This window comes from Streptococcus sp. HMSC10A01, from assembly GCF_001807785.1.
In the GTDB taxonomy this organism is placed as follows: Bacteria; Bacillota; Bacilli; order Lactobacillales; family Streptococcaceae; genus Streptococcus; species Streptococcus gordonii.
The window spans coordinates 118,635-233,977 of the sequence record NZ_KV790983.1 but is presented as its reverse complement, the minus strand read 5'-3'; the positions used below and the strand labels follow the sequence as shown (position 1 = coordinate 233,977).

The following is a 115,343-nucleotide window of genomic DNA, read 5'->3' as shown; positions in this document are numbered from 1 at the left end:
ATGTGAAGTTTTGGCGTTGGCAAGGCGGGCGTGATTATCAATTTATCAATGAAAAGCATATCGAGCCAACGAATGACAATAAATATCGGCTCAAGGTCGTTTCTATTGGCTCTTGGGTATCCTACTATGTCAATGATATTCTAGTAGCCAGCTCAGGAGATTACACGCTTCAGAGAGATGATAAGGGGCAGAATACTTATCTGTCAGAAGGTCATTTTGGCTTACTTAACTGGAATAGCGAGCTGCTTTTTCAAAATACCTTTTATAAAGAAATCACTCCTCAGTCTAATCCCGAGTTGGAGGATATAAGGGTGACTTCTTCGGTTGGGAAAGTAGAGCAGAAAGGTCAGTTTACTGCTCCTATTGCCATCCAGTATGTTAAGCATGATGCTGAGACTGTAGACTTGACTGTCGTAGCGAAAAATCCTGCTGCTAAGGTAAGCGTGACCGATGCTGCAGGTAGGGTTTATAGTGATTTGAAGAATATCCCGCTGGCAGTGGGGGCAAACTATCTGACTGTGACCAGTACTGTGACGGATGCGGATGGGCAGGAGGTCAGCCTGACTTACCGGCTCAATGTCCATCGTCGGCAGGCAGATGAGGTATACTACAATGAGTTCTATCGCGGTCAGTATCATTATTCGGTCAAGGACGGTTGGGCCAATGATCCCAACGGGCTGGTTTATTATAAGGGAGTCTATCATTTCTTCTATCAGTTTTACGACGATACCAAGTGGGGGCCTATGCACTGGGGTCATGCGACCAGCAAGGATTTGATTCATTGGGAAGAACAGCCGATTGCCTTTTATCCGGATGCTAATGGGGCTATGTTCTCAGGCTCTATCGTAGCAGATACTACCAATTCCTCTGGTTTGTTTGACAATGACCAGGGCGGTTTAGTCGCACTGATTACTGCCGACGGAAATGGTCAGCGCATCAAGTTAGCCTACAGTAAGGATGAGGGTCGGACTTGGACGAAGCTTGATCAAATTGCAGCTGACTGGACGGATGATCCATTGCAGTCTCAGGATTTTCGTGATCCCAAGGTCTTCCGTTGGGAGGGTAAATGGTTTATGGTCGTTGCAGGCGGACCGCTGAGAATTTATTCGTCTGATAATCTGCGTAATTGGAAGGTCGAGTCAACTTATGCGGATCTCCATACGGAGTGCCCAGATCTCTATCCTCTACTGGCAGACGATGGTAGCCTAAAATGGGTCCTGTCTCGTGGCGGGCGCTCCTATAAGGTCGGTGATTTTAGACAGGTGGAGGGCAAGTGGACCTTCGTCCCAGATGCTGAGTTTGCTCAGGCTGATCAGGTCATGAACTTTGGTAAAGATTCTTATGCGGCCATGACTTACTACGTTCAGGACTTTGGCAGCAAGGCTAATCCAACCCTACCCGACATTATCGAGTCTAACTGGATGAATACTTGGGAGGACTACTGTAATCTGGTAGCCGATACCGTCGGTCAGAAGTTCAACGGCACCTTCAACCTTAACCTCAAACTAGGCCTTATCAAGCAAGACGGCAGCTATCGGCTGACTCAGACGCCAATAGCAGCCTATCAGTCTCTGCGTCAGGAAGACAAGGCTGTGTTGTATAAAGACGTAGAAGTCAGTGAGAAGAATGGGCTGTTGAAAGGTTTTTCCGGTGATCAGTATGAAATTGTCTCTACTTTTCGGCCGAGTGAAACGACCAAGAAAGTCGGTTTTAACCTGCGGGTTGGAGATGGAGAAGTGACTAGAGTTACCTATGATTTAGAAAAGGAAACTCTCTCTATTGACCGCAGCCGGTCCGGCATTATTCTCAGTAATAAATTTGCTCAGGTGGATAGTCAATCCGTCAAGCGCAATGCAGATGGCAGCATAGATCTGCATCTCTACGTAGATCGCTCCAGCCTAGAAGTCTTTGCCAAAGGATATACTGTAGCGGGTGCCAATCAGATTTTCCCTGCGCCAAATAGCCTTGCGGCTAGTGTGTTTGTAGAAGGTGGTGCAGCTAAGGCTGACATTGCTCTTTATCCGCTGAAGGGCATCTGGAAAGACAAGCAGGCAGTGACCAAACCACTGGAACTAGTGCAGGCTTCTCCTGTAACAAATAATATTTATGTCGGTGATAGTTTGGATTTGAAAGCATATGTCATGCCAGCAAGTGTCTCTCAAGCGGTCAGCTGGAGTGTGGATCAGCCAGAGCTGGTCTCTGTCACGGAAGATGGCAATAAGCTACGAGTGACTGCTCTGCAAAGAGGGGTGGTCAAGGTAACGGCAACCTCTAAGGAAAATCCAAGTCTTTCCAAGGTCTTCACCATCAATATCAGCCGTAATGACTTTAAGACCAATGTTCCAGATCTAAAAGCTGTTTCCGGTAAGTGGTATGTCGACGGTGAAAGTCTCTATAATCAGAATACCAGCGCCAATGATTATTATATGGGAGGTCAGAAGATACCTTTCCCTGAGTATAACTTGGATGTGGATCTCAAGTATCAAAAAGGCTTGATTAACATCTTCTATGCGTCTGAAAATGTTGATCCTCGCAATGCTTATTCTATTCAATTTGGCGATAATGATGAGATTCGACTTTACCGCTTTATGGGAGAGACGATTGCAGAAAGTAGCATGAATGGCAAGCATCTTAATGACGGCCAGTTCCACCATGTTAAGCTAGTGAAAACTAAAAATGGTGTCAGTGTATCTGTGGACGGTGTAGAATACCTGAACCACCAATTTGATACGGTTGAGCCTTATTATAATGATGCCTACGTCGGTCTGGGACTCTGGGATGGGGACTTGGAAGCTCGCAATTTCTTTGTGACCAATCTTCATGCGCCAGCAGTTAATAAGGCTTCTCTGCAGAAAGTGGTAGACAATACGGCTAGTCTAGATCCGAGCCTCTACACAGATGAGACAGTTCAGGCTTACAAGGCAGCCTTGGCTCGAGCTCAGTCTCTCTTGGCAGATGAAAAAGCGGAGCAGGCAGATTTAGATAGAGCAGAGCAGGATCTGAAGACAGCTCTTGCTGCCCTGGCTCTGAAACCAAGTCATCAGGTCACTCCGGAAGAAGGAATAAAAGACCTAGTGGAAGAAAAGCCGTTCTTAGAAATCGTAATGGAAGAGATTGCATATCAGACTCGAGAACAGGAAAATCCAGAACTGGAACAAGGGCAGCGGCGGATACTTGTAGCTGGTCAAAAGGGTCAAAAGCGAGTCTTTGTAGAAGTCTTGAACGGTCAGCGAACCATCCTCGGTCAGGAAGTGCTCTCTCTAGCAGTTGACGAACTAGTAGAAGTTGGCAGCAAGGTGGTGGTGGCTGAAAGTGCTAAACAGCCTTTGACAATAGCCCAGCCTCAAGCTCTGAAGCAAGGTGAGGAAGGAAAAGTTATTACGACGCCAAGATTGCACCCAACTCCCGACTCAGCTCTGCCTAAGACTGGCACTCAAGAAGATAAGTTTCTGCCTCTGGCTGGTTTAGCTTTTCTGGGAATGAGGCTTCTAGCTGGAAGAAAGAAACAAGAAGACTAAGGTGCTAAGCAATGGTTATTTGCACATAAAAAGGATGGGTGTTTTCCCATCCTTTTTATATATAGATACGGCTTGTGAAATGATTAGTTTTTGGCTGGGCATGCTCTAGTATCTGGCAAGAAATTCTACTACATACATCTACTTGCTTTTTATCCCTCTATCTGAACTTGCATCCGGATGAACATATCGCGGTGCTGCTCCTGGAGTTGTGGCTGTTCATGAATGACCTCGCAGATATAATCGCCCACAGGAGTATATCCAGCTTGGGTCAGAGCTTGGTGAAAATGCGGCAGAACTTTAAGTTCATCTGCAAAGGAAGAGCAGTAAGCAACAGCATAATTTCCTGCCGGCAGCAACATTCGATTTAAGTGAGGGAGTTCATTAGGAGTATGATGGAAGAGACAGAGTTGCTTGGAAATCCATCTTTCTTTTTGGAAATCTTCTTGTTTCATAATGGAGCCAACACGGCTGAAATGGGTGAAAAAAGGACTGTAACGCAGGATTTCTTGCTTGAAGCAGCGTAGAGCAAGTTCGTATTCTTCACTTTTCATTTGATAAATATTTTGATCAATTTCAAAAATAAGCAGCTGCCGTTCAGGAAAAGTTTGGATTTCCAGTTCTTGCTCGCTCTGTTTTTCGCCATAGATACGGGCACCAGACCGAAAGATTTCGATTTCTTGGATTTGTTTTTCTAAATTCTCTTTTTCCTCTAGAAGGCGCTGATAGCGTTCCTCGATAAGCTGGTGCAGTTGAAAATGGTCTTTATCAGATAGGATTTCTTTGATGTCTTCTAGAGAAAAATTCAGTTGACGCAGGTACTGAATGGAGTCAACCAGAGAAGATTGATTGATGTGGTAGTAGCGATAGTTGGTTTCTGGATCGACTTTATAGGGTTTTAAAAGACCGATTTGGTCATAGAATCTTAGAGTTTGGATGGAAATCTGATTTATTTGGGAAAACTCTCCTATACGCAAAATTTTTTTCATTTTTTAAAACCCTCTATTGACTCTCTAGTTACTAGAGATATTATACTATAATTGTGAAAATAATAATAATCAATGGAGGGTTTGCCATGAGAAATACAAAAATTCGTGCTGTTCAGTATGGCTGCGGCAAGATGTCTAAAGTGATTTTCAAGTATCTACTGGATCACGGTGTAGAAATCGTAGGAGCTATTGATAACAATCCTGCTTTAGTAGGGCAGGATGTTGGTGATTTTGCAGAGCTAGGTTATAAGACTGGTGTCCTGATTTCTGATAATGCTGAACGTGTCTTTGGAGAGTGTGACGCTGACATTGCCATTGTCACCATTGCTTCCTATATGCCGGAAATGTATGATTTTTTTGAAACAGCCATCAAGCATGGAGTTAATATCATCACGACCTGTGAGGAAGCGATCTACCCTTGGACGACGTCGCCATCCGAAACAAACCGCTTGGACAAGCTGGCTAAAGAATATGGTGTCACTGTAATGGGCTCAGGCATGCAGGATATTTACTGGATTAATATGCCTTGCTTGGCTATGTCTGGCCTTAATCGCATTCAAAAGGTGAAAGGGATTGTCAGCTATAATGTGGAAGATTATGGTCTGGCTTTGGCAGAAGCGCATGGTGCTGGTTACGATTCAGAGCGATTTGAAAAGGAAATTGCCAGTGCTGAGAGTCTGCCGTCCTATATGTGGAATGCTGCTGAAGCCATTTGCTCTAAGATGAACTGGACCATTCAGGATATTTCACAAAAGAGCGTTCCTTACATTTTGGATGAAGATGTTTATTCTGAAACGCTGGGACGTACAGTTCCGGCGGGGCAAGTAACGGGTATGTCAGCTGTGACAACCATTCATACCCATCAGGGAATTGAGTTAGAAGTAGAGTGTATTGGCAAGGTCTATCGTGAAAATGACGGAGATATGTGTGATTGGGAAATTACTGGTGAGCCAAATCTAGTCTTCTCAGTCAGAAAGCCTGATACTGTAGCCTTGACCTGTGCCACTATCGTCAATCGAATCCCTTCTGTGTTAGATGCACCGGCAGGTTATGTGACTTCAGAGTTGGCGCGTGACTTGGCCTATCCGACCTATCCACTTCATACCTATGTGAAAAAATAACAAAGCTTATAACTAAAAATACACCTCCCGCATCAATTGGGAGGTGTGTTTTTAAGTATTAATTTTCCTTTTTCTTCAAAAGGAAGAATCCGGCAGAGCAAGCGATTAAAATACTTGCTAGCTTGAAGCCTTCAGTCATTTCTTGTGTTCCAGTTTTTGGAAGAGACTCTCTGCTATAGGTCAAAGAAATCTCTTGAACAGGATCAACTTTAGTTGCAGGTTTAAAATCAAGTCTTGTTTGATTTGGAGCTTGATAGGTCTTGCTTGGAGCCTGGTAAGTAGGAGGCGTTAATGGCTGAGGTTGAGGAATAGGATTTGGAGTTGGACTTGGCAAGATATAATCTGTCAAGTTTGCCAATTGACTACCAAAGACAGCATTGGATATCCAACGGTAGAAGTGAATTGTATGCAAGCGGTTGGTAGGATTTCCAGCATATACAAATAATGGATTTTCGTTGTATTTCCCAGAGATAGCTACAATTTTGTTAGCCAGTTTTTCGTTGCCTGGCCACCATCCAGCTATATAGTAATCACTGCCAGCGATTGTTGCCAAAGTTTTGAAGTTGGCTGGAGCCTTGGCAATCCAGTTTCCTGAGTTAGAATAGAAGAGGTCGTTCTTATTATAGCCACTAGTCAGTGGGTCTTGATCATCTATAATTGCTTTCATGAGGCCTTCAAAATCACTGCCACCAGAGAATTTTTCAGCGTCAAATCCGTCGATAAGCCCCAATTTTTCGAGTCTTTGCATAGCAGAACCACCAACGACGATGGTTGGCTTGAGACCGACCAGGGATTTGTCAAAATTATTGCTTTCTAAAACAACAACATCAGCTTCCTCTGGGGTATCGACAAGATCAAAGCCTAGATTTTTTAGTGCTAGAGCTGTATGTGTAGGCGAATCAACACCTGCCCAATAAAATTGATGAGGAGGTGAATAGACTTTCAGGGCTTTCAGGCTTGGGCCGTTAGGAACCTTATAGAGTGCATCCCCGTAGATGGCATAATCTCCCAGCAAGTTTTCGAATGTCGGTGTATCAACGATATATCCATCGTCTGTTAGATAGACTTTCTTTCCTTGGCGAATGGCTTGGTTAACTGCTTTTACGGCACTGTCAGATGTATTTGCAATCACATAGTAAGGAGCTGAGTGGTTAATTTCGCTTGTACGAGTAGCACGAAGAGCTGTTACGTCTCCTAATTTTCCGTCAAAGAGTTTATCTTTGAAGACTGCTTCCGCTTTAAAGCCACGCATGTCTGGGAAATTCACTAAAAGTTCGGCATACATAGCTGACCAAGCGGATTCATTAGAACCTTTATAAAGGATATGGTTGGCATAGCCTCGTTTAGCTTGGGCCATATCAACAACCAGGTCCCCTTTCTTATAGTTGCCTACATCTTCCTTCAATTCTTTAAGAGTGACACCATTTCTCTTGAAGTATTCAATCATATTGAAGGCTTGTTGGGAGTCGTTGTTTTTATCAAGTCCCATTGGAATGACATAATAGTCAGGGAAGAATTTCTTTTGACCATTCTTGATCCGTCCAACGACCTTACCATCAGGTCCTACTAATTCATTCTCTGCTTTAGGATCTTCTATCTTATTGATACCTCTGAGATAGAAGTTGAGGCGCATTTCCATCAATTTATCTGGGTTTTGGGATAAGTAAGAAATACCTCCCAATACTGCGTGGTATCCAGCTTTATAGGACTCTTGATTTCCTTCAGGTATTTCGATTGTATGCCCTAAGATACCATGGTACATAGCGTAAACTCCAGTATAGCCGGAGAAGGAATCATCCCAGCCATCACCCCAGTCTAGTTTAGGGATAATATAGCTGTCATACTTAGAGTTAGCAACGCCGGCACGTCCCATGTGGTGGGCGTTTTCCAGCATATTTTCTGACAAGAGGTCATATTCGAAGTTGGGATCATGAGGTGGTGTTGCTGGTTCGATCAAGAATTCTTTAACGAATCCATGGATGTCATAAAGAGCAATAGGATTCCATTTATTGATGAGGCCAGCGACAGTTCGAGTTTCAGGATTGGCCTGATAACTTGTGTCACGGTTTGGGTCAATTCCATTAGCGAGTGCACGAGTATTGGCAACATCTCCGTCCGGATTTTCTGTGAAGTTAAATAAGAAAATAAATTTCTTGAGGAGTTCCTTGACACTAAGAGTAACATTTTTGGCAAGTCCATTAGCATCAGTTGTCTGGAAAGAAATAAGATCTTTAGTGGCAAAGGTATTGAAAAGTCCAGTGATGATATCGATGGCGGGCTGTTCATCAGCATGGGTATTGTTGATAAGGACTGGGAGCTTATAATCCAGTGTACCGTTCTTTAAGGCAGCCAGCATTTCGGCAGGTTTTGTGAGGGTTTTTGGATTGGTTGTATTGAGGTAGTCATCGATGCTCTTTTGATCGGAGCTAATGATGCCCAGTTTGACATCTCGTCCTTGCGCGCTCTTGCCAATCGTTTCGATTTGGACCAAACGATCATCTTTAGCTTCTTGCCGACTTTTTTCGATAGAGGCCAGCATTTCGTCGTGGGTATGGAAGTCTTCATATGGTCTTAGGACAATGTTTTTGCGAATAGTAAGTCCTAAATCTTCACTGACCCCGACTAATTCATGATTTCCCATAAAATTGCGGTAGGTTCTGCGAATATTGTTGGGTGTTCGTAAACTCAGATCTTGGCCAAATAGTTCGTTAAATTTCAGAGATAGCTTGAGGTCGTTTCCTTCGGCTTTTTCTTCTATGGTAACAAAAGGATCTCCGGAGAAGGTACCGTCTTCCATTTTCCATGTTTTCCACTCGCTAATTGGCTTATTATCAAGTGTCCAGTTAATTTTGTTGGCTTTGGCACCTTGTTCTTGAACGGTTTCCTCAATGCTTGCTTTTTCAGACATATAAACCTTACTGTCCGCAAGCTGAACTTTTGAGTCTTCGCTACTTGCTGCACGTGTTTCAGACTTATCAGGTGCAGTAGTGTTTTCAGAGCTAGTTTCCTTTTTGTTTTCTGCTCCTGTGGCTGGGCTAGTAGCCGTTTCGCTTGTAGTCTTATCCGATTCGGCTACAGGCTGAGTTTCCTTATTAGCAGTATCTGCCTGAGGTTGATCAGAATGATCTTCTGTTTTCTCGGCACTGACCGGAGTAGGATTTTCGACAAGACTACTTACAGGACTTGCTTCTTGTGGCGCTTCAGTCGGATTTAGCGTATCGGCAGCTACGTTTCCTTGGGCTAGAACAGCTAGAAGGGTTGCGGCTGACAGGCTAAGAACCTGAGTATATAAGCGTTTCTTATAGGTGTCTTTCATAAGAGACCTCCTTTGTAATGTGTTCTTTAATCTTACTATATCAATTTTTGTAATCGTTTTCAAGAAAAAGCATAGATAAAAAATATGCTTTCAATAGACAAATCTGAGAATCTTGTCTTGCAATTCCATCTATGAGCCTTGTCGAACAAGAAATGACGGGCTTATTTTATATGGATGAATTATGGATTCCTGCCTAAAATAGAAGAGTGAGAAGAAAGCATGTATAAGCTCGTCTGAGGAATTTCTACAATTCCATGCAAAATCACATCTTTTATGCTACAATAATACAAACAAAAAATGGATTGGAGTCGACAATGAAAGCAATTATTACGGTTGTTGGGAAAGATAGATCAGGGATTGTTGCGGGAGTCTCAACTAAGATTGCAGAGTTGGGATTGAATATAGATGATATTTCACAGACAGTTTTGGATGAATTTTTTACGATGATGGCTGTTGTTTCAAGTGAAGAAAAACAAGATTTTGCAGCTCTTCGTAGTGAATTTGAAAGCTTTGGTCAGACTCTTAACGTCAAAATCAATATTCAAAGTGCAGCTATTTTTGATGCCATGTACAATATCTAAGGAGTGAAGGATGGATATTAGACAAGTTACAGAAACCATTGCCATGATTGAGGAGCAGAATTTCGACATTCGGACTATCACCATGGGTATTTCACTCTTGGACTGCATCGATACAGACATTGATCTGGCTGCTGAGAAGATTTACCAAAAAATCACGACCAAGGCTAAAAATTTGGTGGCAGTTGGGGACGAAATTGCTGCAGAGCTCGGGATTCCTATCGTCAACAAGCGGGTCTCAGTGACTCCGATTTCTCTGATCGGAGCGGCTACGGATGCTACAGATTATATTCCTTTGGCTAAGGCTCTGGATCGAGCGGCTAAGGAAATCGGAGTAGACTTTATCGGTGGTTTCTCTGCCTTGGTCCAAAAGGGCTATCAAAAAGGCGATGAAATTCTCATTAATTCTATTCCACGAGCTTTAGCGGAGACGGACAAGGTCTGTTCTTCTGTCAATATCGGTTCAACAAAAACTGGTATTAATATGACGGCAGTTGCAGATATGGGACGGATTATTAAGGAAACAGCCCAACTGTCTGACATGGGTGCAGCTAAATTGGTCGTCTTTGCCAATGCGGTAGAGGACAATCCTTTCATGGCGGGTGCCTTTCATGGTGTCGGTGAAGCAGATGTGGTCATCAACGTCGGTGTTTCAGGACCTGGTGTTGTCAAGCGGGCTTTGGAAAAGGTTCGTGGCGAGAGCTTTGACGTGGTGGCTGAAACAGTCAAGAAAACGGCCTTCAAGATCACGCGTATCGGTCAGTTGGTTGGTCAGATGGCCAGCGAACGTCTGGGCGTTAAGTTTGGGATTGTTGACTTGAGTTTGGCTCCAACGCCAGCAGTCGGAGACTCAGTGGCCCGTGTTTTGGAAGAAATGGGCTTAGAAACAGTAGGTACCCATGGCACAACAGCAGCGCTTGCCCTGCTCAATGACCAAGTCAAAAAAGGTGGTGTCATGGCCTGCAATCAAGTGGGTGGTCTATCTGGTGCTTTCATTCCTGTTTCAGAAGATGAGGGCATGATTGCGGCTGTGCAAAACGGTTCGCTCAATCTAGAAAAGTTAGAAGCTATGACAGCCATCTGCTCAGTAGGTTTGGATATGATTGCTATCCCTGAGGCGACGCCGGCTGAAACCATTGCAGCCATGATTGCCGATGAAGCAGCGATTGGCGTCATTAATCAAAAGACGACAGCTGTGCGGATTATTCCAAAGGGCAAGGAAGGCGATATGATTGAATTTGGCGGACTCTTGGGAACAGCTCCGGTCATGAAGGTAAATCAGGCTTCGTCAGCTGCCTTTATCGCGCGTGGTGGACAGATTCCAGCGCCGATTCACAGTTTTAAAAATTAATAAGAAAATCGGGTCTGTGCAGACAGGCCTTTTCGATTGAACAAGGAGAAGAGATGACAAAAACGAGATTATTTATCATTCGGCATGGGAAGACAATGTTTAATACCATTGGCAGAGCTCAAGGTTGGTCAGATACTCCTCTGACAGCTGAAGGGGAACGTGGTATTCGAGCGTTGGGGATTGGATTAAGAAAATCAGGCCTTTCCTTTGTAAAAGCTTACTCAAGTGACTCGGGTCGAACCATCCAGACTATGGGGATTGTGTTGGAGGAACTTGGCTTGACTGGGCAAATCCCTTATACCTTTGATAAAAGAATCAGAGAGTGGTGTTTTGGCAGTTTTGATGGTGCTTATGGTGGAGAACTCTTCCACGGTGTCATTCCTCGTGTTTTGAAGACAGATAACTACAAGGAACTTAGCCTACCGGACTTAGCGAATGGCTTAGTTGAAGTAGATACTGCAGGTTGGGCGGAACCATGGGATAAGCTCAGTGGTCGGATTTTAGACGGCTTTGAAGCTATTGCAAAAGATGTAGAGGCTTCCGGTGGTGGGAATGCTTTGGTAGTCAGCCATAGCATGACAATCGGTACTCTTGCTTATTTAATTGACGAAGAGATTAAGAAGAATCCTGGAGTTGAAAATGGAAGTGTGACGGTTGTCGAATATGCCAATGGAAAACTATCCATTGAAAGTTTGGGAGATGTGTCCTATCGTCAAGCTGGTGCAGAGGTTTTAAATAGTCGCTGACAGGAATGGTCTTGATTTTTTCCTAAAAGTGGTATAATAAAGGAAGAATAAGGGAGGCAAGTAAATGTCAAAAACAAGATTGTATATCGTCCGTCACGGTAAAACCATGTTTAATGCGATTGGTCGAGCGCAAGGATGGTCGGATACTCCTCTGACAGCTGAAGGTGAACGAGGAATTCGAGAGTTAGGGTTGGGTCTAAAAGATGCTGGTATAGACTTTAAGCGGGCTTATTCTAGCGATAGTGGTCGGACTATTCAAACCATGGGAATCATTTTAGACGAGCTGGGTTTGAGAGATAAGATCCCTTACCGTACAGACAAACGCATTCGTGAATGGTGCTTTGGTAGCTTTGATGGGGCCTATGACGGAGAACTCTTTATGGGAGTCATGCCCCGTGTCTTTCATGTCGAACATGTCCACCAGCTTAGCTATCCAGAATTAGCAGAAGGATTGGTAGAAGTGGATACAGCGGGCTGGGCAGAATCTTGGCCTAAACTCAGTGGCCGTATTTTAGATGGTTTTGAGAGTATTGCTAAAGAAGTTGAGGCGCTAGGAGGAGGAAATGCTCTGATTGTCAGTCATGGTATGACGATTGGAACCTTCGCTTGGTTGATTGACCACGCAACGCCTCGAGGTTTAGGTCTACACAATGGCAGTGTAACTGTAGTGGACTACGAAGATGGTAAGTTTACGATTGACCGGATTGGAGATATGTCTTATCGTGAAGTGGGCGCTAAAATAATGGAGTAATAAGTTGAAACACGCTAAACATCTAAGAGTAAAGAGAAAATCCAAGGCCAAGAAGGTTGGCTTGACGATCTTACTATTACTTATCTTGACCCTAGTCATTGGTGGGACGGTTATTTATTTCTGTCCATCCTTACTGAAGAATCTTCTCAGCTATGTTCAGGTTTCGAGTCAAGTGAGTAGTGCTACTAAGCTAAGTAGCTCTAAATCTTCAGAGTTAACAAGTTCTGATTCTGATTTACCCAAGGTGTCTTCAGCGGATTGGAATTTAGTCTTGGTTAACCGTGATCATCTACAGGAGGAAAAGACGCCATCTTTGACTCAGGTTGGGGAAATCCGGGTGGATAGTCGTATTGCTGAGAATACTCGGCAGTTCCTTACTGCGGCTCAGACCATAGCTCCAGGAGAAATACTAATTTCTGGTTATCGGAGTCGTGCAGAGCAAGAAGAGCTCTTTAATGAGAATGTTGCAGCAGAAGAGTCTAAGGGTGTGTCACATGAAGAGGCTGTCAGTGCTGTCCAGAAACAGATTCAGCTTCCAGGAGCTAGTGAACATCAAACAGGTTTGGCTATTGATATGAGTGTTCCTGAAGGTCTGGAGGATGAACTAGCTGCTAAGATAGCTCAGCTGGCTCCACAATATGGCTTTGTCCTTCGCTATCCCGAAGGCAAGAGTAATATTACTGGAGTGGATTTTGAACACTGGCATTACCGCTATGTCGGTGTAGAGAACGCCCAATATATGCAAAAGCACAATCTAGTTCTGGAAGAGTACATCGCATTACTAAAGGCAGCAGAAAAATAAATCAAGTAAGTCAGGTTTTCCTGGCTTTTTTTATCGAGAAATTTGCATTATTGTGGCCAATGTGATATATTTATAACATAAGATGTGATATATTTATAACACTACAGGAGGGTTTGTCATGAAAAAAGGTCAAAAGTTAGTCTTGTTACTACCTTTGTGGATTCTGGTCTTTTGGAGAGATTGGGCGGTTTTATCTGGGATTGTTCGATTTAGCTTGCTGGAAAAGTTGATATTGATTTGTGGGACAGGAATTGGTCTATTTTTTGCTACTTGGGGTGCTTTAAAAAGCAAACAAAATGAAGTTAGGGAGAGGAAGATTTTCTCTATTAAAGAAAAATTAAATGGTATCCTCGTTTTATCTGCCTCGTCTATCTATACACTAGGCATTTGGCTCAGTACGCCATCTGCTGGTCTTTTAAAAGAAATAGTGATGGCGCTAGGTCTTCTAGTGCAGCTGATTTTTCTTGGTTATTTTATCTTAAGAAAAGCAGATGAAGAAGCAGATGAGCGTTTTTATGCAAATTTATCTAAGGCTGCCATGACAGCATTTGCTAGCAGTATAGTCGTTCTGTTAACCTTAGCCTTGCTTTTAACGATCATGAAGGAGCTGTATATTCCAGGAGGTATCTTTTTTATAGTAGCAGGGGTGCTGGTCTTACTTTTCAATTTTGTATTCATGTATTTGGAAAGTAGAGGGGCATGATGGGGAAAGTAAGCAATCTTATTACAAGTTTGAAGTCTACTCGTGAGGCTCGTGGCATGACCCAGCAAGAGTTGGCAGAGCGTATAGGTGTCAGGCGAGAGACGATTTTGCATCTAGAAAATAATCGTTACAATCCCTCTCTTGAAATGGCTCTAAAAATTGCACGAGTCTTTGATTTGAAGATAGAGGATCTATTTGAGCTAAAAGAATAATTTAAGTAAGATCCCTATATAAACTCTTGACAACTATATCGGACTGCGATATAATAAATATATCAAGATTCGATATATCGAAGTGAAAGGGAGAAGCAAAGATGAGTGGATTGACAGAAAAACTCAGGCGAGTCTATGTACCGATGACAGAGACAGGATTCTATATTCTCTTTTGTCTCCAGAAAGAAAGGCATGGCTACAGTATTACTCAAAAAGTCAAGGAATTGACAGAAGGTCAGTTGTCAATTAGTCCAGGAACCATGTATGGAACCTTGTCCAAAATGGAAAAGGATGGTCTGATTGCCTTTGTTCGCGAGGAAGAAAAGAGGAAGCTCTACCAGATTACAGATCTTGGGCAGAAGATTTTGAACTTGGAAATTCAGCGGATTGAACGCCTTTACCGGAATAGTAAGGAGGATGTTTGATGGGAAAGAAAGTCGTCTACAGGATCTTTACCATTGCAGACTACGATAGAGAAGCGGCTTATTTAAAAAAGATGCATGGCCAAGGCTGGAAGTTGAAAAAAGTAAACTATTCCCCTTTTATAATTGCAGTTCGTTATACTTTTGAAAAAACTTCACCTCAGGAAATGGCCTATCAGTTAGATTTTCGTCCTATAAAGAAGGCGGAGCGAGACTCCTATTATCAACTATTCAAAGATTGTGGTTGGGAGCATATTACAAATTTTAATCAATTTTCCTATTTCCGCAAGCCAGCTTCTCAGCTTGATGCGGAAAGTGACCTTGAGATCTATAATGATGCCTGGTCTAAGCTAGAAATGGTCAAGCGTTTGCTTATATGGCGGTTTTTGCCAGCCCTTGTAGCTTTGTTTTTTGCTACTTATTTAGTTTTAAGTGTAGCTCAAAAAGGTTCAGATGTAGATTGGCTAGTAAAATGTATCTTATTAATAGATACGATATTGTTATTTATTTTATTTGGTCAACTGGTTCATATCGGCTTGAGTTTCTGGAGAATGAAGCAGGAGCTCAAAGACTGATAAGTTTTTTATCAATTGTTTTTATGAAAGCGAGGATAATGATGAAAAAAACGATTATTGAAGTTCAAGGCTTGAAAAAGAAGTTCAAAGAACAAGAAGCCTTGGCAGGAATTGATTTTTCCATTCAAGAAGGAGAGATTTTTGGCTTCCTAGGACCATCTGGATCAGGAAAAACAACGACTATTAATATCTTGACTGGGCAGCTAGAGGCAGATGCTGGAACAGCTCATGTGCTATCTGAAACGGTTGAGGATTTAAAGGTAGAAGTCCTAGAGCAGATTGGGATTGTCAGTGATACGAGTGGCTTTTATGAGAAGATGTCGCTTTACAACAATCTCAAGGCCTATGCTATGATCTTTGGTGTTGATATGAAGAAGGTTGATGAGCTTCTTCAAAAAGTGGGGCTCTATGATAGTCGCAACAAGGTGGCTGAAAAGCTATCTACAGGTATGAAGCAACGGATGCTATTGGTCCGTGCCTTGATTAATCAGCCTAAATTGCTCTTTTTGGATGAGCCGACCAGTGGTTTGGACCCGTCAACTTCCCGAACAATCCATGACTTGCTACTGGAACTAAAAGCTCAGGGAACAACTATTTTTCTGACGACACATGATATGCAGGAAGCTACACTTTTGTGCGATCGTTTGGCTTTATTGCATAAGGGTAAGTTGGTCGAAGTAGGCAGTCCGCATGAGATTATCCAAAAGTACAATACAGATAAGAAAGTTCGTTTAGAATATGTAGATTTGACAACGAAGACGGTGGCCTTTGAGGAATTGCAAGGAGGCATGGATCTGTCAACTGTTATCAGTATTCATTCTTGCGAACCAACTTTAGAAGATGTTTTCATCACTTTGACAGGAGGTACCTTAAATGTCTAATAAATTAAAAGGTATGATTTGGCTGAGAGGTCAAGTGACATTAGCAAATAAAAGTATTCTATTACAAGTTCTCATGCCGGTTTTCTTCGTTTTTCTTTATAAATTTATTTTTTCACTGAATGGAGCGGGTCAAGAACTGGGAGCAGACAGACTAGCTACCTTGTTAATGAATATTTCTTTGCCCTTCTCTTTAGCCATGTCTGTTGGGACACCCATTATTATCATCTTAGCTGAGGAAAGGGAAAAACATAATTTGCAAAGTTTGCGCTTGGCTGGTGTGACAGCGGGTCAATACATTCTCTCCGCTTTAATCTGGCCCACGATTATTGGGATCTTTTATATCATCATTACCCCGATTTTGATAGGAGCCAAGCTTTCTAATCAGGTATTCAGCTATGGTTTGGTTCTCTTGTTAACTTTGCTAGTCTTAATTTTCTTTTTCTTAATGGTTGGTCTGTTTTGTAAAAATCAAGTCATGGCTCAATCCCTTAGTGTTCCGGCTATGCTCTTGGTAGCTTTTATTCCTATGTTTTCAAATATGAATGAGGATTTATTTAAGGTTCTGCGTTATAGCTTTTTGGGCCTCTTTACTATTTTTATGAAAGATTGGTCTAACTTCCAATTTTGGAGTGGAGAACTTTTGGCTCTCGTTCTCTGGCTACTTCTTTTTGCAGGACTTTCCTTCTACTTAATGAGTCACATGAAATCCTTGGATGATTAAACTAGGTCTTTAGACTGATTTTTAGCACTCTTGTAAAAAGAGTGCTAATTTTTTGAGTTTTTATCTTGACATTGTTTCGGAAGAGTGTATAATAGAATCATGAGTTAGCACTCGAGGTTATCGAGTGCTAACAAAGAAGGGATCTTGAATGGAGGTGGTACCGTGGTAACGGAGCGTCAAAATGAGATTTTAAATTTGATTATTGATATCTTTACCAAGACTCACGAGCCAGTAGGATCTAAAGCTTTACAGGATTCTATCAATTCGAGTAGTGCTACTATCCGAAATGATATGGCAGCTCTAGAAAAACAGGGACTATTGGAGAAGGCTCATACATCTAGTGGTCGTAAACCTAGTGTTGCTGGTTTTCAGTACTTCGTCAAGCATTCGCTATCTTTTGATCGTCTAGCTGAGAATGAACTTTATGAGGTTATCAAGGCCTTTGACCATGAGTTTTTCAACTTGGAGGACATTCTTCAACAGGCAGCGGACCTTCTAGCTAAGCTGAGTGGTTGCACAGTTGTTGCCTTGGATGTCGAACCCAGTCGGCAACGTTTGACAGCATTTGATATCGTAGTACTCAGTCAGCATACGGCTCTAGCAGTCTTCACTCTAGATGAGTCCAATACTATCACCAGTCAGTTTATGATTCCGCGCAACTTCCTAAGAGAAGACTTGGATAGGCTTAAAGCTTTGGTTCAGGAGCGATTTTTGGGACAGACAGTCTTGGATATTCACTACAAGATTCGGACGGAAATTCCTCAGATTATCCAGCGCTATTTCACTACGACAGATAATGTCATTCATCTGTTTGAGCATATCTTCGGTGATATTTTCAAAGAGAATGTTATTGTGTCCGGCAAGGTTGGCTTGTTGAATTTTTCAGATTTGAAGGCCTATCAATTCTTTGATGATTCACAGAAGGTGGCCTTTGAGATTAGAGATAGTCTAGCCGAGGATCAGATGCAAAGTGTGCGCGTGGCAGATAGCCGAGAAAGTTGCTTGTCTGATTTGACCATTATTTCTAGCAAATTTCTGATTCCTTACAGAGGATTTGGAATTTTAGCAGTCATTGGACCAGTCAATCTCGACTATCAGCGAGTGGTCAGCCAGGTTAATGTGATTAATCGTGTCTTGACTATGAAACTGACGGACTTCTATCGCTACCTCAGTAGTAATCACTATGAAGTTCACTAATTACAGTATAATCATTCCTAAAAAGGAGGTGCCTTGTGGCAAAACATAAACATAAAGAACATCCAGAAGATGTAGAAGTAAAAGAAACTGTCGAAACAGCTGAGCAGGCTGAATCAGCAAGTCCCGAAAAATCAGAATTAGAACTAGCAAATGAGCGGGCAGACGATTTTGAGAATAAATATCTCCGTGCTCATGCAGAAATGCAAAACATCCAACGCCGTGCCAATGAAGAGCGTCAGCTCTTGCAACGCTATCGTAGTCAAGATTTAGCGAAAGCGATCTTACCTTCTTTGGACAACCTTGAGCGTGCTCTTGCTGTTGAAGGATTGACAGACGATGTCAAAAAAGGATTGGAAATGGTGCAAGAAAGCTTGGTTCATGCTCTCAAAGAAGAGGGCATCGAAGAAATTCCGGCCGATGGAGAATTTGACCATAACTATCACATGGCTATTCAAACAGTGCCAGCTGATGACGAACATCCAGCAGATACCATCGCACAAGTCTTCCAAAAAGGCTACAAACTCCATGACCGCATCCTAAGACCGGCTATGGTGGTAGTATATAACTAAGATATAGAGCCCGAAAAAGCTCACAGTAAAAATAGGGGATTGACGAAGTGTTCGATGAACACAAGGAAATCTATCTTTTTTACCCAGAGCTTAGGGCGAGTTCGATTAGGCGGTAAGTCATAAATCTGTGATTTCGTTGACGTACCCCCGCAAGGCTGATTAGGCTGGTCACGAGAGTTTCGAAGTGAATTGCCAATCAGCTACTGCGTATCATTTCGACTTCTCATGTCGTAACTTACATAATAGAAAACTCGTCCGAAATGACAATAAACTATGAAGAAAGATAAGAGGCAAGTTTGAGGCTTGCAAGGAAGATATTTCCCACCGTGGTGAAAGTTTCAGTAGCCCGTGCTACTGAAACAGGGGATTTTTGAGACAATAGGCTCAAAAATAAGTGATGAAATCCCGGAGGGAGTTGCTCACGTCCCCACCACTTAAGGGGAATATTAAGAAAAATCAAAAATAGAATATAAAACTTAAGGAGAAAAACACATGTCTAAAATTATCGGTATTGACTTAGGTACAACAAACTCAGCAGTTGCAGTTCTTGAAGGAACTGAAAGCAAAATCATCGCAAATCCAGAAGGAAATCGTACGACTCCATCTGTAGTATCATTTAAAAATGGCGAAATCATCGTTGGTGATGCTGCAAAACGTCAAGCAGTAACAAACCCAGATACAGTAATCTCTATCAAATCTAAGATGGGTACTTCTGAAAAAGTTTCTGCCAACGGTAAAGAATACACTCCACAAGAAATCTCAGCTATGATTCTTCAATACTTGAAAGGCTACGCTGAAGAATATCTTGGTGAAAAAGTAACCAAAGCAGTTATCACCGTACCAGCTTACTTTAACGACGCACAACGTCAAGCGACTAAAGACGCTGGTAAAATCGCTGGTCTTGAAGTAGAACGTATCGTTAACGAACCAACTGCAGCAGCTCTTGCTTATGGTTTAGACAAGACTGACAAAGAAGAAAAAATCTTGGTATTTGACCTTGGTGGTGGTACATTTGACGTATCTATTCTTGAATTGGGTGACGGTGTCTTCGATGTATTGGCAACTGCAGGAGACAACAAACTTGGTGGTGACGACTTTGACCAAAAGATTATCGACCACATGGTTGCAGAATTTAAGAAGGAAAATGGCATCGACTTGTCAACTGACAAGATGGCTCTTCAACGTTTGAAAGATGCAGCTGAAAAAGCTAAGAAAGACCTTTCAGGTGTGACTTCAACTCAAATCAGCTTGCCGTTCATCACAGCAGGAGCTGCAGGTCCTCTTCACTTGGAAATGACTCTGACTCGTGCGAAATTTGATGATTTGACTCGTGATCTTGTAGAACGTACAAAAACTCCAGTTCGTCAAGCACTTTCTGATGCAGGCTTGAGCTTGTCAGAAATCGACGAAGTCATCCTTGTTGGTGGATCAACTCGTATCCCAGCTGTTGTAGAAGCTGTTAAGGCTGAAACTGGTAAAGAACCAAACAAATCAGTGAACCCTGATGAAGTGGTTGCCATGGGTGCGGCTATCCAAGGTGGTGTGATCACTGGTGATGTCAAAGACGTTGTCCTTCTTGACGTAACCCCATTGTCACTTGGTATCGAAACAATGGGTGGCGTCTTCACAAAACTTATCGATCGTAACACTACTATTCCAACATCTAAATCACAAGTCTTCTCAACAGCAGCGGACAACCAACCAGCCGTTGATATCCACGTTCTTCAAGGTGAACGCCCAATGGCAGCAGATAACAAGACTCTTGGACGTTTCCAATTGACAGATATCCCAGCTGCACCTCGTGGAATTCCTCAAATCGAAGTAACATTTGATATTGACAAGAACGGTATCGTGTCTGTTAAGGCCAAAGACCTTGGAACTCAAAAAGAACAAACAATTGTCATCCAATCTAACTCAGGTTTAACTGATGAAGAAATCGACCGTATGATGAAAGATGCAGAAGCAAACGCTGAAGCAGATAAGAAACGTAAGGAAGAAGTAGACCTTCGTAACGAAGTTGACCAAGCAATCTTTGCAACTGAAAAGACTATCAAGGAAACTGAAGGCAAAGGCTTTGATGCAGAACGTGATGCTGCCCAAGCTGCCCTTGATGACCTTAAGAAAGCGCAAGAAGACAACAACTTGGACGAAATGAAAGCAAAACTCGAAGCTTTGAACGAAAAAGCTCAAGGACTTGCTGTTAAACTTTACGAACAAGCCGCAGCAGCACAACAAGCTCAAGCAGGAGCAGAAGGCGCACAAGCAACAGGAAACGCAGGCGATGATGTTGTAGACGGAGAGTTTACTGAAAAGTAAAATAATTTATAGGAGGGGAGTTTATGTCAACTATTTACACTACTAATGAGTGGAAGGGACACGGAAAGAATTACTACTGGAATGAATATCGTTTAGAAGGCGATACAGTTGTAAAATATAAGTGTTCTCGCAGTAAATTTTTTGATGGCGATGAAAATGTCTGGAGTGAGGATGAACATGAGGTTGAATCTTGGAGTCTTGATGATGATTCAATGCCAGATTGGTTGAGAAACTATCTATAAATTTTTTTAACAGAGGTTGCAACCCAGCCTCTGTTTTTCGGTAAGATAGAGGGCGATGCTTATGAAAAAAGCACTTTGTATCATTTATCCTAATTTTTCACTTTATGAAGTAGTTGGTCTGACCAGTACTTTAGCTCTATCTTTTGGTATTGAAATCGATTATGTTGGTTCAGATAGAAATGTTATAAGGTCGGAAGATGGATTAGCCTGTCAACCTACTAGAACACTGGATGAAGTAGTTATCGAAGACTATTCTTGTGTGATTTTGCCAGGGATGATAAATATTGCCCCTGCTTTGCACGATGAAAAATTGATTTCTTTCCTAAGAAGTTTGAATCAGCAAGAGATTTTGATTGCAGCTATTTCCTCAGCGCCCATTTTATTGGCGAAAGCAGGCTTATTGAAGGACACGAAATTTACTGGTGGGATTTGGCAAAACTTCTTTGACTATTTTGAATTTCTTCCACGGGAAAATTTCAAAGCTAAAGCTGTCCTGCAAGATAAAAATATCATTACTGCTGTCGGCTTTGCACACCAAGAGTTTGCAAGAAAAGTGCTTCTTAGTCTAGGCTTGGTAGGTAATGCTGACAACTATTTTAAAGAACGGAATCAGTATTCAGAAGAGGAATTGATATTCAATTTGTCAGAAGAAGAATTTGCTGAGATGAAACAGAGCATAAAAAACAACTTCTAAGAATTTTCTTAAAATTTAAAGAAAGGAACAAGGGTGTTCGCAACTGAACACGGGTTCCAAAAATTCTAATTCAATATAAAAGAAAGGAACTGAACCCGACCTAAATCGAGGGTTGGTTTCGAAAACATTATAGAAAGGAACAAGAGTGTTCGCAACTGAACACGGGTTCTAAAAATTCTGACTCAATATGAAAGAAAGGAATTGAACCCGACCTAAATTCTCAGAAAAAAGAGAAATCTGTCTAGGAGCGTCGCTCCGTCGCCTGATTTCCTATTTTTCAGTCGAATTTTACGGTCTTGGTATCTTATATGAACAATACAGAATATTATGACCGTCTAGGTGTCTCAAAGAATGCTTCACAGGATGAAATAAAGAGAGCCTATCGGAAATTATCAAAAAAATATCACCCAGATATTAATAAAGATCCTGGGGCAGAAGATAAGTACAAAGAGGTCCAAGAGGCTTATGAGACTTTAAGTGACGAGCAGAAAAGAGCGGCCTATGATCAGTATGGTGCTGCTGGAGCCAATGGTGGTTTTGGCGGTGGCGCAGGTGGCTTTGGAGGCTTTGATGGAGCTGGCTTTGGTGGTTTCGAAGATATCTTCTCAAGTTTCTTTGGTGGCGGTGCTTCGCGAAATCCAAATGCTCCTCGTCAGGGTGACGATCTTCAATATCGTGTAAATCTCAAGTTTGAAGAGGCTATTTTTGGTACTGAAAAGGAAATTAAGTACAATCGGGAAGCGTCTTGTCGTACATGTAGCGGATCAGGTGCTAAGCCAGGGACAAGTCCAGTGACTTGTGGACGCTGTCATGGCTCAGGTGTCATCAATGTAGATACGCAAACTCCTCTGGGCATGATGCGTCGTCAAGTGACCTGTGATGTCTGTCATGGACGCGGAAAAGAAATTAAGGAACCTTGTACGACCTGTCATGGAACAGGACATGAAAAACAAGCCCACAGTGTCCATGTTAAAATCCCAGCAGGTGTGGAAACTGGCCAGCAAGTTCGCTTAGCAGGCCAAGGAGAAGCAGGTTTCAATGGTGGCCCTTATGGAGACTTGTATGTAGTCGTCAATGTCGAACCAAGTGATAAGTTTGAGCGAGATGGATCTACTATGTACTACAAGCTCAATCTAAACTTCGTTCAGGCCGCTCTTGGAGACAGTGTGGATGTTCCAACCGTTCACGGGGATGTTGAGCTCAATATCCCAGAAGGAACTCAGACTGGCAAACGATTCCGCTTGCGTGGCAAGGGAGCTCCTAGTCTCCGTGGTGGAGGTATGGGCGACCAGTATGTTACTGTTAACGTTGTGACCCCAACGGGACTGAATGACAAGCAAAAAGCAGCGCTCAAGGACTTTGCGGCTGCAGGAAATATCAGTGTAAACCCTAAGAAAAAAGGCTTCTTTGACCATATTAAAGATGCTTTTGATGGGGAATAAAAGAAAGGTAGAGAGTGGACTGAAGTTGTAGTTCGCTCTCTTTTTTAGATTTAAGATCTTTGGAAATGCTACTTTAAAATATAGGTATCTGAATTAAATCTCTTTATCATTAAATTATAGAATCTTGCTGAAGGCTCATTGCAGAAAAGGAGGTAATAGCCTATAATGAAGAAAAAGAAACCGTTTACATAATCGGTTTTTCTATTTATCAAAAAGGAGATTTTATGATGGTCTTTCATAGAGAACAGCGTTTTTCTATTCGTAAATTTTCAGTTGGAGCGGCTTCTGTTCTAATTGGAATCACTATGGCTGGACAGGTTGTTTCGGCAGAAGAGCTTCCAACTACGCAGTCAAATGTTGTCGCTCCAGCAGATTCTACTGAACCCAAAGCTACAGAAGAAGTGGCAACCTCTAGTCCCGCACAAGATAAGTCTACAGCAGAGGAAACGTCCGGAGCAAATCCTGTAAACAATAGTGAAGCAACTCCATCAACTTCTGCTCCAGCAGAATCTAATACAGATACTCCTAAGCAAGACAAGACCCCTGAAAAAGATGCTACTGGAGAAGCAGAAAAAAGAAATGATTCTGAGGAGAAAGCTGGCTTACCTACTGATGCACCAAAGGGTCAAGAGTCAGACCGTGTTGATGAAAAACTTGCCATGCGCAAAATGATTTCAGTTGATGCAGGTCGTAAATATTTTAGTCCAGAACAATTGAAAGAAATTGTAGACAAGACTAAGCGTTATGGTTTTACAGACATGCATTTACTGTTAGGAAATGATGGACTGCGTTTCCAATTGGATGATATGTCATTGACTGTGGGCGGTAAGACCTATTCTAGTGAAGATGTAAAAAAAGCCATTGAAAAAGGGACCAACGATTATTATAATGATCCAAATGGCAATCACTTAACACAAGCTGAAATGACAGACTTGATTGATTATGCTAAACAACAAGGAATCGGTCTTGTTCCGACAATCAATAGCCCGGGCCATATGGATGCGATCCTGAATGCCATGAAGGAGCTGGGAATTAAAAAACCTAATTTTGACTACTTTGGCAAGGAATCTGCTCGAACAGTTGATTTAAATAATCAGCCTGCTGTTGATTTCACAAAAGCCTTGATTGAGAAATATGCTGCATATTTTGCTGGTAAGACGGATATTTTCAATATTGGTTTAGATGAATATGCTAATGATGCGACTAATGCTAAAGGGTGGCAAGTCTTACAAGCGGATAAGTATTATCCAGGAGAAGGTTACCCAGAAAAGGGCTATGAAAAATTCATCGCTTATGCTAATGATCTAGCTAAAATTGTTAAGCGAAATGGTCTGAAGCCAATGGCCTTCAATGATGGTATTTACTATAATTCTGATCAAAGTTTTGGTGAATTTGATAAGGATATTATTGTGTCTTATTGGACTGGTGGCTGGGGAGGCTATGATGTTGCTTCTTCCAAACTTTTGTCTGAAAAAGGGCATAAGATTCTAAATACCAATGATGCTTGGTATTATGTTCTAGGTCGAAATGCAGACGGCCAAGGTTGGTATAATCTAGATCAAGGGTTGAAGGGAATTGCTTCTACACCGATTACAAGTGTTCCTAAGTCTGAGGGGGCAGATATTCCAATTATTGGTGGTATGGTGGCTGCATGGGCTGATGAGCCTTCAGCACGTTTTTCCCCATCTCGTCTTTATAAGTTGATGCGTCGCTTTGCTGATCAAAATGCTGAGTATTTTGCTGCTAATTATCAAGATGCAGAAAAAGAATTGGCAGCAGTCCCAAGTGACTTAGCTTCTAAATATACACCAGAAAGTATCGCTCGTCTTAAGGAAGCTGAAAAAGCTGTGAAAGAATTAGACAGCCATCTTAGTCGTAGCAAGCAAGAAGAGATTGATCTTGCGGTTGTTCGCTTAAAAGAAGCCCGTGAGCATCTCCAGCCAACCCCTGATTATCAAAAGGTGCTAGATGCCCAAGCTGAACGAGAAAAATTAGCTAAGAGCAAGGTGATTTCTATTGACGCTGGTCGGAAATATTTCTCATTGGATCAGCTAAAGAGAATCATTGACAAGGCTAGTGAATTGGGATATTCAGATTTGCATCTGCTAGTTGGAAATGACGGGATGCGTTTCATGTTGGATGACATGACCGTTGAAGCCAACGGTAAAACCTACACAGTGATGAAGTGAAAGAAGCGATCTTGGCTGGTACCAAGGCTTACTACAATGATCCAAATGGAAATGCCCTCAGCCAGAAAGAGATGGATGAGCTGATTGCTTATGCCAAAGGAAAGGGGATAGGCCTTATTCCAGCACTCAATAGCCCAGGCCATATGGATGCTCTTTTGGTCGCTATGGAAAAACTAGGTATTCAAAATCCTCAGGCTTATTTTGATACACTATCCAAAACAACCCTTGATTTGGAAAATGAAGAAGCCAAGTCCTTTACCAAAGCTTTGATTGGAAAGTATATGGATTACTTTGCAGGCAAAACCAAAATTTTCAACTATGGAACGGATGAATATGCCAATGATGCAACCAATGCTCAGGGTTGGTATTATCTGAAATACTACAACCTCTATGGTAAGTTCGCAGAATATGCCAACTCTCTAGCTGCTATGGCGAAAGAGAGAGGTTTGCAGCCAATGGCCTTCAACGATGGCTTCTACTACGAAGACAAAGACGATGTTGAGTTTGATAAGGATGTCTTAATCTCCTATTGGTCTAAAGGCTGGTGGGGCTATAACCTGGCATCACCACAGTATTTAGCAAGTAAGGGCTACAAATTCCTCAATACCAATGGGGATTGGTACTACATTTTGGGACAAAAACCGGAAGATGGCGGTGGTTTCTTACAGAAAGCACTTGACAATACTGAAAAGACACCATTTAATCAACTAGCTTCTACCAAGTACCCAGAAGTAGACCTTCCAACAGTCGGTAGCATGATTGCCATCTGGGCTGATAGACCGCAAGCTGAATACAAGGAAGAAGAGATTTTCCAATTAATGACTGCCTTTGCTGATCATAATAAAGACTATTTCAAGGCTAATTATGGCCCTATTCAGGAAGAAATTGCTAAAATTCCAACCGATTTAACCATCTATACACCAGAATCTGTTGCAGCTCTAAAAGCAGCTCAAGATGAGGTTGATTGGGAATTAAGCCGGATGAAGCAAGAAGAGGTGGATAAACTAGCAGCTAAACTAAAAGTTGCTCGCGAAAATCTCAAGCCAATCACCTACAATGGCAGCGCTGATGAGGAAGAAGTTCGCGCTCTTGTGGAATATAAACCATATCTTGATATTCAAACAGAAGAGATTTCCTTTGAGACAAAAGAAGTAGCAAATCCAAACCTTGAAAAGGGGCAACGCAAGATTGTGCAAGTGGGAATCAAAGGTGAAAAAACGAATTTGGTTGAAATATCTGCCCGGGACGGTAGTAGCAAGCTTGTGGAAAGTTTCGTTTCTAAGGATGCTGTAGCTGAAATTGTGGAAATTGGGACAAAAGAAGCAGATTCAGCAAAAATGGGTGGAAGGCAGGTTCAACCAGCCCCGTTGGTTACTCCTTCTGTTAAGGGATCATCACCTATTAGCCAAGTAAGTAAGAAAGAAGAGGGTCTAAAACCGACTCAAACTAAGCAGCCAATAGCTGAACAAAAATTATCTCAACCATCTGCCCAAGCAGTGGCTAAGGACAATAAACTTCCGCAAACTGGAACAACTTCAGCTTGGCCTATAACCCTTCTTGGAACAGCTTTAGCTATGATCGGTTTGGGTGGACGCAAGAAAAGGAAAGGATGATTTATTATCGTTCTAAAAATCGAGTGTAAACCTAGGCTTAAATAATTATTTGGACAAGAATAAAGACGAGGTCAAAGAAAATAGTTTGGCCTCGTCTTTTTGTTTATGACATTATGGGGAATAGGCCCTCTAAGGGGGGTGCTAGCTTAGGTTCTTTTTCTTCACTCGCCTGGTTTTCCAGTTATGATGTGTTGAATTCCTTGATGGATATGAGGGAGCAGTTCAGGTAGAAAATTAGGATAGGCTGTTTGGTGTTGGAGTTCTTCCAAAGGGATCCATTCGACAGTTTCATTTTCTGAAAGACTAGGGAATTGCTGTCCTTTTGGTTTCATCAAGTAATAAAAGCAAATTTCGTGACAGTCTAGTCCTGCCAATCGTCCTGTTTCCTGCCGGAAGAAGTTTTCATGGATAAATACTAGCCGATCAATCTCGTATTCTTGACCGGTTTCTTCTTGGATTTCCCTTTTGACAGCTTCCTGGGAGGATTCTCCCAACTGAACAGCACCTCCGAGTGGATAGAAGTAGCTTTCGTCAGGGTTGGTCATGAAGGCCACGGCTCCTTCTTTTATGATAAGTGCTGCGGCTTTGTATCTGAAACGTCTATGTTCTTCTTGAAAGCTGATATCTGCTAACATTCTTCCCTCCTTTTTTAGAATTAGTATATCATTTTTTTGTTGATAATGGCATAATGAAAATGTTCTTGCTACTACTAGCTTTTCCTGCTACAATAGGTCTTATGACTAGATATAAAGCGATTATTTCCTATGATGGACATGACTTTGCTGGTTTCCAAAGACAGCCTCATGCTAGAAGTGTCCAAGAAGAGATTGAAAAAACCTTGACTCGAATTAACAAAGGCCAGCCTGTGGTCATTCATGGTGCAGGTCGAACAGACAGTGGTGTTCACGCTCTGGGACAAGTCCTACATTTTGATTTACCAGAAGAGCGGGATGAAGAGAAATTGCGTTTTGCCTTGGATACGCAGACGCCAGAAGATATTGATTTTATTAGTGTGGAGCAGGTATCGGATGATTTTCATTCTCGCTACAATAAGCACAGCAAGACCTATGAATTTTTGGTGGACATCGGCCGGCCTAAAAATCCTATGATGCGCTATTATGCCACCCATTATCCTTATCCTTTGGAGTTGAGTCTGGTAGAAGAAGCGATTACTCAGTTAGAGGGGACGCATGATTTTACAGGCTTTACTGCTTCGGGGACCAGTGTGGAAGACAAGGTTCGGAACATTACTGAGGCCAAGGTCCGCTATGATGCAGAGCGTAATTTTCTGGTCTTTACCTTTTCTGGCAATGGCTTTCTCTACAAGCAGATCCGCAATATGGTAGGAACGCTACTTAAGATTGGTAATAAACGCATGCCAGTGGAGCAGATTCAGAGGATTTTAGCGGAGAAAGACCGTCATCTAGCAGGGCCAACTGCCGGTCCCAATGGCCTTTATTTGAAAGAAATTAGATATGAAGAATGAAGCTGAGATAATGGTATCTTGGCTTTATTTGATTGTGAGTAGGTTTTTAGAAAAGAGGCTAAAAGATTCTTGTCTGATACATTTTTATTTTTATCTGGGAAGTCTCTTTAAAATGTCATATGGAATAGGTGGGAAGTGACTATTTGGAGCGATTTTTAGCGATTCTACAAAAAAAGCTGAAAAATTCTCCATTTTTTAGTAGTTTTTAAAGAAATAAATAGCTTTTTCAGGAAAAATCTATTGTAAAAAACATCTAAAAGAATTATGATAATACTATGTGTATAAATGCTGTCTTTTAAAGGCTGATAGGGAGTTGGCTAGTGAAGACTTAGGGAGAAAATTTATACATCCAAACAAATAATGGGAGTTATGAAGTGAAGGATTTTAGAAAAGTACAGGAGAAAATTCAGAAATTTTCAATTAGAAAATTATCTGTTGGTGTAGGCTCCGTTGCAATTGCTGCTTTGATTTTTGGGAGCTTTTTGACTAGTCCAGCTGTTGCTGCTGATGAAGTTGGAAAGACTGGTCAGGCTCATTACACTTATGTTGAAGAGCAAGAGTTAACTGAGCAGGAGAAGGAACTGATTAAGCATGAGCTTCCTTCCGATTTGCAATCAGGTGAGAATTATTACCTGATTTATCGTAAGCAAGGGAAACCAACAGTTTTGCCTCAAACAGGAAATAATGGGCAACCGCTTCTTGGCATACTAGCTGGGACGGCTATTTTGGCTGTCTTGGTGTTTTCTCGTAAGAAGGCTGGCAAGTTGGTGGGAGTGCTTTTGATTGGAGCGTTCGGACAGAGCCTTTTGCTTTCGCCTCAAGTTTTTGCGCTAGAAAATAAAGAGATGGTTTCTTATAACCGTCAAGTTCCAATTTCTTCAGGTGTTTCTGAGGCTGATTTAGCCATTGAAGGATACGACTATATCGGTTACTTTACTTCTTCTGATTTGCGGGCTTTGACAGGAACCTCGCCTGCCTCTCTGACTGAAGAAATTAGTCTTAAAGATCAACTAGCAGTACCAGAAAATTCAAAATCTGGACGGGATGCTAGGGGTCAAGAAAAGCAAACAGAGCTTATGGAAGAGGAAAAACCAGATCAAGATATTTCAAGTCAGGTTGGAAGCATCTCTGATTCCACTCCTAACCCATCTTCTCAAGGATTACATCCAAATAAGGAAACTTCAAAAGAAGAAAATAAAACGAATCCGAATCAGTCTGAAAAAAACAGCAGTAGTAAGGGAGAACCAGAAGTTCAACCAGAGAAACCAACCTATACAGAGCCGGTTGGAACAGCGGGGGATACAGCCCCAGTCGAGCCTGCGCTTCCAGCATACACAGGTTCTGTGAATGGCGAACCAGAAGTTCAACCAGAGAAACCAGCCTATACCGGACCGGTTGGAACAGCAGGAGATACAGCCCCAGTAGAGCCTGCGCTTCCAGCATACACAGGTTCTGTGAATGGCGAGCCAGAAGTTCAACCGGAGAAACCAGCTTATACAGAGCCGATAGGTACAGCAGGAGATACGGCCCCAGTAGAGCCTGCGCTTCCAGAATACACGGGTGGTGTTAACGGGGAATCAACAGTTCAAGCTGAACTGCCTAGTTTGCATACAGAGGTCAAGCTAGAAACAATTGAACCAAAGGTTGTTCACAAAACTGATGATAGCAAGTATCTTGATGAAGAGACAACTGTAGAAGGAACTCCAGGCCAAAAAGAAATTGTAACCAGCTATGAAGTCTTGGATGGCAAGCGGATATCGGAGCCACAAACAACTGAGCGCACCTTGCATGAAGCAGTTGATACAGTGGTCACTCGAGGCACTAAGACTCGCGTTAATAAAGAAGAATTAAGTAAGCAGCTAGCTTTAGCAGCGGCTGTGGATCCTGCAGTTTACACCAATCAATCCTACCAGCAATTGCAAGCAATTAAGAATATGGCTGAGTTGGTTTATCAAACTTCGTCGAGTCAAAATGAAGTAGATGCAGGTGTCAACCAACTCAAGCAGGCTTTAGCCGACTTATTGGCTCTTAAAACAGCGCCAACTCTGACTGTTTCAGCGGTTAAGAAGGATGAATTGCAGAAATCAGCGCAAATTCAATACCAGCTGACGGACAGAGATCAAGCTTTTACTAGCGCTCATGTTCGCCTGAAGAAGGATGGTCAATTAATAGCAGAGCAAAACTTGGCGACTGGTCAGTTGACTGCCAGCTTCAGTGGTTTGGACTACTATACACCTTATGATATCGAGACGACCCTGTCTTATGACTTAGGAAATGGATCTGAAAGCAAAGAGTTAGCTCAAGAGACAGTTCAGCTTGACCTGAAGAAGGTGGAACTCAAGTCCATCACTAATGTCGCCTTGATGAAGGTTGAGAATGGCCAGACAAAATTGATGCCTACTTTGGCTGAAAAACCAGCAAATCTGGATCAATATTACCTGCACTTTACATCCGACCAGTTCAAGGACACTGTCCTGCCGGTTACCTCTATCGAGGAAGTGGTCGTTGATAACCAGCCTGTCTTCAAGATCAAGGCTCAGCTGCCAGACTTGCTGCAAAGAAGCTCAACTGGTCTTCAAAACAGCTTTGATTTCTATCTGGAAAAAGCCAAGAAGCATGAAGGAAATGTCTACTATGACTTCCAAGACCTTTTAGACGGGATCAAGGAAAATCCATCTGGAACCTTTATTCTGGGCCGCAGTATCAGTGCTAAGTTGATTGACAAACCTGCCAACAGCAAGTCTTACTTGCCAGGAGAATTCAAAGGTCAGCTGATTGGTGGTCAAAATGGTGAGCGCCATGCGATTTTAGACTTGGCACATCCTCTATTTGATACGATTACTGGCGGAACGGTCAAGGATATTGACTTTAAGCGAGTCAATATGGTTTATCCAGATTCGCAAGCGGGCGATACAATTGCGACAATTGCTGCTCGCTTGAAGAATAAAGGAGTAATCGAAAACGTCAATGTCCAAGGCTACTTGGAAGGAAGAGACCATATTGCCGGTCTGGTTAACAATATAGAAGGCCAATCTCGAGTTGAAAATGTCTCCTTTAAGGGCCGTATTAAGTCCAAGGGTGGAAATTCTGTAACAGGTGGTATTGCAGGTACCAACTCTATGTCCTTGGTGAAACGAGCCTACGTTGAAGCGGATATTTGGGTGCATAGTGCTCGTAATGCAGGTATGTTGGTCGCTCAAAACTTCACTGACAATTCAGGCTCAGGCTGGGGCAATTGGGGTAAATTGATGCAGTCCGTTGCCAAAGGTAAGTTAGAGGATGCAGGCTCAAGAAATGCAGCTGGTATCGCTGCTTCCATTTGGCCGTATGGAACTATCAATGACACTGTCAGCTATGCTACAGTAGTGAACGGAAAAGAGCTCTTTAGCTCAGATAATGAGATTACCGATGCTTGGATGGGGCAAAAACTCCAAAACCTTTTTGGTGTTCAGGGACACAGCTCTGGAACCAAGATAGGAAAAGATGCCAAGTTCCGCCGCTTGACAGAAGCTGAAGCGGAGCAAAAAGTTAAGAGCTATCGGATTACGGCTCTTGAAGAAACCAGCGCCAATGAAGTAACAACTGAGAAGCTAAATGCTGCTATCCTGAGAACAAGTACTTATCAAGACAAGCCGGGTTATAAGGCAGAAAATGAACAGCTTTATCAGAACCTAGAACGTTTTATGCCTTTCTACAATCAAGAGTTCTTGATTCATGAAGCCAATAAGCTGGTGGATGCTGGTAAAGCAGGAGACTTGTTGACTAAGAAAGTTCTATCCGTTCAAGCCCTGAGAGGCAATCAGTTTGTTGCTGGCGGAACAGATGCGGACAAGATTTTAGTCCATTTTGCAGACGGAAGCAAGACCATCTATAATCTTCAAAATCAAGCACGATTTGAACAGACTGCTCTGCCGGAATATCAGATTGCAGAGCTTGGTACGGTCTATACTCCAAATCACTCAACGGCTGTCAAAGAAGACTTGCTGACTCAGCTGACAGAGAGCTTGAAGAGCTTTGACCTATACAGTGATGAAGTCTATCGTTCTGTTGGCCTGCCTAATGATAATGATAGGGTCAACAAAGTGAAGCGCCTCTTCTTGGATGAATCTCTGACTGAAGTGAAAGCCAACTTGCAGGATATGCTTGGTAAGCTCCTGGCCAATGAATGGACAAGATTCCATGCTGACAATCCGGCAGCCAACGAAGCTCTGAAAGCTAAAATCGAAGAGAACAAGACCGCTATCATGCTCGGTCTGACCTACCTCAACCGTTATTACGATCTCAAGTTTGGCGACTACAACCTCAAGGAGCTAGTGCTCTTCAAACCAGACTTCTATGGTGAAAAAGTACCATTGTTGGATCGCTTGATTAAGATTGGACGTTCGACAGAAAATCAACTAAAAGGGGCAGACAATGTCAATATGTTTGCACGTCAGTTGAAGGCTGAGTCCAAGTCTAGTGATTTGGTAGCTTACTTGGATTACAACCGTCGCCTGCTGACTGACTTTGCGGATATGGATTCTTGGTTCAAGGATGCAACCCGAGGCTTTATTCAGTTTGAAGAACGCCAGTCAGAAGTTGAGGAGATTAAGTCTGCTAAGTATCGCGTCTTCGATAACCTCAATTCTGAATATTTCAGCAACTATATTCTTCCGCTGCTAACCTTGAAGAATACGCGTTTAGCTATTCTGTCAAACTATAGCACGATGGCCTTTGTCAACAGAGACAAGCGCCGATCATGGTCTGATGAACGATTTAATGCACGCATCAAGGAAGTAGCGACCCAGCATCGAAATCACGTAGACACTTGGTACAAACTGCTCTCAGATGATATCAAGTCCAGAATGGTCAAGCAAAATGTAACGGCTGTATGGGATGGTTTTGATGTGGAAGGACGTGGCTGGATTGATGTCAACGGAAATGATAATAAGGGCAATCCTTATGCTCCATCCCGCGAGTTCTTTAACCTAGTTGGCGGCAGAGCTGGTGGCTGGTACAAGTCAAATGGATACGGTGCCCATGCTGCTGGTTCAATCCGTGTGAACTTCGAAGCCTTTGACCTCTTGACGGAATACGGTGTATCCGTCTTTACGCATGAGCTCACCCACGTCAATGACGGCTATATTTACCTGGGCGGACATGGCAGACGACAAGGAATCGGACCAGAAGGCTATGCCCAAGGGTTGCTCCAATCACCTGTTCCTGATCAGCCAGGCTGGGGTGCTTTAGGTCTTAATATGGCCTTTGATCGTCCAAATAATGGCAGTCTCATTTTCAATAGCTCGCCAAGCCTCTTCAAGAACCGAGCAGACATCGACCATTACATGAAGGGCTATAATGATAGTCTCATGCTGCTGGATTATCTTGAAGGCCAAGCAGTTGTAGATAAAGGAAATGCAGCCGTGGCTAAATGGTTCAAGAAGGTTGAGCCAAAGGTTGTAGATGCTCGGACTCAATATGATGTTGTGAGAGATTTGACAGCAGAGGAGAAAGCGGCCATGTCAGTTTCATCTGTAAATGACTTGGTTGATCAAGGTTTGCTGTCTAACCGTGCGGTGGCCAATCGAACTTACAACCCTGCTGACTTTGACTCTAGTTACATTGCGATCGACTTCATGACAGGTATTTATGGTGGTGGTCAAAACAATACTGGAGCACCAGGCGCCTTGATGTTCAAGCATAATACCTTCAGAATCTGGGGTTACTATGGCTATGAAAAAGGCTTTGTAAGCTATGCTTCCAATAAACACCGTAAGACAGCCAATGAGCAAGGTGTGACTGGCTTGAGTGATAACTTTATCATTAAGCAAATTTCTGAAGGCGAATTTGAAACCATGGAAGCCTTCAAGAAAGCTTACTTCAGAAAAGTTGTAGATAAAGCACAAACCTCAGGTATTAAACCAGTGACTGTCAACGGAAAAGTCTACAGTACTTATGAAGAGCTGAAAGCTGGCTTTGCAGAAGCTGTTGACAAGGATCTGAAGAAGTCTCGTGTCGATGAACGGGCAACCAAGGACTTCAAGTATGCTGTCTTTACGCAGTTACTCAAGAACACCAACAGCTTTATGGATGAAAACTCTATTTGGGGTTCTTAAAAAAGTGTCAAATTTGTTGCGTGTATAATTGCAAATAATGACCTTTAGCAATAAACAATAAATAACCCATTTGGATTAGCTCTGTTTGTGTCGTCACTGACAGTCTGATTCAGATGGGTTATTTTCTTGCGTATTAGTAATTCCTAACATCAGCCATCTCCGTTTGTTATATTCTATTTTCAAAAATCTGTCCCCAGACAGTTCCTGTTTTTAGTCCTTGCTGGGGTATTTTTTTCCTGCTAAAATAAACATATAGCACCTTATAAAGCTATTGTTTCGCTGGATTTACGTAAAAAATAGTAGATTTCAGAAGAGAAGACCGCCATCTGGCAGAAGGGCAATAGCAGGATCAAACGGTTTTATCTAAAGGAGATTCGTTATGAAGGATAAACTCATTTTAGCCCTATCGGGTAATGATATATTTAGCGGTGGCGGACTGCATGCTGATTTAGCTACCTATACAGTCAATGGTTTGCATGGCTTTGTGGCTGTGACTTGCCTGACTGCGATGACAAACAAAGGATTTGATGTTATTCCGGTTGAAGAGGAGGTTTTTGCCCAACAGTTGGCCAGTCTCAAGGATGTTCCTTTTTCTGCTATTAAGATAGGGCTTTTACCCAATCTGCAAATAGCAGAGCAGGCATTGGATTTTGTCAAGCAACATGCGGACATACCAGTAGTGCTGGATCCTGTTCTGGTCTGCAAGGAAAATCATGATCTGGAAGTTAGTGCATTGAGAGAAGAACTCATCAGGTTCTTCCCTTATGTCAGCATCATCACGCCTAATTTGGCAGAAGCTCAGCTATTGACCCAAAAAGAAATCAAAACTCTGGAGGACATGCAGGTAGCAGCGAAGGAGCTTTATGATTTAGGAGCCAAGCATGTGGTGATAAAGGGTGGCAATCGTTTGAGCAAGGAGCGGGCGGTGGATGTTTACTTTGACGGCCAAGATTTCAAAGTATTGGAATCGCCAGTGCTAGCTAGCAACAATACCGGAGCAGGTTGTACATTTGCTTCCAGTATTGCCAGTCAGTTGCTTCTAGGCAAGTCTCCTCTTGCAGCAGTTCAATTTTCTAAAGATTTTGTTTACGGAGCGATTCAGCGCTCAGATCAATATGGGGTGGTTCAATATGAGAAATAATCAAGTTAAAAAATTAGTTATCTTAGCTTTCATCACAGCTCTGTCTGTCGTTTTGGGGAATTTTTTGAAAATCCCTACGCCTACTGGCTTTTTGACCTTGTTGGATGCAGGGATTTATTTTACGGCCTTCTACTTTGGGCGTAAGGAAGCTACTATTGTCGGAGGGCTTTCAGGCTTTCTGATTGACCTGATTGCCGGCTATCCTCAGTGGATGTTTTTCAGTTTGATTTGCCACGGACTGCAGGGCTTCTTTGCTGGTCTGGAAGGTAAGGGTCGCTATCTTGGTCTAGTTTTGGCTGCAGTTTCTATGGTCGGTGGCTACGCCCTTTTTGACAGTATCATGAATGGTGTCGGAGCAGGTCTGGCCGGCATGTTGGGTAATTTTATGCAGAATGTTTTTGGTTTAGTAGTCGGTTACGTCCTTTACAAAGTCTTCCCAGAGAGTTTGAAAAAGATGGCCACAGTGAAATAAATGAGGTGAGACATGGACTTAGATAAGATTGGAGCAGAAACACGTCAGATTCTTCAAGATGTTTTAGATAAAGCGTCCTTGGATGAGGGTGATATTTTTGTTCTGGGTCTATCCTCTAGTGAGGTTATCGGAGGTCATATTGGCCGAAATTCCAGTTTAGAAGTAGGGCAGGTCATTGTCAAAACAATCCTGGATATCTTGGAAGAGAAGGGGATCTTTCTAGCAGTTCAGGGATGTGAGCATCTCAATCGGGCTTTAGTGGTTGAGAGAAGCTTGGCAAAAAAGAAAGATTTAGAAATTGTTAACGTTCTCCCCACTCTTCATGCAGGAGGCAGTGGTCAGTTAGCAGCTTTCCAGTACATGAAGGATCCTGTTGAGGTGGAATTTATAGTGGCTCAGGCTGGTCTAGATATCGGAGATACTGCTATTGGTATGCATGTTAAGCATGTTCAGATTCCTATCAGACCAAAGCTTAAATCAGTGGGTTCTGCCCATGTTACAGCTTTAGCTAGCCGCCCTAAGCTGATTGGTGGTTCAAGAGCAGCTTATAGAGAAGACAAAATAAGAAAAGGCTAATAGTAAAAAAATATTATATAATTTTGAAAAATTTTTTAAATATGCTATAATGGAGTGTATTCAATAAATTTTAAGGAGAAATGACAGAATGTCTGTATCATTTGAAAAAAAAGAAACAAATCGTGGAGTTTTGACTTTCACTATTAGTCAAGAACAAATCAAACCAGAATTGGACCGTGTGTTTAACTCAGTAAAGAAAACAATTAATGTACCAGGTTTCCGTAAAGGCCATCTTCCACGCCCTGTCTTCAACCAAAAATTTGGTGAAGAAGCGCTTTACCAAGATGCTTTAAACAACTTACTTCCAAATGCTTATGAAGCTGCTGTAAAAGAAGCTGGTATCGAAGTTGTAGCACAACCAAAAATCGATGTCGTTTCTATGGAAAAAGGTCAAGATTGGACTATTTCTGCTGAAGTTGTTACAAAACCAGAAGTAAAATTAGGTGCTTACAAAGACCTTGAAGTATCTGTAGAAGTTTCAAAAGAAGTAACAGACGAAGACGTTGATGCGCGTATCGAACGCGAACGCAACAACTTGGCTGAGTTGGTTCTAAAAGAAGGTCCAGCAGCTGAAGGTGACACAGTGGTAATTGATTTTGTTGGTTCAGTTGACGGTGTTGAATTTGACGGTGGAAAAGGAGATAATTTCTCTCTTGGACTTGGTAGCGGTCAATTTATTCCAGGATTTGAAGATCAATTGGTTGGTCACAAAGCTGGCGAAACAGTTGATGTGGTTGTAACTTTCCCTGAAGACTATCAAGCAGCAGATCTTGCAGGTAAAGAAGCTAAGTTTGTAACTACAATTCATGAAGTAAAAGAAAAAGAAGTTCCAGCTCTTGACGATGAACTTGCAAAGGACATCGACGAAGAAGTAGAAACTCTTGATGAATTGAAAGAAAAGTACCGTAAAGAATTAGCTGAAGGAAAAGAAGCTGCATACAAAGATGCAGTTGAGTCAGCAGCAATCGATCTTGCGGTTGAAAATGCAGAAATCGTAGACTTACCAGAAGAAATGGTTCATGAAGAAGTGCACCGTTCAGTAAACGAATTCCTTGGAAATATGCAACGTCAAGGAATTTCACCTGACATGTACTTCCAAATCACTGGTACTACTCAAGAAGACCTTCACAAACAGCACGAGGCTGATGCAGAAGCTCGTACTAAGACAAACTTAGTGATTGAAGCTATTGCAAAAGCAGAAGGATTTGAAGCAAGCGCTGAAGAAATCGAAGCAGAAATTTCTTCACTCGCAAATGACTACAACATGGAAGCAGATCGTGTTCGTCAACTTCTTTCAGAAGATATGTTAAAACATGATATCACTATCAAGAAAGCTGTTGAAGTCATCACAAGCACTGCAAAAGTGAAATAATGATTTGAAAAGTCCTAGTTTGACTAGTGACTTTTCGTTTTTCTAAAAGGGAAAAAGAGCAAAATTCTTTTGACGAAAATTCAAAAATATCGTACAATAGAAAGTAGCGAAAAAATACAAGAGGGCGAATGTCCTTTATCAGCTTAAAAGGAGACCAACTTTGGAATTAGAAGTATTTGCTGGACAAGAAAAAAGTGAACTTTCTATGATTGAGGTAGCGCGTGCGATTTTAGAATTGCGTGGTCGTGACCATGAGATGTATTTTAATGACCTTGTCAATGAAATCCAAACTTATTTAGAAAAATCAAACAGCGAAATCCGAGAAGCTCTACCATTGTTTTATACTGAGCTAAACGTTGACGGAAGCTTTATTCCGCTTGGTGACAACAAATGGGGCCTTCGTTCTTGGTATGCAATCGATGAGGTAGACGAGGAAATCATCGCGCTTGAAGAGACTGATGAAGAAGATAATCCGAAATCACGGAAGAAAAAACGCGTTAATGCCTTTATGGATGGTGATGAGGATGCTATCGATTACAGTGATGATGATCCAGAAGATGAGGATTCATACGAAGCAGATCCTGCACTCAACTATGACGATGAAAATCCAGACGATGAAAAGAATGAAGCAGATGCTTATGATGCTGAAATCAATGAGATTGCTCCGGATGATCTAGATGAAGATGTTGACATCAATGAAGAAGATGATGAATTTTCTGACGATGATGCAGAGGGCGAAGAAGAATAGAAAGAGAGACTGGGGGCAAAAAAGCTCCAGTCTTTTTTGTCAGAATCGAATTCTTTTTTAATACAAGTTAAGGAGAGAGTGTTCTTTGGATTTGAAATAGACTGAAAAAAGTCCTATAATGATGGGGAATAGATAATAGTAATAAGGAGGGATGTATGATGAAATTTATCCTGGATCGAAGCCTATGTGACTTAGGAATTGAAAGTGTAGTCATTGGTATTGCTAAAAATGTCAATCCGCATGCAGAATTATCTCCAACCTTTCTAAAAAAGAAAAAAGAAAGAGAAGAGTGGGCTCTAAACTGTGACCTGGAGCAAGTTCTCCAATCGCCAGTTATCCAAGGCTATGAAGATATCCTGCAACGTGTAGGTCGCAGTGTCAAGAAAAATCCTCCAACCGTTCCAGCTCTGATTAAAAATATCCGCCATCGCGGGTCTCTTCCTTCTATCAATACGATCATCGATATTTATAATGTAGAAGCCTTGCAATCCCTGTTAGCTATTGGTGGACATGATTATAATAAAATTGGAGAAAAGATAGAGTTTACTGTCAGTCAAAGAGAAGATACCTTTCTCCCAATTTTGTCTAAGGAGAAACACGTAGCTAAAACAGACTATGTCTATCGCGACGACAAAGGGATTTTAGCTTGGTTAGATATTCGAGATAGTGACCTCTATAAGTTTGATGATGATACCAAAGATGCAATTTTTATCATTCAAGGGAATGCGAATACTTCCGTTGAGATGCGTCTGGAAGCGTTGAAGCGAATCCAGTCTGACTTAAAAGAATGCATGCCATATATGAAATTTGAGACATTGGTTATCAAGCAATCTGAAAATTGATTTAGTAGTTGGAATAAGCTTTAGTTTCAGATTGAAACCTTGCTCTCCTCTATATCATATAAAAGCCTCTTGGTTGAAAGAGGCTTTTTTCTAACAAAAAGGACAGGTTGTTTCGATAGAGGGTGTAGAAGGAAAAAATGCTATAACTGACCGGAAAAACTTATCATTATTTATCTTGAATGCTTACTTTGGTACGTGAAATAAAAGTAGAGTTAAATTGTGGGAATGAATCAAAGAGAAGGCTTTATTTCGGTATAAAAATGCTTAAGTTTCTTGAAAGTTATAGGAGAAAATGCTATAATGAAAAGAACATTCTAAAATCAGAAAGATTATAAAGTAAGGATAAAAATGGCAAATATTTTAAGAACAATTATCGAAAACGATAAAGGTGAATTAAGAAAATTAGAGAAAATGGCAAATAAGGTCATTGCTTATAGTGACCAGATGGCTGCCTTATCCGATGAGGAGCTAAAGGCTAAAACAGATGAATTTAAACAACGTTATCAGAATGGTGAAAGTTTAGATGACTTGCTCTATGAAGCCTTCGCAGTTGTCCGTGAGGGCGCGAAACGTGTTCTTGGTCTCTATCCTTATCCAGTACAGATTATGGGGGGGATTGTTCTCCATCATGGTGACGTACCAGAGATGCGTACAGGTGAAGGGAAAACTCTTACTGCGACCATGCCTGTATACTTGAATGCGTTGGCAGGAGAAGGAGTTCACGTTGTAACGGTCAATGAATACCTGACAGAGCGTGATGCGACAGAAATGGGTGAACTGTACTCTTGGTTAGGGCTTTCAGTTGGTATTAACTTGGCTGCTAAATCTCCAGCTGAGAAGAGAGAAGCCTATGCTTGTGACATCACCTACTCAACGAACTCAGAAATTGGCTTTGACTACCTTCGTGATAACATGGTGGTTCGTGCTGAAAACATGGTTCAGCGTCCACTTAACTATGCCCTAGTTGATGAGGTGGATTCCATTCTGATCGATGAAGCTAGAACCCCTCTGATTGTTTCTGGACCAGTTTCATCTGAAACTAATCAGCTTTACCACATGGCGGATAGCTTCGTTAAGAGTCTTAACAAGGATGATTATATCATCGACGTGCCATCAAAAACAATCGGCCTGTCTGACTCTGGAATTGACAAAGCTGAAAGCTATTTCAAATTAGATAACCTCTATGATATTGAAAATGTGGCATTGACTCACTTCATTGATAATGCCTTGCGTGCTAACTATATCATGATTTTGGATATCGATTATGTGGTTAGCGAAGAACAAGAAATTCTGATCGTTGACCAGTTCACCGGTCGTACCATGGAAGGACGTCGCTATTCTGACGGACTTCACCAGGCTATTGAAGCTAAGGAAGGTGTTCCGGTTCAAGATGAAACTAAGACGTCTGCTTCTATTACCTACCAAAACCTCTTCCGTATGTATAAAAAACTGTCCGGGATGACTGGTACAGCTAAGACTGAGGAAGAAGAATTCCGCGAAACTTATAATATCCGTGTTATTCCAATTCCAACTAACCGTCCAATTGCTCGTATTGACCATGAGGATTTACTGTACCCTAGTTTAGAATCTAAGTTTAAGGCAGTTGTAGAAGACGTGAAAGAACGCCATCTTAAAGGACAACCTGTTCTGGTCGGTACGGTTGCAGTTGAAACCAGTGACTATCTTTCTAAAAAGCTGGTTGCAGCAGGAATTCCTCACGAGGTATTGAATGCTAAGAACCACTATCGTGAAGCACAAATCATTATGAATGCTGGCCAACGCGGTGCAGTTACAATTGCAACCAATATGGCTGGTCGTGGTACCGATATTAAGCTGGGAGAAGGTGTTCGTGAATTAGGCGGACTCTGTGTGATTGGTACAGAACGCCATGAAAGCCGTCGTATTGATAATCAGTTACGTGGACGTTCTGGTCGTCAGGGAGATCCAGGTGAATCTCAATTCTATCTATCTCTTGAAGATGAGCTGATGCGTCGTTTCGGTTCTGAGAGAATCAAGGCTGTCTTGGATCGTTTCAAACTGAGTGAAGAAGAGTCTGTTATTAAGTCTAAGATGTTTACGCGCCAAGTTGAAGCGGCTCAAAAACGGGTTGAAGGAAATAACTATGATACTCGTAAGCAAGTCCTTCAGTATGACGATGTGATGCGTGAACAGCGTGAAATCATCTACGCTGAACGTCATGATGTTATCACAGCTAATCGGGATTTGGCTCCAGAGATTCACGCTATGATCAAACGAACTATTGATCGTTTTGTTGATGGAAATAGCAGAGCTCCTCAAGAAGAAAAATTGGATTCAATTTTGTACTTTGCTAAGTATAACTTGGTTCCGGAAGAGTCGATTTCATTGAGCGATCTTCAAGGTTTATCTGATGAGGAAATCAAGGCTAACTTATATGAACGTGCTTTAGAAGTCTACAATAGTCAAATTGCTAAACTTCGTGATGAAGAAGCTGTTCGAGAATTCCAAAAAGTATTGATTCTACGTGTTGTAGACAACAAGTGGACAGATCACATTGATGCATTGGATCAGCTTCGTAATGCTGTAGGTCTTCGAGGTTATGCTCAAAATAATCCTGTTGTTGAATACCAATCTGAAAGTTTCAGAATGTTTAACGATATGATTGGTTCAATCGAGTTTGATGTGACTCGTCTCATGATGAAAGCACAAATTCACGAGCAAGAGCGTCCTCGTACGGAGCATAATATTGTAACAACAGCAACGCGCAATATCTCAGCGCAAGAATCCGATCTGCCAGCAGATGTTGATTTGGCAAAGGTTGGCCGAAATGAACTATGCCCATGTGGCTCAGGTAAGAAATTTAAAAATTGCCACGGCCGTCGTTAAAAAAGATTGAGGGGGAGTTGGAATGACATTTACAACAAGAGGTCCTATTGTTGACGTAGAGCAGGTTCGCACCTTGTCTCAGCTTGATGAAAAAGCTTTGGCAACGAAGCAAGTTCGCGACCAGGAGTTGGCTGCTATTCTCAAAGGAGAAGACAAGCGAATTTTATTGGTCATAGGTCCTTGCTCCTCTGATAATGAAGAAGCGGTCTTAGAATATGCTAAACGTCTGGCTGCCCTTCAGGAAGAAGTAAAAAAACATATCTTTATAGTTATGCGGGTTTATACAGCTAAACCCCGTACAAATGGTGATGGTTATAAAGGTTTGATTCATCAGCCTGATGCAGCAGGAGCTCCAGATTTAATAGCTGGTATTAAGGCAGTTCGCCATCTGCACTACCGAGTTATTACAGAGACTGGCCTTACTACAGCTGATGAAATGCTTTATCCTGAAAATGTATCTCTAGTGGATGACCTGGTTTCTTATATGGCTGTAGGAGCACGTTCGGTTGAAAATCAACAACACCGTTTTGTTGCTTCAGGTTTGTCTACTCCTGCAGGAATGAAAAATCCGACTTCAGGTAATTTATCTGTGATGTTTAATGCCATTTACGCCGCACAAAATAAACAGACTTTTCTCTATCGCTCTCAGGAAGTGGAGACTTCAGGAAATCCTCTAGCCCACGCCATCCTTCGTGGCGCAATTCATGCTAATGGAAAGAATGAGCCGAATTATCATTATGAACATCTTCTTGAAGCGATTTCAGGTTATGAAAAGTTAGGCTTGTCCAATCCTTTCATCATGGTTGATACGAACCATGACAATTCAGGCAAGCAATATTTAGAGCAAGTGCGGATTGTTCGCGAGACTCTCTTAAATCGAGACTGGAATGAAAAGATTGAGCAGAGTGTTCGTGGCTTTATGATTGAATCATATTTGGAAGATGGCCGACAAGATCAGCCAGAGGTTTTTGGAAAATCCATTACAGATCCTTGCTTGGGATGGGACAAGACTGAACAGTTGATTCGAGAAATTTATAGCCATTTAGAAAAATAACTCTATTATTGAAATGAAAGGGACCGTTTGGCAGAAGAAAATCTTGCCAATTGGTCGGAATGCAGCAAGCTCAGTTGGAACTCCAACTGAGTTTTGTCTCATTCTGAGAACAAAGATGATTATAGGACATGGAATTGATATAGAGGAGTTATCTTCTATTCAGCGGGCCTACGAAAAACATGCTCGCTTTGCAAAAAAAGTCTTGACAGAGAAGGAATGGCTTCGTTTTGAAGAACTTTCTGGCAAGCGAAAGATAGAATATTTGGCCGGTCGCTGGTCAGCTAAAGAGGCTTTCTCCAAAGCATGGGGAACAGGCATTGGCAAGCTTAGTTTTCAAGATTTAGAAGTCTTGAATGATGAAAGAGGTGCTCCAGTCTTTACAAAAGCCCCTTTTTCTGGGAAGATTTGGGTGTCTATTAGCCATGCAGGTACCCTAGTAATGGCTAGCGTAATTTTGGAGGAAAGAGATGAAAACTAGTATACATAGGCCAAGTCAAGCACTTGTTGATTTGTCAGCAATTCATTTTAATATTCAACAATTAAAAGCTCATTTGCCTCAAGATGTTGAAAAATGGGCTGTCGTTAAAGCTAATGCCTACGGACATGGTGCAGTAGCTGTTTCAAGTTATATTGATGATATTGTAGACGGATTTTGTGTCTCAAACATTGACGAAGCTTTGGAATTAAGAGAAGGTGGCTTGGACAAAAAAATCTTAATTTTAGGTGTCTCAGCCATAGAGGTAGTCCCTCTGGCGATTGAACACAAGATTACATTGACAGTGGCTAGCTTAGAATGGCTGGACTTGCTGGAGGCTTCAGGCTTGTCTTTGCAAGGTCTGGTTGTACACCTGAAAGTGGACTCAGGTATGGGCCGGATTGGCTTTAGGGATAGCCAATCACTTCAGACAGCTATTAATCGTCTCCAGTTGGCTGGTGTTCAGGTAGAAGGAATTTTTACTCACTTTGCGACAGCTGATGAGGCAGATGCTAGTAAGTTTGAAGAGCAGTTAGTTTGTTTTAAGGGAATCTTAGCGGGCTTAGACGATCTTCCACCGATTATTCATGCTAGCAATTCAGCTACTTCTCTTTGGCATGCGGACACTGTTATGAATGCTGTTCGTTTGGGAGATGTTATTTATGGTCTCAATCCTAGCGGTAGTGTTTTGGAACTGCCTTATGATATAAAACCAGCTCTTTCTTTGGTTTCAGAATTAGTTCATGTCAAGGAAGTGGAAGCGGGAGCTGATGTTGGTTATGGAGCAACCTACACAGCGGATGAAAGACAATTTATTGGAACAATTCCACTGGGTTATGCAGATGGCTGGACTAGGGATATGCAAGGTTTTGACGTTCTCATTGATGGTCAACGTTGTCCAATAGTTGGTCGAGTATCCATGGACCAGATTACAGTTCGCTTGCCGGAGAAATATCCTCTAGGTACACCAGTTGTTTTCATTGGTAAGAGCGGAACAGAAAGTATCTCGGCGACTGATGTTGCTGAGAAACGAGGGACGATTAACTATGAAGTAGTTTGTTTGATTAGTGATCGGGTACCAAGAATTTACAAGAATTAATTAGTTTAAGTCTCCTTGATGAAAATATGTAGTTAGAGAAAGCGATTTGATGCTAGAACTGAAAGAGGAACTATGAATTTACACCAACCTTTATCGGTTCTGCCGGGAGTGGGACCGAAATCAGCAGAAAAGTTTGCCAAGCTTGGTATTGAGACCTTGCAGGATTTATTACTGTATTTCCCTTTTCGCTATGAAGACTTTCAAAGCAAGCAGGTGCTTGATCTAGAGGATGGAGAAAAAGCCGTCATTTCTGGTATAGTTGCGACACCAGCAAATGTTCAGTATTACGGGTTTAAGCGCAATCGTCTCCGCTTTTCAATCAAGCAAGGGGAAGTCATTCTAGCAGTCAATTTCTTTAACCAGCCTTATTTGGCGGATAAGGTTGAAGTGGGGGCAAATATTGCTATTTTTGGAAAGTGGGATAAGGCTAAAGCTAGCTTGACTGGGATGAAGCTCTTGGCTCAGGTCGAAGACGATTTGCAGCCAGTTTATCGGGTGGCTCAGGGGATTAGCCAGACAAGCCTGATTAAATTAATTAAAACAGCTTTTGACCAAGGCTTGGATTTACTGATTGAAGAAAATTTACCCCAGGTCTTGTTGGAACGCTACCACTTGCTGTCTCGAGCAGAAGCAGTGAGAGCCATGCATTTTCCAAAAGATTTGTCAGAATACAGACAGGCACTACGTCGTGTAAAATTCGAAGAATTGTTCTATTTCCAAATGCAACTTCAGGTGCTTAAAATGGAAACGAAGGATGTCAGCAATGGTTTGGTACTGGATTGGCAGGAAGAGCAGCTACAAGAGAAAAAAAGTCAGCTACCTTTTCCTCTGACAGGAGCTCAGGAGAGGGCTTTGGCTGAAATTTTGTCTGATTTGAAGTCGCCTGCCCACATGAACCGACTCTTACAGGGAGATGTTGGAAGTGGGAAGACAGTAGTGGCGGGATTGGCCATGTATGCTGTGCATACGGCTGGTTATCAATCGGCTTTAATGGTTCCAACAGAAATCTTAGCTGAACAGCATTTTGAAAGCCTCAGTCAGCTCTTTCCTGATTTAAAACTAGCCTTATTAACCGGTAGTATGAAAGCAGCTGAGCGTAAAGAGACTTTGTCGGCTATAGAGCTCGGTCAGGTAGATATGGTAATTGGGACCCATGCTTTGATCCAAGATGGTGTTCAATACCATCATCTAGGGTTGGTTATTGTAGATGAACAGCATCGCTTTGGGGTTGCTCAGCGTCGTATCTTACGAGAAAAAGGAGATAATCCTGATGTTCTCATGATGACTGCTACTCCCATTCCCAGAACTTTGGCCATTACGGCTTTCGGGGATATGGATGTGTCCATTATTGATCAAATGCCGGCGGGACGAAAGCCCATTATTACCCGTTGGGTCAAGCATGAGCAACTCGAGATCGTACTCGATTGGATAAAAAAAGAATTAGTAAAGGGAGCTCAGGTTTATTTTATTTCTCCTTTGATTGAGGAATCAGAAGCTCTGGATCTAAAAAATGCTATTGACTTAGAAGAAGAACTGCAAGCTTACTTTGGAGGAGATGCCCGAGTCTCTCTCCTTCATGGGAAGATGAAGAGTGACGAAAAAGAGGCTATTATGCAGGACTTCAAGAATAAAGAAGTAGATATTTTAGTGTCCACAACAGTCATTGAAGTGGGTGTTAATGTGCCCAATGCAACGATTATGGTCATCATGGATGCTGATCGTTTTGGTCTCAGCCAGCTCCATCAGTTGCGCGGGCGTGTGGGACGTGGTGATAAACAATCCTATGCCGTTCTTGTCGCAAATCCAAAAACAGAGTCCGGGAAGAAACGTATGAAAATCATGACGGAAACGACAGATGGCTTTGTACTTGCTGAGGAAGATTTAAAAATGCGTGGTTCAGGAGAGATTTTTGGAACCCGTCAGTCCGGCATTCCTGAATTTCAAGTGGCTGATATCGTAGAGGACTACCCTATCTTGGAAGAAGCGAGAAAGGTAGCTAGCCAAATTGTGCAGAATAAAGAATGGAGGAGGGATCCTAACTGGCATCTAGTGGCTCTTCATTTGGATAAACAAGATTATTTGGATTAAGCTTTTTGAAAGTTTTTTATAAGAATGTCTTAAGTTTTACTGCCTATAATAAAGTCAATCAAAAGAAATGAGGTATTGATCATGACAGTAAATATTCACGTAGATTATAAAAAAGTTTTCAAGGATTCAGAAAAGATTTTTTCTACATACGGTAAGTAGGTAGAATATCTATTTTTCATTACCCCTCCTTTCATAATCCTGATGAAAAATAGTAAACCAGTCGAGATTTAATCTCGGCTGGTTTTTGTTTATCCTTCTAGATACTCTTTTAGTTCTTGGCCTGAAAGTCCTGCATTGAGAGCAATAAGGAGTTTAAGACGGGCTTTAGGAGCATTTAGCTCTTTAACGAAATAAATACCTGCTTCGTGAAGTTGCACACCTCCACCTGAGTAGGCATAGACAGGTTCAGCTATACCATTGAAACAGCGGGATACCAAGGCAACAGGAATTCCTTGATTGATAAAATAGGTTAATTTTTCAGCGACTTCCTGAGGCAGGTTGCCTGCCCCGAAAGCTTCAATGATCAAGCCATCAAGACGGTTGCAATCAAGCATATCTAGTAATTCAGTCTTCATGCCAGCATAAGCAGGGATGATAGGGACAAAACCGGTGATCTTGTCTAAGTCAAAACGAACACGTGGCTCAGCTGTCTTAAAATATAGAACCTCTTGTTTCATGATAAGTCCAAGGGGGCCGTGGGTTGGAGTTTGGAAGGTGCTGACATTTGTGGTATGAGTCTTGGTAACGTATTTGGCTGCGTGAACTTCATCATTCATAACGACTAAGACGCCCTTGCCGTGAGCCTTCTGGTCAGCAGCTACACGCAAGGCAGAAAGGTAATTATAGACCCCGTCGCTACCTAGCTCGTTTGAACTACGCATGGCACCTGTGAGGACGACTGGGATGTCAGGGATTTCCATAGTGTCTAGGAAATATGCTGTTTCTTCAAGGGTATCGGTCCCATGGGTAATGACGACTCCATCAAAATCCTTAGAAGAGGTTTTGATTTTTTTATAGAGTTGAAGCATATGTTCTGGTGTCATATGGGGGCTAGGGATATTGAAAAAATCGAGAGCCGTAACTTGGATACCTTCCAAGGGGACGGTAACATGATTCATAGGATTTTCGTCGTTTGTTACGACTTTACCAGTTCCATCAGCCTGCATAGAAATGGTGCCACCAGTATGCAATACCAATATTTTTTTGTTCATAGATGAGCTTCTTTCCAAATTGTGTTATAATTTATTTTATCATAAAAGGAAAGAATAAGAAGTATGGAAGTAAAAGCTGTTTTTTTTGATATTGATGGTACCCTGGTCAATGACAGCCGAACTGTCCTCAAATCAACAGAGCAGGCTATTCAGAGTCTGAAAGAACAAGGTATTTTTGTCGGTTTGGCCACAGGAAGAGGTCCCTTTTTCGTCCAATCTTTCATGAAAGATTTGGATTTGGATTTTGCAGTTACCTATAATGGCCAGTATATATTTTCAAAGGAAAAGGTCATTTCTGCGACCCCTATTGATAAGTCTAGTCTTCGAGAAATCATTGATTATGCCAAAAAGCATAAAAAGGAAATTGCTCTTGGGACAGAAACAGATATGGTTGGCAGTCATATTATGCGCTTTGGCATGAGCAAATTCTCTCAGTGGAGCAGTCGCTTTGTGCCTAAAGGTTTTACTCGTTATATTAGTCATGGCTTTAATAGGGTTGTTAGTAAAGCTCTTCCACAACAGAAAAAAGATTTGTTGGATATTTCGCGAGAGCCCATTTATCAAGTGGTGATGTTGGCTACACCTGAAGAAACTCAGGCTATGGAGGAATATTTCCCAGATTTGAAGTTTACTCGTTCTAGTCCCTATGCGGCAGACATCATCAATGGGGATACCTCAAAGTTGCAGGGTATTGCGCGTGTAGGAAAAGAATATGGCTTTGATATTAACCAAGTGATGGCTTTCGGCGATTCAGACAATGATCTTGAAATGTTGTCGGGAGTAGGCATGTCGATTGCAATGGGAAATGGAACCAGTAAGGTTAAAGAAGTGGCCAAGCATACAACGACTAGCAATAGTCAAGATGGGATTCATAAAGCTTTGGAGCATTTTGGGATTTTGGCAAGCGAGAAAGTCTTTACTAGTAGTGACCATCATTTTAATAAGGTTAAAGAATTTCATGGAGTCATGGATAAGAAGACCCAGGAAGAACCAATCGCATGGATGCCTGAGGGAGCTCGACACCGGGCAGCCTTTAAACTAGAGGAACTAGTGGAATTTTTACGCGCTTCAAGTAGGTCAGAAGAAGAGTTTGAAGAAGCTGTTGTTCATATGCATGAAGCCTTAGATAAGGCTGCTACCAAGGTTAAGGGAAAGAGTCCGGCAGAAATTTCTTTAGTTGGTCAAGTAGATGCCTTGATTGACACACTTTACTTTACTTATGGAAGCTTTGTTTTAATGGGGGTAGATCCAGAACGCCTTTTCACAATTGTCCATCAAGCCAATATGGGTAAAATTTTCCCTGACGGTAAGGCCCATTTTGATCCAGTAACTCATAAAATTTTAAAGCCGGATGATTGGGAAGAGAAATATGCGCCAGAACCAGCCATTAAAGAGGAATTAGAAAGGCAGATAAAAGCCTACGAGAAAAATTGTGGTTCCAAAGAAAAAAACTGAGATCAACTCAGTTTTTTTATGTCTAAAACAAAATCTCTATAAGGTTTTTTCGCTATCACGGACAACGAGCAAGTCAACTTTAGCATGGCGTAGGATATACTCAGATGAAGAACCGACCAATAAACGTTCGAAAGCATTGAGCCCTGTTGCTCCAACCATGATTAAGTCAACCTTTTGTTCATCTGGAATTTCTGTTGCTAGTAAAGTTTTAGGATTTCCAAGTTCAACTACAGTAACAACATCACCAACACCAGCCTCACGAGCTTTCTTTTCATAGCCTGCGACTAATTTCTTTGCATCTTCCTGTAGTTCTTCATATACTTCAGCATCAAATGTTGATACACTTTGAAGAGCGCGAGTATCAATAACATGAGCAATGGTTAAGCGAGATTTGTTTCTAAGGGCAACATTAACCCCTTTTTCAAATGCCAATTCTGCTTCACGGGAACCGTCAATTGCAACTAGAATATTTTCATATTTTTGTAACATAAGCCTACCTCCATAAAGATGCTAAGAAAGTTTCAGCAGTTTAGGAACCTGTCGAAAGAGATAGATAAAGAAAGCCTAGCTTTCGACTTGAATTCTATTTCATAAAATATGAAGATTGTTTTAAGAGTTCTAATCCTTGCTGAAAATTCTCTTATATTTATATTGTAAACCTTTTCATGAAAGAAGTAAAGCAATTTTCGGTAAGAAGGGGAGAAATTCTCGTTAAAAAATGAAAAGAAATCAAGGCTCAAATAGCTGAACGAAGAGCAAAGAGCTTCCCTTACAGGAATTTATAATCATTTTTTCTATCAATATTTTTGTGATATTTTTTGGATTTTTGAGAAAAATTGAGTTATAATAAGACGATTGATTGAAACGAGGAGTTCAAAATGAAAGAATACAATAAATCTGTCAAACTAGAGCATGTAGCATATGATATTCGTGGCCCAGTTCTCGAAGAAGCTATGCGCATGCGAGCGAATGGTGAACGGATTTTGCGTTTAAATACTGGAAATCCAGCTGAGTTTGGCTTTACTGCTCCAGATGAAGTCATTCATGACTTGATTATCAATGCTCGTAGTAGTGAAGGCTATTCTGATTCTAAGGGATTGTTCTCAGCTCGGAAGGCTATTATGCAATATTGCCAGCTCAAAAATATTCCTAACGTTGGAATTGAAGACATTTACCTAGGAAATGGTGTCAGTGAGCTGATTGTAATGTCTATGCAAGGCCTGCTAGACAATGGAGATGAAGTTCTGGTTCCTATGCCGGATTATCCATTGTGGACAGCGGCAGTAAGCCTAGCGGGCGGAAATGCAGTTCATTATCTTTGTGATGAAGAAGCGGATTGGTATCCAGATATTGATGACATTAAATCAAAAATTACTTCAAACACCAAAGCTATTGTCGTTATTAATCCAAATAACCCAACAGGAGCCCTGTATCCAAAAGAAGTATTGGAAGATATTGTTGAGATTGCCCGTCAGAATGATTTGATTATCTTCGCAGACGAGATCTATGACCGTTTGGTTATGGATGGTGAGAAGCATACGGCTATTGCAAGTCTAGCACCCGATTTGTTCTGTGTCAGCATGAATGGTTTGTCAAAATCTCACCGCATTGCAGGTTTCCGGGTCGGCTGGATGGCGCTATCAGGTCCCAAAAAGCATGTTCAAGGCTATATTGAAGGTCTGAATATGCTGTCTAATATGCGTCTTTGTTCCAATGTTCTTTCCCAACAGGTAGTTCAAACTTCATTGGGAGGACATCAGTCTGTAGACGAGTTATTGTTGCCAGGCGGTCGTATCTATGAACAGCGTAACTTCATTTATAAAGCTATCAATGACATCCCGGGTCTTTCTGCAGTCAAGCCAAAGGCAGGACTATACATTTTTCCTAAGATTGATCGCGAAATGTATGAGATCGATGATGATGAGCAGTTTGTTTTAAATTTCTTAAAACAAGAAAAAATTCTGCTAGTTCATGGCCGTGGCTTCAATTGGAAGGATCCTGATCATTTCCGGATTGTATATTTGCCACGTGTGGATGAATTGGCCCAAGTGCAAGAAAAAATGACTCGTTTCTTGCAACAATACCGGCGCTAATTAAGTTAATAAAAGTGAAAAGAAGAACGAAATGTTCTTCTTTTTTTGTTGTTTAAATGGAATAAGGCTAAATTACTGTATCAGATGGTTTCTAAATTAACTTTTTAAGTTAAATAGTTCTAATTTTAAAATTGTTAAAAAAATGAAATAAATGACATAAAAGCAGATCTAAAAAAATGGGAGTGGAAATTATGTTTGTTTTTATCAAGTTTTCGTATATTTTTTATGTAACATTTTAATGACAAAATTTTCGATTCTCTTGTTTGAAGTCCAAATGAACTGGGTACCTACTTTTCTGTCAAATCTAAAGATGGTAGAATAATTCCATCATTATTTTACTAATGATGAAAAGATTTAAACACAAAGGAGAGTTTTTATGTTTAAAAAAATGCTGAGTGCATTTTCTGTTGGTGCCCTTGCTTTGTCTTTGCTCTTTGCCAAAGAGGCCAAAGCAGATCAAGTGACAGGAGGCAAGCCGGCGCCAGAAGATACGATTGATCAAGGGACAAATACCCAAGCTGTTTCAGCAGTTAATAAGGCTGAAGTTGATGCTGCTAAAGACAGCTTAGATCAAAAGAATGAGCAGGTCAAAGAAGAGGAAGCAGCGGTCAAGGAAGCGGAAAAATCCGTAGAAACTGCCAAAGCGAATGCTGAGCTGGCAAAAGAGGCAGTTAAAACTGCTGAAGAAGGGACTCAAGCATCTTCTGCAACTAAAGAAGCGGCTAGAGAGGCTGTAGCTAATCAAACGGAAGCCGTGAAGGAAGCAGAAAAAGTAGCTCAAGCAAGTCAAACTGAACTGGATAAAAGTCAGAATCAGGCAAACTCTCAAGCTCAAAAAACTCAAGAGGCTAAAGAAGCTCTGAAAAAAGCAGACGAAAAGGTTAGTCAAGCTCAAGCTGATTTGGAACGAACTCAAAAGAGTCAAGAGGGATCGAGTGCAGAAGTTTCTGCAAATCTTGAACAAGCAAAAGCAGATGTAGCCAATAGTCAGGCTGCAGTCAATAAAGCACAGGAGGAAGTGAACAAGGCTGAGCAATCAGATAGTCAGCGTCAAGAAAAAATTGATCAGGCTGTTTCAAATAAAGCTCAGGCAGACTCTGATGCTGAAAAGGCTAAACAAACTTTGGATAAAGCAAGTTCTCAGGAAGCTGAAGCTCAAGCTAAGCTCAGTCAGGCACAGGCAAATTTGGAAGCAGCCCAGGCTACTGAAAATGACAGTCTGAAACCTTCTGTTTCTAACAACAAAAACAGGCTTTACATGACGCCGGAGTATATTGCCGCATTGAAACAGTTGGCTGATCCAAATACACCGCAATCTCAAATCAGTCAGATTGAAGCAACGTTGACAGCAGTTAACGATAAGGCCAAATCTTACAATAACTACATAGCAGATCCGAATGATAGCACTAAAATGTATGATACCAATAATATTCCTTATGAGGTTCGCAGAGAGTTATCGCAGTTTGCTTCAGAATTAATTAACCAATTGCGTGCTCAAATGGGAACGGGTGAAACCTTACTAACTCCATCATCTTTAGAGTTTGCTGACAAGGTTTCCCAAGCATACAGAAATGACAATTGGAACTGGGATTTGATGAATCGCTATCACCATGATACTTGGGGGATAAATCGGGTGGCTCGTGAATATGGATTGGTCACGACCACTTCTGAGCAAGAGCAACAAGGGCTTCAATACTACGAAAATGCCTATATCTGGCGAGCTAATACAGCTCAGATGAGCGTGGCAGATATGAAGCGAGACATCTACTTCTCTCTTGTTGAATTTATGTATAATGGCTATGAATGGGTCCATGCCAAATCAATTTCTGGTCTTAATACAGGAAGCCAGAAAAATTATCTAGGCGTTGATTTTTCGATGGAGAGCGATATCACGGTAGCCCATTTCACTATGGTTTCCGAAGATCAAGTTAAATATGCGACAAAAAATAACTTTGATGCTACACCTTTAACAGCCAGTGGAAATTCTACTTCTAGTGATCCGCAAGCTTTAGCCCAGGCTCAGGCAGCCTATGATCAAGCTAAAAGCGCTCATGATCAAGCGCAAGCAGAAAAAAGTACTGCTCAAACTGCTTATGACCAAACTATAACTGCGGTGCAAGTGGCGCAAAAACAATTAGATGAAGCCAAGCAAGCGCCTCTAGAACTTGCAACTGCCCAAGCCGCCCTAGCTACTGCTAAGCAGGAATTAGAAAAGAATCAAGAAAAATTATCTAAGGCTCAAGAGGCACTGAATCTTGCGAATTCGGATCAGGCAGATAAGGCAGCTGCCCTCTCAAAAGCTCAAGAGACCTTGTCGGCTGCTCAGGCCGCCCAAGCTGTAGCCAGAGATAGACTAGCTCAAGAAGAAAAAGCGTTGGCTCAGGCCAATCAGGCTTTGGATCAAGCTCGAACCAAGCGTGATGCCGCCCAAGTGGCAGTTGCTCAAGCTCAGACTGCTTTGGATCAAGCCCAAAAGAATTTAGCAAACCTGCAGGATGCTCAAACGAATCTGGAACAAGCTCAAGCCAATCTGGCAGCAGCTGAGAAGGATTTAGCTGATAAGACAAGCGATCTAGCAGCTAAACAGCAGACTCTATCAGAGCTGAAAGCTGCTCAGGCCCAAGCAGAGAAACTCTATAACCGTTTAGCTGCTCAAATCCAAGCTCAAGAGAAACAAAAACGCGATGATCACTATCGAAATATTTTGGATCAGACAGAGAAGCACTTGAATGGCTCTGTCCAGTCTAATCCAAGCGTGGAAATGCAGACGCAAGAACCTAGCCCAGATCCGCTAGTGAAAACGAAAGAGGAGCCGATTGTTAAAGGAGTTGCTACTCGCAAAGCGCCTGCTAACAGAGTGGCATCGACGTCATCAGACCCTGGTGAAAATCATTCCATGCAGACGTCTGTAGGCTCTTCAAAATTGCCAAATACTGGAAGCAGACTTTCGGTCTGGGCGATGATGAGCGGAATTCTCGCTTTGGTATCTGGTTTTGCATTGCTGGTCTGGAAGCATAAAAAAGAGAGTAAAAACTAGATTTTTTGAAAAAACTATAGATATAGCAAACAAGATAATAGGCCGGAAGTTAGGGTAAGTTAAAACCCTAGCTTCCTTTTATCTTTCAAAAAAAGAAGCGTTGAAATCCCAATAAATTTAAATCAGGACCTCGCGCTGTTTTCAAAAATATGTTGGTTTTGAAGGAACTAAAATCGTTCGCTGGATAAAATGTAAAGAATTATTATTCAATAGGCAATTTTCAGATAATTATTGAAATTTCTGTCAATTTATGATATAATCAATCGGACTAAATACGAGGTGGCTTATGGCACATTTATTAGAAAAAACAAGAAAAATTACATCTATTTTGAAGCGCTCTGAAGAGCAGCTTCAAGAAGAGTTGCCATACAATGACATTACAAGACAGTTGGCAGAAATTATGGACTGTAATGCTTGTATTGTTAATAGCAAGGGACGTTTGTTGGGTTACTTTATGCGGTACAAAACAAACAATGACCGTGTAGAGGCCTTCTACCAAACTAAAATGTTCCCAGATGATTATATTCGTTCTGCCAATTTAATTTACGATACAGAGGCTAATTTGCCAGTCGAGCATGAATTATCCATCTTTCCGGTTGAGACACAGTCGGATTTTCCAGATGGTTTGACAACCATTGCACCTATTCATGTTTCAGGGATTCGTTTGGGATCTTTGATTATTTGGCGAAATGACGAGAAATTTGATAATGATGATTTGGTCTTAGTAGAAATTTCAAGTACCGTTGTGGGCATTCAGTTATTGAATTTCCAAAGAGAAGAAGATGAAAAGAATATCCGTCGTCGTACAGCAGTGACAATGGCAGTAAACACTTTGTCTTATTCAGAATTACGGGCTGTTTCGGCCATTTTAGGAGAGCTAAATGGGAATGAAGGCCACTTGACAGCTTCTGTCATTGCTGACCGTATTGGAATTACGCGGTCTGTTATTGTCAATGCCTTGCGTAAGCTAGAGAGTGCTGGGATCATTGAGAGCCGGTCTTTGGGAATGAAAGGGACCTATCTGAAAGTGCTGATTCCAGATGTTTTTGAGGAAATTAAAAAGAGGGACTACTGATGGCAAAAGCGCTAATTTCCATTGATTATACAGTTGATTTTGTAGCAGATGAGGGTAAATTAACTGCAGGAGCGCCTGCTCAGGCAATTTCTGAAGCCATTGCCCAAGTAACTGAGGCGGCCTTTGAGCGTGGAGATTATATCTTCTTTACTATTGATGCCCACGATGAGAACGATGCCTTTCATCCTGAAAGCAAGCTTTTTCCACCCCACAATATCAAGGGAACTAGTGGTCGAAACTTGTATGGGCCTTTGGCAGATTTCTATGAGAAACATAAAGGAGATTCACGGGTCTTTTGGATGGATAAGCGTCACTATTCGGCTTTTTCTGGGACGGATTTAGATATTCGCTTGAGAGAAAGACATGTAGATACGGTCATTTTGACAGGAGTCTTGACGGATATTTGCGTCTTGCATACGGCAATAGATGCCTATAATTTAGGCTACCATATCCAAGTGATAGAGCCGGCTGTTGCTTCGATTTCAGAGGAAAATCACAAATTTGCCCTCAATCACTTGCAAAATGTACTAGGTTCGACTATAATAGAAACAATTTAAAAGTAAAAGAGAAGCAGAGTAGGTTTGTTAACTTGCACAGAGAGCGCTGGAAGTTGAGAGCAGCGCCAAGAAGACAAAATCCGAAGAACATGTTTCATAATCTTTTGTGTGATAAAGCGCAAACGTTGCTCACGTTACGAGCTTAGAGGCTACCTTCTTAGGTGGCAAATAACAGTGGTACCACGGTTTTCGTCTGTTTTTCAGAGGAAGCTGTGGTTTTTTCTATATCTCTAAGATTTTATTCAAAATAGAAAAAAGTTATATCTAAGGTTTTTTGATCAACCAACAAGGAAGCCGGCAATGGATTTCTATAATGATTTGGTGGGCTATTGGTATGGGAAATCAAGAATATAGAAAAAGAAATTTTTACGAAATGAGAGTATAAAGAAAGAGGAAGAGATGAAAGAAATTTTTATCGGAAACTATGGTTTAGAGCAAGTCGGACAGACTATGACAGCACAAGGCTGGGTGGCCAATATCCGCAATCACGGTAAGCTGGCCTTTATTGAGTTGAGGGACCGTGAGGGCTTGCTTCAGGTTTTTGTTAGCGGTGAAATTGAAGATTTTGCTAAGTTGGAAGAAATCGGCAAGGAAGATCTTATTGCAGTGACTGGACAAGTAGTTCAGCGTGAAGAGCGTTTTGTTAATAAGGCCATTAAGTCTGGTCAGGTAGAGCTGAGGGCTGAAAAGATTGAAGTCATTGCTAGTAGCAAGGCCCTGCCTTTTGAGCTAGATCAGCATGCCCATACAGGGGAAGACCTGCGTCAGAAATACCGCTACCTGGACTTGCGCCGTGAGAAGATGACACATAACCTTAAAGTTCGTCATCAGGTCACCTCAACTATTCGAGAATATTTGAATGGTTTAGACTTTTTGGAAGTGGAGACGCCTTATCTGACTAAGTCAACTCCTGAAGGTGCTAGAGACTTCTTAGTTCCTAGTCGGATCTTTAAAAATCAATTTTACGCCTTGCCACAGAGCCCGCAGATGCTCAAGCAGTTACTGATGGGAGCTGGCCTTGAGCGCTATTATCAGATTGTTCGATGCTTCCGTGACGAAGACTTGCGAGGCGATCGTCAGCCAGAGTTTACCCAGGTGGATTTGGAGTTGAGTTTTGCCAGCGAGGAAGAAATCCGCGCTTTAGTTGAAGCTATGCTCAAGGCTGTTGTTAAGAAGACTCATGGTTTAGAGTTGACAGAAGATTTCCCAACTATCAGCTATGAAGAAGCTATGAGTCGCTTTGGCTCAGACAAGCCGGACACACGCTTTGGTTTAGAGTTGAAGAGTTTAACGGATTTGTGCCAGTCCAATGACTCTCTTCTCATCAAGAAAGCCTTGGATAACCAAGAGGAAGTGATGGGAATCTGTGTGCCAGATGCAGCCAGTGCTTTTAGTAAGAAACAACTGAGTCATTACTATCAGGAAATGAAGGAATTTGGCTGCAGTCGTTTTGCCAATCTCAAGGTTGAAAATAGTCAGTTGGTTGGTGATTTGGCTAGCACCTTTGAGGCTGAAAGTCAGAAGTTACTGGCGCGTTTTGAGGCTAAGGATGGAGATCTCATCCTGCTAGTCATGGCCAAGAAGCGTCGAGCACAGGAAGCTTTGGGACATCTACGTTTAGAAGTTGCAAAAGCTCTGGATTTGATTGACGCAAGTCTACTTCATTTTCTCTGGGTTGTCGATTGGCCACTGCTGGAGTGGAATGAAGACCAAAACCGCTATCAAGCCATGCACCATCCTTTCACACAGGGAATCTTTGAAGAAGGCCAAGAGCCTGGTCAATTCCGCAGCCATGCCTATGACATCGTCTTGAATGGCTATGAAATTGGCGGAGGAAGTCTGCGGATTCATGACCGGAAGGCTCAGGAAGCTATGTTTGAGCTATTGGGTATGAGTCGAGAAGACTATGAGCGGGACTTTGGTTTCTTCCTGGAAGCCTTGGAATACGGATTCCCGCCACATGGTGGTTTAGCTCTAGGATTGGATCGTTTAGTTATGATCTTGGCTGGAGAGCAAAATATCCGCCAGGTCATCGCCTTTCCAAAAAATGGTACAGGCTTTGATCCTATGCTGGAAAGTCCGAGTCTGGTTGACCAAAGACAGGTAAAAGAATTGCATTTGGAATTGAAGAAATAGAGCCAAATATGGTAAAATGAAATGATGCGAATTCCTGAAAGATAGCAGGAATAAGCCCAAGAAAGGAGTTAGTGGATGCTAAACAAATCGGTGTCCGCTAGCTTATGAAATCAAACGTGAGCTAAGCTCTGGAAATAAAGAACTCATCTCAAATTCTTATTTTCAGTCGCTAAAACTCACATATTCTACGAAAGGAATCAGAGATGAAGATTACTCAAGAAGAAGTAAGTCATGTAGCTAAGTTGTCAAAACTGGCTTTCTCACCAGAAGAAACAGCTGAGTTTGCAACGACCTTGTCTAAGATTGTTGATATGGTTGAATTGCTTAATGAAGTAGATACGGAGGGTGTACCTTTCACTTCCAATGTGGCTGCTAATATCAACTATATGCGAGAAGATGTGGCACAGCCAGGCTGGAATCGGGAAGAGCTTTTCCAAAATGTACCTGAAAAAGAGCGGGGCTACATCAAAGTGCCTGCCATCCTAGATGACGGAGGAGATGCCTAATGACTTTTAATCACAAGACCATTGAAGAGTTGCATGATTTGCTGGTCAAGAAAGAAATTTCTGCGGTAGAGTTAACTCAGGCAACTTTGGCGGATATTAAAGAACGTGAAGGAGCTGTAGACAGCTTCATTACTGTTAGCGAAGAGGAAGCTTTGGCTCAGGCTGCGGCTCTAGATGCCAAGGGCATTGATGCTGACAATCTCATGAGCGGAATTCCGCTGGCGGTTAAGGACAATATCTCAACCAAGGGAATTTTGACGACGGCTGCCTCTAAAATGCTCTACAACTATAAGCCGATTTTCGATGCGACCAGCGTAGAGAAGCTTTACGGTAAGGATATGATTATCGTTGGGAAGACCAACATGGACGAGTTTGCCATGGGTGGTTCTAGCGAAAACTCTTACTTTAAGACGACTAAGAATGCTTGGGACAGCAGCAAGGTTCCTGGTGGATCATCTGGTGGTTCAGCGACAGCTGTTGCCTCTGGTCAGGTCCGTCTATCACTGGGTTCTGATACTGGTGGTTCTATTCGCCAGCCTGCTTCCTTTAACGGTGTAGTCGGCCTCAAGCCAACTTACGGACGGGTTTCCCGTTTTGGTCTCATTGCTTTTGGTTCTTCTTTAGACCAGATTGGGCCTTTCTCTCAAACGGTTAAGGAAAATGCACAGCTTCTGAATGTTATTTCTGGTAATGATCCTAAGGATTCTACATCATCACAAGAAGCAGTGCCAGATTTTACCAGCAAGATTGGCCAAGACATCAAGGGAATGAAGATTGCCCTGCCTAAGGAATACATGGGTGAGGGAATTGACAGCAAGGTCAAGGAAACGATTTTAGCAGCGGCGAAGCACTTGGAAAGCTTGGGAGCTATCGTTGAAGAAGTTAGCCTGCCTCATAGCAAGTACGGTGTGGCTGTTTACTATATCATTGCTTCCTCTGAAGCCAGCTCTAACCTGCAACGTTTTGACGGTATTCGCTATGGCTACCGCGCAGAAGGCATTGAAAATCTAGAAGATGTCTATGTCAAATCTCGCAGCGAAGGCTTTGGTGAAGAGGTGAAACGTCGGATCATGCTGGGTACTTTCAGCTTGTCATCTGGTTACTATGATGCTTACTTCAAGAAAGCTGGTCAGGTTCGGACCTTGATTATGCAAGATTTTGCTAAGGTTTTTGAAACATATGACTTGATCTTAGGTCCAACTGCACCAACAGTAGCATATGACTTGGGCAGTCAAAACCAAGATCCAGTGGCTATGTATCTGGCTGACCTTTTGACCATTCCAGTCAATCTGGCTGGCCTACCTGGCATTTCAATCCCAGCTGGCTTTGCAGATGGTCTTCCTGTTGGCTTGCAGCTGATTGGTAACCACTTCGATGAATCGACTATCTATCAAGCAGCCGCAGCATTTGAAGCGACGACTGACTACCACAAACAGCAGCCAGTTATCTTTGGAGGTGAAAAATAATGAACTTTGAAACAGTTATCGGACTGGAAGTCCATGTTGAATTGAAGACCAATTCAAAGATTTTCTCACCAGCTCCAGCTCACTTCGGTGAGGATCCAAATGCCAACACCAATATCATTGACTGGTCCTTCCCAGGTGTCCTGCCTGTTATGAATAAGGGTGTCATTGACTATGGTATCAAGGCTGCTCTGGCCTTGAACATGGATATTCACCAGAAGATGCACTTTGACCGCAAAAATTACTTCTATCCGGACAATCCAAAAGCCTATCAAATTTCTCAGTTTGATGAGCCGATTGGCTACAATGGCTGGATTGAAATTGAGCTAGAAGATGGCACGACCAAGAAAATCCGTATCGAGCGGGCCCACTTGGAAGAAGATGCTGGAAAGAATACCCACGGCAGTGATGGCTACTCTTATGTGGACCTCAACCGCCAAGGGGTGCCTCTGATTGAGATTGTATCCGAAGCGGATATGCGCAGTCCAGAAGAAGCTTATGCCTATCTGACTGCCCTCAAGGAAATTATCCAGTACACGGGCATTTCTGATGTCAAGATGGAAGAGGGCTCCATGCGGGTTGACGCCAATATTTCTATCCGTCCTTACGGCCAAGAAGAGTTTGGTACCAAGACTGAGCTGAAAAACCTTAACTCCTTCAACTTTGTCCGCAAGGGTCTAGCGTTTGAGGAAAAACGTCAGGCTGAAATCCTACGCAGCGGTGGCCAAATCCGTCAGGAAACTCGTCGTTATGACGAAGCAACTGGCGAAACTCTGCTTATGCGGGTTAAGGAAGGTTCAGCGGACTACCGTTACTTCCCAGAGCCTGATCTGCCTATCTTTGAGATTGAGGATGCTTGGATTGAGCAAGTACGCGACAGTCTACCAGCCTTTCCAAAAGAACGCCGGGCTAAGTATGTGGGCGATTACGGTCTATCTGACTACGATGCTAAGCAGTTGACAGCGACTAAGGCTGTGTCAGACTTCTTTGAAGCAGCTGTTGCCGCAGGCGGTGACGCCAAGGCTGTTTCTAACTGGCTCCAAGGAGATGTGGCACAATACCTCAACGCTGAAGGTAAGACCATCTCTGAGATTGAGCTGACGCCTGAGAACCTGACGGAGATGATTGACCTGATTGCAGACGGAACAATTTCCTCTAAGATCGCTAAGAAAGTCTTTGTCCATCTGGCTAAAAATGGTGGTTCTGCCAAGGAATATGTACAAAAAGCAGGCTTGATTCAAATCTCAGACCCTGCCCAGCTTCTGCCAATCATCCAAGAAGTATTTGCTAACAACGAAAAAGCTATCAATGACTATAAGGGCGGTAATAAGAATGCAGCCAAGTCCTTGATCGGTCAGCTCATGAAAGCAACCAAGGGCCAAGCCAACCCACAAGTAGCACAAAAACTGCTCAATGAAGAGTTGGAAAAACTATAGAAATAAGTAGAAACCAGTCGTGAGGCTGGTTTTTGTTGTGGAAAATAAAATATGCTAAAATATAAAAAAAGCATAGGAGCGATACAGATGAAACATCTCTCGAAACTGATTGTTCTGCTACTGGGTGGACTGTTAATAATGGTGAGTTTAGGAGCATGTGGAGAGAAAATACCAGAAAATCGTACAAAAGAACAGTACGAGTTGGAGAAGGAGTTTCAGCCACTGTTTGATTTTTTAGCGGAAGAAAAGAAAGATTTGTCAAATGTGAAATTATTTAGTAGTAAAATTTTTATGATGGATGAAAGTACTGGTAATAAAATATCAAGGAGTGTTTATTTACAACCTGATAATACGGGAGAGTACATAATTGAGCAAGAAGGACAAACTACGGAGTTTCCTGTTCATTACCATAACATGAAATTACAATATGATAAGGAGGTGTCTCAAGAGTATGATTTAGATGTTTTAAATCTGAAATTAGAACCTCAATTTTTTAAAAAGCTATCTGTTTTTGATGATATGGCCAAACATCCTGGTACAGGAATGAAAAGGATTGATTATGATATTGTAGATACTAGTAAATACTTTAATAATTTAAAAGAAAAGTATGGTTTTAAAAAAGATTGTTCAACTAATGTGGATGTGATGATTAATAGCAAAGGCCATTTTGAGCTGATATTAGAATTCTCTGACAAAGGACGATTACTTGTCATTACGAATTCAATCATGGTAGATCTGGAGTGATAAATGCTTAAACAGATGAATTAAATAAAGTGGACAATGCGAGAAAGTCATTTATTAAACAGAGATATTGAAGGACCTCCGCAAGTAGCACAAAAGCTGCTCAATGAAGAGTTGGAAAAACTATAGAAATAAGTAGAAAACCAGTCGTGAGGCTGGTTTTTTGCTTTTTCTTGAAATATCCGATATGATAGAATAGATAAAAATTAAAGGAGTTAGTTATGTCGGAAATTACAATTACGCGTGATACGGGTATGGTTGGTGTTGCTCAAAAAGTAGCGGTATATCTTAATGGTGAACTTGTACATAAACTTTCAAATAATGAAAGCAAAACTCTGTCATTTGAGGGAGACAGTATTGAGCTACAGGTTGGACAAAGTTTTATGAAGTCTCATAAAATTCAAGTAGAAAATGGCCAAAAGGTACTTGTTAAAGCTTCTGGAATTCGTGTTATGCTTGGAATTCTTGGGACTATCTTAGGCTTACCTTATTTACTTCTTGAAATAGAGGGTTAATATTTCCAAATTGCAGCAGGAGCGGAATTTAACAGTTTCTAAATCATAGAAAAAATCAGTCAAAAGTGACTGATTTTTTGTCTCTACTATGGTTATAACAAATAAAGTGATTTGATTAGAAGTATCAAATTTTTAAAATTAAAACTTTTTTCTGAGATTCTATTAATCATTTGACAAGAAAAATAAAAAGGCTTACAATTGAGCTGATCATTTATAAAGCGAGGTATGTTTATGGCAAAAATGAAAGCTGCTCGTTGGTATGGAGCTAAAGATGTTCGCATTGAAGAGGTGGACGTACCAGAAGTCAAACCTCATCAGGTCAAGATTGCGGTCAAGTTCACAGGAATCTGTGGTACTGACTTGCATGAATACTTGGACGGACCAATTTTTATTCCGACAGAAACAGAGCATGTCTACTCTGGACAGAAAGCGCCTGTAACCTTGGGACATGAGTTTGCTGGGGAAATTGTTGAGGTTGGAAGTGACGTAACACGGGTCAAAGTTGGCGATCGGGTAACAGTTGAACCTATTTTAGCTAAGCATAATCTTGTCGGTGATTACAATCTGGACCCCAATCTAAACTTTGTCGGTTTGGCTGCTGATGGTGGTTTTGCCAAGTACTGTGTTTTGGATGGAGACATTGTTCACAAAGTTCCAGATAGTCTTAGCTATGAGCAGGCAGCCTTGACAGAGCCTGCTGCTGTGGCAGTTTATGCAGTTCGTCAGTCAGCTCTTAAGACGGGCGATACAGCGGTTGTATTTGGTTTGGGACCAATCGGGCTCTTGATTGTAGAGGCTTTGCGGGCGGCCGGTGCCTCTAAGATTTATGGTGTCGAGTTATCTCCAGAGCGCCAAGCAAAAGCAGAGGAGCTTGGGGCCATCATTGTGCGACCAGAAGAAGGTGAAGATGTGGTAGCTGCTATCCAGCGTTTAACGGGTGGTGGAGCAGATGTGTCTTATGAAGTAACTGGGGTGCCAGTTGTGCTGGGACAAGCTTTGGCTTCTGTCCACAAGGCTGGAGAATGTATGGTTGTTTCTATCTGGGAACGAGAAGCTAGTATCAACCCTAATGAATTTGCCATTCAAGAAAAATCGCTTAAGGGTATTATCGCCTATCGGCATATATTCCCTAAGGTGCTGGAGCTGATGGAGCAAGGCTACTTCTCTGCGGATAAGCTTGTGACCAAGAAGATTAAGCTGGAGGATATTGTGCAAGAAGGCTTTATCGAGCTGACTCAGGATAAGGCTCAGATTAAAATTTTGGTGTCCCCTGAATAAATTTTGCTCAACTATGATATGAAAATCAGTCAAAATTGGCTGATTTTTATTTATGGTTTATGCTATAATAAACAAAGTAATAGGGGAGAAATTTAGGATGTCTAAGACAGTAAGAGGGACCATTTATACACTAGTGGCTGGGACAGCTTGGGGGCTGTCTGGAACGAGTGGCCAATATTTGATGGTGCACGGATTTTCTGCTCTGAGTTTGACCAACTTTCGCTTATTAGTGGCGGGTCTTGCTCTGATGGGGATGGCTTATTTTGCTGATCCCAAGTCATTTGGTCAGATCTGGAAGGACAAGCAATCACTCGTGATGATCTTTGTTTTTGCTTTGTTTGGTCTTTTTCTTAATCAATACGCCTATTTGGAGGCTATTCATGAAACAAATGCAGGAACAGCAACAGTGCTACAATATTTATGCCCTGTGGGAATTTTAGCCTACACCTGTATCAAAGACAAGGTTGCCCCAACAGTTTCTGAAGTATGCTCCATGTTTTTAGCGATTGGGGGGACTTTCTTGATTGCCACTCATGGTCAGCTCAATCAGCTTTCTATGACACCAAAAGGTTTGCTTATTGGTCTCTTTTCGGCCTTTACTTATTCGCTCTATATCCTTTTGCCCATTGATTTGATTAAGAAATGGGGCAGTATGTTGGTCATTGGAATTGGCATGACTATGGCGGGGATTTTGTTATTTCCTTTCAGTGGGCTTATTCAGCATCAATGGCAGTTTCGCCTGGATATTCTCTTTGCCCTGCTCGGTATTATCGTGATTGGAACGATCTTTGCCTACACCGTCTTCTTGAAAGGGTCAAGTTTGGTAGGGCCGGTAAAATCAAGCTTGTTAGCTTCAATTGAGCCAATTTCTGCTGTATTCTTTGCCTTTCTAATTATGCAAGAACATTTTTATGCCTTGGATTTTCTGGGAATGGGGATGATCCTAGCTGCCGTGATGTTGATTTCCTTGAAAGATTTATTCATTCAAAGAAAAAAAGGACTTTTATAAATCTATATCAAAAGACCGAGGCAAATGCCTCGGTCTTTTAGTTTGCTGATTTTGCTTTGTTTATTTGGGGACCATTTGCCAGAAGAGATCGATAATATAAGTCAAACCATAGGTGTAAACAACTAGTGTGAAGGGTTTGCACAGAATGATAATAATCATATAGCGTTTAAAGGTCATCTTGGTCAGGGCAGCCAGCATACAAAGAAAGTCTGCGGGGCTGATTGGCCAAATCATCATAAAGATGAAAAAACGATCAAAACGATTGCCTTCATCGAGCCAGCCGATATATTTATCGTAAGTTCGCTTGCTGACAACGGATTGAACAAAGGCTGGGCCATAGATTCGAACCAGGTAGAAGATGATGGCGCAACCAATGACGATACCGATGTAGTTATAGATCGTTCCTACGATATGCCCATAGATAAAGACACCAGCAACTGAGGTTAAAGCTCCAGGAATAATTGGGACCACAGTTTGCAGAATTTGTAAAAAAATAAAGAGTGGGGGTCCCCATATGCCTGCTTGTTGGATGAAAGCAGAGAGTGTTTCTTTTGATTGTAAAACTCCAGCCTGATAAGCCCAGATACAAAAGGCGATAGTCCCGACAGCTCCAATAATAGAAGACCAATTAATAACTTTTTGTAAAAAAGGGGACACAGCCTGTAATTGTCGATTTCTCTCTGACATACTCTCCTCCAATGAAATAAACTAATTCTACTATAGCATGTTTTACGTTTTTTGTAAGCTTTGGGCTGTGAGGGTCCAAAATTCTAAAAGATGATAAAATTATATAAGCAATTGACAATAATCTATAATTGTGCAAAAATTGGAAAGATTACATAGATTTAGATTAAAATTTCAGTGTATTAGGAGAAGCAATTTTGGAAGAATATTTAAACTTATATCATCAAAAACTGTGGGAGATTGCATATGAGAATCTCATAAGAACATTTTTCCACCCTTATACAATTATTCTCTTTGCGCTATTTTTAATTATTTGGTACTTATTTTTCGGAAAAAACGAATTTTACTATTTATCGCTAGTTATTTATTCTTGTTCCTTTTGGGAGGAGTCGCAGAGTATGTGAATAGCTATGACAAAATTATGAATCCAGATTCAATTTATAATAAAGATATTCTTTACTATTCGTTAATTCCAGTAGAAATTCGTTTACAGATTGAGTATGTAGAAGAGCAGCCCTTATCAAGCGTTGATGGAGAGCTTAAGAAAGCAGATGTTATACTGTTTGCACTATCTAATCCTTCATATTATGATGGTCTTTTTAGTGACACAGCAAATTTGTTAACAGGTGAGCATAGATTAAGGAAATCATTTTTAGTTGCTTTAGTAGGTTACGAAGAGAAAGATGGTGAATGGCAATCAGTTGATATTCGTATCGCTCCTGGTAAGGAGGAAAAGGATTTTCAGAAGTTTTCGAAGATACTTCATATCAAAAAAGCTAAAGAATCGTCTTTTAATGGCATTGTCAGCTATCTTCAAGAACTTCATGAAAAAAAGTTAGAGAGCGAAAAAAATAGATAGTGGTCTTATGAGCATAATCTTTGGCCCATTTTAAAACGAAGTTCCTCATTTGGGGAGCTATTTTTATTTGCTTGGAAAATAGAAAAGTGAACATCACCTAGCCACTCTAGAAGAAATAGGAGCATGAGTGCCAAAAAGCCCATTTTATGCTATAATAATGAGAATACGAATTTTTGGAGAGAGATGTGGCGATTGAAGATTATATGCCGGACTTTGCGGTCGAGGCAGTTTACGATTTGACAGTAGAGAGTTTGAAAAAACAGGGGATCAAAGCGGTTTTGGTGGATTTAGATAACACCCTGATTGCTTGGAATAATCCAGATGGGACCCCAGAGATGAAGAAGTGGCTCCATGATTTGCGGGACGCGGATATTCGGATTATCGTAGTGTCCAATAATAACAAAAAACGGGTCAAGCGGGCTGTTGAAAAGTTTGAAATTGACTATGTCTACTGGGCGATGAAGCCTTTCACTTGGGGTATTGACCGAGCGCTCAAGCTTTTTCATTTTGAAAAAAATGAAGTGGTCATGGTGGGCGATCAGCTCATGACGGATATTCGGGCGGCTCATCGGGCTGGGATTCGTTCAATTTTGGTTAAACCACTGGTTGAGCATGACTCTATCAAGACCCAGATCAATCGGGCGCGTGAGCGCCGTGTGCTCAAGAAAATTACTGAAAAATACGGCCCAATTCAATACAAAAAAGGAATTTAAGCATGGAAGAACTTCTCTGTATCGGCTGCGGAGCCACTATTCAGACCGAAGATAAGGACAAGCTAGGCTACACGCCTCAGTCAGCTCTGGAAAAAGGCTTGGAGACAGGCGAACTCTATTGTCAGCGCTGTTTCCGCCTGCGCCATTATAATGAAATCAGCGATGTCCAGCTGACGGATGATGACTTTCTACGGCTTCTGCACGAGGTTGGAGATAGCGATGCTTTGGTCGTCAATGTTATCGATATTTTTGACTTTAATGGATCTGTCATCCCTGGCCTGCCTCGCTTTGTTGCTGGAAACGATGTTCTCTTGGTTGGGAATAAAAAGGACATTCTGCCTAAGTCGGTCAAGGATGGCAAGGTGACACAATGGCTGACGGAGCGGGCTCACGAAGAAGGCCTGCGTCCAGTCGATGTGGTCCTGACCTCTGCTCAGAACAAGCAGGCCATCAAGGACTTGATTGACAAGATTGAGCACTGTCGTAAAGGGCGTGATGTTTATGTGGTCGGCGTGACCAATGTGGGCAAATCCACTTTGATTAATGCGATTATTCAGGAAATCACAGGCGACAAGGATATTATTACGACTTCTCGCTTCCCAGGTACGACTCTGGATAAAATCGAGATTCCTTTGGCGGATGGCAGTCATATCTATGATACGCCGGGTATCATTCATCGTCACCAGATGGCTCACTATCTATCTGCTAAGAATCTCAAATACGTCAGTCCCAAAAAGGAAATCAAACCCAAAACCTACCAGCTCAATTCAGAGCAAACCCTCTTCTTGGGTGGTTTGGGTCGCTTTGACTTTGTGGCAGGCGATAAGCAGGGCTTCACAGCTTATTTTGACAATGAGCTTAAGCTCCACCGGACCAAGTTGGAAGGTGCTAGCGATTTTTATGACAAGCATGTCGGCAGTCTCTTGATGCCGCCAGTTGGCAAAGAAAAGGAAGAGTTTCCAGCCTTGGTCAAGCATGAATTTACCATCAAGGACAAGACAGATATCGTCTTCTCTGGTCTGGGCTGGATTCGCGTCAGTGGACCTGCCCGAGTAGCCGGATGGGCGCCAGAGGGTGTGGCGGTTGTCACTCGGAAAGCTATTATATAATACTCAAGAAACCAAGGGGAATAAATCTCCTTAAAATAAGGAAGGAAAAGGCCATGAGCAGTGGGGTGACAAGCAGGTCCCAACTGTATCAAGCCTTATAGAAGAACATGACACTAACATCAAAACAACGTGCCTTTCTCAACAGTCAGGCACACAGTCTCAAACCTATCATTCAGATTGGGAAAAATGGACTCAATGACCAAATCAAAACCAGCGTCCGTCAAGCACTGGATGCTCGAGAACTGATTAAGGTTACACTTTTGCAGAATACAGATGAGAATATCCACGAGGTCGCTGAGATTCTGGAAGAAGAAATCGGAGTAGATACAGTGCAGAAGATTGGCCGGATCTTGATTCTCTACAAGCAGTCCAGCAAGAAAGAAAATCGCAAACTCTCTGTTAAAGTAAAACAAATTTAAGGAAAAATTTCTGTGGAGATGTCATCCTATGGCTATTGAATTACTGACCCCCTTTACCAAGGTGGAATTAGAACCAGAAGTTAAAGATAAAAAACGCAAGCAGATTGGTATTTTAGGTGGGAATTTCAACCCTGTCCACAATGCTCATTTGGTCGTGGCGGATCAGGTCCGACAACAGTTAGGCTTGGATCAGGTCCTGCTCATGCCAGAGTACGAGCCACCCCATGTGGATAAGAAAGAGACCATTGATGAAAAGCATCGGCTGAAAATGCTGGAGCTGGCTATTGAGGGCATTGAAGGCTTAGGGATTGAAACCATTGAGCTGGAGCGCAAGGGAATTTCTTACACCTATGACACCATGAAGCTCTTGACAGAGCAGCACCCAGATACAGACTATTACTTTATCATCGGTGCAGATATGGTGGATTATCTGCCCAAGTGGTACCGGATTGATGAGCTGGTTGAACTGGTTCAGTTTGTTGGTGTTCAGCGACCGCGCTACAAGGCGGGGACTTCTTACCCTGTTATCTGGGTGGATGTGCCCCTCATGGACATTTCCTCCAGCATGGTGCGGGATTTTCTGGCTCAGGGACGGACTCCTAATTTCCTGCTGCCTCAGCCAGTCTTAGACTATATTGAGAAAGAAGGGCTTTATCTATGACCTATGAAAGCTATATCAGTATGAGTCGTGAAGCTTTGCTGGCTAAGATGGAAACAGTCATGCCCGAGAAGCGCCTGCGGCATTGTCTAGGTGTGGAAAAGGCTGCCCGTGAATTAGCGGAGCGCTTCAGTCTTGATGTCGAAAAAGCGGGTCTGGCAGGCCTTCTACACGACTATGCTAAGAAGGTCTTGGACGAGGATTTTCTATCCTTGATTGACAAATACCAGCTAGATCCTGACCTGAAAAACTGGGGTAATAATGTCTGGCATGGCATGGTGGGTATTTACAAGATTCAGGAAGATTTAGGCATCGAAGATGCTGAGATACTGCGGGCCATTGAAATCCATACAGTGGGCAGTGGCACCATGTCTGAGCTGGACAAGGTGGTCTATGTCGCCGACTATATTGAACACAACCGGGACTTTCCAGGAGTGGACAAGGCCAGAGAGCTGGCTAAGCGGTCGCTCGATCAAGCTGTGGCCTATGAAACCGCAAGGACTGTGGAGCATTTGGCTCACAAAGGAATGCCCATCTATCCGCAGACCTTCGAGACCTATAATGCCTTTGTAGGATATTTGAAGGAAATAGAAGAAAATTAAAGAGGAACTATGAAAGAACAAGAATTATTAGAACTGGTCGTGAAGGCGGCCGATGAAAAGCGTGCAGAAGATATTGTGGCTTTGGACTTGCAAGGTCTGACTACTGTGACAGATTACTTTGTCATCGTCAGCTCGATGAACAGCCGTCAGCTGGATGCGGTCGCTGAAAATATCCGTGAGAAAGCTGCTGCGGCTGGTGTTTCTGCTGGTCATATTGAGGGAGATGCAGCTGGTGGCTGGGTACTCTTAGACTTGGGAGGCATCGTCGTCCATGTCTTTTCTGAGGAAATGCGGGCGCATTACAATCTGGAAAAGTTGTGGCACGAAGCAACTGGTGTGGATGTTGCAGCCTTATTGGAAGAAAAGAATAAGTGATTTTTTGCCCTTGGGCAGAAAGCAGAATTTGGCTCAGTCAGCCTGCTGGCTGGGCTATTTTTGAAAGGAAAAGTATGGCAACTTATGAAACCTTCGCGTCGGTTTACGATGCGATTATGGATGATTCTTTGTATGAGAAGTGGACAGATTTCAGCCTGCGTCATTTTCCCAAGGATAAGAAAAAGCTGCTGGAGCTGGCCTGTGGTACGGGTATTCAGTCCATTTATTTTAAGAAGGCTGGTTTTGAGGTGACGGGGCTGGACCTGAGTCAGGAAATGCTGGATTTGGCAGAGAAGCGCAGCAGAGAGGCCGGTTTGGACATTCCCTTTATCCAGGGCAATATGCTGGATTTGAGTGGTGTCGGTCAGTTTGACTTAGTGACTTGCTATTCGGACTCGATTTGCTATATGGAGGATGAAGTTGATGTCGGTCAGGTTTTCATTCAAGTCTACCAGCATCTAAATGAGGGCGGTCGCTTTATCTTTGATGTCCACTCGATTTACCAGATTGACGAGGTTTTTCCAGGCTATTCTTATCATGAAAATGCTGAAACCTTTGCTATGGTCTGGGATTCTTATGCGGACGAACCGCCTCATTCCATCGTGCATGAGCTGACCTTCTTTGTCCAAGATGAGGATGGGCGTTTCACGCGCCATGATGAGGTGCATGAGGAGCGGACCTATGAGATTCTGACCTATGATATCTTGCTGGAGCAGGCTGGCTTTAAGAACGTCAAGGTGTACGCGGACTTTGAGGACAAGGAGCCAACTGACAAGAGCGCTCGCTGGTTCTTTGTGGCGGAGAAATGAGATGACAGTTACTGGTATTATCGCAGAGTTTAATCCTTTTCATAATGGACACAAATATCTGCTGGAGCAGGCTACTGGTCTGAAAATTATCGCTATGAGTGGAAATTTTGTTCAACGAGGGGAGCCGGCTATCGTGGACAAGTGGACTCGGGCACAGATGGCTTTAGAAGCTGGAGCGGATCTGGTTCTTGAGTTGCCTTTCTTGGTCAGCGTTCAGGCGGCGGACTTTTTCGCTAAGGGGGCAGTAGACATCTTAGAGAGACTGGGCATCGAACAGCTGACTTTTGGGACCGAGGAAGTGCTGGATTATGAGAGTGTTTCCAAGGTCTATGCTGAAAAGGCAGAGCAGATGGCGGCTTATCTGACTGGCTTGCCTGATTCCCTATCCTATCCCCAGAAGACTCAGGCTATGTGGCAGGAGTTTGCAGGGCTCAATTTCTCAGGCTCTACGCCCAATCATATCTTGGGCTTGGCCTATGCCAAGGCTGTGACGGGAAAAGATATAAAGCTGTGTCCGATTCAACGTCAGGGAGCTGGTTATCATTCCTTGTCAGCTGATCAGGAATTTGCTTCGGCAACAGCCCTTCGTCAGAATCTGGATAAGCCAGACTTTCTGAAAAAATTCACCCCAGCCCATCACTTGATTGAAGCGGCTCCCAAGGTGACCTGGTCGGACCTCTTTCCTTATCTCCGTTACCAGATAGTGACTTGTTCGGATTTGACAGACTTTTATCAGGTCAATCAGGAGTTGGCCGTTAGGATTAGAGAGGCCTTGAAAAGCAGTGAGACCATAGAAGAGCTAGTTGAGCAGGTGGCTACAAAGCGCTATACCAAGGCTCGGGTTCGGCGTTTGCTGACCTATATCCTGGTCGGAGCTAGGCAAGAAGAGCTTCCGTCTGGAATCCATATTTTAGGTTTTTCTGAACAGGGGCGTCAACATTTGTCCAAGCTTAAGGGAAAAGTTGAATTGGTCAGCCGTATTGGCAAGGAACCATGGGACAGTTTGACCCAGCAGGCCGACAAGGTCTACCAGCTAGGAAATCCTGCACTTAAGGAACAGAATTTTGGACGAGTTCCGGTGATTTTGTTGTAAAGAAAACTTCTATCTAAACTAGAAAGATAGAAGTCAAAGAATAGAAAAAGGAGTCTTCTTTTATGAGAATGAAAAAATCAATCTTACTTTCCCTCTTGGCTATCATTGCCCTTGGCTTAGGTGCCTGCTCGAACTCAAGCAATAATAAGCAGGCCAATGGTCAAGAAAACAGTGCTCAGAAAAAAACTAGTCAAAGTTCTAGTAAAACTAAGGATATAGCGACTCTTCTAGAAGAAATAGAAACTGCTAATCAAAAAATGACTAGTGTTCGTCAAAAAACCAATATAGGTGGCTTGCTGGGAACAACAGATAAAAAGATTCAAAAAGAACAAAATATGACTTCGCAAGTTATCTATAAGACCGAAAAACAAGAAGTAGAGATGGCAAGCATTACAGTTAAGACTGTGGAAGATGGAGAAGAGAATTTTAAAGAACTCTTGATGCCTGGTGGTGAAAAGGCTCCATTATATACCCGTTATAATAAAACTGGTGAATGGGATAAAGAGGTCCAAGAAAAAGGAGGAAAGTATATTGTTTATCCAGACTATTTCCAACTCTTAAATGGCTTAAATGAACTAGCACAAGACTTAAAACTAGAAGAGACAGATAACGATTATGTCTTTACTTTGAAAACTCAAGATGCGGATATTTTAGGAGTATATGGGAAAGAGTTTCGGTTTAACTTTTCTCAATTTCCTAAATCCAACTTCAAAAAAGAATTGACCGTAAAGATTGACAAAAAAAGCAAATTCCTCAAAGAATTTAAGATGAATATATCTACCTCTGGTGATCAAGGAACACTTGCTATCAAGAGTGAAACGAGTTACTCAGACTGGAACTTGGTTAAAAAGGAAGACATTCCAACTATCTCTGACGAGAAAAAAGAGCAATAAGCCGGTGAGTTGAGCTTTGTTATTCTATTTCAGTTTTCCAAGGCTAAGTTCAGAAAGAGCAAGTCAATGGGGAATTTTAAGTTTAAGGTTAACAGGTAATGATCTTCTTTTCTGTGAAAGAAAAGATATAAAAGAGAGCAAATTAGACTATTTTTCTTAGTGATTTTTCCTTGTTCCTGTGTTATAATAAGAAAGATTAAAATGTAAACTATTAAAAGGAGAACCTCCAATGGGACGTAAATGGGCCAATATTGTGGCAAAGAAAACGGCCAAAGATGGCGCAAACTCAAAAGTATATGCTAAATTCGGTGTTGAAATCTATGTAGCAGCGAAAAAAGGTGATCCAGATCCGGAAACAAATACAGCTCTGAAATTTGTTATCGACCGAGCTAAGCAAGCACAAGTACCAAAGCACGTTATTGATAAAGCTATCGATAAAGCAAAGGGAAATACAGATGAAACCTTTACAGAAGGTCGTTACGAAGGTTTTGGGCCTAATGGTTCAATGTTAATCGTGGATACTTTGACTTCAAATGTGAACCGCACTGCAGCGAATGTTCGTGCTGCTTTTGGTAAAAACGGTGGGAACATGGGAGCAAGTGGTTCTGTTTCTTACCTTTTTGACAACAAAGGAGTTGTTGTATTTGCAGGAGATGATGCAGATAGCATCTTTGAATTGCTTTTGGAAGCAGATGTCGATGTAGATGATGTTGAAGCAGAAGAAGGAACAATTACGGTTTATACTGCACCAACGGATCTTCACAAGGCTATCGTAGCTCTGCGTGAGTCTGGCATTGAAGAATTCCAAGTGACAGAGTTAGAAATGATTCCTCAGTCAGAAGTGGTACTCTCTGGTGATGATCTTGCAACTTTTGAAAAATTAGTAGATGTCCTTGAAGACGATGAAGACGTTCAAAAAGTCTACACAAATGTCGAAGGCTTTTAATCTACTGGACCTGCAGTTGGAACTGCAGGTTTTTTTATTATAATCGAAAACTCCAAATGACGTTTACCAGTTAAGGCGATTATGATAAAATAAAGAGAACATATTATTTCAAGGAGACAAGCATGAAAAAAATCTTTCAATATGTAGCCATACTTGTAGCTGGACTGAGCTTGATGGCTTGTGATCTACTTCCTGGCCAAAGTAAGGGTGGGGGCACTCCAGCAGAGCAGAAAGAGGCGAAATCAGGTGCCCTATCAGCTAGCAACAAAGAGATAGAAATGAAAGTAAAGGGCGGCCAGTATATTCTGCCAAGTGATGGAAAAGAAAATTCAAAATATTTAGCCTTGGAATTGGAAATTAAGAATAAATCAGATGAAACAGTTAGAATTTCTCCTTCTGATATTGATATCTATAATCCTAATGGTGAAAAAGTTAAGTTAAGCAGAGTCAGTGATTATAAGCATGGTTTTGAGACAATACAATTCGATAATCTCTCGGCAGGAAAATCTCTTTCTGGTTATTTAGTCTTTGAGGTTGAAACCAACGGTAAGTATGAACTTGAGTATGAGAAAAAGATTTATAACCCAAAACAGAAAATCAAAGGATTTAAATTGACTATTGATCCAGCTAAGTATCCTAATCAGGTGGCAGAAAGTAAGAAACTTGCTTTTGACTATCTCAATACTGTTTTCTTGGGCGGAAAAGCTAAAAGTAAGGATGAGGCTAAATCATCTGGTGGTAAGGAAGATTTTGTTTTGGGAGGCGACCTGTCCCAAAATGAAAGTGACTTCAGGGCAGCGTTTACAGAGGATTTCAAGCGTAAATTACATGATTATCCATTTACTGATGACGAAGTTAATGCTTTTATCGATTCTTATGTAGAAATGAATGCCAAAAGGGCTGAGATTTCTTATAGGGTAACTCAGTACCTACCAAATTCGGTTGTGATCAAGATTAGACCAAAAACGATCAGTCTAAGTAGAACGATTTTAAACCATCGTAAAGCGTTTTATGAAAAACATCGTTCAGAATATGCCAATCTGACCGAAATTAATAAGGCAATTGACAAGAATTATGCTGACGTGATGACGGCTGGTTTAGATTCTCATCCTCTTCTTACAACTGAATCTGAATACCAGTTGACATTTGTTAAGACAGATGGGAAATGGGTTGTAGAACCAGATTATACTTATGATTCCATTGTTGTCGCTTTTGAAGGCGATATATCATAAAAAGTAAAAGAAGAGAGCCTGATTCATCCATCAGGTCTCTCTTTTTTGTTTCTTCCTTAAGCTTTGTGCTATACTGGAGAATAGATAAGTTAGAGGAAAAGGAGCCTGCTATGAAGAAATTTTATGACAAACTAATACAAACCCGCCATTATCTCCATCGTCATCCAGAACTGTCTGGTCAGGAATATCAAACAACGGATTTTTTAAAAAAATATCTGGAAGACCTTGAGATTAGAATATTAGATTCTAATCTGAAAACAGGTCTAATTGCTGAAATCGGCTCCGGACAGCCTATAATTGCCCTGAGAGCTGATATAGATGCACTGCCCATTTTTGAACAGACTAATCTGCCTTATGCCAGTCAAAATCCAGGTGTCATGCATGCCTGTGGACATGATTTTCATCAGACAAGTCTCTTAGGGGCAGCTGAACTGCTCAAGGCTATGGAGGAAGATTTGCAAGGGACAATCCGTCTTATTTTTCAACCTGCTGAAGAGACTTCTTGCGGAGCTTTGGAAGTTATAGAGACAGGCTATTTAGATGATGTGAAAGCTATTGTTGGTTTTCACAATATGCCTCAGCTAAAAGCAAATCAGTTAGCTTTAAAGCCAGGGGCTATGATGGCTGGAGTAGAGAAATTCAAGGTAGAAGTGGAAGGGATTAGTAGCCATGCTGCACGGCCGGATCTGGGTGTTGATACAGTCATAACCTTGACTAGTATGGTCCAAGCCTTGCAAGTTTTGGTGGCCAGAACGGTCTCCCCTTTTGAAGCCAATGTTCTTTCTATTACCCATATCGAGGCAGGAACTACCTGGAATGTTCTGCCCCAAAATGGTTTTTTTGAAGGCACCATTCGATCCTTTAGCCCAAACTCTCAAAAAAAATTAAAAGAAGACTTTATTAAAATTGTTGAAAATACAGCAGAAAACTTTGGTGCACGAGTTTCTATTACTTGGGATCAAACACCACCTGTGACTTATAATGATCCGGATTTGACCGAACTCTTATTTGAAAATTCTAAAACATTTGCTGAGGTGGTGGAGGCCAGGCCTTCCACAGCTGGAGAAGACTTTGCTTTTTATCAGGAGAAGATTCCAGGAGTTTTTGCCTTTATTGGTTCAAATGGAGCAGATGCTGCACCAGATCTCCACCATGACACTATGACTATTGATGACGAAGCTTTTAAAGTATCTGTTCCATATTATGTCGAAAGCGCCCTCTGCTTATTAAGATGCTATAAATAACAACTATATCCCTATATAAAAAAATGAAACTAGGCAAATCTCCTTCCTTTTGTTAAGATAGAACAGTGGCAAGGAGATTTTATTGTGCCTTTATTGTGTGCCTGCAATAAATAAAATTTATACCCTTGATAAAAAATATATACTAGGCAAGCTTAGGGATATTTGTTATTATAGGACATAGTTTATAAATGAATAGGAGAATATCTGTGAAAAAATTAGTTAAATATTCTGCCCTTCTTGCTCTTACTTTTGCAGCAGTCGGAACCTTAGCTGCTTGCTCAGCTTCAAATAGCAAGTCTGAATCAGGTAAATCAGATGAGAAGAAGGTAACAGTTGAAATTGCAACCGTTGGAACAACCCGACCTTTCTCATATGATGATGAAGATGGAAAATTAACAGGTTATGAAATTGAAGTGCTTAGAGAGGTCTTTAAGGGATCAGACAAGTATGAAATCAATTTCAATAAAACTAAATGGACTTCTGTCTTTGCTGGTTTGGATAGCGATCGCTTCCAAATTGGTGCCAACAATATTAGTTATTCAAAAGAACGTGCTGGTAAATATCTTTATGGAAACCCATATGCTAAAAACCCAACTGTTTTAGTAGTTCGTAAGGGAACAGATATTAAATCTTTAGATGATATTGGTGGTAAATCGACGGAAGTGGTACAAGGAACTTCTACAGCGAAACAGCTGGAAGACTACAACAAAGAGCATCCTAAAAAGGAAACGAAAATTAACTACACGGACGGAACGATTCAACAAATCCTAGTGAATCTGAATGAGGGTCGTGCAGATTACAAGATTTTTGAACGTATTTCTGTTGATACCATTATCAAAGAACAAAATTTGGAAAATCTAGAAGTCATTGAACTTCCTAGCGATCAACAGCCATATGTTTATCCTTTATTTGCTCAGGGACAAGAAGAATTAAAAACTTTTGTAGACAAACGTATTAAGAAACTATACGAAGATGGTACTCTTGAAGAACTTTCTCAAAAATACTTCGGTGGTAGTTACCTTCCAGAGGCAAAAGATATTAAATAATTAATAAGACTTAAACTATAAGGAGATAAGAATATGAAATTAGCAAAATGGTTTGGAGCAGCTGCAGTTGCGGTTGCAGTCCTTGGTTTGGCAGCTTGTGGAGCTTCTAATAAAGAATCAGGAAATGGCAAAGATAAAACAGTAACCATTAAAATTGGTACAATGACCATTGACAACGATGAGCAACAACGTTGGGATCTCATTCAAAAGAAACTTGAAAAAGAAAACGTGAAACTTGATTTTACTCCATTTACAGAATACCCACAAGTAAATAAGGCCGTGGCAGATGGTGAGCTTGATGTCAATGCTTTCCAACACTACTACTACCTTAACAACTGGAATAAGGAAAATAATCAGGATCTAGTTGCGATTGCGGATACTTACATCGCACCAATCCGTCTCTACTCCGGTACAAAAGACGGTAAAAATAAGTATAAAAAAGTTAACGAACTTCCAGATGGAGCAGAAATCGCTGTACCAAATGATGCGACTAACGAAAGCCGTGCATTGAACTTGCTTCAAGCTGCTGGCCTAATTAAATTGGACAAATCTGGTAACGAGCTTGCAACAGTTGCAAACATTAAAGAAAATCCAAAGAAATTGAAAATTACGGAATTGGATGCTAGTCAAACTGCTCGCTCACTGACTTCAGTAGACGCTGCTGTTGTAAACAACACTTTCGTAAACGAAGCAAAATTAGACTATAAGAAAGCTTTGTTTATCGAACCAAAAGATAAAAATTCTAAACAATGGTACAACATCATTGCAGCTAAGAAAGATTGGGAAAAATCTGACAAGGCTGATGCAATTAAGAAGTTGATTGCAGCCTACCATTCTGACGATGTTAAAGAGTTAACAGAAAAAACTTCAGATGGCTTGCTTGAGCCAGTTTGGTAAGAAGTAAAAGACAGTAGGCACCAGTCTTAATGGATTTATCAAGCATGCAAGACTGAAAGTGTTTAATAAAACTCAGTTGGGATGACCAGCTGAGTTTTATCGCCTTATTTATGGGAGGAATTATGGCTTTTTTCAGTGAAAAAGAGCAGTTACAAAAATTTGAAGAGGATGAACTCGCGCAGGCTTATTTTGAGGTTTTACGGGAGTTGATTGCTAAAAAATCTATTTTTGCTCAGCAGATAGGCTTGAAAGAAGTAGCAGATTATTTGAGAGAAGTTTTTGAAGAGGCTGGTGCAGAAGTGACTGTTGATGCAAGTTACAGAGCTCCTTTTGTCATTGCTCGTTTTAAGAGTTCAGATCCTAATGCTAAAAGTATCATTTTTTACAACCATTATGATACAGTACCTGCAGATAGTGATCAACCTTGGACAGAAGATCCTTTCACCTTGTCTGTCAGAGATGGGGTCATGTATGGCCGAGGTGTTGACGATGACAAGGGGCACATCGTGGCTCGCCTGACAGCCTTGCAGAAGTATCGAGAAGGTAAGCAAGATTTACCTGTGAATGTTACTTTTATTATAGAGGGAGCGGAAGAGTCTGCTTCGACTGACTTGGATCGCTATTTGGAAAAGCACAAGGAGGAATTGTCCGGCGCCGATCTCCTCATCTGGGAACAGGGTAGCCGGAATGCACTGGGTCAGTTAGAAATCACAGGCGGAAATAAAGGCATTGTAACCTTTGATGCCAAGGTGAAAAGCGCTGATGTAGATATACATTCGAGTTTTGGTGGCGTAATTGATTCAAGTAGCTGGTATCTTTTAAATGCGCTAGCTAGCTTGCGAAGAGCTGACGGTCGCATCTTGGTAGAAGGCATCTATGAACAAATTGTCGAGCCAAACGAACGAGAACTAGCTCTGGTTGAGGAGTTTGCGCGACGCAACCCAGAAGAACTAAAACAAATTTATGGTTTAGAATTGCCCCTGCTTGAGGAGGAAGGGCAAAAGTTCCTACGGCGTTATTTCTTTGAACCAGCTATCAATATTGAGGGATTATCCTCAGGTTATCAAGGTCAGGGTGTCAAGACCATCCTGCCTTCAGAAGCTAAGGCCAAGCTTGAGGTGAGACTCGTACCTGGTTTAGAACCACAAGATGTGCTTGATAAGATTCGAAAACAACTGGTCAAGAACGGTTATCCTAAGGTAGAGCTTATTTATACATTGGGAGAAATGAGCTACCGCAGCGACATGAGTGCTCCGTCTGTTCTTAGTGTTATTGAGTTGGCCAAGAAATATTACAGCGAAGGAGTAGCAGTGCTGCCTACTTCTGCCGGGACTGGACCTATGTTTACTGTTTATGATGCTTTAAAGGTACCAATGATGGCCTTTGGCTTGGGACATGCTAACAGCCGGGACCATGGTGGAGATGAGAATGTTCGCCTAGCAGATTACTACACCCATATAGAATTAGTAAAGGAGTTGATTGCAAGCTATGAGTAAAGAAATTATTACATTAGATCGGATTGATGTGACCTTTCAGCAGAAGAAACGTCAAATCCAAGCTGTAAAAGATTTGAGTATCCGCATTAACCAAGGAGATATCTATGGAATTGTTGGCTATTCTGGAGCTGGGAAATCTACTCTGGTTCGGGTGATTAACCTTTTACAGGTACCGACTGGAGGAACTATTACCGTTGACAATGATGTCATTTTCAAGGACAAAAGAGTTCAACTTTCTGCAACTCAGTTACGACAAAAGCGTCAGGATATTGGGATGATCTTCCAACACTTCAATCTAATGAGTCAGTTGACAGCTGAAGAAAATGTTGCTTTCGCCTTGAAGCATTCAGGACTGTCTAAGGAAGAGAAAAAAGAGAAGGTGAAGAAGTTGCTAGATTTGGTAGGCTTGGCAGATCGAGCTGAGAACTATCCTTCACAGCTGTCAGGTGGACAAAAGCAGCGTGTAGCGATTGCTCGTGCCTTAGCTAATGATCCAAAAATCTTGATTTCAGATGAAGCAACATCAGCTCTAGATCCTAAGACGACCAAGCAAATCTTGGCTCTTTTGCAAGACTTGAACCAAAAATTAGGTTTAACGATTGTGCTTATTACTCACGAGATGCAAATCATTAAGGATATTGCTAACAGAGTAGCAGTAATGCAGGATGGACAATTGATTGAAGAAGGGTCTGTTCTCGATATTTTCTCTAATCCTAATCAGGATTTGACTAGAGACTTCATTACAACAGCAACAGGAATTAATGAAGCCATGGTTAAAATCGAAAAGCAAGAAATTGTGCAGAATCTGGCTCCGAATAGTATCTTGGTGCAGTTGGAGTACGCGGGTACAGCAACAGATGAGCCTTTGTTGAATCAAATTTACAAAAAATATCAAGTTACTGCCAATATCTTATATGGGAATATAGAAATTTTGGACCATACACCTGTTGGTGCTTTGGTAGTTGTCTTGTCTGGCGAATCAGAAAATCTTACTGCGGCTAAGACGGCTATTAGTGAAGCAGGCGTTCGTTTGACTGTTCTAAAGGGAGGTGCATAAGATGCTGAAATTAATCGAAACTTATTTGCCAAATGTATATAGGATGGGCTGGACTGGTCAAGCAGGCTGGGGAACAGCAATTTATACGACCCTTTATATGACAGTAATCTCTTTCTTGATTGGTGGTTTCTTTGGACTTATAACAGGACTTTTTCTTGTTCTAACCAAGCCAGGTGGAGTTCTGGAAAATAAGGTGGCTTTCTGGATTTTGGATAAAGTGACTTCTGTCTTCCGTGCGATTCCTTTTATCATTTTGTTGGCTGTCCTATCACCTTTTTCTCACTTGATTGTTGGGACAGGAATTGGACCAAACGCTGCTATTGTGCCACTTTCATTTGCCGTTTATGCCTTTTTTGCCCGTCAAGTTCAGGTTGTTTTATCTGAGTTGGATGGTGGAGTGATTGAAGCAGCCCAGGCTAGTGGTGCAACTTTATGGGATATTATTGGTGTCTATCTTATTGAAGGTCTACCAGATTTAATCCGTGTAACGACAGTCACCTTGATTTCTTTGATTGGCGAAACTGCGATGGCGGGTGCAGTTGGTGCAGGTGGTATCGGTAATGTAGCGATTGCTTATGGTTTTAACCGGTATAATAATGACGTTACCATTCTTGCGACGGTTGTCATTGTAGCTATCATCTTTACGATTCAATTTGCAGGAGACTTTTTGACTAAAAAATTAAGTCATAAATAGAAGTTAATTTGCTAGCCATTTTGGCTAGCTTGTTCTTTGGTTAAATATTCTGAAAATTTAATTTACATTCGACTTTGTGAATGTTATAATAAGGAGAAAAAACCTACGGAAAGGGAAAGCTATGGCTCAAGAAGAGGAAAAGATCTCAAGAAGCAGGAAGAAACAGCTATTAGCTCGCTTGAAAGAGCAAATTCAACCAAAGAAGGGCATGATTTATCTGGCTGCTTTTTTATCATGGATTCAATTTTTAACGAGAATTACTAGTTTTGCTTTGATTGCTCAAGCATTGACAGAGTTCTACGAAGGAAAACAGCTTGACTTATACACTCTTTTTCTTTATTTGCTAGCCTTAAACGGTTTAGGATTTGGTATTGCTTTATTTGCCAAACAGTTTCAAGGCCTAGCCTCTCAGTTTGCACGAAACAAGCTAAAGAGAGAATTCTTTCAGGCTTTTGTTGCTAAGGATGGTGAATTTCAAGATAGCCGAACTGCAGCGGATATTTTAACAGTTGCTGCTCAGGGAATTGATAGCTTGGATACCTACTATTCCTACTATCTATCCTTAAATCTACGAACCTATTTTAACTGTTTAACCGTCCTTATCTTAGTCGTTTGGCTCTTTCCCTTGGGTGGTTTAATTTTTATATTATCCTTGCCCTTTATTCCTGTGTCTATCATCTTGATGCAGAAGAGATCGCGTAGGATAATGAATCGATATTGGGGCTCCTATATGGATGTGGGCAACCTTTTTCTGGATGATTTAAAGGGGTTAAACACATTGTATTCTTATCAGGCTGATGAGAAATACGAGCAGGAATTTGCGGAACAGGCCGAAGATTTTCGCGATGCCACTATGGAACTGCTAGGTTTTCAACTACAATCAGTGGGCTATATGGATGCTGTTATGTATTTGGGAATCGGCCTGTCAGGTTTTTTAGCCCTTTCCTGGCTGGCTGCTGGGAAATTGTCCTTGTTTAGCATGATTTATTTTATCTTAATTGCGACAGAATTTTTTACACCGATTCGAGAAGCGGGCTACGGTATGCATTTGGTCATGATGAATACCAAGATGGCAGATAGGATTTTTAGTTTTTTGGATTCGGTCCAAGAGACTAAAGTAGAAACAAAACAAGATTTGGCACCATTTCAACACTTGAGTGTGCAGGATTTGTCCTTCTCCCATGGAGATAAAAAGATTCTGGATAGGGTCTCTTTTGACGTAGGAGTAAGCCAGGTATTTGCTATTGCTGGGGAAAGTGGGCGCGGTAAGACGACCTTGGCCAAGATTCTACTAGGAAAATTGGAACCCGAGCAAGGCCAGATATTCTTTGGAAAGACCTCCAATGAAAATTTGGCACAATCAGCTCTCTACAAAGAGATAATGTATGTGTCGTCAAACAGCTTTCTTTTGAATGCCAGTATTTTAGAGAATTTGCAGTTGGCGAGGGATTGGAGTCGGGAGAAAATTCAGCAATGGCTGACCGAGAAGAAGCTTTTATCTTTTATTGAAAATTTGCCTGAGGGTCTAGATACCCTTGTTGGTGAAGATGGCAACCAGCTGTCACCAGGTCAAAGACAGCAAGTGATTTGTGCCCGGGCAATTCTTGCTCAAAAATCGCTCTATATCTTTGATGAAATTACTTCTAGTGTTGATAAGGACAATGAAGACCTTCTTTATGAACTGCTAAACGTGCTTTCTAAAGAAGCCCTTGTCATCGAGATTACTCATAAAATGAAGCGGGTAGCAGAGGCTGACCAAGTTCTTTTTATGAGCAAAGAGGGAACGGTTTTGGCTAGTCCAACCCAGCTTTACTGGGAAAATCAGGACTACAGAACTTTAGTGGATAGACAAAGAGAACTGGAGGAGAGAATTCATGGAAGCTAAAAGAACTTATCCAAGCAAACAACTCCTTTTCAGGCTATTTCAGATCATGAAGCATCTATTACCTGCTCTAGGAACAGCTGTTATTTTTGCAGTTTCAGGCTTTACAGTTTCAGTCGCGATTCCTGTTTTATTGGTAAATCAAGGATTTTTGGCTGTAGGAGGGCAAGCTCCGACTCTAGGTTTTCTGTTTCTTCTTTTAGCTTTGGCCATTGGTCGAGGACTCTTCCGCTATGGAGAGCATTATTTTGGTCATTATGTGGCTTTTCATTCCCTAGCGGACTTGCGAAAGCTTGTCTTTGCTAAACTACGACGTCTTGCGCCTGCTATGTTAGACCGACAAGATAGTGGGAGCTTATTAAAAATGATCGGGGAGGATATTGAAGCAATTGAAGTCTTTTTTGCCCATACAGTTGCACCAGTTTGTACAGGGCTTATCTCTGCTTTCATTATGTGGGTCTTTCTCTCTAGGATATCCCCAGCTCTTGGTTTTTTGGCTTTTCTGACTTACCTTCTTTTAGCTGTGGTCTTGCCTCAAAATTTTGCTCGACATTTACAAAAACTCTTATCAAAACAAGCGGATGATCGGACAAGATACATTTCTTATTTCTTGGAGAGCCTGAAGGCAATACATGATTTGTCCCAGCTCGGACAAACTTCAAAACGTTTTTCTTGTTTAGAACAAAAAAGCCAAGGTTTAAATAGCATAGAAAGGCAGGTTGCTCAGAAGCAATTTTTTGAACAAGCTCTAACCTTTTTAGTGGTGGGTTTATCTGTTATGGGCTTTGCCATCTTGTCTCTCTTCCAACTTAATCAAGGTGATATTGATCTGACTCAGGCAGGACTAGCTCTGGTAGCTTTTTCAAGCTCTTTTGCTCCATTTCTGGAATTAGGGCGACTACCTCTAGGTTTTAAAAGAGCAATGAATGCCAGTCGGCAGGTCTTTTCGCTCTTGGATGAGCCAGAGGCAGATAGCAGTGGTTTGAAGACTGATGTCAGGATCGAATCAGTTGATGTTAATCATTTAAACTTTGATTATGAAGGACGAGTGCAAGGACTTTTTCAAGGTTTGTCAGCACGATTTGAGAAAGGCAGAATAATTGGTATTGTAGGTGGAAGTGGAACAGGAAAATCTACTCTCATGAAAATTATCATGCGTTGGTATGATCCTAAGGCAGGACAGGTTTTGCTGTCTGGACAGGATCATCAAACCTTCCATCGCCAGCATTTACAAGCCTCCTTCGCCTATGTTCCTCAAGTTGCTCAGCTTTTCCATAAAAGTCTTCGGGAAAATCTAGTCTTGGGCCGAACTGATATCAGTGATGAGGCGATCTGGACCTTGGCAGCTAAATGTCGCCTCAAGGAACGTTTGGAGCGCTTGCCAGAGGGGCTAGATACTGTAATTGATGGAGAAACAACTTTTTCTGCTGGTGAAGCCCAACGTTTGGAGCTGATGCGAGCCCTGCTCAAGGAGGCAGATTGTTATATTTTTGATGAACCCACCAGCAATCTCGATTCACTGAATGAAGCAACCTTCCTATCTATTGTCAAAGAAGAATGCCGTGGCATGGTCTTTCTCATCTCCCATCGCTTGTCAACGGTTGCTTTTGCAGATGAGGTTTATGAATTAAATCATTCTCAAGTAAGGAGGATAAAAGGATGAGAAAAGGACTACAAGTAAAAGACCTTGTGATGACAGGTGCTTTTGCAGCCCTCTATTTTCTATGCGTCGGTTTAGGCGTCCTGGTTGGTCTGATTTTCGACCGGTCAGGGAATATGTTCTATGCCCCAGCTGGAGCAGCAATCTTTGGTGGGACGGTTTACATGCTTCTACAAAGCAAGATCAAAAAATTCGGAGCCATTAGTCTCTTGGGAATCGTGATGGGAGGATTTTTCTTCTTATCTGGCCATTTCTTTGTGGCCTTCTTGCCAGGCTTTATTTTTGGCTTTCTAGCTGATTTGTTAGCCAAACAAGGAAATTATCAAAATAAATGGCTAAGTTTAGCGTCATTTGTCCTTTTCTCCTTTGCCAATTCAGGCCCGATTATTATGATGTGGCTGGCTCGGGAGACTTATGTTCAAAGCTTGCTAGCGCGTGGTAAAACTCAAGAGTATATTGACCGGGTTATGGTTCCTGTGAATCCACAAGTGGTTCTTGGTTTTTTAATTATGGTTGTGATTGCCGCTATTATAGGGGGACTATTTGGTCAATATATGGTCAAGAAGCACTTTATAAAGTCAGGGATGGTCTCATGAAATTAGATGTACGAAGCAAGGTCCTTTTGGTTTTATTTGCCAATATGGCCTTTCTTTTTAGAGTATCCGGCTGGCTTGAACTGATGATTATTTCGGGCTTAGCGACGCTCTTATACTTTGCTGGAAAAGGTAAGATTGCCGTCTATAGTTTACTATCCTTTGTCCTATTTTGGACTCTGGATGCTTATCTAACTGATTTTTTTTCTTTTCAACTGATACGAAATTTCGTAACTCTGCTCACGGCTGGACGTTTTATGCTTCCTTCTTTTATGGCTGGGAGTTTGCTTTTGACAACTGCGACGGCCTACGAACTGGTTCATGGCCTCAGAAAATGGCATCTACCGGAATCTTTTCTTTTAACCTTAGGAGTAATGATGCGATTTTTGCCAGCTATACCAGCAGATGCGAAAACGATTCATAGAAGTTTACGTCTTCGAGGGATTTTCCTTAGAAAAAGGGATTTTATCTTTCGTCCAGTGACCTACTTTGAGTATCTCCTGGTACCGCTACTCATGTCACTCATGCGAACGGTTCAAGCGTTGACCATAGCTAGCCTTACCAAAGGATTAGCACTAGGAAAAAGACCGACAGAAACTTTTTCATCAACCTTTAATTTAGCAGATTGGAGTACCTGTGCATGGATGTTTATCATGACCTTGTGGATGATAAGAGGCTGATTACTGCGACCGGCTGTCGTTTTACTTATGAAAATAGCAGAGCTAGTAGCTTGCTGGTTGAAGATTTACAAATCTCATCAGGCCAGTTGGTCATCTTATGTGGCAAGAGTGGGAGTGGCAAATCAACCTTCTTAAGGTTAATCAATGGTTTAATCCCAGATTACTATGAGGGAAAATTAGATGGTCAATTAGAAATAGCTGATCAGTCAGCAGGAAAACAGACGGTTGAAGAATGTTCCAAGCGAGTTGCTTCAGTTTTTCAAAATCCCTCCAGTCAGTTTTTTTATAAATACGTTAAGCATGAATTGGTTTTGCCAGGTGAAAATCATGGCAAACCAGCAGCAGAAATTTTGAATAGATTGGAAAAATTAACTGCTGACTTTGCTTTAGCAGACTATCTTGAACGTGATCTTTCTACTTTATCAGGTGGAGAAAAGCAGAGAATTGCCCTTTTAACGGCCCTAATGCAGGATACAGATATCTTGGTTTTAGATGAACCGACAGCTAATCTGGACAGATCAGGGATTGAGCAAGTAGCTAGTTATCTTTCTATCTTAAAACAAGAAGGGAAAACGATTCTTATAGCGGAGCATCGCTTGGATTATTTAAAGGACTTGGCTGACCGCTATCTTTATTTTGATCAAGGTGTTCTTAAAAGAGATTATTCAAAAAAGGAGTTTGATAGCTTAACGGAAACAGAACGACATGATTTAGGGCTTCGAAGTCAGCAGCTATCTAGCTCTATCTCGAGACTTGAGGCAAAGAAGCAAGTTGCTCCTTCACCACTGATGGGGGATTTGACCATAAAAAATCTTTGCTTACAGGCAGGGGACCAGGAATTGAGTTTTCTTGAAGAAGCTAACTTCAAGTCAGGAGCGATTACAGCCCTTGTGGGGCCTAATGGAAAAGGTAAATCGACTCTAGCTTTTTATCTGGCTGGTTTATTAGACGATGAAGAAGCAGATTTTTATTTAAATGGGCATGCTCAGTCAGCTCATGAACGTCTGAAAGATACTGCTTTTGTTTTACAAGAAGTTGCTCTTCAGCTCTTTTCAGATAGTGTCCAAAAGGAGTTGACCTTGGGTTTGAAAAAAGTCGTCGATTCATCAAATATCTTAGAAAATTTGGGATTAAAAGGCTTAGAAGAAAGGCATCCAATGACTTTATCGGGTGGAGAGATGCAACGGCTAGTCATAGCGAGTCAAGTCCTTACAAAAAAAAGAGTGTTTATTTTTGACGAACCTAGTTCAGGTTTAGATTATCAGCAAATGTTACAAGTAGCTGAGTTACTGAAGGCATTAAAAGAGCAGGGGAAAATCATTCTGCTCATTTCTCATGATGAAGAACTGCTTGAGAAGACAGCTGATTACTTTCTTACCTTAAATTAATTACTTGCTATACAAAAAAACTATAGCTTTTGCAGTTGTTTATCTAGATTTCCCCTCCTATTTTTGGTATGATTGAAGAACAGAAATGTAGCTTCTGGCTTTGCTATTTTTGTATTTCTAAAGTTGATTAGACTGATAGAATAGTAGATAAGTAGGTTAAAGTTCAGGACTATAAGAGGGAGAATACATGAACAATTTACTTGTATTGCAATCGGATTTTGGCCTTGTGGATGGTGCAGTATCAGCGATGATTGGTGTGGCTCTGGAGGAGTCAGCTACGTTAAAGATTCACCATTTAACACACGACATTACGCCTTATAATATTTTTGAAGGTAGTTATCGTCTTTTTCAAACAGTCAACTATTGGCCAGAAGGGACAACCTTTGTTTCAGTGGTTGATCCGGGTGTCGGCTCTAAGCGGAAGAGCGTAGTTGCAAAAACAGCGCAAAACCAATACATTGTCACTCCAGACAATGGAACCTTGTCTTTCATTAAGAAACACGTTGGTATTGTGGCTATTCGGGAAATTTCTGAAGTCGAAAATCGTCGAAAGAATACTGAACATTCCTATACCTTCCATGGTCGTGATGTCTATGCCTACACAGGAGCTAAATTGGCTAGTGGCCACATCACTTTTGAAGAAGTAGGACCAGAATTAAGCGTGGATGACATCGTTGAGATTCCAGTTGTGGAGACCACCTTTGGCGAAGGTTCTGTCAGCGGGGCTATCGATATTCTAGACGTTCGATTTGGATCTCTTTGGACTTCTATTACTCGCGAAGAATTCCAAGAGTTAGAACCTCAATTTGGAGACCGTTTTGAGGTAACGATCTACAATAACGATATGTTGGTTTACCAAAATCAAGTGACCTATGGGAAGTCCTTTGCGGATGTTCGCATCGGTCAGCCGATTATTTATATCAATTCGCTCTATCGGGTTGGTCTAGCAATCAACCAAGGTTCTTTTGCCAAAGCCTATAATGTTGGTGTTGGTGCCCAGTGGCATATTGAAATCAAGCGTATTGACAATTAGTGATTTGTAAAGAGGAGATGAACATGAAAAAAATATTTGATACAACTTTTACGATTAAAGAAGTCGTGGCAACTGGTATTGGTGCAGCACTCTTCGTTGTAATTGGGATGGTCAGCATTCCAACGCCTGTTCCAAACACTAGCATTCAGTTGCAATATGCTGTCCAAGCTTTGTTTGGTGTTGTTTTTGGTCCAATCGTTGGTTTCTTAACAGGATTTATTGGCCATGCCCTAAAGGACTCTATCCAATATGGAAATCCTTGGTGGACTTGGGTCTTGGCTAGTGGTTTGTTTGGACTTGTAGTCGGATTACTTAAGAACTACCTCCGTGTGGCTCAGGGAGTATTTGAATCAAGAGATATCATTACATTTAATGTGGCTCAGTTTGTGGCTAATGCCTTGGTTTGGGTAGTCATCGCTCCACTTGGAGATATCTTGATCTATAATGAACCAAGTAATAAGGTCTTTGCACAAGGTGTTGTCGCAACCCTTGCCAATGGTCTGACTGTTGCAGTTGCCGGAACCTTACTTTTAATTGCCTATGCACGTACTCAGACAAAGAGTGGCAGCCTTAAAAAAGATTAAATCATGCGATAAGAATAAAAAGATCGAGAGATATCTCGATCTTTTTCTGTTAAAAATAAAATACTTTTTGCAATTTATATATTGCATTTTAAAAAATATATTGTATAATAGACTTATAAAAATGAAGGGAGAACCGATATGAAAAACATCAAAAATATTTATTCACCACTTATTTGGCTTGTTTTGGGTGTAATTTTTTTGGTTATAGGACTGAACAATCAAAATCATACTTTTCTTATTTTTGCTGGCTGTGATATTGCAATTGGTTGTGCACTTTTAAGCATAGCAACTAAGAAGAAAAATGATAAGGACGATGATCATGGCAAAAAATCTTAAGCTAAAGATGGCGCGAGTGGAGCATGATATGACTCAGGGCGACTTAGCAGATGCTATCGGAGTGACCCGCCAGACCATTGGCTTGATTGAGGCGGGTAAGTACAATCCCAGTCTCAGTTTATGCATAGCGATTTGCAAATGTCTCAATAAAACGCTGGATCAGTTGTTTTGGGAGTAAAAATGTCCGGGGGACATTTTTAGCCCGAGCCGAAAAACGCGGAAGCGAGGGAATGTCCGGGGGACATTTTTAACCTAAGCCTAAAAATGTGAAAGAAATGACCAGCAATAGTTGAAGAGCAATTTTCATACAAATGTTGAATAAGATGAAATTTTAAGTAAAAGAGGAAAACGCATATGAAATCTAAAAATAGACAAGAGATCTTTAAAGATGAGCGTACGGTACAGATTGAACATAAAATAGGAAATGAACTCGCTTTTTTAGCTATCATTCTATTACTTTTATCTATTTTTGTGAAACTCCTTTATTGGAGATTAGATTGGCAAGCTTATTTACCTGAAATTATCATTATTTTTACTTTAGAAATTTATGCTGGTGTACGCAGTTGGCAACTTGGCCTAGATATTAGGCGTAGTGATACAACTGGTAGTAGTAGAAGATTCAGAAGTCGTCTGGCTACAGGAATATTCCTAGCAGCTTCCTTCTTGCTTGTTCAAAATCTGAATGGAGACTCGAAAGAAAAACCATCATTTAGTCAGAATCCTGTTTTGCAATTTATTTTTATTTTAGTTTTGATAGTTGCCTTTTCTAGTATACTTGATCAACTGGTCAATTATTTTTATCGGAAGAGACAGATAAAATTAGAGCAAGAATTAGAAAATGATGAGAATTAGAATTAATGAATTTTTAATTTATAAATAAGAAAGTGAGTAAAAAAATGAAGAAGCAGCCTGTTTTAAAAGATGAACGAATAGAGAAATTGGACGGAAAAGTTGCAGGAGAATTAGTGTTAGGAATGTTTTTCTTCTTAGCTATATCTGTGTTTTTCAAAGTCTATATTCTCCGTCTAAGCTTGCTAGCTTATCTGCCAGAAGGGACTCTCCTTATCCTAGTAGGTCTCTATGCTTTGCTTCGTCGCTTAAGCCTAGGCATTGATGTTCGTGATATGGTGAGAGAGGAAAAATGGCCAGAACGTGTTGGTAGTGGAATTATTTTTGCTTTAATTCTTGTGGCTATTGATTTCTTTGGACAGCGAGAAAGTATGGCTAGCATGCTGAGTATGTTGTATCTGCTTAAGATGTTTTTTGCAATGGTTCTTTTTATATTTGGAAGCTTGACCATGGACAAGATTAGTCTTTTCCTAAACGGCAAACGTCAGGCAAAGTTGGATCAGGAATTGGAGGATGAAGAATGACTTGCTGGAAAAGATTGATGTGGGGTGGTTGTGCCTTCTTAGCCTTAGCCTTGTATGTGCTACCTATGGTATTTCAGCAGAAAGCAGAAACTTATCAAATTTCAAAACAGTGGACTATTGGCATAGGTATTTTGCTAATCTTCCTCGCTTTACTGGTCTTTATCGTGGTAGCAAAGAAGATTGGAATCTTATCTCAGTCTGGGAAAGTCTTTCAAAAAGGAGACGGGAAACGAATTTCTCTTAGCATCTTAGGCATGTTCCTTATATCTATCCTTGGAACTGCTTTATTACGGTGGCTAAACGGAGAAGTTACAACGGCTAATCAGGCGTCTTTGATAGAGGAGTTTAAAAGAGGAAATGGGATTTTGTTACCCATCATGCTTGGAGTTTTAGCACCTATTGTTGAAGAAATTATCTTCCGTGGAATCCTCCCACTAAAAATCTTTAAAGGCTATGAGGGATGGGGCTATATCGTAGGCGGACTCCTCTTTGCGCTTTTTCACGGGCCAACCAATATCGTGTCTTTTGTGATTTATGCTGTTTCTTCTGTGATTTTGACATTGCTGGCCTATCGAACTCGTCGCTTGGAAGTCAGTATTGCAGTTCACATGATTAATAATGGACTTCCTGCCATTATCATGTTGTTAATTGGTATTTTTGGAATGGAAGTATAGGAGCTTAAAATGAAGATAAAACTAATTCATCGTCAAATCTTGGACGAGCGGGAAGAACAGCTGGTCAATAAGGCCGGCATGGAAGCTTTTAGTTTCCTGCTGTTTAGTAGTTTGGCCTTATATGTTGGATCGGTGGTTATGAATGCGGGAGCCATTCACTATCAACCATTCTTGATTCTGATTGCGATTGCAGGTCTATATTTTTTCTGTCGAGCTCAGTATCTAGGAGCTAATTATTACAATAGTTTCAGTCTGACTATCTGGGGTGTGCTGGCTACAACAGGCTTTCTAACCCTTTTGATTGCCTGCCAGAATTTTCAACTGAATCATGCTATTTATCATAATAGTGTTTTTCACCCCATGTTTCTATTTGTTATTTTAATTACTTTTGTCATTCACTTTCCCTTGATACTGGTGGTTAATATTTTCTTAGAGGCTATAAGCAAGAATCAAAAGAAGCGTTTTGAACGCTATTTGACCCAACTTGAGGAGGAGTGAAGTATTTAGCAATTTAGCTTTGCTATTTTCCAAACAAATTTTTTGCCCAGTTTTTTCAATCAGGTTATAATAAATAGATGAATTAAAAATTCAGAAAATTTTATAGAGAAAAGAGAGTTGAAATCTTATGGCAAAAGATATTCGCGTCCTACTTTACTACAAATATGTTCCGATTGAGAATGCTGAGAAATTTGCAGCTGATCATCTGGCCTTCTGTAAATCTATTGGTCTTAAAGGCCGTATCTTGGTGGCAGATGAGGGAATCAATGGAACGGTTTCTGGTGATTATGAAACCACTCAAAAATACATGGATTATGTACACAGCCTTCCGGGCATGGAAGACCTTTGGTTCAAGATTGACGAAGAAAATGAGCAAGCTTTCAAGAAAATGTTTGTTCGCTACAAGAAAGAAATCGTGCACTTGGGCTTGGAAGACAATGATTTTGACAATGACATCAACCCGCTGGAGACGACAGGAGCTTACCTGTCACCTAAGGAATTTAAGGAAGCACTCTTGGACGAGGACACTGTCGTCCTAGACACTCGTAACGACTACGAGTACGATCTAGGTCACTTCCGAGGAGCCATTCGTCCAGACATCCGCAACTTCCGCGAATTGCCGCAATGGGTCCGTGATAACAAAGAGAAGTTCATGGACAAGCGCGTGGTTGTTTACTGTACAGGTGGTGTTCGCTGTGAGAAATTCTCAGGCTGGATGGTGCGTGAAGGATACAAGGATGTCGGTCAGCTTCATGGCGGTATCGCGACTTACGGCAAGGATCCAGAAGTTCAAGGTGAGCTTTGGGACGGCAAGATGTATGTCTTTGATGAGCGTATATCCGTTGATATCAACCATGTTGATCCAGTTGTGATTGGGAAAGACTGGTTTGACGGTACTCCTTGCGAGCGCTATGTCAACTGTGGCAATCCAGAGTGTAACCGCCGCATCCTGACTTCAGAAGAAAATGAAGACAAGTATCTCCGTGGCTGTTCTCACGAATGCCGTGTTCACCCTCGCAACCGCTATGTGGCTGAAAACGACCTGAGCCAGGCAGAAGTGATGGAACGTTTGGCTGCGATTGGAGAAAGCTTGGAAACATTGGTAGCTCAGTAATCTCATAGTAAAGATCAAAAACTTTAGACGTTTCAAATGTCTAAAGTTTTTTCATTATTTATTTGCAGCTTGGCTTTTCTTTATTCAGGTTTTGATTTTTTGTCCTTTCTTTTTGATGTGATATAATGAGCTTAAATAAATGGGAAAGGAGCAAGTCTATGTCTAAAGCTATCATGGAAGAAGTGGCAGCCTATTTGCGTCAGCATGCAGATGAAGAGCTAAGTCTGACCGATTTGGCTCAGCATTTCCATTATAGTCCTTCCCATCTATCCAGAACTTTCAAGAAAAAGATGGGCTTTTCTATCAAGCAATATATGGAAGCTCTTAAGATGGAAAAAGGGATCCAGGAGATTGTAGAAGGCCGGCAAAATGTGACTGAGACCTCTATGGAAGCTGGTTATGATAGTCTAGGCAGTTTTTCTAATACTTTTAAGCGGCATACTGGACTTTCGCCTAAAAAATACTATCAGGAATCAACCAAGGCTTATGATTTTATGATCAAGCAGCTAGATGAGAAGGGAGCTTTATTGCATCAGGATCCCGACTGTAAAAGTGGCAATCGATTGACCGTAGAGTTATCTTATCCTGAGGGGTATGAACCACGCATTAGCTGTGTCGGGCTTTTTAAAACCCGCATTCCCAAAGAAGAGCCGATTATCGGAGTAGCACTGAGTCAGAAGAGAAAGTTTACTTTTGAAAATGTACCGGATGGTCACTACTATCTTTTGGCCTGTGAATTGCTGGAGGATTTACGCCTAACTAAAAACTACATCTTGAAGCATAACTTTCGCTGGGGAAGCGATGAGCCTCTCACTTTTTCAGGCGATAGCATCTATCAGGAGGAAATCAGCATGCGCAGGCCCTTGCCCAGCGATCCACCTATTACAGTTAATCTTCCTGTTTTAATCATGCGTTCCCTAGCCAAACAAGCGCAATTGAGAATAAGAAAATTTTTATCCTAATTGATAAACTGATACTAGAGATTTATTCTCAGTTATAAACAATTGGAGGAACAATAATGAAATTAGACGTGTTTTTAAGTTTTAATGGTCAGGCCGAAGAAGCTTTTCGTTTCTATGCAGATCTTTTTCAGACAGAGATAAAGGGACTTGTACGAGCCAGTGATATGATGGATCCAGCTGACCTTCCTGCAGCAAAACGGGATAAGATTGCTTGGGTTGCCTTAGATACGGGAAACTTGACCCTGAATGGTGAGGATGTAGGCATTTTTAACGACCTATCTATTCCTAGCAATCATCAGCCCAATCAATGGTTGGTTCTGAGTCCAGATAGTAGAGAAGAAGCCGATGAGCTCTTTGCTAAGCTTGCTGAAGGTGGTCAAATTCTCTATCCTTTAGAGGAACAAGCTTTCGCAGAGTTTTATGGCCGCTTGATTGACCGTTTTGGTATCGGCTGGGATGTGATGAAATGAGGTAGAAGGATGGCTTATAGTGAATCCTTAGCCCAGCAAGTCCGTGCCATTTTAGCTACTGAACTTCCTCCTCATGTTTTTGAAGAAGAGGTAGAAGAGAAGAAGATGTTTGGTGGTTTGGCTTTTATGGTCCGAGGTAAGATGACTGTTACTGTGAGTTCGAGAGGTCAAGAGCTTGTCATGGTCCGAATCGGTAAGGAAATGGAAAAGCAAGTCCTGCCTAAAAATGGTGCTAGTGTGACGTTAATGAAGGGCAGGCTTTATCATGGCTATATTGATTTAGATGGCGAAGGACAAAAGGAACTGTCTTACTGGATCAAGCTAGCTTTGGCCTACAATCAGGAGTTGAGCCAATCGTCTGAAACTTAATAAAGAAATAATAAAGAAGAAAGTCTTGCTAAATTTTGATTCAGCAGGCTTGTCTTCTTTTTTAATACAAATGTTTATATACTTTTGCACTAGATATCCCGTTAATTGAGAGTCTAGAAGATTATTAGACTTGCTGGTATAAAAAATGAGTTTTACCTTACTATGACATGCTAAGAATAAGCAAAAACTATCCCAATCTCGTGATTTTAGGTATAATAGTAGCCAGAGGTGATCTTATGGGAATTCTATTATTTCTATTTATTTTAGGTTTAATCTTTTTATTCTATTTTGTAGGTTTTATAATTAAGTTGATTCTAGGGATTGTCTTCCTTGTTATTGGTTTGGTGGTACTTTTATTCCTACTGGGTCGTTATCGAAAGTAGAGTAAGTGACTGCTATGAACCAATGGAAAATGAGAGGAGATCAATGTTAAAAATAGAGCAACCAATTACGATCGTTTCATTTCTCTTTGATGATTTTGAGACCCTAGATTTGATGGGGCCAGTAGAGTTTTTAGCTACTTTACCCAATGTAGAGACGAAATATGTCTCCCTTGCTGGTGGTCTGATTTCTAGTCGTCAAGGTTTTCAAATCATGACGGATAATTTTAAAAGCTTACCTCCCAATTCTCTTCTCTTATTGCCTGGTGGTCAAGGTGTCAGAAAGATGGTGGAGGATAAGGTTTTCCTATCTTCGCTAGAAAAGGCTGTCCAGCAAGCTGAGTTGGTCTTAAGTATTTGCACGGGAGCAGCTCTTTTAGCTATGATTGGTCAGCTCAAAGGCCGTAAAGCCACTAGCAACAAGCTTGCCTTGTCTTGGGTCGCTTCACATGATAGAAAAGTCCTTTGGCAAGATCAAGCACGCTGGGTCGTAGATGGGAAGTTCTACACTTCATCAGGTGTCTCGGCCGGTATGGATATGTCCTTGGGCTTTGTAGCTGATTTTTGGGGGCAGGACTTGGCAGAAGAATTGGCAAAAAAAGCAGAATACGTGTGGCAAAACAAGGCTGACCAAGATCCCTTTTCTAGTAAATAAAGAGCAATCTGAGGAGATAGGATTATTTTTTGAGTGATTGTGTAATTTGTACTGCCATGTCAAAAGGAAGCATTAAAAATAGAAAAGCTTGTTTCAGATTCTTATTTTCCCCATAGCAATTTATGATATAATATAGTAAAAATATAATAGGAAGTTTATTTTATGAGTATAACATTTTCCGTTTCGAATAAACGAGGTTTTCTAGGATTTCAGAAAGTTTTAAAAATCAGTGAATTGCTTGGATTTGTTGATGGACTTGAACCCCACCCTATACAGAAAGAGTTTGTGTACCTTGGACTAGATAAGCTTGCTCTATTGAGATGCTGGGTTCCTGCAAAGTCTGGCCGCTATATTGACTTGGAATATGATAAGACTCAACAAACATACAATGTGCAGATTCTGACTCCTTCAACACTTGCCGATTGGTCTCAGGCTCTTACTTTGGTTTCTAAGTTATCAAGTCGCTTGGGGACAAGCATCCGTGATGAACATGGTAGAGAATATAGCAGTTCAAGTGTCTGGGATTACCCTTATCAAGAGGACATAGTTTTCGGCTTGGAGGATTTTCTAAAATCAGGATATCCCTTAGTGTATCAAGATGGAGTTCGCAGGAGAATTGCTCTGATCCCTCAGATGGTGGAAGGATTCCTAAAAGAGGATAATCCTGCTCAGAGTTATAGCGATTTCTTCACTCTTAGACAGTACCTCGACGCTTACGATGCACAAAGTAAATTTTATGGGAATGAGCAGAATCAACAAATTTTAGGAGTATATACTCTAACTGCTGGTGTTGACACGATTCTACCCTTTGAACTTAGTCTAGCTCCAGAAGATGTAGAGTATATCGATGAGTCAAAATTAAGCTGGTGTTGCAATCTTGTGGGATGTGATGATACGGATCCAGATAATGTTGAAAAGTTCTTCTTTTATAAGAGAATTTCTTATTCAGATCTTTTGGACAGGCTCCCTAAGGATATGGCTCAAGTATTTGATGGTGAGAAAATTTATGTTCCTGCTATGACTTTTGCCCAAATGAAGGATCTTTTTGACAGCTGTTCTGAGTTTGTGTAAGAGAGACTTGGTCATTTTACTCGATTCATTTAGCAAAGCCTTGTATAAGATACTCTAAAATTTCTTCCAAGCAGTTAACTTCTCATATCAAGAAAAGCAATCTGTTCTATTCAGATTGCTTTTTGAGTTTATTGGAGATTCCTTTTGTTAAGTTAGAGAGAAATGTTGAAGCTTATCCGACCTTTCTTATAAGAAGCCCAGATTCTCCCTTTGAAGAGACTGGTTAGATGTTGGGCCATGGAGAGACCAATGCCATAGCCAGAAACAGCTTGGTTATTGTGGGAAGTTTCGGCTCGGTAAAAGCGGTCAAAGAAACGTTTATAATCAATCTTTGTCCCAGCCGCATAGTCGTTTGAAATTTCAATGCGAACTTTGCGCCTAAAGGATCGACGGTTGTTGTAGGCCTTAATCATAATCGTTCCTTTATCATCGCAATACTTACGAGCATTATCCAAGAGAATGCTAATTAATTCGTAGCCTTCATCTTCTGACATCATAACCTTTAAATCTGGCTGGATATCGAGTTCTAGATGTTTGTCTTCCTGCTGGATAAGAGATGAATGGTCTTTCCCAACTTTTTCAATCAGTTCTGAAAGATTGATGCTGGTTAACTCAAGATTTTCGTGTTCCTCCATCCGAGACAGCCTGATTAAGCGGGCAATTAGTTTGTTTAAGCGTTCCGTTTGAGCCTTGGTACTTTCTGTCCATTCGTTTTCACCTGTCATCATCTCTTGCAGTTCAGTGTTGGCTGCGATAATGGCCAAAGGTGTTTTGAGTTCATGACCAGCATTGGTAATGAAAATACGTTGTTTTTCGTAGCTTTTTATATAAGGACGGATAACAATGCCTGAAACTAAGGCGATAATGAGCATTAAGAAGAAGAGACTCGCAAGGGCGATCCAGGTAGAAAATTGAGCTAAAATACTTCGTTCACGATTGTAGTTGGTCGTTTCTAAAAAGGCAACTAGGCGTTTTTGGCCTTTGCTACTAATCTGGTAGGAGAAGTAGCGATTGTTGGCTTGCATTTGGCCATATTTACCCCCTGTTTTTAAGGCCTTTTGAGCCATCTGATAAATAGTATTTTCACTGAGTGATTGGATATTGCCTAGGTTGATGCTGGTAGCCTGCTTTGTTTGGCTGGCTGAGAAATATTGGAAGTTGTAAATAATGCCTTCTTGGATGTTTTTATCGGTCAAGTCTTGCTTAATTTCTTCTGTCATGGGTAATTGGCCGTCATTATCTGTCAGCACAGACAAGACGGTTTGGATATTGCTCTCAGTTTGAGCATAGACAGCAGAGTTAATCAAGAGCCAAAACATTCCCAAGATTAAGGCAACAACCAGAGTGGCAAGTCCGATAAAACGAAGCTGTAGCTTACGAAACATGATCCTCACCTGCCTTTTCAGTAAGTTGGAATGGGCCCGCTTCATCACCAAGGATTTCTAAATTAGAATGGACACTTTTCAATTTTTGCCGAAGGTAGGATACATAAATAAAAGCCAGCTCTTGATCTGTTTCTTCATTTGACCAGACTCGTTCAAGGATTTGCTTACGGCTCAGATCTTTTTCCGAGTTCTGCATGAAGTATTGAAGAAGTTTGAGCTCTTTTCCAGCTAAGCGGATACTATTGGAAGCACGAAGTTCTTGTTCGTCCAGACGAAGCTCGGTGTTGCCAATCTGGAGCTGGACGGGACTATAATTATCTGCTCGACGAGCCATTGAGCGGAGGCGAGCCAAGAGTTCTTTAAGAGAAAAGGGCTTGGTTAGATAGTCATCAGCCCCAGCATCTAGTCCAGTCACTCGATCATCGACCTCAGCCATGGCAGTCAGCATGATGACATGGGTAGTATTACCAGTTGCTCGGATTTCTTTGAGCGCTTCTAATCCAGTCATGATGGGCATCATAATATCAAGAATGATGACATTGTAGGTGTTTTGATTGGCGAGGTTTAAAGCCTCTTGACCATTAAAGACACTATCAACTTGATAGCCGTCATGCTCAAGAGCAGCTAGGATAACACGGTTGAGTTGGGCTTCATCTTCAGCTAACAAAATTCTCATCACTTAGTCCTCTCTTTCATTAGATTCTTGAATGAGATTACGAATCGTCTGCATGGTTAAGTCACAGGAAGCGAGCTCATCGGCACAGCGTTTCAATTCCCGCTCGATCCGTTCTGGATTTTTGATCTTGTGCTTGTATTTCATCTGGTGCTCAAGACTGGCCCAGGAGTCCATGGCAATGGTTCGTAGTTGGACCTCAATAAAGTACTTGCCTGGAGTATTGCCGTGGCAGTCAGGGTAGGGGGTCTCTACTTCTAAAATAAGGTGGTAGGAGCGGTAGCCATTAGGCTTGACTTGATTGATGTAGTCTTTTTCCTTGAAGATATGAACGTCAGGCATTTGACGAATAAAGTCAATAATTTGGTAAATGTCATCCACAAATCCTGTAATAATACGAATGCCGATAGCATCCCGAATCTGTTTGAGAGCCGATTCAGCAGACAGAGGTAGATTTTTTCGTTGGCATTTTTCTACCATGCTGTCAGAGGTCTTAATACGGGCGTGAAAATGTTCATAGAGTTTGAAAGAAGTTGTTTTTTTGTGCTCTAATGCGGCTGTTTTGATTTTTTGAGTAAAGTCCTCTAGGATAAGAGGCAGGTACTGCTCGTAAGCTTCATAAATACTCGTCATGATTCTCTCTCTTTGCTAGCTTTAGTCTTTCTATTATACCACGAAAGACAGGTAAACATATCAGGCTTTAGCAGGAAGTGATTTACTTTAAGTTTTGTGAAAGGAAAGATTCGTCTTTTGCTCTGTTAATGGATGAATTTAATTGATAAAGCTGAAGGATCCAAGCTTTTTATGATACAATAGAAAGAACAAATGCGAAAGTGAAAGGAGTAGGCGTGATATTAGAAGAATTTGACCAAAATCCCAAGGCCATTATCAATCCTGAAGATTTGATTGAGCCTATTCCTGATTTTCCTTCAGTAGCAGTTTCCTGCTTTGCTAGAGAAACTTTCAAAAGACTCTTGGAAAATTTTAATCATGAGCTTATCACAACAACGAGTATGGCCAATATAGAGATTCCGATATACAGAGTTTTTGTGGCTGATCAGGAACTAGCTTTTTTTAATGCTCCGGTGGGGGCCTCGTCCTGTGTTGCCATTTTAGAAGATCTCATTGCTTTTGGAATGAAGAAGCTTGTCCTCTTTGGCACCTGTGGCGTGCTGGACGAGGATATTAGTGAGACTTCCATCATTGTGCCAACAGCTGCCATACGAGATGAGGGGACTAGTTATCATTACCAAGCAGCATCTGATGAAATTGTGGTGAATGATGGTCTGCAGGATTTTCTGCTAGAATTTTTAGATGAACGAGGCATTTCCCATAGTCGGGGCAAGGTTTGGACCACAGATGGTATTTACCGAGAGACAGCAGAGAAACTCTTAAGGAGAAAAGAAGCAGGAGCTATTTGCGTCGATATGGAATGTTCTGCTGTTGCTGCTCTGGCAGCCTTTCGTTCTGTAACTATCTGCCAATTTTTCTATGCGGCTGACCATTTGTCAGAGGAAAAATGGGATATGAGAAATCTGTCCAATCATGCCGACTTGGATGAAAAAGATAAGATAGCAAATCTGGCGGTGCAAATCGCCCTAGCTTTATAATGAGAATACAATGAAACAACCTATTATTCAGTTTGAAAATTTCACTTTTCAATATCAGGCCCAGCTGGAGCCGACCTTAAAAGATATTAATCTGACTATTTACGAAGGCGAAAAAGTCTTAATTGTCGGTCCTTCCGGGTCAGGAAAGTCAACTCTGGGCCAGTGTCTAAACGGTATCATTCCTAATATCTATAAAGGCCAAGCTAGCGGCCACTTAAAGGTTCAGGGACAGGATGCCTTTGCGTCTAGCATTTATGACAAGTCCAATTTAGTCAGTACAGTTCTACAAGATACAGATGGTCAGTTTATTGGCCTCAGTGTGGCGGAAGACTTGGCTTTTGCTTTGGAAAACGACATGGTTGAATTACCTGTCATGAAAGAAAAAGTTCAGCATTGGGCGGAGAAATTAGACTTGGTGAATTTGCTTCAGCATCGGCCTCAGGATTTGTCTGGCGGTCAAAAGCAACGGGTCAGCCTGGCAGGTGTCTTAATTGATGAGAGTCCCATTTTGCTTTTTGATGAACCGTTAGCCAATCTAGATCCGAAGTCTGGCCAGGATGCAATTGATTTGATTGATCAGATTCACAGGGAAGCTGGAACGACCACCATTATTATCGAGCATCGTTTAGAGGATGTCCTTTATCGCTCAGTAGACCGTTTGGTCTTGGTCAATGATGGTCGGATTCTCTTTGATGATCACCCCGATCTTTTGCTGAAGACAACTTTACTGGCTGAAAATGGGATACGAGAGCCCCTCTATCTGACTACCTTGCGCCAGCTGGGACTTGATATAGCTGAGATGGATCATTTGTCTGACTTAGCTAGTCTAGATTTGCCAGCTTTGCCATTTTCAAAAGAAACTGTTGGGGAAGCGACTCAGGAGCGAGATTCTAATCTATTTTCCGTTGAGCATATCAGTTTTTCTTATGGCAAGCGACCTGTTTTGCAGGATATTTCTCTTGAGATTTCTAAGGGAGAACGGATTGCTATTGTCGGAAAGAACGGGGCCGGTAAGTCCACTCTAGCTAAGGCTTTCTGCCAATTTATCCAGACAGAGGGCAACTACAGCTGGCGGGGCAAGGATATCAAGGGTGATTCTATTAAGGAGCGAGCGGAACGGATAGGCTATGTGCTGCAAAATCCTAATCAGATGATTTCAGAAACCATGATTTTTGATGAAGTGGCCCTAGGTCTTCGCTTGCGAGGTCTCCCTGAGGAGGAAATCGAAGAGCGAGTCTTGGCAGTTTTGAAGACTTGTGGCCTGTATGAATTTAGGAATTGGCCTGTTTCAGCCCTATCTTTCGGTCAGAAGAAGCGGGTAACCATAGCATCTATCTTGGTCTTAGGGCCAGAAGTCATCCTGTTAGATGAGCCAACGGCGGGCCAAGATCAGCGCAATTATACGGAAATTATGAACTTCTTGGATGAGCTGAATCAAAAAGGTCATACTATTATCATGATTACCCATGACATGCAACTGATGCTGGATTATTCTGACCGTGCGATTGTAATAGTGGATGGTCAGGTTTTGGCGGACAAATCACCTGCCCAAGTACTGACTGATAAAGATTTGATTGTGGCAGCGAATCTGAAGGAAACCTCCATTTTTACTCTGGCTAAAAAGTTGGGAGTTGACCCTCTAGCCTTGACAGAGTTTTATATGAAAGAGAAGGGAGCAAGCCATGTTTCAAGATAAGAAAATCATTGGTTATCATGCTGGAACTGGCTTTGTTCATAGTCTGTCAGGTGCCAGTAAATTATTATTTTTCATCCTTGTGTCTGTAGCAGCCATGATTAGCTATGATACTCGACTTTTGCTAGTGATCGCTATCCTATCTCTGTCACTTTTTCGCTTGTCAGGAATTCGTCTGCGAGATGTTAGCTTTGTCTTGGTTTTTGCAGGAGTCTTTGCCATCCTCAATATACTGATGGTTTATCTCTTTGCGCCCCAATATGGCCAGGATATTTATGGGAGCAGTACGGTTCTGCTGGATGGTCTCGGTATTTATAATGTTTCCTTGCAGGAATTGTTTTATCTCTTCAATCTATGTTTGAAGTACCTCTGTACCATTCCTTTGGCAGTTATTTTTCTAATGACAACACATCCCAGTCAATTTGCTTCCAGTCTCAATCAGATTGGTATTCCTTATAAAATCGCCTATTCTGTCAGCCTTACCCTCCGCTATATTCCAGATTTACAAGAAGAGTTTTATCTGATTAAGATGTCACAAGAGGCGCGTGGTTTAGAATTGTCAAGCAAGGCCAAATTGAGCCAGCGGATTAAGGGAAATTTACAAATTATTATTCCTCTGATTTTCAGCTCTTTAGAACGAATCGAAACGATTGCGACAGCCATGGAACTCCGCCGTTTTGGAAAAAATAAAAAGAGAACCTGGTATACCTACCAAGCCTTTACCAAGTTAGACATCCTTGTTATTACTTTGTCTCTAGCTTTTTTGTTGATTAGTTTAGGTTTATTTTTTGTCAACCATGGACGATTTTATAATCCTTGGAGATAGAAAACGGGAAACAGAAAGTATGGAAAAAAAGAGAATGAAAGAAGAATACAGGTTACAGATTCAGCTTGTCTTGGTCATTTATCTGATTTGCTTTATACTACGGATTGCAGAATACCTGATTTTGAGGACAGATCAGACATTCTGGGGAGAATCATTTGTCCACAAGCTTCTGGGTCTAATGCTACTGGTTCCGGCTTTACATTTCTACGGTTTGAATTCAAAACAAATCGGCTTTGGGACAAAAGGTTTATTCTCCTATGTTAGTTTAGGTCTAGTCTGGGGGAGTCTGTTTTTTGCCTTAGCTTATCTGATAGAAATCACTTTGTTGCTGAGTCAAGGCAATCTTTTGGGGCTTGATTTCTATGTGTCTGCTTATTCAGTCAATGGTAATATTGGCCAGCAAAGAGGCTTTCTTTTTCTGTTGATCTGTCTGGTAGGCAATCTCATTAATGTCCTCATGGAAGAAGGAATCTTCCGTGGACTTTTTCAAAAAGTTTTTGAAAGAAAATACAGCTTTTTGAAGGCGGCTCTTTTGTCCAATCTTCTTTTTGGTTTTTGGCATATTATGGGGCCATTCAGAAGTTTTCTCGATGGGGAAATGAGCTTGACAGGATTCTGGATTAATAGTTTGATTTTAATTCTCACCAGTTTTCTGATTGGCTTTCAGTTTGCTCTTATGACCAAGATGACAGGCAGCCTTTATATGGGGATGGCCGTTCATTTTGTTAATAACACGGTCGTTAATCTGCTTCACGTTCTGTCAAAAGGCGGAGTGGATCAGCTATTGAGTCTTAGAATTACTGTGGCTCAGACCTTGTCATTTTTGGTGCTTTTGATCGTCTATCAAATACGAAAGCGATCGCGTAACGAAGTTCTTTAGTACATCGGATTTTTTCAACTAATCTCAACGAGACATTTAAAAAGCAGGCAATTTCTGAATTGCTTGCTTTTCTTCTTATAATGGTCTTTTGTTTGGCATGCCGGCTTTGCGGGGGTATTTGTTGGGGGTTTCTTTCTTCTTTTCTACCACTGTGATAAAGCGGGGGTCGCCGTTTGGTAGGGCATAGCTGAGGTTGTCTTGGACCTTGCTAAAGAGTAAGTTGAGGGCGTTTTTTGCTTCATCCAGTTCCTCCGGAGCATTGGAAGCCTTGAGCGCCAGCAATTTCCCGCCAACTTTTAGATAGGGAATGGTCAGTTCAGACAGGACTTGCATGCGAGCGACTGCACGGGCAGTGACCAGGTCAAATTGAGCTCGAAAGGCCTTATCCTGAGCAAAGTCTTCTGCACGACCGTGGTAGAAGTGAACCTTGTCCAGCCCGATCTCTTCTGCCAGCAGTTTGAGGAAGTTGATTCGTTTATTGAGCGAGTCAATGATGGTCACATCCAGCTGAGGGCAGATGATTTTCATAGGGAGACTGGGAAAGCCAGCACCGGCTCCGATATCCAGCAGCTTAAGCTCTTGATTGTCAATCAGGCCTTGTAAAACAGGGGCAATTGAATCATAGAAATGCTTGAGATAGACTTCATTTTTCTCGGTGATAGCTGTCAGATTGATTTTTTCATTCCATTCGACCAAGAGTTCAAAATAAAGCTCAAACTGATCTTTCTGGCGGTCGGTCAGCTCGATTCCATGCTGGCCCAATAGCTGGTAAAATTCTTGCGGTGTCATAGTTTCATCCTTGTTTGTCAGTATTCATCCTATTATATCATAAAAAGGAGACCCCCGTTCAAGAGGGGATCTTTTGTATCATTCCGGATTAATCTTAGAAACGTATTCGAGCTCCTTTATTGCGGGTTGGCGGTAGAGAAAGAGTGCACTAATACTGATACAAAAACCTGCAAGGATGAGAAGAAGTCCATAACCTCGGCCACTTCCTATTCCGATGATGGAGCCGAGCCAAGTGGATAATGCTCCTTTAGGTAGAAGTAGTGGTTTAAAGAAGCTATCGGCCACCCAGCCCATACTAGCATAGGCGATGACGTAGCCAAACTGAGAGATGATGCCGATTGTCCCCCAGGCTTTCCCTTGTTCACTCTTATCTATATTTAAGCGAATCAAATAATCAATAGCCGTATTCGCAAAGGGCAGAGACATAAACAGTAAGAAGCCAAAAAAGCAAATCCAGACTAGGTTTTCTTTACTGCCCATACCTGCCATAAAGATTCCTAGTAAACCTAATGACAGACTAAGAATCAAATGAAAATGCCTTTTAATGGAAAAGATTCCTAAGATAAGTCCGCCAAGGAGCATACCGCTACTGGAAACGGCCATTGTCCAGCCGACTTCCTGACTAGAGGCAAAGCCCAGAATCATAGGAGAAAGCAAAATCTCAACAGTGCCTAGAAAGAAAGAAAAAGCCGTTCCTAGTAAAACCAAGAGCCAGATTCCTCTCTTTTCATGGATAATCTGAAAGCCTCGTATAAATTCACTCCAGAAAGGATGAGGTGTAGACTTTCTCGGAGTTTTGATGTGACGGCGAGCGATTAGGCTACAAATGACAGTTACAAAAATAGTTGAAAAATCAATTAAGAGGATCTGACCGATGGTCCCCCGAGCTAAGATCAGTCCAGCGAGACTAGGGGAAATGAGATAACGAGCGATGCCGTTGATCTGTGACAGACCGGTTGCCTTGGAAATCTGGTCTTCAGGAACCAGGTCGGAAATAGTGGCTCGAAAAGCTGGGTTCACTAAAGCGGAGAATACAGAACTGATTGCAGCACCAAGACAAATGTTTAGTAGGGAGGGTTGGCTAGTCTGTAAGCTAAAGTAAATCCAGAGGACTCCCAGACCTGATAGACCATCACCCAGAGCCATTAGAAGACGACGGTCATAACGATCGGCTAGAATCCCTGCAAGGGGAGTCATTAAGAGCCCGGGTAAAAAAGCACAAAGGGTGACTAGGGCAGAAGAAGCAGCTTGACCAGTCAGCTGGTAGATGTAAATTCCTAGTGCAAAAGAAGTCATACCTGTTCCGATTTCCGAAATAAAAGTTCCTAGCCATATCAGGAGATAAATTTTAAAGCCACTATGTTTCATACAGGAGCCTCCTTTAGTGGATTAATTGTGCCAAAGAAGCAAAATACCCTTCTTTTGTTTGAAAAATTTTCTCTAATAGGTAGATGAAAGCTTGAATTTTATGATTTTTTTCTGCTTGGTCTAATTTCTGGAAGGAGCTGTTAAAAATCTGCAAGGAGTAAGTTAGCATCATCTCGATACTCTCGTAAGGATAAGTCGTTTGCATCTCGCCTGTTTGAAAGCCTTCTTGAAAAAGGGGATAGAGGATTTCAGGAACCTTGCTCAATAAGATTTGATTGGTTTTTTCGTGAAGAAGTGCGTTTTGGGGCGCGTGTAAGTGGTCTAGAAGTTCTTGGCCATCTTTTTGCATATTCAATGAAGCTAGAGCACCCATTAATCTTTCAAGTATTGGAAGCTGTTTTCGCTCCACCCAAATGCGCACTTGCTCAAAAGATTGATCAATCCAACGTTCAATGATGGCATCCATTATTTCTTCTTTTGAAGTAAAGTAATAATAGAGGGTTCCTTTTGCAATCTGGGTTGCATCTAGAATCTGAGCGATAGAAGTTTGGTCAAATCCTTGTTCTACAAACATTTTTTCTGCGGTATCTAAGATAAATTCCTTTTTATTTGCCATGAGAAACTCCTGAAGTTTATCAACCGACCGTCGGTCGATTGTTTTCTATCTACAGATTACTCTTTTTGTAAAAGATTGTCAATAATTTAGCCACTTTTTCAAAATTTTGATATAATGACTAAAACAGTAGATTTTCTGTTTATTCATATCTCTTAGGGATGGGGACTTACAGTGGCTATTCCATTCCTACAATGTTGTTAAAAAGGAGACTTCTTATGTCATTTATTATTACTATTGCAGTTATTGTCGTTATAGTCTTGTTTGTGATTTCTGTTTATAATTCACTTGTTCGTGCACGTATGCAGACTCAAGAAGCTTGGAGTCAGATCGATGTTCAACTTAAGCGTCGGAATGACTTGCTTCCTAACTTGATTGAAACTGTTAAAGGCTATGGGAAATATGAACAAGCTACTTTGGAAAAAGTGACTCAGTTACGTGCTCAAGTGGCGTCTGCTTCTTCGCCTGCCGATGCGATGAAGGCCAGCGATGCTTTGACTCGTCAGATTTCAGGAATTTTTGCTGTTGCGGAAAGTTATCCTGATTTGAAGGCAAATGAGAATTACTTGAAGTTGCAAGAAGAATTGACAAACACTGAAAATAAGATTTCTTACTCACGCCAGCTTTATAACTCTGTTGCTGGTAACTATAATGTGAAGTTGCAAGCTTTCCCAAGTAATGTTATTGCTGGAATGTTTGCCTTTAGACCTGCTGATTTCTTGTCTACTCCTGAAGAAGAAAAAGCTGTGCCTAAAGTTGATTTTGGTAGCAATGGTTTAGGTGAGTAATATGTTATTTGAACAAATTGCTGCAAATAAAAGGCGGACCTGGTTTCTCTTGGTCGCCTTCTTTGCTCTTTTAGCTCTTATCGGAGCGGCTGCTGGCTATCTTTGGATGAATTCTCCTCTGGGTGGGGTGATTATTGCCTTCATTATTGGCCTTATTTATGCGATCACGATGATTTTTCAATCTACTGAGGTAGTCATGTCCATGAATGGTGCTCGCCAAGTGTCTGAGCAAGAAGCACCTGAACTTTATCATATTGTTCAAGATATGGCGATGGTTGCTCAGATTCCAATGCCTAGGGTTTATATTGTGGAAGATGATTCTCCCAACGCTTTTGCGACGGGTTCTAATCCTGAAAATGCTGCTGTCGCAGCGACGACTGGTCTTTTAAAACTGATGAATCGCGAGGAATTAGAAGGTGTCATAGGGCATGAAGTTAGTCATATTCGCAACTATGATATTCGTATTTCAACTATTGCAGTCGCCCTAGCTAGTGCTATTACTATGATTTCTAGTATTGCTGGTCGGATGATGTGGTATGGTGGAGGACGAAGAAGGAATGACCGTGATGATGATAGTGGTCTTGGTCTTTTAATGTTAGTCTTTTCATTAATTGCGATTATATTAGCACCTTTGGCAGCTACCTTGGTTCAGTTGGCCATTTCCCGTCAGCGTGAATTTTTAGCAGATGCTTCAAGTGTTGAGCTGACTAGAAATCCTCAAGGAATGATTAGAGCCCTGCAAAAATTAGATAATAGTGAGCCCATGCATCGACATGTGGATGATGCTAGTGCAGCCTTGTATATTAGCGATCCGAAGAAAAAAGGTGGTCTGCAAAAACTTTTCTACACTCACCCACCAATCTCTGAGCGGGTAGAAAGATTAAGAAAAATGTAAAAACTGGGATTTTTCTCAGTTTTTTTATTATGACAATGCTTCAAATTGAGGAGGAATGTAGTTGTAGATAGTATGATCAACCTTACAGCCAGAGTGGTCGCAAAACAAAAAGGATGAGATTAGCTGATGAATTGTGTAAGTGTTAATTACCTGGTATGTGCAGTTCTTCCTTTTGACTAAGGAAAACAAACAAGATTAGATATCTTTTATTGACGGAGATTAGCAAAAAGTCTTTTATAATACCACGTTTTCAGGTGTTTTAGTATCGAATTTAATAGGTTGGAATTACTGAGAAATCTTTTGTTGCCAGCCCTTAACATAACTGTAAAATAGGACTAGTATATTAAAAATAGATTTTTATTACATATATGCAAGTGAGGTATGCTTATCGTAAAGTCGTCGGGAAAAATTTTAAAAATCATTAGAGAATCAAAGAATATGTCCCTCAAAGAAGTGGCGGCAGGTGATATTTCTGTTGCCCAGCTGTCTCGATATGAACGAGGGATTAGTAGCCTTACAGTTGATTCTTTTTATAGTTGCCTCAGGAACATGTCGGTCTCTTTGGCTGAATTTCAGTATGTTTATCATAATTATAGGGAAGCTGATGATGTTGTGTTGTCTCAAAAACTTTCTGAGGCTCAACGTGAGAATAATGTCGTTAAATTAGAAAGTATTTTAGCTGGTTCTGAAGCCATGGCTCAAGAATTTCCAGAAAAAAAGAACTACAAGTTAAATACCATTGTAATCAGGGCTACCTTAACGGCCTGTAATCCAGACTATCAAGTCAGTAAGGGAGATATTGAGTTTTTGACAGACTACCTCTTTTCTGTTGAAGAATGGGGCCGCTATGAGCTTTGGATCTTTACAAACAGTGTGAATCTATTGACCTTAGAAACACTGGAAACTTTTGCCAGTGAAATGATTAACCGTACTCAATTTTACAATAACCTGCCGGAGAATCGTCGACGGATTATTAAGATGTTACTTAATGTTGTAGGTGCTTGTATAGAGGACAATCATTTACAAGTAGCTATGAAATTTCTTAATTATATTGATAATACAAAAATCCCTGAGACAGACCTCTATGACCGGGTGTTGATCAAATATCATAAGGCTCTTTATTCTTATAAGGTTGGCAATCCTCACGCTCGAAATGATATTGAACAATGTTTGTCAACTTTTGAATATTTAGATTCTTTTGGTGTTGCTCAAAAACTCAAAGAACAATTTGAGCGAATTCAACTAACAGTAGTTGCAGATCTGCAAATAGAATAGAACCTCCTCTGAAAAAGATTAAAATAAGGGTAAAACTTTATACTATTTTCAGAAGGAGGTTTTATGATGGAGAAAAAAGTTCATTATAAAATGCATAAGGTTAAGAAGAACTGGGTAGCGATTGCTGTTACCTCCCTGACTCTTCTTGTGGCTCCAAAGGCCTTGGGGATTGAATCAGGTGTGATCTATGCGGATGATGCTAATCAAGTGGCCGATGTAAAAGAACAGTCCGCTGTTCAGAGCAAGGACTCGGGGCAAACTACTTCAGACATAGCAACGGACTCTTCGCAGCTGGAAGTAAAAGAACAGGCTTCTTCTAGCAAAGAAACCTATCAAGCTAGTGCGGCAACCAATCCAACAGCTAACGAACAGACGACGCCACAGGATAAAGAAGTTGAAACTACAAGAACTGACTCCAGACAGGAATTGACTCAGAAAACGAGTGCTGACTCTTCTGAAAAGAGTGCCTCCTCTCAAGAGCCTAAAGTAGCCGATCAGGCTGAGTCAACTGACAAAGCTCAAGATGCATTACAGGCTAAACAAGATAGTAGAGCTAATGATCAAGAAGAAACTACCGAAAATGTAGCAAAAGCTACTGTTTCTGACAAGATTATAGCGACTCCAAAGAAAGGGCGTTTGCCAGAACCAGCCCAAAGAAAAGAATCAATAACCGAGAAAATGCTGGCTGCTCAAGCACAAGCGGCGCCGGTAAATACTGAGCATGATGACGATGTGTTGGCCCATATCAAGACGATTGATGGTAAGAAATACTATGTTCAGGATGACGGCACAGTTAAGAAAAACTTTGCAGTTGAGCTCAATGGAAAAATTCTTTATTTTGATGCAGAAACCGGGGCTTTGGTTGATTCAAATGAATATCAGTTCCAGCAAGGAACCAGCAGTCTCAATAATGAATTCACCCAAAAGAATGCTTTTTATGGTACGACTGACAAGGACATTGAGACTGTAGATGGCTATTTGACAGCTGATAGTTGGTATCGTCCAAAGTTCATCTTAAAAGATGGAAAAACATGGACGGCCTCGACAGAGACAGACTTACGCCCTCTTTTGATGGCTTGGTGGCCTGATAAGCGGACCCAGATTAATTACCTCAACTATATGAATCAAGAAAATCTGGGGATCGGCGCTTTTGAAAGCAAGACCGAGCAAGTTCTTTTAACAGAAGCTGTTCAGCAGGTACAGCGAAAAATTGAAGAAAGAATTAGCAAAGAGGGCGACACAAAATGGTTGAGAACTCTAATGAGTGCCTTTGTCAAAACTCAGCCAAATTGGAATATTAAGACAGAATCTGAAACAACTGGGACGAACAAGGACCATCTGCAAGGTGGAGCCCTACTCTATACAAATAGTGATAAGACATCTCATGCCAACTCTAGATATCGTCTGCTTAACCGCACACCAACCAGCCAGACCGGTACGCCTAAATACTTCATCGATAAGTCAAATGGTGGTTATGAGTTCCTATTAGCCAATGATTTTGATAACTCTAATCCAGCTGTTCAAGCTGAGCAGCTAAACTGGCTCCACTATATGATGAACTTCGGAAGTATCGTGGCCAATGATCCAACTGCTAACTTCGACGGAGTCCGAGTTGACGCAGTGGATAATGTCAATGCAGACTTGCTTCAGATTGCCTCTGACTATTTCAAATCTCATTACAAGGTTGGAGAAAGTGAAGAAGAAGCCCTCAAGCATCTGTCTATCTTGGAAGCTTGGTCTGATAACGATCCTGACTACAACAAAGATACTAAAGGCGCTCAACTAGCAATTGATAACAAGCTACGCTTGTCCTTGCTTTATTCGTTCATGCGGAAGCTTTCTATCCGTAGCGGAGTTGAGCCAACGATTACGAATAGCCTGAACGACCGTTCTACTGAAAATAAAAATGGCGAGCGGATGGCCAACTATATCTTTGTTCGGGCTCATGACAGTGAAGTGCAAACCGTTATTGCTGACATCATTCGGGAAAATATCAATCCAAATACGGATGGTTTGACCTTTACCATGGATGAGCTCAAGCAAGCCTTCAAGATTTACAACGAAGATATGCGCAAGGCGGACAAGAAGTATACGCAGTTCAACATTCCAACTGCACATGCTCTCATGCTCTCCAATAAAGACTCCATCACTCGGGTCTACTATGGCGATCTCTACACAGATGACGGCCAATACATGGAGAAAAAATCTCCATACCATGACGCTATTGATTCCTTGTTGCGTGCTCGGATTAAGTATGTAGCTGGTGGACAGGACATGAAGGTGACCTATATGGGTGTGCCTCGCGAGGCTGATAAATGGGCATATAACGGTATCTTGACTTCTGTTCGTTATGGTACTGGTGCTAATGAGGCTACGGATGAAGGAACAGCAGAAACTCGTACCCAGGGGATGGCAGTTATTGCTTCTAATAACCCGAACCTTAAACTGAATGAATGGGATAAACTGCAAGTCAATATGGGAGCAGCCCATAAGAATCAATACTACCGCCCTGTGCTCCTGACGACCAAAGATGGGATTTCCCGCTATCTAACTGACGAAGAAGTACCCCAATCGCTCTGGAAGAAGACGGATGCTAATGGTATTTTGACCTTTGATATGAATGATATTGCAGGCTACAGCAATGTCCAAGTTTCTGGTTATCTGGCTGTTTGGGTACCAGTTGGTGCTAAAGAGAATCAGGATGCGCGTGTAACAGCTAGCAAGAAGAAAAATGCTAGCGGTCAGGTTTATGAATCTAGTCCTGCTCTTGATTCACAGCTGATTTACGAAGGTTTCTCTAATTTCCAAGACTTTGCAACTCGAGATGACCAATATACCAATAAAGTCATTGCTAAAAACGTCAACCTCTTCAAGGAATGGGGAGTGACGTCATTTGAACTGCCGCCTCAATATGTATCTAGCCAAGACGGTACTTTCCTAGACTCTATTATCCAGAATGGTTATGCATTTGAAGACCGCTATGATATGGCAATGAGCAAGAACAATAAATATGGTTCTTTAGATGACCTGCTCAATGCTCTCCGTGCTCTTCACAGTGTCAATATCCAAGCCATTGCGGACTGGGTGCCAGACCAAATCTACAACCTGCCAGGTAAGGAAGTGGTAACAGCAACTCGTGTCAACAACTACGGAACCTACCGTGAAGGCGCAGAAATCAAAGAAAAACTTTATGTGGCTAATAGTAAGACCAATGGGAGCGACTACCAAGGCAAGTATGGTGGAGCCTTCTTGGATGAGCTTAAAGCTAAATACCCAGAAATCTTTGAACGAGTACAAATTTCCAACGGCCAAAAGATGACAACGGACGAGAAGATTACTAAGTGGTCGGCTAAGTACTTCAACGGAACCAATATCTTGGGTCGTGGTGCTTACTATGTTCTTAAAGACTGGGGAAGCAAAGAATACCTGTCTAACAAGACTGGGGAAGCAGCATTGCCTAAACAGCTGGTCAATAAAGAAGCTTCTACTGGATTCGTAAAAGACACAAATGGCTTTAAGTTCTATTCAACTAGTGGGAATCAAGCCAAAGACACTTTTATCCAGGATGAAAATGGCAATTGGTATTACTTTGATCATCAAGGCTATCTAGTAACAGGAGCTCGTGAGATTGATGGCAAGCAGCTTTACTTTATGAAGAATGGGGTTCAGTTGCGCGATGCTTTACAAGAAGATGAAAATGGCAATCAGTACTACTATGATAAGACTGGTGCCAAGGTTCTCAACCGTTACTACACTTCTGATGGCCAAAACTGGCGTTATTTTGACGACAAGGGTGTTATGGCTCGAGGTCTCGTCAAGATAGGAGATGGACAGCAATACTTTGACCAAAATGGTTATCAAGTCAAGGGCAAGGTTGTGCGTGCTAAGGATGGCAAACTTCGTTACTTTGACAAGGATTCAGGAAATGCTGTCATCAATCGTTTTGCTCAGGGTGATAACCCAAGTGATTGGTACTATTTCGGGGTAGACGGAGTCGCTCTAACAGGCCTTCAAAAGATTGGTCAGCAAACTCTTTATTTCGACCAAGATGGCAAGCAAGTCAAGGGTCAGGTAGTGACACTAGCAGACAAGAGCATTCGTTACTTTGATGCTAACTCAGGAGAAATGGCCGTCAACAAATTTGCAGAAGGTGCTAAAAATGAATGGTATTACTTTGACCAAGACGGCAAAGCTGTAACTGGTCTCCAAACGATCAACAAGCAGGTTCTC

At 41.5% G+C, this 115,343-nt stretch carries 101 protein-coding genes and 3 pseudogenes (1 of these 104 only partly in view); 92 read left to right on the top strand and 12 right to left on the bottom strand.

Translation table 11 applies throughout. From position 1 onward, the window contains the following. Positions 1–3,518: the 3' portion of a GH32 C-terminal domain-containing protein gene (locus HMPREF3108_RS08260; protein ID WP_061594024.1), read on the top strand. Its footprint begins 703 nt before the window's first position; the window shows 3,518 of its 4,221 coding nt (coding positions 704–4,221); its start codon lies beyond the left edge, outside the window; its stop codon occupies positions 3,516–3,518. A gap of 149 nt (positions 3,519–3,667) precedes the next feature. On the opposite strand, the gene HMPREF3108_RS08255 is transcribed toward HMPREF3108_RS08260, so the two are convergent. Beyond that, entirely contained in the window at positions 3,668–4,504 is an 837-nt protein-coding gene (locus tag HMPREF3108_RS08255) for a MerR family transcriptional regulator (protein ID WP_045634315.1), read from the bottom strand. 86 nt (positions 4,505–4,590) lie between these two features. On the opposite strand from HMPREF3108_RS08255, the gene HMPREF3108_RS08250 reads away from it, so the two are divergent. Beyond that, positions 4,591–5,625: an NAD(P)H-dependent amine dehydrogenase family protein gene (locus HMPREF3108_RS08250; RefSeq protein ID WP_070494207.1), complete on the top strand. Its 1,035-nt coding sequence runs from the start codon at positions 4,591–4,593 to the stop codon at positions 5,623–5,625. A gap of 58 nt (positions 5,626–5,683) precedes the next feature. Here HMPREF3108_RS08250 and HMPREF3108_RS08245 read toward each other — a convergent pair whose 3' ends face one another. Continuing rightward, positions 5,684–8,941, bottom strand: coding sequence for an LPXTG-anchored zinc carboxypeptidase (locus tag HMPREF3108_RS08245; RefSeq protein WP_070494205.1), 3,258 nt, complete (start codon positions 8,939–8,941; stop codon positions 5,684–5,686). Positions 8,942–9,255: 314 nt separating this feature from the next. Between HMPREF3108_RS08245 and HMPREF3108_RS08240 the strand changes: the two genes are divergently transcribed. The 18 genes and pseudogenes from HMPREF3108_RS08240 (at position 9,256) to strH (ending at position 26,945) form a co-directional block, all read left to right on the top strand. After that, positions 9,256–9,522, top strand: coding sequence for an ACT domain-containing protein (locus HMPREF3108_RS08240; protein ID WP_011999901.1), 267 nt, complete (start codon positions 9,256–9,258; stop codon positions 9,520–9,522). 10 nt (positions 9,523–9,532) lie between these two features. Further along, positions 9,533–10,870 (top strand): PFL family protein, encoded by a 1,338-nt coding sequence (locus HMPREF3108_RS08235; RefSeq protein WP_053794142.1) that lies wholly within the window; start codon positions 9,533–9,535, stop codon positions 10,868–10,870. Between the two features lie 53 nt (positions 10,871–10,923). Continuing rightward, complete coding sequence (locus HMPREF3108_RS08230) at positions 10,924–11,616, top strand: histidine phosphatase family protein (protein ID WP_070494204.1); 693 nt, start codon at positions 10,924–10,926, stop codon at positions 11,614–11,616. Between the two features lie 64 nt (positions 11,617–11,680). Continuing rightward, complete coding sequence (locus HMPREF3108_RS08225; RefSeq protein ID WP_070494203.1) at positions 11,681–12,367, top strand: histidine phosphatase family protein; 687 nt, start codon at positions 11,681–11,683, stop codon at positions 12,365–12,367. A gap of 4 nt (positions 12,368–12,371) precedes the next feature. After that, complete coding sequence (locus HMPREF3108_RS08220) at positions 12,372–13,169, top strand: M15 family metallopeptidase (protein ID WP_070494200.1); 798 nt, start codon at positions 12,372–12,374, stop codon at positions 13,167–13,169. 118 nt (positions 13,170–13,287) lie between these two features. After that, positions 13,288–13,872 carry a DUF3796 domain-containing protein gene (locus tag HMPREF3108_RS08215; RefSeq protein ID WP_070494198.1) on the top strand — a complete coding sequence of 195 codons (585 nt, stop codon included), beginning with the start codon at positions 13,288–13,290 and terminating at the stop codon, positions 13,870–13,872. Beyond that, positions 13,872–14,084: a helix-turn-helix transcriptional regulator gene (locus HMPREF3108_RS08210; RefSeq protein WP_045634307.1), complete on the top strand. Its 213-nt coding sequence runs from the start codon at positions 13,872–13,874 to the stop codon at positions 14,082–14,084. Before HMPREF3108_RS08215 ends, HMPREF3108_RS08210 begins: the two co-directional genes overlap by 1 nt. Positions 14,085–14,185: 101 nt before the next feature. Next, positions 14,186–14,509 carry a PadR family transcriptional regulator gene (locus HMPREF3108_RS08205; RefSeq protein ID WP_061411477.1) on the top strand — a complete coding sequence of 108 codons (324 nt, stop codon included), beginning with the start codon at positions 14,186–14,188 and terminating at the stop codon, positions 14,507–14,509. Next, positions 14,509–15,081, top strand: a complete 573-nt coding sequence (locus HMPREF3108_RS08200) for a DUF2812 domain-containing protein (protein WP_070494196.1) — start codon at positions 14,509–14,511, stop codon at positions 15,079–15,081. Before HMPREF3108_RS08205 ends, HMPREF3108_RS08200 begins: the two co-directional genes overlap by 1 nt. A 23-nt stretch (positions 15,082–15,104) precedes the next feature. Beyond that, on the top strand, positions 15,105–15,962 hold the full coding sequence (locus tag HMPREF3108_RS08195; protein WP_070494194.1) for an ABC transporter ATP-binding protein: 858 nt from the start codon (positions 15,105–15,107) through the stop codon (positions 15,960–15,962). After that, a complete protein-coding gene (locus HMPREF3108_RS08190) occupies positions 15,955–16,683 on the top strand; it encodes an ABC transporter permease (protein ID WP_070494192.1) in 729 nt (242 codons plus the stop codon). The genes HMPREF3108_RS08195 and HMPREF3108_RS08190 overlap by 8 nt, the downstream gene beginning before the upstream one ends. Positions 16,684–16,845: 162 nt before the next feature. Next, positions 16,846–17,880: a heat-inducible transcriptional repressor HrcA gene (gene hrcA, locus HMPREF3108_RS08185; protein WP_011999912.1), complete on the top strand. Its 1,035-nt coding sequence runs from the start codon at positions 16,846–16,848 to the stop codon at positions 17,878–17,880. Between the two features lie 35 nt (positions 17,881–17,915). Continuing rightward, positions 17,916–18,449, top strand: coding sequence for a nucleotide exchange factor GrpE (gene grpE, locus HMPREF3108_RS08180; protein ID WP_070494191.1), 534 nt, complete (start codon positions 17,916–17,918; stop codon positions 18,447–18,449). Positions 18,450–18,941: 492 nt separating this feature from the next. Next, complete coding sequence (gene dnaK / locus HMPREF3108_RS08175; RefSeq protein WP_045505634.1) at positions 18,942–20,765, top strand: molecular chaperone DnaK; 1,824 nt, start codon at positions 18,942–18,944, stop codon at positions 20,763–20,765. A gap of 23 nt (positions 20,766–20,788) precedes the next feature. Continuing rightward, a complete protein-coding gene (locus HMPREF3108_RS08170) occupies positions 20,789–21,007 on the top strand; it encodes a hypothetical protein (RefSeq protein WP_003026202.1) in 219 nt (72 codons plus the stop codon). A gap of 61 nt (positions 21,008–21,068) precedes the next feature. After that, a complete protein-coding gene (locus HMPREF3108_RS08165) occupies positions 21,069–21,701 on the top strand; it encodes a DJ-1/PfpI family protein (protein ID WP_070494189.1) in 633 nt (210 codons plus the stop codon). Between the two features lie 308 nt (positions 21,702–22,009). Continuing rightward, a complete protein-coding gene (gene dnaJ / locus HMPREF3108_RS08160) occupies positions 22,010–23,143 on the top strand; it encodes a molecular chaperone DnaJ (protein WP_070494188.1) in 1,134 nt (377 codons plus the stop codon). A 227-nt stretch (positions 23,144–23,370) separates the two neighbouring features. Next, positions 23,371–26,945 (top strand): annotated as a pseudogene (gene strH, locus HMPREF3108_RS08155) (LPXTG-anchored beta-N-acetylhexosaminidase StrH). 161 nt (positions 26,946–27,106) lie between these two features. Here strH and HMPREF3108_RS08150 read toward each other — a convergent pair. Beyond that, entirely contained in the window at positions 27,107–27,580 is a 474-nt protein-coding gene (locus tag HMPREF3108_RS08150; RefSeq protein ID WP_070494186.1) for an NUDIX hydrolase, read from the bottom strand. A 101-nt stretch (positions 27,581–27,681) separates the two neighbouring features. Between HMPREF3108_RS08150 and truA the strand changes: the two genes are divergently transcribed. The 13 genes from truA (at position 27,682) to recG (ending at position 47,258) form a co-directional block, all read left to right on the top strand. Then, on the top strand, positions 27,682–28,431 hold the full coding sequence (truA, locus tag HMPREF3108_RS08145) for a tRNA pseudouridine(38-40) synthase TruA (protein WP_070494454.1): 750 nt from the start codon (positions 27,682–27,684) through the stop codon (positions 28,429–28,431). A 374-nt stretch (positions 28,432–28,805) separates the two neighbouring features. After that, positions 28,806–34,526: a ZmpA/ZmpB/ZmpC family metallo-endopeptidase gene (locus tag HMPREF3108_RS08140; protein WP_070494183.1), complete on the top strand. Its 5,721-nt coding sequence runs from the start codon at positions 28,806–28,808 to the stop codon at positions 34,524–34,526. 379 nt (positions 34,527–34,905) lie between these two features. Next, positions 34,906–35,667, top strand: a complete 762-nt coding sequence (locus tag HMPREF3108_RS08135) for a bifunctional hydroxymethylpyrimidine kinase/phosphomethylpyrimidine kinase (RefSeq protein ID WP_070494182.1) — start codon at positions 34,906–34,908, stop codon at positions 35,665–35,667. Next, the gene (locus tag HMPREF3108_RS08130) at positions 35,657–36,139 is read left to right on the top strand and encodes an ECF transporter S component (RefSeq protein ID WP_070494180.1); all 483 of its coding nucleotides are present in this window, start codon (positions 35,657–35,659) and stop codon (positions 36,137–36,139) included. Before HMPREF3108_RS08135 ends, HMPREF3108_RS08130 begins: the two co-directional genes overlap by 11 nt. Positions 36,140–36,151: 12 nt before the next feature. Beyond that, a complete protein-coding gene (locus tag HMPREF3108_RS08125) occupies positions 36,152–36,715 on the top strand; it encodes a TIGR01440 family protein (protein WP_070494178.1) in 564 nt (187 codons plus the stop codon). A gap of 88 nt (positions 36,716–36,803) precedes the next feature. Continuing rightward, positions 36,804–38,087: a trigger factor gene (gene tig / locus HMPREF3108_RS08120; protein ID WP_008808427.1), complete on the top strand. Its 1,284-nt coding sequence runs from the start codon at positions 36,804–36,806 to the stop codon at positions 38,085–38,087. A gap of 160 nt (positions 38,088–38,247) precedes the next feature. Next, positions 38,248–38,835 (top strand): DNA-directed RNA polymerase subunit delta, encoded by a 588-nt coding sequence (gene rpoE / locus HMPREF3108_RS08115; protein ID WP_008808428.1) that lies wholly within the window; start codon positions 38,248–38,250, stop codon positions 38,833–38,835. A 158-nt stretch (positions 38,836–38,993) separates the two neighbouring features. Further along, positions 38,994–39,677, top strand: coding sequence for a B3/B4 domain-containing protein (locus HMPREF3108_RS08110; protein WP_070494452.1), 684 nt, complete (start codon positions 38,994–38,996; stop codon positions 39,675–39,677). A 348-nt stretch (positions 39,678–40,025) separates the two neighbouring features. Then, positions 40,026–42,542, top strand: coding sequence for a preprotein translocase subunit SecA (gene secA / locus HMPREF3108_RS08105; protein WP_008808430.1), 2,517 nt, complete (start codon positions 40,026–40,028; stop codon positions 42,540–42,542). A gap of 22 nt (positions 42,543–42,564) precedes the next feature. Beyond that, complete coding sequence (locus tag HMPREF3108_RS08100; protein ID WP_070494176.1) at positions 42,565–43,596, top strand: 3-deoxy-7-phosphoheptulonate synthase; 1,032 nt, start codon at positions 42,565–42,567, stop codon at positions 43,594–43,596. Positions 43,597–43,711: 115 nt separating this feature from the next. After that, the gene (acpS, locus tag HMPREF3108_RS08095; protein WP_070494450.1) at positions 43,712–44,074 is read left to right on the top strand and encodes a holo-ACP synthase; all 363 of its coding nucleotides are present in this window, start codon (positions 43,712–43,714) and stop codon (positions 44,072–44,074) included. Further along, positions 44,064–45,170, top strand: coding sequence for an alanine racemase (gene alr, locus HMPREF3108_RS08090; protein ID WP_061601534.1), 1,107 nt, complete (start codon positions 44,064–44,066; stop codon positions 45,168–45,170). The genes acpS and alr overlap by 11 nt, the downstream gene beginning before the upstream one ends. 72 nt (positions 45,171–45,242) lie before the next feature. Beyond that, positions 45,243–47,258 carry an ATP-dependent DNA helicase RecG gene (gene recG / locus HMPREF3108_RS08085; RefSeq protein WP_061601533.1) on the top strand — a complete coding sequence of 672 codons (2,016 nt, stop codon included), beginning with the start codon at positions 45,243–45,245 and terminating at the stop codon, positions 47,256–47,258. 248 nt (positions 47,259–47,506) lie between these two features. Here recG and HMPREF3108_RS08080 read toward each other — a convergent pair whose 3' ends face one another. Beyond that, positions 47,507–48,469 (bottom strand): asparaginase, encoded by a 963-nt coding sequence (locus HMPREF3108_RS08080; protein ID WP_061601532.1) that lies wholly within the window; start codon positions 48,467–48,469, stop codon positions 47,507–47,509. Between the two features lie 63 nt (positions 48,470–48,532). On the opposite strand from HMPREF3108_RS08080, the gene HMPREF3108_RS08075 reads away from it, so the two are divergent. Further along, positions 48,533–49,924, top strand: a complete 1,392-nt coding sequence (locus HMPREF3108_RS08075; RefSeq protein WP_070494174.1) for a Cof-type HAD-IIB family hydrolase — start codon at positions 48,533–48,535, stop codon at positions 49,922–49,924. 36 nt (positions 49,925–49,960) lie between these two features. Here the strand turns inward: HMPREF3108_RS08075 and HMPREF3108_RS08070 are convergent, their stop codons facing one another. After that, complete coding sequence (locus HMPREF3108_RS08070) at positions 49,961–50,413, bottom strand: universal stress protein (RefSeq protein WP_011999938.1); 453 nt, start codon at positions 50,411–50,413, stop codon at positions 49,961–49,963. A 389-nt stretch (positions 50,414–50,802) separates the two neighbouring features. On the opposite strand from HMPREF3108_RS08070, the gene HMPREF3108_RS08065 reads away from it, so the two are divergent. From HMPREF3108_RS08065 to HMPREF3108_RS08010, 12 genes are all read left to right on the top strand, one after another. Next, positions 50,803–52,017, top strand: coding sequence for a pyridoxal phosphate-dependent aminotransferase (locus HMPREF3108_RS08065; RefSeq protein WP_011999940.1), 1,215 nt, complete (start codon positions 50,803–50,805; stop codon positions 52,015–52,017). Positions 52,018–52,393: 376 nt separating this feature from the next. After that, positions 52,394–55,054 (top strand): SEC10/PgrA surface exclusion domain-containing protein, encoded by a 2,661-nt coding sequence (locus tag HMPREF3108_RS08060; protein ID WP_048778223.1) that lies wholly within the window; start codon positions 52,394–52,396, stop codon positions 55,052–55,054. A gap of 286 nt (positions 55,055–55,340) precedes the next feature. Then, on the top strand, positions 55,341–56,129 hold the full coding sequence (gene codY, locus HMPREF3108_RS08055) for a GTP-sensing pleiotropic transcriptional regulator CodY (RefSeq protein ID WP_008808441.1): 789 nt from the start codon (positions 55,341–55,343) through the stop codon (positions 56,127–56,129). Continuing rightward, a complete protein-coding gene (locus tag HMPREF3108_RS08050; RefSeq protein WP_053794124.1) occupies positions 56,129–56,686 on the top strand; it encodes a cysteine hydrolase family protein in 558 nt (185 codons plus the stop codon). The genes codY and HMPREF3108_RS08050 overlap by 1 nt, the downstream gene beginning before the upstream one ends. Before the next feature lie 399 nt (positions 56,687–57,085). Beyond that, on the top strand, positions 57,086–58,822 hold the full coding sequence (aspS, locus tag HMPREF3108_RS08045) for an aspartate--tRNA ligase (protein ID WP_070494172.1): 1,737 nt from the start codon (positions 57,086–57,088) through the stop codon (positions 58,820–58,822). A 203-nt stretch (positions 58,823–59,025) separates the two neighbouring features. Then, positions 59,026–59,328, top strand: a complete 303-nt coding sequence (gene gatC, locus HMPREF3108_RS08040) for an Asp-tRNA(Asn)/Glu-tRNA(Gln) amidotransferase subunit GatC (protein ID WP_005591696.1) — start codon at positions 59,026–59,028, stop codon at positions 59,326–59,328. Then, positions 59,328–60,794, top strand: a complete 1,467-nt coding sequence (gatA, locus tag HMPREF3108_RS08035) for an Asp-tRNA(Asn)/Glu-tRNA(Gln) amidotransferase subunit GatA (RefSeq protein ID WP_070494169.1) — start codon at positions 59,328–59,330, stop codon at positions 60,792–60,794. Before gatC ends, gatA begins: the two co-directional genes overlap by 1 nt. Continuing rightward, positions 60,794–62,227, top strand: a complete 1,434-nt coding sequence (gene gatB, locus HMPREF3108_RS08030) for an Asp-tRNA(Asn)/Glu-tRNA(Gln) amidotransferase subunit GatB (RefSeq protein WP_048778233.1) — start codon at positions 60,794–60,796, stop codon at positions 62,225–62,227. Before gatA ends, gatB begins: the two co-directional genes overlap by 1 nt. A 51-nt stretch (positions 62,228–62,278) precedes the next feature. Then, complete coding sequence (locus HMPREF3108_RS08025) at positions 62,279–62,971, top strand: hypothetical protein (protein WP_048778235.1); 693 nt, start codon at positions 62,279–62,281, stop codon at positions 62,969–62,971. Positions 62,972–63,189: 218 nt separating this feature from the next. Further along, entirely contained in the window at positions 63,190–63,483 is a 294-nt protein-coding gene (locus HMPREF3108_RS08020) for a hypothetical protein (protein ID WP_048778237.1), read from the top strand. A gap of 231 nt (positions 63,484–63,714) precedes the next feature. After that, positions 63,715–64,761: a 2,3-butanediol dehydrogenase gene (locus HMPREF3108_RS08015; protein ID WP_048778240.1), complete on the top strand. Its 1,047-nt coding sequence runs from the start codon at positions 63,715–63,717 to the stop codon at positions 64,759–64,761. Between the two features lie 97 nt (positions 64,762–64,858). Further along, on the top strand, positions 64,859–65,770 hold the full coding sequence (locus tag HMPREF3108_RS08010; protein WP_048778242.1) for a DMT family transporter: 912 nt from the start codon (positions 64,859–64,861) through the stop codon (positions 65,768–65,770). 60 nt (positions 65,771–65,830) lie between these two features. On the opposite strand, the gene HMPREF3108_RS08005 is transcribed toward HMPREF3108_RS08010, so the two are convergent. Further along, on the bottom strand, positions 65,831–66,457 hold the full coding sequence (locus HMPREF3108_RS08005; RefSeq protein WP_046165068.1) for a TVP38/TMEM64 family protein: 627 nt from the start codon (positions 66,455–66,457) through the stop codon (positions 65,831–65,833). Positions 66,458–66,875: 418 nt separating this feature from the next. Between HMPREF3108_RS08005 and HMPREF3108_RS08000 the strand changes: the two genes are divergently transcribed. From HMPREF3108_RS08000 to HMPREF3108_RS07820, 37 genes are all read left to right on the top strand, one after another. Further along, positions 66,876–67,313, top strand: a complete 438-nt coding sequence (locus tag HMPREF3108_RS08000; RefSeq protein WP_256262234.1) for a hypothetical protein — start codon at positions 66,876–66,878, stop codon at positions 67,311–67,313. A 185-nt stretch (positions 67,314–67,498) separates the two neighbouring features. After that, positions 67,499–68,026: a YqeG family HAD IIIA-type phosphatase gene (locus HMPREF3108_RS07995; RefSeq protein ID WP_048778244.1), complete on the top strand. Its 528-nt coding sequence runs from the start codon at positions 67,499–67,501 to the stop codon at positions 68,024–68,026. Positions 68,027–68,028: 2 nt separating this feature from the next. Further along, the gene (yqeH, locus tag HMPREF3108_RS07990) at positions 68,029–69,135 is read left to right on the top strand and encodes a ribosome biogenesis GTPase YqeH (protein ID WP_048778246.1); all 1,107 of its coding nucleotides are present in this window, start codon (positions 68,029–68,031) and stop codon (positions 69,133–69,135) included. Positions 69,136–69,242: 107 nt separating this feature from the next. Then, the gene (gene yhbY, locus HMPREF3108_RS07985; protein WP_002896287.1) at positions 69,243–69,554 is read left to right on the top strand and encodes a ribosome assembly RNA-binding protein YhbY; all 312 of its coding nucleotides are present in this window, start codon (positions 69,243–69,245) and stop codon (positions 69,552–69,554) included. A gap of 28 nt (positions 69,555–69,582) precedes the next feature. Beyond that, positions 69,583–70,215, top strand: a complete 633-nt coding sequence (locus HMPREF3108_RS07980; RefSeq protein ID WP_002901026.1) for a nicotinate-nucleotide adenylyltransferase — start codon at positions 69,583–69,585, stop codon at positions 70,213–70,215. After that, on the top strand, positions 70,212–70,814 hold the full coding sequence (yqeK, locus tag HMPREF3108_RS07975) for a bis(5'-nucleosyl)-tetraphosphatase (symmetrical) YqeK (protein ID WP_048778249.1): 603 nt from the start codon (positions 70,212–70,214) through the stop codon (positions 70,812–70,814). Before HMPREF3108_RS07980 ends, yqeK begins: the two co-directional genes overlap by 4 nt. A gap of 9 nt (positions 70,815–70,823) precedes the next feature. Further along, on the top strand, positions 70,824–71,189 hold the full coding sequence (gene rsfS, locus HMPREF3108_RS07970; RefSeq protein WP_045505699.1) for a ribosome silencing factor: 366 nt from the start codon (positions 70,824–70,826) through the stop codon (positions 71,187–71,189). A 74-nt stretch (positions 71,190–71,263) separates the two neighbouring features. Then, the gene (locus tag HMPREF3108_RS07965; protein WP_070494448.1) at positions 71,264–71,998 is read left to right on the top strand and encodes a class I SAM-dependent DNA methyltransferase; all 735 of its coding nucleotides are present in this window, start codon (positions 71,264–71,266) and stop codon (positions 71,996–71,998) included. A 1-nt stretch (position 71,999) separates the two neighbouring features. Further along, positions 72,000–73,091, top strand: a complete 1,092-nt coding sequence (locus tag HMPREF3108_RS07960) for a nucleotidyltransferase (RefSeq protein WP_061596121.1) — start codon at positions 72,000–72,002, stop codon at positions 73,089–73,091. Positions 73,092–73,153: 62 nt separating this feature from the next. Further along, the gene (locus HMPREF3108_RS07955) at positions 73,154–73,984 is read left to right on the top strand and encodes a DUF6612 family protein (protein WP_061596120.1); all 831 of its coding nucleotides are present in this window, start codon (positions 73,154–73,156) and stop codon (positions 73,982–73,984) included. A gap of 229 nt (positions 73,985–74,213) precedes the next feature. After that, positions 74,214–74,930, top strand: a complete 717-nt coding sequence (locus tag HMPREF3108_RS07950) for a YebC/PmpR family DNA-binding transcriptional regulator (protein WP_008808461.1) — start codon at positions 74,214–74,216, stop codon at positions 74,928–74,930. Between the two features lie 122 nt (positions 74,931–75,052). Further along, positions 75,053–76,162 carry a DUF4352 domain-containing protein gene (locus HMPREF3108_RS07945; protein ID WP_048778258.1) on the top strand — a complete coding sequence of 370 codons (1,110 nt, stop codon included), beginning with the start codon at positions 75,053–75,055 and terminating at the stop codon, positions 76,160–76,162. A gap of 110 nt (positions 76,163–76,272) precedes the next feature. After that, on the top strand, positions 76,273–77,406 hold the full coding sequence (locus tag HMPREF3108_RS07940; RefSeq protein ID WP_048778260.1) for an amidohydrolase: 1,134 nt from the start codon (positions 76,273–76,275) through the stop codon (positions 77,404–77,406). A gap of 188 nt (positions 77,407–77,594) precedes the next feature. Next, positions 77,595–78,452 (top strand): amino acid ABC transporter substrate-binding protein, encoded by an 858-nt coding sequence (locus HMPREF3108_RS07935; RefSeq protein ID WP_172455820.1) that lies wholly within the window; start codon positions 77,595–77,597, stop codon positions 78,450–78,452. Between the two features lie 33 nt (positions 78,453–78,485). Further along, positions 78,486–79,349 carry a MetQ/NlpA family ABC transporter substrate-binding protein gene (locus HMPREF3108_RS07930; protein ID WP_045634279.1) on the top strand — a complete coding sequence of 288 codons (864 nt, stop codon included), beginning with the start codon at positions 78,486–78,488 and terminating at the stop codon, positions 79,347–79,349. 122 nt (positions 79,350–79,471) lie between these two features. Next, on the top strand, positions 79,472–80,845 hold the full coding sequence (locus HMPREF3108_RS07925; protein ID WP_048778263.1) for a M20/M25/M40 family metallo-hydrolase: 1,374 nt from the start codon (positions 79,472–79,474) through the stop codon (positions 80,843–80,845). After that, a complete protein-coding gene (locus tag HMPREF3108_RS07920; RefSeq protein WP_048778265.1) occupies positions 80,838–81,902 on the top strand; it encodes a methionine ABC transporter ATP-binding protein in 1,065 nt (354 codons plus the stop codon). Before HMPREF3108_RS07925 ends, HMPREF3108_RS07920 begins: the two co-directional genes overlap by 8 nt. Position 81,903: 1 nt before the next feature. Beyond that, positions 81,904–82,596: a methionine ABC transporter permease gene (locus HMPREF3108_RS07915; RefSeq protein WP_008808468.1), complete on the top strand. Its 693-nt coding sequence runs from the start codon at positions 81,904–81,906 to the stop codon at positions 82,594–82,596. Positions 82,597–82,717: 121 nt separating this feature from the next. Continuing rightward, the gene (locus HMPREF3108_RS07910) at positions 82,718–84,481 is read left to right on the top strand and encodes an ABC transporter ATP-binding protein/permease (protein ID WP_070494168.1); all 1,764 of its coding nucleotides are present in this window, start codon (positions 82,718–82,720) and stop codon (positions 84,479–84,481) included. After that, entirely contained in the window at positions 84,471–86,141 is a 1,671-nt protein-coding gene (locus tag HMPREF3108_RS07905; RefSeq protein WP_070494166.1) for an amino acid ABC transporter ATP-binding/permease protein, read from the top strand. The genes HMPREF3108_RS07910 and HMPREF3108_RS07905 overlap by 11 nt, the downstream gene beginning before the upstream one ends. Next, positions 86,138–86,734: an MptD family putative ECF transporter S component gene (locus HMPREF3108_RS07900; RefSeq protein ID WP_070494165.1), complete on the top strand. Its 597-nt coding sequence runs from the start codon at positions 86,138–86,140 to the stop codon at positions 86,732–86,734. The genes HMPREF3108_RS07905 and HMPREF3108_RS07900 overlap by 4 nt, the downstream gene beginning before the upstream one ends. Continuing rightward, entirely contained in the window at positions 86,731–87,411 is a 681-nt protein-coding gene (locus tag HMPREF3108_RS07895; protein ID WP_061584558.1) for an energy-coupling factor transporter transmembrane component T, read from the top strand. The genes HMPREF3108_RS07900 and HMPREF3108_RS07895 overlap by 4 nt, the downstream gene beginning before the upstream one ends. Then, positions 87,372–88,799 (top strand): ATP-binding cassette domain-containing protein, encoded by a 1,428-nt coding sequence (locus tag HMPREF3108_RS07890; protein WP_061584557.1) that lies wholly within the window; start codon positions 87,372–87,374, stop codon positions 88,797–88,799. The genes HMPREF3108_RS07895 and HMPREF3108_RS07890 overlap by 40 nt, the downstream gene beginning before the upstream one ends. A gap of 187 nt (positions 88,800–88,986) precedes the next feature. Further along, positions 88,987–89,832: an SAM hydrolase/SAM-dependent halogenase family protein gene (locus HMPREF3108_RS07885; RefSeq protein WP_070494163.1), complete on the top strand. Its 846-nt coding sequence runs from the start codon at positions 88,987–88,989 to the stop codon at positions 89,830–89,832. A 23-nt stretch (positions 89,833–89,855) separates the two neighbouring features. After that, positions 89,856–90,416, top strand: a complete 561-nt coding sequence (locus tag HMPREF3108_RS07880; RefSeq protein ID WP_045505734.1) for an ECF-type riboflavin transporter substrate-binding protein — start codon at positions 89,856–89,858, stop codon at positions 90,414–90,416. Between the two features lie 138 nt (positions 90,417–90,554). Then, positions 90,555–90,752: a hypothetical protein gene (locus HMPREF3108_RS07875; protein WP_045634269.1), complete on the top strand. Its 198-nt coding sequence runs from the start codon at positions 90,555–90,557 to the stop codon at positions 90,750–90,752. After that, the gene (locus tag HMPREF3108_RS07870; protein WP_020992784.1) at positions 90,736–90,930 is read left to right on the top strand and encodes a helix-turn-helix transcriptional regulator; all 195 of its coding nucleotides are present in this window, start codon (positions 90,736–90,738) and stop codon (positions 90,928–90,930) included. Before HMPREF3108_RS07875 ends, HMPREF3108_RS07870 begins: the two co-directional genes overlap by 17 nt. A 176-nt stretch (positions 90,931–91,106) precedes the next feature. Further along, positions 91,107–91,604 (top strand): DUF6773 family protein, encoded by a 498-nt coding sequence (locus HMPREF3108_RS07865; RefSeq protein ID WP_060553017.1) that lies wholly within the window; start codon positions 91,107–91,109, stop codon positions 91,602–91,604. Between the two features lie 44 nt (positions 91,605–91,648). After that, positions 91,649–92,125 (top strand): DUF6773 family protein, encoded by a 477-nt coding sequence (locus tag HMPREF3108_RS07860; protein WP_060553016.1) that lies wholly within the window; start codon positions 91,649–91,651, stop codon positions 92,123–92,125. Next, the gene (locus HMPREF3108_RS07855) at positions 92,122–92,799 is read left to right on the top strand and encodes a CPBP family intramembrane glutamic endopeptidase (protein ID WP_060553015.1); all 678 of its coding nucleotides are present in this window, start codon (positions 92,122–92,124) and stop codon (positions 92,797–92,799) included. Before HMPREF3108_RS07860 ends, HMPREF3108_RS07855 begins: the two co-directional genes overlap by 4 nt. Positions 92,800–92,808: 9 nt before the next feature. Continuing rightward, a complete protein-coding gene (locus tag HMPREF3108_RS07850; RefSeq protein ID WP_045634265.1) occupies positions 92,809–93,297 on the top strand; it encodes a DUF6773 family protein in 489 nt (162 codons plus the stop codon). Between the two features lie 127 nt (positions 93,298–93,424). Continuing rightward, positions 93,425–94,411, top strand: coding sequence for an oxygen-dependent tRNA uridine(34) hydroxylase TrhO (locus tag HMPREF3108_RS07845; protein WP_061596110.1), 987 nt, complete (start codon positions 93,425–93,427; stop codon positions 94,409–94,411). Between the two features lie 158 nt (positions 94,412–94,569). Next, positions 94,570–95,373: a helix-turn-helix transcriptional regulator gene (locus HMPREF3108_RS07840; protein ID WP_045634263.1), complete on the top strand. Its 804-nt coding sequence runs from the start codon at positions 94,570–94,572 to the stop codon at positions 95,371–95,373. Between the two features lie 56 nt (positions 95,374–95,429). Next, positions 95,430–95,843, top strand: a complete 414-nt coding sequence (locus tag HMPREF3108_RS07835; RefSeq protein WP_045634262.1) for a VOC family protein — start codon at positions 95,430–95,432, stop codon at positions 95,841–95,843. 9 nt (positions 95,844–95,852) lie between these two features. Continuing rightward, positions 95,853–96,212, top strand: a complete 360-nt coding sequence (locus HMPREF3108_RS07830) for a TfoX/Sxy family protein (RefSeq protein ID WP_045634261.1) — start codon at positions 95,853–95,855, stop codon at positions 96,210–96,212. Positions 96,213–96,638: 426 nt separating this feature from the next. Further along, positions 96,639–97,247, top strand: a complete 609-nt coding sequence (locus HMPREF3108_RS07825) for a DJ-1/PfpI family protein (RefSeq protein ID WP_045634260.1) — start codon at positions 96,639–96,641, stop codon at positions 97,245–97,247. A 162-nt stretch (positions 97,248–97,409) separates the two neighbouring features. Beyond that, positions 97,410–98,318, top strand: coding sequence for a DUF4299 family protein (locus HMPREF3108_RS07820; RefSeq protein ID WP_045634259.1), 909 nt, complete (start codon positions 97,410–97,412; stop codon positions 98,316–98,318). Positions 98,319–98,470: 152 nt separating this feature from the next. On the opposite strand, the gene HMPREF3108_RS07815 is transcribed toward HMPREF3108_RS07820, so the two are convergent. The 3 genes from HMPREF3108_RS07815 to HMPREF3108_RS07805 are packed head-to-tail and all read right to left on the bottom strand — an operon-like array spanning position 98,471 to position 101,009. Next, on the bottom strand, positions 98,471–99,703 hold the full coding sequence (locus tag HMPREF3108_RS07815; protein WP_045634258.1) for a sensor histidine kinase: 1,233 nt from the start codon (positions 99,701–99,703) through the stop codon (positions 98,471–98,473). Beyond that, entirely contained in the window at positions 99,693–100,379 is a 687-nt protein-coding gene (locus HMPREF3108_RS07810; protein WP_045634257.1) for a response regulator transcription factor, read from the bottom strand. The genes HMPREF3108_RS07815 and HMPREF3108_RS07810 overlap by 11 nt, the downstream gene beginning before the upstream one ends. A 3-nt stretch (positions 100,380–100,382) precedes the next feature. Further along, complete coding sequence (locus HMPREF3108_RS07805) at positions 100,383–101,009, bottom strand: GTP pyrophosphokinase (RefSeq protein ID WP_011999992.1); 627 nt, start codon at positions 101,007–101,009, stop codon at positions 100,383–100,385. 215 nt (positions 101,010–101,224) lie between these two features. On the opposite strand from HMPREF3108_RS07805, the gene HMPREF3108_RS07800 reads away from it, so the two are divergent. From HMPREF3108_RS07800 to HMPREF3108_RS07785, 4 genes are read left to right on the top strand one after another with little or no spacing between them, the layout of a single operon-like run. Then, positions 101,225–101,986 (top strand): nucleoside phosphorylase, encoded by a 762-nt coding sequence (locus HMPREF3108_RS07800; protein ID WP_070494162.1) that lies wholly within the window; start codon positions 101,225–101,227, stop codon positions 101,984–101,986. Between the two features lie 10 nt (positions 101,987–101,996). Continuing rightward, complete coding sequence (locus tag HMPREF3108_RS07795) at positions 101,997–103,682, top strand: ABC transporter ATP-binding protein (protein WP_061598483.1); 1,686 nt, start codon at positions 101,997–101,999, stop codon at positions 103,680–103,682. After that, the gene (locus HMPREF3108_RS07790; RefSeq protein WP_011999995.1) at positions 103,669–104,505 is read left to right on the top strand and encodes an energy-coupling factor transporter transmembrane component T family protein; all 837 of its coding nucleotides are present in this window, start codon (positions 103,669–103,671) and stop codon (positions 104,503–104,505) included. The genes HMPREF3108_RS07795 and HMPREF3108_RS07790 overlap by 14 nt, the downstream gene beginning before the upstream one ends. Before the next feature lie 19 nt (positions 104,506–104,524). Next, on the top strand, positions 104,525–105,385 hold the full coding sequence (locus tag HMPREF3108_RS07785) for a CPBP family intramembrane glutamic endopeptidase (RefSeq protein WP_083277176.1): 861 nt from the start codon (positions 104,525–104,527) through the stop codon (positions 105,383–105,385). A gap of 75 nt (positions 105,386–105,460) precedes the next feature. On the opposite strand, the gene rsmG is transcribed toward HMPREF3108_RS07785, so the two are convergent. The 3 genes from rsmG to HMPREF3108_RS07770 all read right to left on the bottom strand — a co-directional run bounded on the left by rsmG (position 105,461) and on the right by HMPREF3108_RS07770 (position 108,158). After that, on the bottom strand, positions 105,461–106,174 hold the full coding sequence (gene rsmG, locus HMPREF3108_RS07780) for a 16S rRNA (guanine(527)-N(7))-methyltransferase RsmG (protein ID WP_045634254.1): 714 nt from the start codon (positions 106,172–106,174) through the stop codon (positions 105,461–105,463). Positions 106,175–106,252: 78 nt separating this feature from the next. Beyond that, positions 106,253–107,542, bottom strand: a complete 1,290-nt coding sequence (locus tag HMPREF3108_RS07775; protein ID WP_061601498.1) for an MFS transporter — start codon at positions 107,540–107,542, stop codon at positions 106,253–106,255. Positions 107,543–107,555: 13 nt separating this feature from the next. Further along, positions 107,556–108,158 carry a TetR/AcrR family transcriptional regulator gene (locus HMPREF3108_RS07770; protein WP_070494160.1) on the bottom strand — a complete coding sequence of 201 codons (603 nt, stop codon included), beginning with the start codon at positions 108,156–108,158 and terminating at the stop codon, positions 107,556–107,558. 215 nt (positions 108,159–108,373) lie between these two features. On the opposite strand from HMPREF3108_RS07770, the gene HMPREF3108_RS07765 reads away from it, so the two are divergent. The 5 genes and pseudogenes from HMPREF3108_RS07765 to HMPREF3108_RS07750 form a co-directional block, all read left to right on the top strand. Then, positions 108,374–108,943 (top strand): LemA family protein, encoded by a 570-nt coding sequence (locus HMPREF3108_RS07765; protein WP_012000000.1) that lies wholly within the window; start codon positions 108,374–108,376, stop codon positions 108,941–108,943. Between the two features lies 1 nt (position 108,944). Further along, positions 108,945–109,838 (top strand): zinc metalloprotease HtpX, encoded by an 894-nt coding sequence (htpX, locus tag HMPREF3108_RS07760; RefSeq protein ID WP_008808500.1) that lies wholly within the window; start codon positions 108,945–108,947, stop codon positions 109,836–109,838. A 381-nt stretch (positions 109,839–110,219) separates the two neighbouring features. Continuing rightward, positions 110,220–111,113 carry an XRE/MutR family transcriptional regulator gene (locus HMPREF3108_RS07755; RefSeq protein WP_081106373.1) on the top strand — a complete coding sequence of 298 codons (894 nt, stop codon included), beginning with the start codon at positions 110,220–110,222 and terminating at the stop codon, positions 111,111–111,113. Between the two features lie 63 nt (positions 111,114–111,176). Further along, a pseudogene (locus tag HMPREF3108_RS11080) lies at positions 111,177–111,375 on the top strand (KxYKxGKxW signal peptide domain-containing protein); the annotation flags it as partial. A gap of 269 nt (positions 111,376–111,644) precedes the next feature. After that, a pseudogene (locus HMPREF3108_RS07750) lies at positions 111,645–115,343 on the top strand (glycoside hydrolase family 70 protein); the annotation flags it as partial.

Coding starts and splice junctions, on each gene's coding strand:
- HMPREF3108_RS08255 (WP_045634315.1), bottom strand. CDS start 4,504: ATGAAAAAAATTTTGCGTATAGGAGAGTTTTCCCAAATAAATCAGATT.
- HMPREF3108_RS08250 (WP_070494207.1), top strand. CDS start 4,591: ATGAGAAATACAAAAATTCGTGCTGTTCAGTATGGCTGCGGCAAGATG.
- HMPREF3108_RS08245 (WP_070494205.1), bottom strand. CDS start 8,941: ATGAAAGACACCTATAAGAAACGCTTATATACTCAGGTTCTTAGCCTG.
- HMPREF3108_RS08240 (WP_011999901.1), top strand. CDS start 9,256: ATGAAAGCAATTATTACGGTTGTTGGGAAAGATAGATCAGGGATTGTT.
- HMPREF3108_RS08235 (WP_053794142.1), top strand. CDS start 9,533: ATGGATATTAGACAAGTTACAGAAACCATTGCCATGATTGAGGAGCAG.
- HMPREF3108_RS08230 (WP_070494204.1), top strand. CDS start 10,924: ATGACAAAAACGAGATTATTTATCATTCGGCATGGGAAGACAATGTTT.
- HMPREF3108_RS08225 (WP_070494203.1), top strand. CDS start 11,681: ATGTCAAAAACAAGATTGTATATCGTCCGTCACGGTAAAACCATGTTT.
- HMPREF3108_RS08215 (WP_070494198.1), top strand. CDS start 13,288: ATGAAAAAAGGTCAAAAGTTAGTCTTGTTACTACCTTTGTGGATTCTG.
- HMPREF3108_RS08210 (WP_045634307.1), top strand. CDS start 13,872: ATGGGGAAAGTAAGCAATCTTATTACAAGTTTGAAGTCTACTCGTGAG.
- HMPREF3108_RS08205 (WP_061411477.1), top strand. CDS start 14,186: ATGAGTGGATTGACAGAAAAACTCAGGCGAGTCTATGTACCGATGACA.
- HMPREF3108_RS08200 (WP_070494196.1), top strand. CDS start 14,509: ATGGGAAAGAAAGTCGTCTACAGGATCTTTACCATTGCAGACTACGAT.
- HMPREF3108_RS08195 (WP_070494194.1), top strand. CDS start 15,105: ATGAAAGCGAGGATAATGATGAAAAAAACGATTATTGAAGTTCAAGGC.
- HMPREF3108_RS08190 (WP_070494192.1), top strand. CDS start 15,955: ATGTCTAATAAATTAAAAGGTATGATTTGGCTGAGAGGTCAAGTGACA.
- dnaK (WP_045505634.1), top strand. CDS start 18,942: ATGTCTAAAATTATCGGTATTGACTTAGGTACAACAAACTCAGCAGTT.
- HMPREF3108_RS08170 (WP_003026202.1), top strand. CDS start 20,789: ATGTCAACTATTTACACTACTAATGAGTGGAAGGGACACGGAAAGAAT.
- HMPREF3108_RS08165 (WP_070494189.1), top strand. CDS start 21,069: ATGAAAAAAGCACTTTGTATCATTTATCCTAATTTTTCACTTTATGAA.
- dnaJ (WP_070494188.1), top strand. CDS start 22,010: ATGAACAATACAGAATATTATGACCGTCTAGGTGTCTCAAAGAATGCT.
- HMPREF3108_RS08150 (WP_070494186.1), bottom strand. CDS start 27,580: ATGTTAGCAGATATCAGCTTTCAAGAAGAACATAGACGTTTCAGATAC.
- truA (WP_070494454.1), top strand. CDS start 27,682: ATGACTAGATATAAAGCGATTATTTCCTATGATGGACATGACTTTGCT.
- HMPREF3108_RS08135 (WP_070494182.1), top strand. CDS start 34,906: ATGAAGGATAAACTCATTTTAGCCCTATCGGGTAATGATATATTTAGC.
- HMPREF3108_RS08130 (WP_070494180.1), top strand. CDS start 35,657: ATGAGAAATAATCAAGTTAAAAAATTAGTTATCTTAGCTTTCATCACA.
- HMPREF3108_RS08125 (WP_070494178.1), top strand. CDS start 36,152: ATGGACTTAGATAAGATTGGAGCAGAAACACGTCAGATTCTTCAAGAT.
- tig (WP_008808427.1), top strand. CDS start 36,804: ATGTCTGTATCATTTGAAAAAAAAGAAACAAATCGTGGAGTTTTGACT.
- HMPREF3108_RS08110 (WP_070494452.1), top strand. CDS start 38,994: ATGAAATTTATCCTGGATCGAAGCCTATGTGACTTAGGAATTGAAAGT.
- secA (WP_008808430.1), top strand. CDS start 40,026: ATGGCAAATATTTTAAGAACAATTATCGAAAACGATAAAGGTGAATTA.
- HMPREF3108_RS08100 (WP_070494176.1), top strand. CDS start 42,565: ATGACATTTACAACAAGAGGTCCTATTGTTGACGTAGAGCAGGTTCGC.
- acpS (WP_070494450.1), top strand. CDS start 43,712: ATGATTATAGGACATGGAATTGATATAGAGGAGTTATCTTCTATTCAG.
- alr (WP_061601534.1), top strand. CDS start 44,064: ATGAAAACTAGTATACATAGGCCAAGTCAAGCACTTGTTGATTTGTCA.
- recG (WP_061601533.1), top strand. CDS start 45,243: ATGAATTTACACCAACCTTTATCGGTTCTGCCGGGAGTGGGACCGAAA.
- HMPREF3108_RS08080 (WP_061601532.1), bottom strand. CDS start 48,469: ATGAACAAAAAAATATTGGTATTGCATACTGGTGGCACCATTTCTATG.
- HMPREF3108_RS08075 (WP_070494174.1), top strand. CDS start 48,533: ATGGAAGTAAAAGCTGTTTTTTTTGATATTGATGGTACCCTGGTCAAT.
- HMPREF3108_RS08070 (WP_011999938.1), bottom strand. CDS start 50,413: ATGTTACAAAAATATGAAAATATTCTAGTTGCAATTGACGGTTCCCGT.
- HMPREF3108_RS08065 (WP_011999940.1), top strand. CDS start 50,803: ATGAAAGAATACAATAAATCTGTCAAACTAGAGCATGTAGCATATGAT.
- HMPREF3108_RS08060 (WP_048778223.1), top strand. CDS start 52,394: ATGTTTAAAAAAATGCTGAGTGCATTTTCTGTTGGTGCCCTTGCTTTG.
- codY (WP_008808441.1), top strand. CDS start 55,341: ATGGCACATTTATTAGAAAAAACAAGAAAAATTACATCTATTTTGAAG.
- HMPREF3108_RS08050 (WP_053794124.1), top strand. CDS start 56,129: ATGGCAAAAGCGCTAATTTCCATTGATTATACAGTTGATTTTGTAGCA.
- aspS (WP_070494172.1), top strand. CDS start 57,086: ATGAAAGAAATTTTTATCGGAAACTATGGTTTAGAGCAAGTCGGACAG.
- gatC (WP_005591696.1), top strand. CDS start 59,026: ATGAAGATTACTCAAGAAGAAGTAAGTCATGTAGCTAAGTTGTCAAAA.
- gatA (WP_070494169.1), top strand. CDS start 59,328: ATGACTTTTAATCACAAGACCATTGAAGAGTTGCATGATTTGCTGGTC.
- gatB (WP_048778233.1), top strand. CDS start 60,794: ATGAACTTTGAAACAGTTATCGGACTGGAAGTCCATGTTGAATTGAAG.
- HMPREF3108_RS08025 (WP_048778235.1), top strand. CDS start 62,279: ATGCTAAAATATAAAAAAAGCATAGGAGCGATACAGATGAAACATCTC.
- HMPREF3108_RS08020 (WP_048778237.1), top strand. CDS start 63,190: ATGTCGGAAATTACAATTACGCGTGATACGGGTATGGTTGGTGTTGCT.
- HMPREF3108_RS08015 (WP_048778240.1), top strand. CDS start 63,715: ATGGCAAAAATGAAAGCTGCTCGTTGGTATGGAGCTAAAGATGTTCGC.
- HMPREF3108_RS08010 (WP_048778242.1), top strand. CDS start 64,859: ATGTCTAAGACAGTAAGAGGGACCATTTATACACTAGTGGCTGGGACA.
- HMPREF3108_RS08005 (WP_046165068.1), bottom strand. CDS start 66,457: ATGTCAGAGAGAAATCGACAATTACAGGCTGTGTCCCCTTTTTTACAA.
- HMPREF3108_RS08000 (WP_256262234.1), top strand. CDS start 66,876: ATGAATCCAGATTCAATTTATAATAAAGATATTCTTTACTATTCGTTA.
- yqeH (WP_048778246.1), top strand. CDS start 68,029: ATGGAAGAACTTCTCTGTATCGGCTGCGGAGCCACTATTCAGACCGAA.
- yhbY (WP_002896287.1), top strand. CDS start 69,243: ATGACACTAACATCAAAACAACGTGCCTTTCTCAACAGTCAGGCACAC.
- HMPREF3108_RS07980 (WP_002901026.1), top strand. CDS start 69,583: ATGGCTATTGAATTACTGACCCCCTTTACCAAGGTGGAATTAGAACCA.
- yqeK (WP_048778249.1), top strand. CDS start 70,212: ATGACCTATGAAAGCTATATCAGTATGAGTCGTGAAGCTTTGCTGGCT.
- rsfS (WP_045505699.1), top strand. CDS start 70,824: ATGAAAGAACAAGAATTATTAGAACTGGTCGTGAAGGCGGCCGATGAA.
- HMPREF3108_RS07965 (WP_070494448.1), top strand. CDS start 71,264: ATGGCAACTTATGAAACCTTCGCGTCGGTTTACGATGCGATTATGGAT.
- HMPREF3108_RS07960 (WP_061596121.1), top strand. CDS start 72,000: ATGACAGTTACTGGTATTATCGCAGAGTTTAATCCTTTTCATAATGGA.
- HMPREF3108_RS07955 (WP_061596120.1), top strand. CDS start 73,154: ATGAGAATGAAAAAATCAATCTTACTTTCCCTCTTGGCTATCATTGCC.
- HMPREF3108_RS07950 (WP_008808461.1), top strand. CDS start 74,214: ATGGGACGTAAATGGGCCAATATTGTGGCAAAGAAAACGGCCAAAGAT.
- HMPREF3108_RS07945 (WP_048778258.1), top strand. CDS start 75,053: ATGAAAAAAATCTTTCAATATGTAGCCATACTTGTAGCTGGACTGAGC.
- HMPREF3108_RS07940 (WP_048778260.1), top strand. CDS start 76,273: ATGAAGAAATTTTATGACAAACTAATACAAACCCGCCATTATCTCCAT.
- HMPREF3108_RS07935 (WP_172455820.1), top strand. CDS start 77,595: ATGAATAGGAGAATATCTGTGAAAAAATTAGTTAAATATTCTGCCCTT.
- HMPREF3108_RS07930 (WP_045634279.1), top strand. CDS start 78,486: ATGAAATTAGCAAAATGGTTTGGAGCAGCTGCAGTTGCGGTTGCAGTC.
- HMPREF3108_RS07925 (WP_048778263.1), top strand. CDS start 79,472: ATGGCTTTTTTCAGTGAAAAAGAGCAGTTACAAAAATTTGAAGAGGAT.
- HMPREF3108_RS07920 (WP_048778265.1), top strand. CDS start 80,838: ATGAGTAAAGAAATTATTACATTAGATCGGATTGATGTGACCTTTCAG.
- HMPREF3108_RS07915 (WP_008808468.1), top strand. CDS start 81,904: ATGCTGAAATTAATCGAAACTTATTTGCCAAATGTATATAGGATGGGC.
- HMPREF3108_RS07910 (WP_070494168.1), top strand. CDS start 82,718: ATGGCTCAAGAAGAGGAAAAGATCTCAAGAAGCAGGAAGAAACAGCTA.
- HMPREF3108_RS07905 (WP_070494166.1), top strand. CDS start 84,471: ATGGAAGCTAAAAGAACTTATCCAAGCAAACAACTCCTTTTCAGGCTA.
- HMPREF3108_RS07900 (WP_070494165.1), top strand. CDS start 86,138: ATGAGAAAAGGACTACAAGTAAAAGACCTTGTGATGACAGGTGCTTTT.
- HMPREF3108_RS07895 (WP_061584558.1), top strand. CDS start 86,731: ATGAAATTAGATGTACGAAGCAAGGTCCTTTTGGTTTTATTTGCCAAT.
- HMPREF3108_RS07890 (WP_061584557.1), top strand. CDS start 87,372: ATGGATGTTTATCATGACCTTGTGGATGATAAGAGGCTGATTACTGCG.
- HMPREF3108_RS07885 (WP_070494163.1), top strand. CDS start 88,987: ATGAACAATTTACTTGTATTGCAATCGGATTTTGGCCTTGTGGATGGT.
- HMPREF3108_RS07880 (WP_045505734.1), top strand. CDS start 89,856: ATGAAAAAAATATTTGATACAACTTTTACGATTAAAGAAGTCGTGGCA.
- HMPREF3108_RS07875 (WP_045634269.1), top strand. CDS start 90,555: ATGAAAAACATCAAAAATATTTATTCACCACTTATTTGGCTTGTTTTG.
- HMPREF3108_RS07870 (WP_020992784.1), top strand. CDS start 90,736: ATGGCAAAAAATCTTAAGCTAAAGATGGCGCGAGTGGAGCATGATATG.
- HMPREF3108_RS07865 (WP_060553017.1), top strand. CDS start 91,107: ATGAAATCTAAAAATAGACAAGAGATCTTTAAAGATGAGCGTACGGTA.
- HMPREF3108_RS07860 (WP_060553016.1), top strand. CDS start 91,649: ATGAAGAAGCAGCCTGTTTTAAAAGATGAACGAATAGAGAAATTGGAC.
- HMPREF3108_RS07855 (WP_060553015.1), top strand. CDS start 92,122: ATGACTTGCTGGAAAAGATTGATGTGGGGTGGTTGTGCCTTCTTAGCC.
- HMPREF3108_RS07850 (WP_045634265.1), top strand. CDS start 92,809: ATGAAGATAAAACTAATTCATCGTCAAATCTTGGACGAGCGGGAAGAA.
- HMPREF3108_RS07845 (WP_061596110.1), top strand. CDS start 93,425: ATGGCAAAAGATATTCGCGTCCTACTTTACTACAAATATGTTCCGATT.
- HMPREF3108_RS07840 (WP_045634263.1), top strand. CDS start 94,570: ATGTCTAAAGCTATCATGGAAGAAGTGGCAGCCTATTTGCGTCAGCAT.
- HMPREF3108_RS07835 (WP_045634262.1), top strand. CDS start 95,430: ATGAAATTAGACGTGTTTTTAAGTTTTAATGGTCAGGCCGAAGAAGCT.
- HMPREF3108_RS07830 (WP_045634261.1), top strand. CDS start 95,853: ATGGCTTATAGTGAATCCTTAGCCCAGCAAGTCCGTGCCATTTTAGCT.
- HMPREF3108_RS07825 (WP_045634260.1), top strand. CDS start 96,639: ATGTTAAAAATAGAGCAACCAATTACGATCGTTTCATTTCTCTTTGAT.
- HMPREF3108_RS07820 (WP_045634259.1), top strand. CDS start 97,410: ATGAGTATAACATTTTCCGTTTCGAATAAACGAGGTTTTCTAGGATTT.
- HMPREF3108_RS07815 (WP_045634258.1), bottom strand. CDS start 99,703: ATGTTTCGTAAGCTACAGCTTCGTTTTATCGGACTTGCCACTCTGGTT.
- HMPREF3108_RS07810 (WP_045634257.1), bottom strand. CDS start 100,379: ATGAGAATTTTGTTAGCTGAAGATGAAGCCCAACTCAACCGTGTTATC.
- HMPREF3108_RS07805 (WP_011999992.1), bottom strand. CDS start 101,009: ATGACGAGTATTTATGAAGCTTACGAGCAGTACCTGCCTCTTATCCTA.
- HMPREF3108_RS07795 (WP_061598483.1), top strand. CDS start 101,997: ATGAAACAACCTATTATTCAGTTTGAAAATTTCACTTTTCAATATCAG.
- HMPREF3108_RS07790 (WP_011999995.1), top strand. CDS start 103,669: ATGTTTCAAGATAAGAAAATCATTGGTTATCATGCTGGAACTGGCTTT.
- HMPREF3108_RS07785 (WP_083277176.1), top strand. CDS start 104,525: ATGGAAAAAAAGAGAATGAAAGAAGAATACAGGTTACAGATTCAGCTT.
- rsmG (WP_045634254.1), bottom strand. CDS start 106,174: ATGACACCGCAAGAATTTTACCAGCTATTGGGCCAGCATGGAATCGAG.
- HMPREF3108_RS07775 (WP_061601498.1), bottom strand. CDS start 107,542: ATGAAACATAGTGGCTTTAAAATTTATCTCCTGATATGGCTAGGAACT.
- HMPREF3108_RS07770 (WP_070494160.1), bottom strand. CDS start 108,158: ATGGCAAATAAAAAGGAATTTATCTTAGATACCGCAGAAAAAATGTTT.
- HMPREF3108_RS07765 (WP_012000000.1), top strand. CDS start 108,374: ATGTCATTTATTATTACTATTGCAGTTATTGTCGTTATAGTCTTGTTT.
- htpX (WP_008808500.1), top strand. CDS start 108,945: ATGTTATTTGAACAAATTGCTGCAAATAAAAGGCGGACCTGGTTTCTC.
- HMPREF3108_RS07755 (WP_081106373.1), top strand. CDS start 110,220: ATGCTTATCGTAAAGTCGTCGGGAAAAATTTTAAAAATCATTAGAGAA.